The sequence below is a fragment of the Pseudarthrobacter sp. W1I19 genome, assembly GCF_030817835.1.
Lineage (GTDB): Bacteria > Actinomycetota > Actinomycetes > Actinomycetales > Micrococcaceae > Arthrobacter.
In genome coordinates, this window is record NZ_JAUSZR010000001.1 from 4,355,182 (window position 1) to 4,467,330 (window position 112,149).

Below are 112,149 nucleotides of genomic sequence, written 5' to 3' on the forward strand. Positions count from 1 at the left end.
CTGGTCAGGATGTCCACGACGTCCACGTTTGTTCCGGCGGAATTGGTATCACTCATGAGCTTGCCCTCCTCCTGGATCGCTCCCTGTAAGCGACGTAAGAGGGTCAAAATATCACGCAGCAACAGTGGGATCCATAGGCGGAAAGTGCCGCGGATCAGGCTCCCTAACGCGCCGCCCCAGCTGCTCAATCAGGTCGTTCCACAACCCGTCGCTGTCGATCCTGTGGTGGATCACCGTTCCCGGATCAGCAGCGATGCCAGCCGTGCCGCGGCTTGGCACAAACGGCGCCAGGACACTGTCTCCGAGGGTCAGCGTGCTGCCGAGCTCAACGAAGGGCGGAACGTCGAGCAGCCGCTCCGCCAACCAGGAACCAACCCTTGACGCGGCAGCCAGCTCGTTCTTCACCGCATCCACCGCAACGGCCATCCGCGTGTACTCCTCGTACGGGATCCGGACAAGGGGCATCCCCGACGCCAGCACCTCCACGGCCGAGGCGGCGTCAGTGTCCGCGTTGTATTCCCCGCGGTCCGCTTCCGCCAACGTGCCACCCACCCAGACCAGCGTTGCGCGATCGGCGAGCGCCGGGTCCAGCCGCAGCGCGGCAGCGATGTTGGTCAGCGGTCCTCCACACAGGACAGTGGTTTGCTCACAGCGCGCGGAGGTTTCCACGATTCCGCGTGCCCCAGCGCTGACCTGCCCTGCGCCGGTTCCGGGAGCCTCGGCACCGGTGATGACCAGGACATCATTAATCCCCATCAGCTCCAGGAGCTCCTCGGCCAGTTCCCTGCCCCGGCTGGCTGTCGTTGCAGGGTCGGCTCCTGCTGCTGCGGCAAGTCCCGGATCCAGCGGTGACGTGGTTACCAGGACCGTTACGTCCGGGCCGCATCGCAACAGGATGTGCGACAGGGCAACGAGCCCGTCCGGATCGCCGCCGAAGTCGTTATCCACGACCAGCAGCTCCGCCAAAGCCGCCACTCCTACGCCCCGGCCGTGAAGGCCAACGCGGCAGGCACGCTGAAGCTGTGAGTGCCGGCACCCACGGTGCGCTGCTCACCGCCCGGAAGTACGACGTCGGCCTCTACTCCCCCGGGTAGGGTCGCCTCGAGGTGGAATGCGCCGTCGTCGTGCTTCCACTCCACGCGGACGGTTCCGTGCGGCATCTTGAGGGAGGTCTTGGCCCAGTCGATGCCCTCGCCCGGCACCGGCGCAATCCGCACCTTGCCATAACCGGGTGCGAGCGGGCTGATGCCGCCCACAGTCTTGTGCAGCCAGTCCGCCACCGCACCCAGGGCATAGTGGTTGAAGCTGGTCATCTCGCCGGGGTTGATGGTGCCGTCGGGGAGCATGGAGTCCCACCGCTCCCACACGGTGGTGGCCCCCATGGTCACCGGGTAGAGCCAGGACGGGCAGCCCTCCTCCAGCAGCAGGCGGTAGGCCTCCTCGCTGTGGCCCGTGTCCGTGAGCGCGCCGGTGATGAACGGGGTGCCCGCGAAGCCGGTGGATACGCGGTAGTTGTTCTTCCGGACCAGCTCGGCGAGGCGCTCCCCCGCGAAGTCGGCGTGCTCCGCGCTGGGCAGGATCCCGAACGCGATGGCCAGCGCGTAGACGGTGGTGCAGTCGCTGCGGATGGTGCCGTCGGTGGCCACGTAGTGCTCCAGGTACGATGCCTGGACCCGTGCGGCCAACTGCTCGAAGTATTCGGCGTCGTCCTGGTGCCCCAGCAGCCGGGCCGTCTGGGCCGTGATGGTCGCCGTGCGGAACATACACGTAGTGGCAACAACCCCGGTGTCCGCCTTCGCGTCCCACGGCTTGTCCGGATCGGCGTCGGGGTCCAGCCAGTCACCGAACTGGAAGCCCTGGTCCCAGAGTCCGGTGGGTGAGAGCAGGCCTTCCACCCGGCGGGTGTGTGAAGTCATGGATTCGTACTGGTTCTGCAGCACGGTGAGGTCGCCGTAGGCCTCCCACAGCGCCCACGGCACCCAGACCGAGGCCTCGCTCCAGAGCGCCGACGATTCCGGCGCCGGGAACTCAGGCGGCTGCGGGCAGTACTTCAGCGCATCCGGCACGGTGATGGGCACCAGGCCGTCCGCTGCCTTCTGCTCCGCGGCGAGGTCCAGGAGCCAGTCCTGCAGGAAGCCCTTGACGTTGTAGAGGAACGCTGCGGTGGGAGCGAAGACGGCAATGTCGCCGGTCCAGCCCAGCCGCTCGTCGCGCTGCGGGCAGTCCGTCGGAAGGTCCAGGAAGTTGCCCCGCAGGCCCCAGACGATGTTGCGGTGCAGCTGGTTCACCAGCTCGTTGGAGCACTCGAAGGTGCCGGTGCGTTCCAGCTCGGAGTGCACCACCACCGCCTCGAGTGAGTCCTCGGTGAGCGTGCCCGGCCAGCCGGAGATCTCGGCGTAGCGGAAGCCATGGAATGTCTTGGTCGGTTCGAAGAAGTCCTCGCCGCCGGACAGGATGAACGTGTCCGTGGCCTTGGCGGACCGCAGCGGGCGGACTCCGAGCTCCCCGTCCTCCAGCACTTCTGCGTGGCGCACGGTGATGGCCTGACCTGCCTCGCCCTTCACCGTGAAGCGCAGCCAGCCCACCAGGTTCTGGCCGAAGTCCACCAGCGTCTTGCCGCTGGGCGAGGTAAAGGTGTCCTGGGGTTTAACGACGGCGGTACGCACCACGGGCGGGCCCACCGGCTCAGCCAGCCGGCCGGCGTCGAACTCCAGCGTGCGCACCCCCGCCCAGGTGCCGGCGTCAAAGCCTGGCTCCGCCCAGCCCGGCTGGTTCCGGCGGGCGTCGATGGCCTGCCCGTCGTAAAGATCGTTGCAGGTGGTGGCGGAGGGGCCGGACTGCCAGGAGGAATCCGACGCGACGGTCTGGACGTGCCCGTCCTCGAATTCGATGTCCAGCTGCCCGAAGAAGCCCAGCTCCTCCCCATAGAGCTTGGACATGCCGTGCCAGGCGAGGCGCCCCCGGTACCAGCCGTTACCCAGCGAAACCCCGATGACGGTCGATGGCCCCACCAGGGACGTCACGTCGTAGGTCCGGTAGCGGAGCCGCCACTCGTACGAGCTCCATCCCGGGCTCAGCACGTCCTCACCCACGGGAACACCGTTGATCAGGGCCTCGTAAACCCCGAAAGCGGTGGCACGCAGCGTCGCCTTGGCCACCCCGCCTTGCCCTTCGGCCAGCCGGAATTCCTTCCGGAGCAGCGGGGCGCCGTCGAAGTCTTCGTCAGGGGTGATCATGGCGGCGTGCCAGGGAGTCGAAGTCATGCGGGATGTTCCGTTCTGCAGTCAGTGAAAAAGGTATCTAGGCGTAGTGGCAGGCGACGTCGGAGCCGCCCACCGTGCGCAGGGCGGGGCGTTCGGCGGCGCAGAGTTCGGTGGCCAGCGGGCAGCGGAGCCGGAAGGGGCAGCCGCCGGGTCCGGGCACCGCGGCCGCTCCCGTCCGCACCCCCAGGGACTCGCGGGCCTCCCGGCGTGCCGCCTGCTCCGCGGGCCGCGGTACCGGGGACGCGGCAACAAGGGCCTGGGTGAACGGGTGCCCGGGGTTTTCGGTGACGGCGGCGGCAGGCCCGCTTTCCATCACCTGCCCGCGGTACAGGACCACCACGCGCTGGGCCAGGAACTGGACCACGGCGATGTCGTGCGCGATGAACAGGTAGCCCAGGCCTCGCTCGTCCCGCAGGTCCGCCAGGAGGTTCAGCACCTGGGCCTGGGTGGAGAGGTCCAGGGCGCTCACGGCCTCGTCGCAGACCACCAGCTTGGGGTCGCAGATCAGGGCACGGGCCACGGAAATGCGCTGGCGCTGGCCGCCGGAGAACTGGCTGGGGTACCTGTCCACCGCCTCGCGTGGCAGGCCGACGCGTTCCAGCATGTCCTCGGCGCGCTGCCGTGCCTCCGCCGCACCTACCCCGCGGAGCCGGAGCGGTTCGGCCAGGGAGAAACCAATGGTGTTGCGCGGGTTCAGCGAGGAGTTGGGGTCCTGGAAGACGGCCCGCAGCTCACTTCCCAAAGCCCGGCGCTGGGACGCCCCGGCGGAGGTAATGTCCTTGCCCTGGTAGGTGATGGACCCGCCGGACACCTTCTGCAGGCCCAGGATCGCCTTGCCGATGGTCGACTTGCCGGAGCCGGACTCCCCCACCAGCCCCACGGTCTCACCGGGGGCGATGCTGAAGCTGACATGGTCCACGGCGGCGGGAGCGGCGGCTGCCTTGCGCCCGCGTCCGTACCGGACCACCAGGTCCTTGACCTCCAGCAGAGGCTGGACGGCAGCGGGCAGCGGCGCTTCGGCGCGGACCGATGTTGCGGTGCTCATGCGGGATCCTTCTCAACAGTTCGGGTTGCAGCAGCCGGTGCCTCAACCAGGTTCAGGATGTGGTGGCTGGGGACGTCAGTGGCCACCCAGTCCAGACCTTCGACGGCGAGTTCGTCCGCTTTGACGCAGCGCACCACACCGTCGCCGGTTCCGGAGGGAAGCAGCGGGATGGGCACCATGCAGGCGGATCCTGCGAACTGGCAGCGGGCGGCGAAGCGGCAAGTGCTGGGCCAGTCCTTGGGCTGCGGCACCTGTCCGCTGATGGTAGCCAGGCGCTCGGGCATGTCCGCTGCGTGGTTGGCGTGCGGGTCCGCAGCGAGCAGGGCCAAGGTGTAGGGGTGGCGCGGGTTATCCAGGATGCTGTCCGTCCGGCCGTTCTCCACCACCTCGCCGGCGTACATCACCGCCACCTGGTCGCAGAGGTCGGCCACCACACCAAGATCGTGCGTCACCATCACCACTGACATCCCGGTGTCCTTCACCAGGCTGCGCAGCAGCGAGAGGATCTCGGCCTGGACGGTGACGTCAAGTGCGGTGGTCGGTTCATCGGCCACCAGGAGCCGGGGACGGCCGGCGAGTGCCAGGGCGATGGCGACTCGCTGGGCCATGCCGCCGCTGATCTGGTGCGGGTAGGTTTTCAGGATCCGTGCGGCGTCCACGATGCCTACCTTTTCCAGCAGGCCCAGGGCTTCGGCCTTCGCCTCGGCCCTGCCCATCCCGCGGAGCCGCCGGACCGTGGCCGTGAGCTGGTAACCCACCGTGAACATGGGGTCCAGGGCGCGCATGGGTTCCTGTGAGATCAGGGCGATGTCGCGTCCGCGGATGCCTTCCATGTCCTTCTCGGTGGCCGCGGCCAGGTTCTTGCCGTTCCAGAGGAGCTGGCCGCCGGTCACGGAGACCCCGGACGGCAGCAGGCCCAGGAGGGACAGCGCCGTCATGGTTTTGCCGCAGCCGGATTCACCCACCAGGCCAAGGACGGTGCCGGGTTCGACGTCGAAGGAGACGTCCGTGACCAGGCGGACTCCCTTGCCCGCACCCGCAGAGTCCACTCCCACGGAGAGGTTGCGGACGCTGAGCGTGTTCTTCGCGGCGTCCTGCGAAGCCGGCGCAGCAGCAGCGATTGCGGCGACCGTTTTGGCGCGCTGGCGCCGTGCCGCGGCGGAGGGCAGGTGCGAGGCCGTGGCATTGGGCGCCTTGCCCAAGGCATTGCCGATCGCATTGGCGGCCAGGACGGTCAGGGCGAGCACGGCGCCGGTGGGGACCATCAGCCAGGGGGCGTCGTAGACGTGCTGCGAGGCGCCCTGGATCATGCCTCCCCAGCTGGGCTGCGGGATGGGCGGGCCGAAGCCGATGAAGGCCAGGCCGGCCTGGATGAGCATGCCGACGGCGAAGATCAGGGCAGCTTGGACCACAATGGTGTTGGTCAGGCCGGGCAACACGTGGCGGAGGCTGATGCCGGCCGTGCTGACGCCGTCCACCTTGGCGGCGTCCACGTACAGCTGGGACTGCAGGGACTTGGCCTGGCCCAGCATCACGCGGTAAATGCCGGCCGAGATCAGCACGCCCAGGATGCCCATGATCAGCGGGATGTTGGTTCCCACGGCGCCGATGACGGCCAGGATGATCACCGTGCCGGGCAGGGACATCATGATTTCGGTGACGCGGCTGATGACGTTTTCCACGCGTTCGCCGGCGGCTGCGGCAAGCATCGCCAGCAGGGTTCCGAGCCCGACGGCGACAATCACCGTGATCATGGACGTCCCCAGCGTGCCGGCCGCCGAAGCGAAGATGCGGCTCAGGAGGTCCCGGCCCAGTTCGTCGGTGCCGAGCCAGTGCCCGGCGGTGGGTCCGGAGAGGACGGCAGTGAAGTCCTGGTCTTCGGTCTTAAAGGGCATCCACAGCGGCGCGGTGAGGGAGGCGACCACCAGCGCGGCCAGCCAGATCACGCCGGCAATGCTCGCCGGTGAGGCGAACAGCTTGCTGCCGGAGAATTTCTTCGCCGCGCTTTGGCGCGGGGCCTTGGGAAGGACGGCAGCCGCCGTCGGCTCCGCTGGGTCTGCTGGTGCGGGGGCAACGTTGGGGATCATGAGGCACGCAACTTCGGGTCGAGGAACTTGGTGGCGAGTTCCAGCACCAGGTTCACGGCGACCACCACCACGGTGGCGATCACTACGACGCCCTGGACGGACGGGGCGTCATGGGTGCTGACGGAGTTCTGGACGGCCTGGCCCAGGCCCGGCATTGCGAACAGCTGCTCGGCGATGACGGAACCGCCAAAGAGCTGGATGAACTGGAGCGCAATGCCGGCCACGATGGGGAGGCTGGCGTAGCGCAGGGCGTGGATGTAGAGGATCTTCCACGTGGGGGTGGCCGTGGCGCGGAGGGTACGGATGTGTTCCTGCTGGAGCGCTTCGAGCATGGAGGCCCTGGTCTGGCGGGCGATGAACGCTCCGCCGCCCACGGCCAGGGTGATCACCGGCAGTGCCAGGGACAGCGCCCAGTCCTGCGGCGAGACCTCGAACGGGACGTAGCCCGTTGCCGGGAAGACGGAGGACTGGACGGCCAGGAGGTAGACGAAGATGATGCCGATCCAGAACGCCGGAAGGGCCACGGCCATGCCGGCCACCCCGCCGATGATGCGGTCGACTGTTCCGCCGCGGACCGCTGCGGTGACGCCCAGGGCGATGCCCAGGACTGCGCTGAGGAGCGTGGCTCCGGCAGCCAGCGAGGCCGTGACGGGGAGCCTGCTGGCAAGGTCCGCGCTGACGGAACGGCCGTCGATGAGCGAGATACCGAGGTCACCCTGGACTGCGGCGCCGAGCCAGCTGACGAACTGGACCAGAAGCGGATCATTCCAGCCCAGGCGCTGGTTGACTTCGTCGATGGCTTCCTGGGAGGCGCCGGCGCCGAGGGACACGGCGCCCGGGCTGCCGGGCATTGCGTGGACCAGCAGGAAGGCCAGTACCGCAACCACCAGCACGGTGGCCAGCGCCATCAGCAGGCGCTTGGTGATGAATAGTGCCATGGTGACCTCCATCGGTCAGGCCTTGCCGGGTGGGCGCTCCTCCTTCGCTGGGGAGTGCCCGCCCGGCAGGTGCGGGTATTAGCTGGCCGGCTTGTAGGACGAAAGGAGCGGGTAGGCGTTGGTTCCGGCGAACTCCACCGGCGCCACCTTCCTGGTGTTGTAGCCCTGGTTGGTGAGGGCCTCGTACAGCGGGATCATCCAGCCGGATTCCACCAGGCGGGTGTTCAGCTTGGTAGCGGCGGCCTTGACGGCGGCGTCGTCCTTCGCGGCGGCGAGCTCGCCGGTGGCTGCGCTGAGCTGCTCATCGGTGGCCTTCTGGACGTTGGTGAAACCGTTCAGGATGGCGCCGTACATCACGCCCACGGGGTTGTCCCAGTTCAGCGGCGCGTAGCCCAGGGGCGTGGTGGCGACGGCGGCGAAGGCTTCGTCAGTGGAGGAGGCCATCTTCACGTTCATGGTGATTCCGACGGCGGCGAGGTCCTTCTGGACGGCCTGCAGGTCCGTCTGGGTCTGGGCGCTGGCGATGATGGTGAACTCGAAGCCGCTCGGGTAGCCGGCTTCCGCCAGCAGGCTCTTGGCCTTGTCCGGGTTGTAGGCGAACTTCGTTTCGATGTCCTTGCTGAAGCCGGCAGAGTCCTTGGGCAGGGCGTTCCAGGCCGGAATGTCACCCTTGTGCAGGGCGTCCACCAGGGCCTGGCGGTTGATGGCGTACTGGATGGCCAGGCGGACCTTCTCCTCGGCGAATGCGGGGGCGGTCTTGCCGATCTTGTCGAAGGAAATCATGGTGTTGACGGTGCCGCCGATCTGGGACACACCCACGCCCTTGGACTTGGCGAAGTCAACGGTGGAGGAGGTCAGCATGGCCACGTCCGCCTGGCCGGACACCAGGGCGTTGGCGCGGGCCTGGGGGTCCTGGACCACGCTGAAGATCACCTTGTTGAAGGCGTACTTGGAAGCTTCCGGGCTCTTCGCGTTCTTCACCAGCACGTACTTGTTGCCCTTCACCGTGGAGGCATCCAGGGTGTAGGGGCCGGAACCGTCAGGGGTGGCGGCGAGGCTTGCGGAGTCGGTGACACCGTTCTTGCCCACGATCATGCCCGTGGTGGACGCCAGGTTCTTCTCGAATCCCGGCTGCGGCGCGGCGAACGTGAGGGCCACCTGGGTGGGGCTGACCACGTCCACGGACGTGATTTCCTGGGCGCCGCCCTTGGCGACGGCGGAGTAGGCGCTGAGCGCGGGGTCGGACCGGCGGTCCAGGTTGGCCTTGACCAGCTCGGCGTCGAGCTTTGAGCCGTCCGTGAAGGTCACGCCGTCCTTGAGGGTCAGCGTCAGGACCGTGTTGTCCGCGTTGTAGCTAAACTCCTTGGCCAAACCCGGGCCGGCCGAGCCGTCCGGCTGCAGCGTCATCAGGCTCTCGTAGAGGCCCTCGAAGAACTGCCGCTGGGCAGCTGAAACCCTCAACGGATCAAAGCCGAAGGAAGCCGAGTCACTGTCGATGGCGAGCGTCAGGGAGCTGGTGTCTGCCTTGGCGGTGGCCTGGCTGGAACCGCCGCCGCAGGCGGTCAGCGATCCCAGCAGGAGCGCTCCGGCCAGAACGGCGGAGCTCCCACGGGCGGTGGAGTTCAGGAGTTTCATGTAGTGCGCCTTTGCATTCTGATGGGACAACGGAGGAAATGTCTTGGGGCTGGCTGCTGGCCGGCTCCTTCCAAGCATCAAGCGGTGGCTGCAGGCGCTCACATGAGAATGTCATTGATTGAAAAAGTATTGTGGCCCCGGTCACGCGGCCGGTCAGGATTGAAAGCCAGGGCAGAGAGGCCCCGTGCGCTGCAGTCCGGCGCTGAATCGAAAGGAACTATATGACCACCGCATCAGCATTCCCCCAGGACTTCCTCTGGGGCGTCGCCAGCGCCGGGCACCAGGTGGAGGGGAGCAACCTCAACAGCGACACCTGGTTCCTCGAGCACCTGCCGGGCAGCATGTTCTCCGAGCCGTCCGGGGATGCGGTGGACCACTACCACCGCTACCGCCAGGACATCGCCCTGATCGCGGACCTCGGTTTCACCAGCTACCGCTTTTCCATCGAGTGGGCGCGCATTGAGCCGGAGGAGGGGCTGTTTTCCAGGGCCGAACTGGACCATTACCGCCGGATGCTGGAGGCCTGCCACGAGCACGGCCTCACCCCCGTGGTGACGTTCCACCACTTCACGTCCCCGCGCTGGCTCCTTGCCCTGGGCGGCTGGGAGGGCCCGCGCACGGCTGAACTCTTTGCCCGCTACTGCGACCGGGTCATGGCGCACATGGGTGACCTCATCGGCGTCGCCTGCACCTTGAATGAACCAAACCTGCCGTGGCTGCTGGAGTCTTTTGGCATTGGCGGCGTGGCCCCGGAAAACCGCGGTTCGGTACCGGTATGGGCCGCGGCAGCCGAACGCCTTGGCGTGGACGCCAGCACCGTAGCCCCGTTCCAGTTCTGCTCCACCGAGGCCGGCTTCGACGTGAAGCTGGCAGCGCACCGGGCCGGCACCGCGGCCATCAAGGCGCACCGGCCGGACCTGCTGGTGGGCTGGACGCTGGCCAACTCGGACATCCAGTCCATTGACGGCGGCGAGGAACTCGCCGAAAGTGTTCGCCGCGGCGTGAACGAGCGCTTCCTCGAGGCGTCACGCGGGGACGACTTTGTGGGGATCCAGACGTACGGCCGCACCGTCTACGGCCCGGACGGGCACGCGCCGGCGCCGGAAGGGGTGCCGACGAACCAGATCGGCGAGGAGATCTACCCGCAGGCCCTCGAGGCCACCATCCGGGAAGCCCACCGGATCGCTGGACTTCCCGTGATCGTCACGGAAAACGGCCTGGCCACCGAGGACGATACCCAGCGGGTGGACTACCTGAAGGCTGCTGTGGAGTGCGTGGCGTCCTGCCTCGACGACGGCATCGACGTCCGCGGCTACATCGCCTGGACGGCCTTCGACAACTTCGAGTGGGTGTTCGGCTACGGGCCGAAGTTCGGCCTCATCGCCGTGGACCGCGAGACCCAGGAACGGACGCCCAAGGAGAGTGCCCACTGGCTGGGCCGGCAGGCGCAGGTGCGTACCTCTCAGGCAGAGGACGCCGAGGTCAGCAGGGCACCCCAGCCGGCCTGACCGCCGTCGTGCATTCCACAGGCACCCGGTGCACGTCCGCCTCACCGTGAACGGAACCGGTGAGGACCTCCACAACGGCAAGCTGGCCGGTGGTGTCCGGGACGCCGGGGAATTGAACCTGCGGCTCCTCAGCCGGCACCACCGGCTGGGGAGCCGCTGAGCGCATGCGGAAAAGGGCGATGGCGGAGATGAGGAACCAGGCCACGTTCGTCACCACGGAAGGCCAGGCCTCGTGGAGGGTGCCGTTGATGATGAAGGCGACGGCGCCGAACAGGTTTGCGGTCTGGAAGCCTTTGCCGGCCTTCAGCCAGCCCATGGAAACGGCGAGGTAGGCAGTGAGGATCGCAACCGCGCCGGCCCAGCCGGCGATTTCCCACAGCAGTTCCATGGTGTCCTTTCAGGGGCGCCTGCCAGCCGGAGCCGGGCAGGGGTAACGAGGGTTTTGAAGGTGGTGGTGCCGGACAAACCGTTGACTCGAGCCCGGGCCGGGCGAGGACCTCGTTCGTGGGTCGGCGGGATAATCATACGTCCCCGGACACCACTGCTGGTCCCCTCAAAGGGCCTCCGCGCCTTGGCGTGGTGAATCTAACACTGGAAGCACCATCACCCGGAACCGGGGCCCTTCATCTGCCCCCTGTTTAGCCCTCCACTGCGTGGATCGTGTAAGCCAGCGAGTGTGCCTGTCCCGGCTCCAGGACAACCAGGTCCTGGCCGGAATTGAAGGCATCGGGCGGGCAGGTCATGGGCTCAACAGCGAGCCCTTTCCGGCCCCGGAGCTCCCCTGAGTAAAGCTGCAGCCAGGGCGCATCGGTTCCTGTTGATTCCACCACCGCCGAAAGCTGCAGGGCAGGGTGCCGCAGCCGGACGTCCCATGTCCCCTTGGGGAGCGCAGTGAAGGCGTGGTCGAGTTGCTGCGAGGCCAGGCTGCGGGACTGGGAAAAATCGAACTCCGTGCCCGTAATATCCCGGAGCTCGGTGGGCTGGAGCTTTTCATCCGTCATCAGCACCTTGCCCGCACGGAAAGTCAGCTCACAGGTGGAGATGTCCTCGCCGCCCAGGGTGATGTAGGGGTGGCTGCCGCAGCCATAGGGAGCGGCGGCGGTGCCATGGTTCCTGGCCCGGAGTTCGATGGACAGCCCGGTCTCGGCGTCGAGGGCGTAACGGGCCGTCACCGCGAGCTGGAAGGGGTAACCGGGTTCGCCGTGCAGCAGGTGCTTCAGCACCACCTGGGCGTCCGAGCGCCGTTCCACCTGCCAGGCATTCCACAGGGCCAGCCCATGCAGGGCACTGCCGGTGCCCGCCTCGTTCACCGGCAGTTCGAAGCGCTGCCCGCCAAAGCTGTAGGCGCCGCCGGCCACCCGGTTCGGCCAAGGCATCAGCACCTTTCCGGCGTAGGCCGGGGGCAGTTCGTCCGCCGGGAAGGGCAGGACAAGGTCCGTTCCGCGGAAGGACAGTCTGACCAGCCCCGCCCCCACGCTCGCGACCGTTGCCTCATAGTCCCCCGCCCGAAGGACGGTCAGCTCTCCGTTGGGGCAGGCGGTGGATGACATGGATGTTCCTTTCAGGAAGATGCCGGGGCGGGTTCCAGCAGGAGTCGGTAGAGCATTACTGGCCAACGACAGCGGGGGTTCCCTCGCAGGCTAGTTGTACTAACCCGGTTGGTTGGTGACACGGCTGACCGGTGAGGCGCCTTTGAGTGCGGTGTGGGGCCTGTGGTGATTGTAGTACTCGATGAAGTCGGGGTAGCAGGCTTGGCGTTCAGTTTCTGAGGCATAGGCCTTGGCGTAGGCCCATTCCTCTTGGAGGATGCGGTTGAAGCGCTCGACTTTGCCGTTGGTTTGGGGTCGGTAGGGCCTGGTGCGTTTGTGCCTGATCCCGGCTACGTTAAGGACAGCGGCGAAGGTGCGGGAGCGGTAGCAGGAGCCGTTGTCCGTGAGCACCCGCTGGATTTTGACGCCCCTGGCGGCGAACGCGGCGATGGCGTTGCGCATGAACGCCGATGCAGTTTCCTTGGTTTCGTCGGGCAGGATCTCGGAGTAAACAAACCGGGAATGGTCATCCACTGCGTGATGCAGGAATGAGTAGCCCCGGACCTGGCCGCGGTATTTGGCCTGGCCTTCACGGAGGTTCCGTGCCCGGGAGTTCGCGTTGCCCTGCACCCGCCCGTGGACACGGTGTCCGCCGCCGTCGGGGATTCGGCCGAGTTTCTTGATGTCCACGTGGATCATTTCGCCTGGCCAGGCATATTCGTACCGACGCGCCCGGTCCCGGCCGCGGACCCTGATCCCTGTGGCCGGGTCGGTGAAGCGCAGTGGAGGGCAGAGGTAGCGGGTCAGGATGCGGTGGACCGTGGAGATGTTCAGGTGCAGGTGGTAGGCGATCCGGGCCGGACCCCAGCGCCGGCTCACGCGCAGTCCCAGCACGCGCCGCTCAGTGCGCATCTCCGTTCGGTGGGGGCAGGTCAAGGGCCGGCTCCGGCGGTCCTCCAGACCAGCCTCACCCAGTTCCCGATAACGGGCGGACCAGCGCACCGCGGTCGGGACGGAGACGTTGAATCTTTCAGCGGCACGTCGCAAAGGCCAGCCATCAACCACGATGCAGCGGGCCAGCTGCAGACGTCCCGAATGAGCCAGAAACGCGTTACGGTGGGACACGAGGACCTCCTGGTTTGTGTTTGCTCTCGACAAGCACCACACAACACCCGGAGGTCCTCTTATTGCAGCAAATCAATCCCCGTGTCATCAACCTGCCGGGACAATACAGCTAGTGCGTTATTGGCGCCCGCGTGCTTGTGCCTGATGACGGCAACCCGCCATCGCTTGATGACGCCTGACGCGCCAGGTAACTGAACAACGCCCGAATCCCGAAGGTCCACGGCTCGATCTCCTCGGCCCTTCGCGTCCGGTTGACCAGTGCCCCCAGTTGGGGGCTGCTGATGGTGACGACGTCCCCGGGCTTGTGGGTGAAGCCGAGCCCTTCGGCATCGCGGTCCTGCGTTGGAGCGAACAGCGTGCCGGTGAACAGGGCGAACCCATCAGGGTATTGGTGGTGGCGGCCGTGGGCAGCACCGATGAGCTCCTCGAAGGGGCGGCTAATCCGGGCCAGGCTGTTGCGGCCTTCCAGCCGGTAACCGTCCGCGCCTTCCACGGTGAGGCTGAGTGCCTCCGACCGCAGCGAGTCCAGCGTGAAGTCCTGGTGGAAGAGCCGGACCAGGGGGCCGATGGCGCAGGACCCGTTGTTATCCTTGGCCATGCCCAGCAGCAGTGCGCTGCGGCCCTCGACGTCCCGGAGGTTGACGTCGTTCCCGAGCGTTGCGCCGCGGACCTTCCCGGCAGAGTCGGCAATGAGCACCAGTTCCGGTTCGGGGTTGTTCCACGAGGAGAAGCCGGGAATGCCGACGTCGGAGCCGAAGCCCACGGAGGACAGCAGCGGGGCCTTGGTGAACACTTCCGGATCGGGACCCAGGCCCACCTCAAGGTACTGCGACCACATCCCCTGGGCCGACAACACCTCCTTGACCTCCTGCGCCTGTTCCGACCCGGGCCGGACATCGCCCAGGTTCCCGCCCAGCGCTTCGGCAACCGTCCTGCGGACTTCTGCCGCCCGGTTGAAATCACCGCCACACCGCTCTTCGATGACCCGCTCCACCATGCTTTCCACAAACGTCACTCCGCACGCCTTGACCACCTGGAGGTCGATCGGGGACAGCAGATGCGGCCTGTTCCGGTCCCCGTCCAGCGAGGCAGCCGCCAGTTCGGCGAAGTCCCACCGCATGCCGCCTGCTTGCAGCACCAGCTCGGCGGGCTTCGGGTGGTCCATGAGCTCGGCAACTGTACGGACCTCGGGGGTGAGGTCAAAGACCTCGTTACCGCGGACGGTGATGACCCGCGGCCCTTGGGATACCGGATCCCAGGCGCGGCCGACGAGGACCGCATCTCCTGCGTCCATGGGGAGGATGTGCTGCACAGTGGTGGTCATATGCTGTCCGCACTTACGGGAACGCCTTCAAGGTTGAAGTACGAACAGGCATCTGGCGGCCGGATATCAGCGACCGCGTCATTGAAGATCCGCATCGGATGCGGCGTGTACGGGCGCTCTGCAATGGCGTCAAAGTTCAGTTCGATTCCCAGCCCCACCGCTTCCGGGATGAGGACGTCGCCGTCCTCCGTCAGCTGGAGGCGTTCATTGGAGATCTCGCTCCGCCACGGAACATCTGTGGCCATGATCTCCAGATACCGGAAATTGGGCAGCGCAGCGCCCAGCTGCAGCGTCGCGGCGGTGCTCAACGGTCCGCTGGGATTATGCGGTGCGAACGGAACGTAATGTGCCGCCGCGAGAGTGGAGATGAACGACAGCTCCAGCAGGCCGCCGGCATGGGTGACGTCGGGCTGGATGTAGTCCACGGCGTTCCGGGCGAGTACGGGAACAAAGGTGTTCCGTCCGAACCACCGCTCCCCGGCAGCGATGGGTACGGGGGACTTGGAACGGACTTCGATCAGCGCGTCGATCCCATCCGGCGGGCACGGCTCCTCGAAGAAGACCGGCTGGAACTGCTCAAGTTCCCGGGCAGCGCGGATTGCGGTGGGAACGTCGAACCGGCCGTGGCCTTCAATGAAGAGCTCAACATCATCCCCCACCGCCTCCCGCACGGCGGCCACGGGTTCAAGCATGCGCCGGAGGTCCCTCGGATCAAGAGTGAGGTCCGCGGCTTCGAACGGGTCCCATTTGAGTCCGCGGAAACCTTGGGCGACGGTCCGGACGGCGGCTTCGGCGAAGTCGTCGGGAGATGTGGCTCCCGAAAACCAGCCATTGGCATATGCACGGACCCTGTCCCGCACCTGGCCGCCCAGCATGCGGTGGACCGGGACCCCGAGGACACGCGCCGAGACATCCCACATCGCCATTTCGAGGGCGCTGAGCGCCGTCATCGATACCGGTCCACCGCGCCAATAGGCATCACGGTTAAGTTCGTAGAGGGTGTGCGAGATCCGGGTTGGGTCCTTGCCCCGGACCGCGTCGGCGAGAACCGCGACCGCGCCGCGGACGGCATGTTCTTGCCCTTCAAGCGTTGCCTCAGCCACGCCGGTGATGCCGGCGTCCGTGCTCAGCCGGACAAAGATGAGGTTTGTCCTGTAAAAATCAACGACGACGGTCTCGAGGTTGGTGATCTTCATCATTGAAACCTCATCCTTTTGATATTCTCGCGGGAGCCGCCGTCGAGCCCCTGACGATCAGCTGCGTGGCAAGTTCCACGCGATGGGAATCCAGGGTCTCCCCCCGCGCCTGGCGCAGAAGTGACCGCAACGCAGCCCGCCCCATTTCCTCCAGGGGCTGGGCAACGGAGCTGAGCGACGGGACGGACTCCTCGCCCTGCTTAGTTCCGTCAAAGCCAATCACGCTGATGTCCTCCGGGACCCGGATGCCATGCCGCCCGGCTTCGGCAAGAACACCCAGCGCAATCGTGTCGCTTGCGGCAAAAATTGCGGTGGGAAGCTGGTCCAGGCGCAGCAGGGCCTGAAGCCCGGCAACCCCGCTCTCCCTGCGGAACCTGCCGCCGGAAACAATGTATTCCGGGTCCACCGTGATGCCACGGGCCATCAGGGCGGCCATGTAGCCGTGCAGGCGCGCCTGGTTGCATTCGGCCCTCTCGATGCCGCCGATGTAGGCGATCCGCCGATGCCCCAAATCCAGCAGATGTTCGGTGGCCGCCTTGCCGCCGGCCCAGTTTGTCGCTCCCACGCTGACTACATCGGCTGAGGGCGGATTGAGGGGGTCGATAACGACGACGGGAATCTTGCGGCGCCGGAATGCCTGCAGCTGTGCCTCGCTGAAAGCTGACGTCACCACGATCATCCCTGCCCGCCCTTCGTCCAGCATGCGCTGTGCCCGGCGCTCCGGGCTGCGCAGGTTGGACAGCGCTGGACCTGTGACGCTGACCAGGATCTCGACGTCGGCACCTGCGGCGAACTGCAGTATCCCGTTGAGGACCTCAATCATGTAGGCGGAGTCAAGAACGTCGATGACCACCTCCACGATGGTGCCCGTCTCCGCGGCGGAGCGCCGCTGCAGCGGGGACTGGTATCCGGCCTGTTCCAGTGCCTCCAGGACACGGGCCCGGGTCTCAGGGGAAACGTCCAGGCGGCCGTTAACCACCTTGGACACCGTGGGCGCCGACACCCCGGCCTGCTGCGCCACCATGGCCAGGGTGGGCTTGGCCACTGCCGGCTTGGGCTGCGAGGTTTTCGTTGCCATCAAAGTTTTCGCAATCTTTCGAAGATGTCCGAGCCTTCATTCTGCGGAATACCACGACCCTTGGTCAAGAGCCGTGAAAGCGTCAAAAATAATGGGACGTTTACCCCTTGACGACGCGGGATATGAGCTTTAGTTTAGACCGTGACCTAAATCACGCGTTCGAAATGTTTCGAACAAGATAGTCGGAGCCAGAGGCTCCAACTTCACTTGCAAAGAAGCAAACTCAGATGGAGAAGCAATGAAGCAGCCCCAGACCTCCCGCCGCTCTTTCCTCGCCCTTGCTGCCCTCACCCCGTTCGCCGTTGCGGCGACCACCGCGTGCGGGACATCCGGACCGGGAAGCTCCAGCGGTGGCGGAGGCGCCAGCATGTGGTACCTGTCCGGCGAACCGAACCAGACCACCATGCAGAAGGCCGTAGACGCCTTCAATTCGGCGAACGGAGACAACAAGATCGCCGTGACCTACTTCCAGAACGACGCCTACAAAACCAAGATCAAGACCGCCATTGGCGCCGGCCAGGCCCCCACCATCATCTACGGCTGGGGCGGCGGCACCCTGAAGACCTACGCCGAGGCCAACCAGGTGGATGACCTGACGGGATGGTTTGAGGAGAACCCGGACCTGAAGAAGAAATTCTTTCCCTCCTCTTTCGGTGCAGCCACGGTTAACGGCAAGATCTACGCCCTGCCCAACCAGTACGTCGCCCCGATCGTGCTGTTTTACAACAAGGAACTGTTCGAGAAGGCCGGCGTCCAGCCGCCGAAGACCTGGGACGACGTCATGTCGCTGGTCAAGACCTTCAATGACATGGGCGTGGCACCCTTCTCACTGGGCGGACAGTCCCGCTGGACCTCCATGATGTGGCTCGAATACCTGCTGGACCGCATCGGCGGCCCCGGCGTCTTCAACGCCATCTTCGAAGGCAAGCCCAATGCGTGGCTGGACCCTGCCGTAATTGAGACCGGCACAAAGATCCAGGAACTCGTCTCGGCCGAAGGGTTCATCAAGGGCTTCTCCTCCATCACCGCAGACTCCAACGCCGACCAGGCCCTCCTGTTCACGGGCAAGGCAGCCATGATGTTGCACGGCACCTGGACCTTCGGCGGCATGAAGAAGAACGGCCAGAACTTCGTCCAGAACGGAAAACTGGGCTTCGTCCAGTTCCCCACCGTTCCCGGCGGCAAGGGCGACCCCAAGAACGGCGTCGGAAACCCGGCCCAGTACATGTCGATTTCCTCGAAGGCCAGCGACAAGGAAAAGGAGTCTGCGAAGAAGTTCTTCAAGGACGGCATCCTGACCGAAACGGTGATCGATACCTACATCAACTCCGGGTCGGTGCCCATCGTTAACGGCATCGAAGACAAGCTGGACACGTCTCCCGACAAGGACTTCCTGAACTTCGTCTACGACCTGGCCAAGAACGCCCCGAACTTCCAGCAGTCCTGGGACCAGGCCCTGAGCCCCACCGCAGCCGAGGCCCTGCTGAACAACATCGACCAGCTCTTCCTGAAGTCGATCACGCCGCAGCAGTTCGCCGAGAACATGAACGCCACCCTCGGAAAATGAGTAACGCCGTCTCCACCGCGCCCCGGGCCGCCACTGTTCGAACCGGCGCGGCTTCAACCGACAAGCGCAAGGCTGCCCTCGCGTGGCTGACGCTGCCCGCGCTGTTCTTCTTCCTGGTGTTCGCCGTGGTGCCGCTGGTGGGGGTGCTTATCCTGAGCTTCGCCAGCTGGGACGGCATCGGCGCCATCGGTGCCGCGGGCATGGGCAACTGGTTCTCGGTGCTGGCGGACCCGGGCCTATACAACGCGCTGGGGCTGACCTTCCTGATCATGATCGTCTCCTGGCTGGTCCAGACGCCCATCAGCCTCCTCCTGGGGGTCTTCACGGCAGGCAGCCAGCGGTACAGGGCCGCCCTGGCGGTGTTGTACTTCCTGCCGCTGCTGCTCTCATCGGCTGCAGTGGCCATTGCCTTCAAAGCACTGCTGGATCCGAACTTTGGCCTGGCCACCGGGCTGGGCCTGCCATTCCTGGCACAGGACTGGCTGGGGGTCCCACACCTTGCCCTGGGCCTGGTGATTTTCGTGATCGCCTGGCAGTTCGTCCCGTTCCACACGCTCATCTACCAGGGCGGCGTGCGGCAGATCCCTAAATCGCTCTACGAAGCAGCCCAGATCGATGGGGCGGGAATTATCAAGCAGTTCTTCCACATCACTCTGCCCCAGTTGAAGTACACCATCATCACCTCCTCCACCCTCATGGTGGTGGGCTCCCTGACGTACTTCGACCTGATTTTCGTCCTCACCGGCGGCGGGCCGGGAAACTCCACCCGCATCCTGGCCCTGGACATGTACCTTCGGGGCTTCCGGGCCAACCTGATGGGTCCCGCAAGCGTTATCGCCGTCATTCTCGTAGTCATCGGCCTCGGTCTTGCCTTGTTCCTCCAGCGCCTCGGAGGCAAGGACAAGCAGGGCAGCCAATTGGAAGGTCTGTAGGGTGAGCATCGTACTGAAACGCAGCCCGCAGGAGGCAGCAGCCGGCTCCCCCGCGGGCGCGGGAGACCATAAGGCCGGGCTGGCTTCCCGGCTGAGACGGCTGAACATTCCGGGTGGCCTGGGCGGGTGGATCTGGCTGGCCATCATCATTCTTCCGGTCTACTACGTGGTCATTACCAGCCTGAAGACCCAGGAGGGCTACTTCGGCCAGAACCCGCTGGCACTTCCTGCCTCACCTACGCTGGAAAACTACCAGTTGGTTCTTGAGGCGGACTTCGCAACATATTTCATGAACAGCGCCATCGTCACGCTGGGTTCCGTGGTTCCGACCGTGCTGATCTCCTTTATGGCCTCGTTCGCCATCGTCCGGGGCAGCGGCAGGTTCCTCAAGCTGGTCAACGGCATGTTCCTGATGGGCCTGGCCATCCCGCTTCAAGCAACGATCATCCCGATCTACCTGATGATCATCAGGCTCAATCTCTACGACAGCCTGCTCGCGCTGATGCTTCCGTCCATTGCTTTCGCCATCCCGTTGACGGTGCTGATCCTGTCCAACTTCATCCGCGACGTGCCGAACGAACTGTTCGAATCCATGCGGCTGGACGGCTGCAGTGAGTGGCAGACCATGTGGCGGCTTGCCCTGCCCCTGACCCGTCCGGCGATCGTCACCGTGGCCATCTATAACGGACTGCATGTCTGGAACGGCTTCCTGCTTCCGCTGGTCCTCACCCAGAGCCCCGGCCTGCGCGTCCTTCCCCTGGGCTTGTGGACCTTCCAGGGGGAGTTCAGCGTCAACATCCCGGCCGTGCTTGCCTCGGTGGTACTGAGCACGTTGCCGATCCTGGTGCTCTACGTCGTCGGCCGCCGCCAGCTGCTCGCCGGCCTCACCGCCGGCTTCAGCAAGTAGAAAGGAACTTTCATGACCGAATCCAAACCCCTGCGCGTCGGCATGGTGGGGTATGCCTTTATGGGTGCGGCGCACTCCCACGCCTGGCGCACCGCACCCCGGTTCTTTGATCTGCCGCTGCAGCCCCAGCTGACAGCGGTGTCCGGAAGGAATGCCGACGGCGTCCGGACCGCTGCGGACAAGCTCGGCTGGGAGTCGGTTGAGACAGACTGGCGGCGCCTGATCGAACGGGACGACATCGACCTGATCGATATCTGCACGCCGGGCGATACCCACGCCGGGATTGCCATTGCCGCCCTGGAGGCCGGTAAGCACGTGCTGTGCGAAAAGCCGCTGGCCAATTCCGTGGAGGAAGCAGAGAGGATGACCCTTGCGGCGGAAACCGCCGTCAAGCAGGGCGTGGCCTCGATGTGCGGCTTCAGCTACCGACGCACCCCCGCCCTGGCACTGGCTAAGCGGTTCGTGGAACAGGGCAGGCTCGGCGAGATCCGGCACGTCCGCGCGCAATATCTGCAGGACTGGCTCTCGGACGAGAATGCCCCCATGACGTGGCGGCTGGACAAGAGCAAGTCCGGGTCCGGCTCGCTGGGTGATATCGGAGCGCACAGCATCGACGCCGCCCAATGGGTCACCGGACTGAACATCACCGGCGTCTCGGCACTGCTCGAAACGTTCGTCCCGGAGCGGCCGCTCGCCGGGGACCTCGTGGGCCTGGGCGGGCACGGCGACCTCAGCAGCGACACTCCCCGCGGCAGCGTCACGGTGGACGATGCGGCCATCTTCAGTGCCCGCTTTGAAGACACCAAGTTCGCCGGCGGTGCTGCTTCCGCGGGAGCCGTGGGCGTCTTCGAAGCCACCCGCTACGCGCTGGGCCGCAAGAACGCCATGCGCCTGGAAGTGAACGGAAGCAAGGGGTCCCTGGCCTTCGACTTCGAGGAAATGAACGTCCTGTCCTTCTACGACGCAGCCGAATCCCCCGACGCCGGCTTCCGCAGGATCTTCGTTACCGAACCCGAGCACCCGTACGCGGGGAACTGGTGGCCCACCGGCCACGGGCTCGGGTACGAACACGGCTTCACCCACCAGGTGGTGGACCTGGTCACGGCCATCGGCGAAGGCCGCCAGCCGGAACCCTCCTTCGCCGATGCCCTCCAGGTCCAGCGCGTCCTGGCAGCCGTGGAGTCCAGCGCCGCCAACTCCAGCCAGTGGCAGAAAGTCTAGAAACGATGACACGACCAATCACTCTTTTCACCGGCCAATGGGCCGACCTGCCGTTCGAGGAGGTGGCCCGGCTCGCCGGCGAGTGGGGCTTTGACGGGCTGGAAATCGCCTGCTGGGGAGACCACCTGGACCCGCGCCGGGCTGCGGAGGACGACAACTACCTCCAGGACCGGCTGGACATCCTGGAAAAGAACAACCTCCAGGTCTTCGCCATCGCCAACCACCTCACCGGCCAGGCAGTCTGCGACGATCCCATCGATGAACGCCACCAGGGCATCCTGTCCGCCGAAATCTGGGGCAACGGCGAACCCGAGGGGGTCCGCCAGCGGGCTGCCGAGTCGATGAAGGACACGGCACGGGCCGCTGCCCGCCTCGGTGTGAAAACCGTCACCGGGTTCACCGGGTCCTCCATCTGGAAGGCCGTCGCCATGTTCCCGCCCGCCCCGGGGTCAATGATCGACGCCGGCTACCGGGACTTCGCGGACCGCTGGAACCCCATCCTGGACGTCTTCGAGGAAGAGGGGGTCCGGTTCGCGCTGGAGGTCCACCCCTCCGAAATCGCTTACGACTACTGGACCACCAAACGCACCCTGGAGGCCATCGGGCACCGCCGGAGCTTCGGGCTGAACTTCGACCCGTCCCACTTCATCTGGCAGGACCTGGACCCGGTGATGTTCCTGCAGGACTTCGCCGAACACATTTTCCACATCCACGTGAAGGAATCCGTCCGCCAGCTCGATGGCCGCAACGGACGGCTGGGGTCCCACCTTGCCTGGGCCGATCCCCGCCGCGGCTGGGATTTCGTCACCGCGGGCCACGGGGACGTGCAGTGGAACCGGATCTTCCGGACCCTGAACGCGATCGGCTATGACGGCCCCACCAGCATCGAATGGGAGGACGCCGGCATGGACCGCCTCATCGGAGCCCCGCAGGCGCTGGCCATGGTCCAGGAACTGGCCCGGATCGCCCCGCCCGCAGCGGCCTTCGACGCCGCCTTCTCCAGCCGCTGACCCGACCTGTGCCGGTAAAACAAACGCCGGCAGCCAACCAAAGGAAACCCAATGACAGAACCCAAGAATGCCCTGGTGGTCCGCGGCGGCTGGGACGGCCACCAGCCGTACGAGGCCACCGAGCTGTTCATCCCCTACCTCAAGGACAACGGCTACGATGTCCGCGTGGAGGAATCCCCGAAGGTTTACGCCGACGCCGAGTACATGGCAGGCGTGGACCTGATCCTGCAGTGCATGACCATGACCACCATCGAAAAGGACGAGTTCGCCGGGCTGCGTACGGCGGTGGAAAACGGCACCGGCCTGGCCGGTTGGCACGGCGGGATTGCCGATTCCTACCGCAACAACTCCGACTACCTGCACCTGGTCGGCGGCCAGTTCGCCTGCCACCCGGGCAAGCACCCGGACGAGTGCATCGGCGAGCAGTCGGACAACTACGTTCCCTACACCGTGAACATGCTGCCCGCAGCCGCGGAGCACCCCATCACCCAGGGCATCAAGGACTTCGACCTGGTCACCGAACAGTACTGGGTCCTCTCCGACGACTACATCGACGTCCTGGCCACCACCACCCAAAAAGTCCGGGAATGGGACCCCTGGAACCGCGAAGTCACCTCCCCCGCCGTCTGGACCCGCCAATGGGGCAAGGGCCGCATCTTCGTCGCCACCCCCGGCCACCGCGTCGAAATCCTCCAGGACACCAACGTCCGCACCATCATCGAAAGGGGCCTGCTGTGGGCAAGCCGTTGAAAGTAGGAATCGTTGGCTGCGGCGCCATCATCGCGCAGTACCTCACCAACTTCCGCAAGCTCCATGACCTCGAACTCGTAGCGGTGGCGGACCTTGATCCCGCACGCGCGAAGGCTGTGGCGGAGCAGTACGACGGCGTCCGCGCCGTTTCCGTGGACGAACTCCTCGCGGCGGACGACGTCGAACTGGTCCTGAACCTCACCATCCCCGCGGCGCACGCCGAGGTGGCACTGAAAGCCATCGCAGCAGGCAAAAGCGTGTACGGCGAGAAGCCCCTCGCCGCCACCACTGCGGAGGCACGCACGGTTCTGGAGGCAGCGCGGGAGGCAGGCGTCGTCGTCGGCTGTGCTCCTGACACGGTACTGGGAACCGGCATCCAGACCGCCCGCAAGGCGATCGATGACGGGCTGATCGGCGCGCCCATCTCCGCCTCCGCCACCATGGTGACCCCCGGCCATGAGCGCTGGCACCCGAACCCGGACTTCTACTACCAGCCCGGCGGCGGCCCGCTCCTGGACATGGGCCCCTACTACGTGACCGCCCTGGTGACACTGCTGGGCCCGGTGGTCTCGGTGACGGGCGCCGCGAGCCACACCCGCAACGAACGGACCATCGGCTCCGGCCCACGGCAGGGCGAAAAGGTCCCCGTGGCCATCGACTCCCACGTCACCGGCGTCCTGACCCACGCCTCCGGCGCGCTCTCCACCCTGTTCATGAGCTTCGACGCCGTGAAGTCCAAGTCCCCCAACATCGAGATCCACGGCGAACACGGATCTCTGGTGGTGCCGGACCCCAACCACTTCGACGGCGAGGTTCAGCTGTTCTCCTTGGGCGCCGATGCGTGGGAGACCCTTCCCGTATCCGCAGGCTACGTTGACTCGGGGCGCGGCTTCGGCATCGCCGACCTGGCTTCCACCCCGGAAGGCGCCGAGCCCCGCGCGGGCGGCACCTTGGCCTTCCATGTCCTTGAGGTCATGGAGTCAGTGCTCGAATCAGCCCACACCGGGTCCGCGGTACGCATCAGCAGCACGGCGGAGCGGCCCGCCGGCGTCGAGCTGACCGTCCTCACCGAGGACATCCAGGAGCTCCAGGCGCAGGAAGCCGCTTCCTAAGCCAAAGCTCCAGCCCCTTCATGCCCGGCAGGGTCCGTGAAAGCGGTCCCTGCCCGGCATGGTGCTGTGTCCGGCCCACAGGTTCCGGGGCTCTGGACAACTCCGCCGGGCCGTAGCACGATCTGAAGTGTGACCTCCAGCCCCCTTTCCGACGCCCGCCTCCGTGAGCTTACGGAACTTCGCCGCGTCAAGGACCGGATCGACCGGGAGTACGCGCAGCCGCTGGACGTCGAATCCCTGGCCCGCGGCGTCCACATGTCCGCCGGACACCTGAGCCGCCGCTTCAAAGCCGCGTACCAGGAATCGCCCTACAGCTACCTCATGACCCGGCGCATCGAGCGGGCCATGGCACTGCTCCGCCGCGGTGACCTTTCCGTCACGGAGGTGTGCTTCGCCGTCGGCTGTTCATCGTTGGGAACCTTCAGCACCCGCTTCACGGAGCTGGTGGGCATGCCGCCCAGCGTCTACAAACAGGAAGCGGAAATGTCGACGGCGGGCATCCCCGCCTGCGTGGCGAAACAGGTCACCAGACCGGTCAGGAATCGAGAAGCACCCGCACCGGAGCCGCAACTAGCATGACTGCCATGAACAAGATCAGCATTTCCTCAACCTTCCTTCCGCATACCGATCCGGACGCATCCCTGGCGTTCTACCGCGACGCCCTGGGCTTCGAAGTCCGCAACGATGTTGGCCGCGGCACCATGCGCTGGATCACCGTAGGCCCTGCCGGGCAGCCGGACGTGTCCATCGTCCTGCACCCGCCGGCCGTGGACCCCGGCATCACCGACGACGAACGCCGCACCATCGCCGAAATGATGGCGAAGGGCACCTACGCCACGGTTATCCTGTCCGCCCCGGACGTGGACGCCGCGTTCGCCTCGGTGGAGGCCACCGGGGCGGACGTGGTCCAGGAACCCGTCGACCAGCCCTACGGAATCCGCGACTGCGCCTTCCGCGACCCGGCCGGCAACACCGTCCGCATCAACCAGCAGCCCTGAGCTGGGAGGATAGGAACCAGCGGCACGAGGGGGAGGCTGCGGGCGCGGCCCTCCCCCTCCCAGGACATATCGCAGCCCCACAGATGGAGACCCGATGAGCACGGACACCAGTTCCGCCACCAACACCGATCCCCGGGCCAACGGGCTGCACGTCGCCGACACCCACGACCTGATCCGGGTTCAGGGGGCGCGGGAAAACAACCTCAAGGACGTCAGCGTTGAGCTGCCCAAGCGCCGGCTGACAGTGTTCACGGGTGTGTCCGGCTCGGGCAAGAGCTCCCTGGTGTTCGCCACCATCGCCGCAGAGTCGCAGCGCATGATCAACGAAACCTACAGTGCGTTCGTGCAGGGCTTTATGCCCTCGCTGGCCCGGCCCGAGGTGGACTTCCTGGAAGGGCTCACCACGGCGATCATCGTGGACCAGGAACGGATGGGCGCCAACCCGCGCTCCACTGTGGGCACTGCGACAGACGCGAACGCGATGCTACGCATCCTCTTCAGCCGGCTCGGCTCACCGTACGGCGGCCCGCCCACGGCGTTCTCCTTCAACGTGCCCACCCGCAAGGCCAGCGGCGTGATGTCCACGGAGAAAAGTGACGGCCGGGTGGAGAAAGCGGTGGTTCAGCAGGCCGTCTACCTGGGCGGCATGTGCCCGCGCTGCGAGGGCATGGGCGCCGTCAGCGATATTGACCGAACGGCGCTGTACGACGACGAAAAGTCCCTGAGCGAGGGAGCGCTGCTTGTTCCGGGGTACTCGATGGACGGCTGGTATGGGCGCCTGTTCGAGGGCATGGGCCTGCCGATGGACAAGCCCATCGCGAAGTTCACCAAGAAGCAGCTGGAGACCATGCTGTACGCCGAGCCCACCAAGATCAAGGTGGAAGGCGTCAACCTGACCTTCGAGGGGATCATCCCCAAGATCCAGAAGTCCATGCTGTCCAAGGACCCCGAGGCCATGCAGCCGCACGTGCGCCGGTTCGTGGAGCGGGCCGTGACGTTCCAGACCTGCCCCGAGTGTGAAGGCACCCGGCTGACGCAGCAGGCGCTGTCCTCCAGGATCAACGGCAAAAACATCGCCGAGCTCTGCCAGATGCAGATCAGCGACCTCGCCGAATGGATCCGCGGCCTCAAGGACCCCTCGGTGGCTCCCCTGCTCAAGGGCCTGCAGCACCTGCTTGACTCGTTCTCCGACATTGGCCTGGGTTACCTGAGCCTGGACCGCCCGGCCGGCACGCTTTCCGGCGGCGAGGCCCAGCGCACCAAGATGATCCGGCACCTCGGTTCCTCCCTCACCGACGTCACGTATGTCTTTGACGAGCCCACCATCGGGCTGCACCCGCACGACATCGAGCGCATGAACCAGCTGCTGCTCCAGTTGCGCGACAAAGGCAACACCGTGCTGGTGGTGGAGCACAAGCCGGAAACCATCGCCATTGCCGACCACATCGTTGACCTCGGGCCAGGTGCCGGCACCACGGGCGGCACTGTCTGTTACGAGGGAACGGTGGAGGGCCTGCGGTCCAGCGACACCATCACCGGCCGGCATCTCGGGGACCGTGCCTCGCACAAGGAAGCGGTCCGGAAGGCGTCCGGAGCGCTCGAGGTGCGCGGGGCGTCAACGCACAACCTGCAGGCGGTCGACGTCGACATCCCCCTGGGTGTGTTGGCGGTGGTGACGGGCGTGGCCGGCTCGGGCAAGAGTTCGCTGATCCACGGTTCGGTGGCGAAGCGCGAGGGCGTGGTGGTGATCGACCAGGGCGCCATCAAGGGCTCCCGGCGCAGCAACCCTGCCACCTACACGGGCATGCTGGAGCCCATCCGCAAGGCCTTCGCGAAGGCCAACGGGGTGAAGCCGGCCCTGTTCAGCTCGAACTCCGAGGGCGCCTGCCCCACCTGCAACGGCGCAGGCGTTATCTTCACCGAGCTGGGCGTGATGGCCACGGTGGAGTCGCCCTGTGAGGACTGTGAGGGCCGCCGCTTCCAGGCATCGGTGCTGGAATACACCCTAGGCGGGAAGAATATCGCCGACGTCCTGGCCATGTCCGTGACGGAAGCGCGTGCCTTCTTTGCCGAAGGCGAAGCGAAAACGCCGGCGGCGCGCACCGTCCTTGACCGGCTCGCGGACGTGGGCCTGGGCTACCTCAGCCTTGGCCAGCCGCTCACCACGCTGTCCGGCGGCGAGCGCCAGCGGCTCAAGCTCGCCACCCAGATGGCCGAGAAGGGCGACGTGTACGTCCTGGACGAGCCCACCACCGGCCTGCACCTTGCCGACGTCGAGAACCTGCTGGGCCTGCTGGACCGGCTGGTTGATTCCGGCAAGTCCGTGATTGTCATCGAGCACCACCAGGCGGTGATGGCGCACGCTGACTGGATCATCGACCTGGGACCGGGAGCAGGGCACGACGGCGGGCGGATCGTTTTCGAGGGCACGCCGGCTGAGCTGGTGGCTGGCGCCTCAACGCTCACCGGCAAGCACCTGGCGGCCTACGTTGGTGGCTAAGGCAGACCGCCCGGTGGTTGAGCCTGTCGAAACCCAGGGCGGGTTGTTACTGTCAGGAAATCGCGGGATCGAGAAGCCAGACCAGCGCCTCATCCCGGGACGTGAAGAAGCGTGTGGGACATGGCAAGGCCTGCCGTTCAATGGTGAAATTTGCAATGATGCGGTCCACCGGACTTGAGCCAAGCAAGGCAATCCGCGACGCTGCACAGGGGATCTGGAAGGCGGACTTGGCCTGGCGGGTCACTGCCTTGGTAACCCCCATGTCCACCAGCATCGGGTATTCGGACCCTCCGGAAATTTCATTGACCCTGTCCATCGCCGCGTGCACGTCATCGCTTTCCAGGACGATCCCGGGTTGCCAGACAAGGTGAATAATTCCGTCGGCGCTGAGTTTTACGGTGCCCTTGCCGCCGTCTACAGCGATTGGTTCCAACTTCTGCTCCCCCATAGTTCCGATCAGCGATGTCTGCGCCTACATCAAACTACGCTGGCGGTATGGCCGAACACTACCGGTACGACGTCGAAATCCTCCACCTGCTGGTGTCACCCGGGCATGCCTACTTCGGGCGGGCCAAGGACGGCCCTGCGGACGTGCCGACGCTCGACGCCGGCACCGCTGAGGTGGTGGCCGGCAAGGGCATCGTGGGTGACCGGTTTTTCGGCAAGGCCGCGCACATGGATGCTGCGGTGACCCTGTTCGCCGTCGAGGCCCTCGAAGCCATGGCAGCCGAGCTGGAAGCCGGACCGTTTGATCCGCTGGCGACGCGCCGGAACGTGATCCTGCGGGGTGCGCACCTGGCTCCGCTGCTGGGGCAGGACTTCGCGCTGGAATCCGGCGGCTCCGTCGTGGAGTTCCATGGCGGGCGCGCGGCCCACCCGTGCGCCTGGATGAACGAGGTGCTGGCGCCCGGGGCCCACGCCGCGATGCGGGGCAGGGGCGGCATCCGTTGCCGGGCACTATCCAGCGGAACCATGCACCGCGGCCCGGCGGTGCTGGTCAGCCCCGTCCCACTGGATCCTGGGCAGGCCGGGGTACCTTCGGTACTGCGGCCCAGCCGGCTGCCGTAGCTAGTCCAACTGCACTAGCTAGTCCAACTCCACGCCCCGGAGCAGCAGTAGCGTCCCGCCCACCACCGCGGCGGAAGCAAGGAAAACACCCCCTGCACCAAGTCCTGCCGCAACCACCCCGATGGCACTCGGCAGTACCACCTGGCCCACCCGGTTCCCGGCGAGCCTCAGAGCCAACGCCCGTCCACGCTGCCCAGCTGGGGCCTGCGCCGAAAGCCAGGACATGGTCAGCGGCTGGCCGATGCCGAGCCCCAGCCCGAGAACGGCCATCACAATAAACAACAGCCAGGCCGGCATGGGAACCGCAGCCACGGCCAAGGCGACGGTGGACAGTGCGAGGCTCAACACCAGCAGCCTCATGCGGCCCAGCTTCCTGGACACCCGCCCCAGCAGGATCCGGGAAACCATGGAAAACACTGCCCTGACAGTGAGCATGGCGCCCACCGTTGCCGAAGTGAGCCCGCGTTCGGATCCGAGTGCCGGGAGGTACACCATGGTCAGGTCCACCACGGCAAGCACGGTGGCGCTGGTGGCCAATGCGCGGGCGACGCCAGGGGTCCTGAGCAGCGAGAGTGCGTTGCCGGTGTTGCCGTCACCTGCAACTGCCTTCCTTTTCGCGCCGCTGACATGTGCTGCCACACCAAACGTGGTCACGAAGAGTGCCAGGCTCATGCACGTCGACAGGAAGAAAATTGCCTGCGTGTCAGGGCGGATGGATGCCCCTCCCACGAGGGAAATCGCCAGGGGTCCGAGGGCCTGGCCCAGGGAGGCGGCGAAAGTCAGGTAACCGAAGGCTGCGTCCATGCGGGCCGGGGCAGCGTTGTTGGCCACCACGGCCTGCTGCCCTACAACGCATGCGAGTTGCCCGGCACCCAGCAGCGCGGTTCCGATAACCAGGGTGACGATTGACGAGCCCCACAGCAGCAGGAAAGCAGAACAGGCAAGAACGACGGCGGACCCGATGGCCATCAGCCGGCGCTCACCCAAGCGGTCCACCAGGCCGCCCGTCGGGACTGCGAGCAGCAAAGGAAAAACAGCATAGCTGGCTGCCAGCAGGCCCAGGGCAAACCCGGGAACGTCCAGTTCAAGCGCACGGTAGGTTGCCGCGGGCCGGACCAGGAAGGTCACCGCCTGGATCAGCGCGGAATGGACCAGGAGGGAAGTTGTTGTGCGGCGTCCAAGTTCGCCGATCACGAGATGCCCAGGCCGCTGCTCGAGATGGCACGCACCGCGGCATCCCGGGCCCCCATGACGTGCTCGAAAGCAATCTTCGCGGCGTTGTCCGGATCGCCCGCGGCCACGGCGTCCACCAGGGCGCGGTGCTGGGCCAGGGCCTGGTCACGCCGTTCCTGGGTGCTGTTGGTGAAATGCCGGTAGCGCTCCATGTGGTTGGATACCTGGCCATGGAAACGGCGGGCCCAGGAATTTCCGGCCATCTCCGCGAGCCTGCTGTGCAGTGCCATGCCCTGGCGCATGGCGTCATCGGCGAATTCCACCACTGCGGCGTTACGGGCAAGGATGCCTCGGAGCGCTTCGATGTCGGAAGGCGTCGCCTTAATGCAGGCGTTCCGTGCCATCAGCGACTCCATTGCCGCCCGGACCTCGTACAACTCTGAAATCGCTGCCTCGTCCAGGCTTGGCACCAGGACACCCCCGGTGGGCTGCTGCTCCAGGAGGTTCTCTGAGATGAGCCGCCTGATGGCCTCGCGCAACGGCGTACGGCTCACACTCAATGATGCCGCCATGGCAGGCTCAAAAATCCGCTCCCCCGGCTTCAGTTCAAGGCTGAGGATCTGCCGCTTCAGTTCCGCGTAAACAAAATGTGCGCCGGTGTTCCGTGCAGGTAAATCAGTCATGTTCGACCTCCAGCACCCATCATACTTGTATACATCTGTACAAGTATGATTTCCCGAACCGATAAGGTGTAGGCATGCGTGTTTTTGTCACCGGCTCTGCTGACGGTTTGGGACAAGCTACTGCGCGGACCCTTCTGGAGACCGGGCACGATGTTGTTGTCCATGCCCGGAGCACTGCCCGGCTGGATGCCGTCCAGGAGCTGGTGGACGGCGGGGCCGAAGCGGCAGTGGGCGACCTGGCGGACCTGGAACAGACGCGCGACGTCGCCAGGCAAGTCAACGCGATCGGTCGGATGGACGCCGTCATCCACAACGCGGGAGTCCTGCACAGCCCGGACATCTTCCAGGTGAATGTTGTGGCTCCGTACCTCCTCACCGCGCTCATCGAACGCCCGCACCGGCTGGTCTACCTCAGCAGCGGAATGCACCGCGGCGGCCACGCTGATCCCAGCAGGCTCGAAGCGGGCATGGAGAAGGTGACCTACTCGGACAGCAAGCTCTACCTCACAGCCCTGGCAGCCGCCGTCGCCCGTTTATGGCCGGACGTCCTCAGCAACGCCGTCGATCCCGGCTGGGTGCCCACCCGGATGGGCGGCGCGGGGGCACCCGATGACCTGCGCCTCGGCCACCTGACGCAGGAGTGGCTCGCCACGGGCGATGATCCGGCGGCGCTCACCAGCGGGGGCTACTGGTTCCACCAGAACCGGGAGAAGCCGCATCATGCAGCCCGCGACGAGCGGTTCCAGAACGCACTCCTGGATCACTTGGCCGATATCACCGGCCAGCGCCTTACCTGACGGGACTACCTAGAGCAGCGCGGTGGCGTTTGCGGGTGAACCGGTCCCGCCGGTGATGTTCAGCGGTTTGACGGTGATGAAGGCGTCCCACTGGTTGATGCCACGCATATGGCGCGCGAGGGGCCCGAGCCGCCACAGTTCACCCAGCGGCATGCCCAGCTTAGCGAGGAGCTGCTGGTGCATCATGCCGTGATCGTTCGGGGCGGAGTCGCGGTAAGGGCTGGAAGCCAGTGCGGGCAGGCATTCGAAGGCGAAGTTGTCCGCCGCGAGGAGCGCCAGCCTGTTGTCCCATGCCCAGGCGACGAAGTCCTCGGACTGGGCAACGCCGGCGGCCCGCCTGCTCTCCCGCATCCGCTGTTTGTCCTCCGGGGCCAGGCCCAGGAACCACTCGCACCAGCCGGTGTGCAGCATCAGGATGTCGCCCTGCCGGAGGGTCACGGACTGGGCGTCCAGCACCGCCTGAATCAACTCCAGGCCCAGGGGCTCACCTGCCGCCTGGTCGATCGGAGCACCCTGCCCGGCGCGGTACCCGGCTAGGTCAACAAGCACTCCCCTGCCCACGATTGGGTTGTCCGCCCATTCCTGGATGCCAAGATCCGGCGTGCCCTCCCGGACAGCGTCGTCAGGCGTGCCGTTGTAGAAGCCGACGTCGTCTGCCCGGCGGTGCCGCAATCCGTCGATCTGGCTGGATCCTTGCAGGTAGTACCCGTCCAGGAAGTCGTCGCGGTGGGCCGGGTGCGAGGAGTAGATGGTGTGCCGGGGAGCGCCGCGCTTGAGGGACATGCCGGGGTGGAACGCATCGGCCGGATAGTCCAGGCCAAAGGCCGTGCCGGTGCGGATGCAGCTTCGCGCCTCCATCACGGCCCGGGAATCAATGAACGACGGCGTCCCGCGGGTTGCGTCCGGAAAGAGGTCCCAGGAGGTTCCGGCGAAAGCGCCCTCCCGCTTCAGCAGCTCGGCGAACGTGGGGTAGGTTCCGTCCCCGGACCTCACCGTGCCCCTGCTTCCTGCGGCTGCTCCTGGTTCTGGCGGCGTTTGTAGCTGAGCAGGAATCCGGCGATGGCGCAGAGGGAGGCAGCGATGCACATGGGCGCCTTGATGGACTCGTTGAGCAGTGTGAGCCAGTCGCCCCGGCCGGCCGCCAGGGCGATGGCCTGCCCGGCCACGAACAGAACGCCGCCGGCCAGGAGCGCTGCGAGGGTCAGGACGAAGAGGACTTCGACGGCTCTTCGGATGGTGTGCATGGTGACTTTCCTTAGATGGGCAGGACGCCGAGGATGATCAGGACGCCAATGCCGAGCAGCGGCAGGGCGTAGTGGGTGAGCAGCCGGAGGAAGGTCTTGATCGGGTCCACATCCGCGATGCCGCACGCCACATAGAGCGGGGCACCTCCGGGCGGAACCGCCGCCTCGCAGGAGGAGAAGACCAGGACGGCCACCGCTGCCGTGGTTGCCGGCACTCCGGCTGCCACCAGGGCCGCGACGCCGACCGTTCCCACAGCAGCCATGGTGGCAGTAGCGGACAGGGGCGCGGCGACAGCGATGACAATCAGCCCGACCAGGATGGCCAGGATCCACACCGGCAGGTTCATCCCGTTGAGCAGCTCCGTCATTTGCTTCGGCAGCCCGGTGGCGGCCAGGGCGTTGGCTCCGGCGAAGGCGAACACCACCGTGACGCCCACAATTCCGAAACGCGGCGCCGAGTTCTGCAGCAAAGCCCACCACGCCCGCCCGCTCGTGGGAAGTTTCTTCCGGCCCAGCAGGAAGCCCGTGATGATCAGGACCACGGGGATCCAGACGATGACGCTGACGGACTTGGACACATCTCCCCCGGTCCAGTCCGAGAGACCCGCAGCGATAGCCCCGGACGTGATCACCAGCGGAATGGCCACCACAACAAACAGCAGCAGGGTGGGCCAGCCACGGCCAAACGCGGTCCGGACCGGCAGCCGGTGGGCCGCATCAAGCGGAGCCATCCCGCTCTTGCGGATCAGCAGCCAGGTGACGATCAACCGGTGCAGGAAGCACCACAGGCCCCCGAACAGCAAGGGCAGGACCAGCGCGTTGATGTCCAGCAGCGGACCCACAGTAGCCGACCCCACCAGCACGAACATCGATGCGCTGAACGGAAACGTGATTCCCATGCCCGCATTACCGGCCACCAGGGTGGCCGCCGAGGGCTTGTCCAGCCGCGACTTTTCCATCCAGGGAATGGTTACCGATCCCACGGTGGCGGCAATGGCCGCCTGGTTGTGCACCACCCCGCCCAGGCCGGCCGAGGCCACGGTGGACACCCACGCCGGCCCGCCCTTGACCCCGCCAATCAGGGAGTTGAGCAGGTCGATCAGCTTGTCCAGCACACCGGTCTTGTCCAGCAGGTAGCCCATAAAGACAAAGGCCATGGTGGCGTAGACGATCTCATCGGTGATGGCCGAGTAGAACGCGTCCCAGCCGATCTGCGCCGCCGCTGCTCCGGTGAACGGAAGCACGGCCAGGAAGCCCAGGATCATGGCCTCCCCCACACTGCGCTTGAGCACAGTGGTCCACAACAGGATGACGGCAAGGTAGGCGCCGAGTGCCCAGATGCCGATCATGTTGCTGCTCCTGACGGCGGGACGCCGGTTAGGTGGTGAGTCACGTAATACCCGTTCTTGATTCTGCCGGACACAGCTGTCAGCGCAAGGCCGGCTCAGTTTCCAGGGCCATGCGGGACAGGGCGGCAGCGGACGCAGTGGTCATCTCGGCGGGAACTTTAAGATCGGCGAGGTAGCTGGCCGTGTCCTGCATTTCCTTGGAGCGCCGGACGGCGTGCTTGGCCGTGCCGGTAAGGAACCGGTCAATCACTGCCTGCCCGTCACCGGCGAGCTGGCTGGCGATCTGGGCCCGGATCCATTCTTCGAGTCCGGCTGCCCGGCCTGCGGTCACGGCTTCGACCACCACGGAGGCCAGGCCCTTCATCAGGACGCTGCGCAGGAGCTTATGGGCCATGGCCGCACCGGGTTCTCCAGCTGCAATCTCGACGTCGACCCCCAGCGGACCTAGCAGGTCAGCCACCGCCTGAGCTCCAGGGCCGCTGACCATCAGCGGGGTCTTCTCCCCCAGTGCCGAGACCGGTCCAAGGATAGCGACGTCGGCGAAGTCTGCCTTGCCGGGCAGCCGGCCCAGTTCGTCCATCACTCCGGGCGAGGACGAGGTGAAGTCCGCGTAGCAACTGCCCGCTTCCAGGACCGGAAGGCACTCCCCGGCGACGCTGCGGGCAGCGGCGGCTCCTGTCATGACGAGGACGATGTCCGCGCCTTCACAGGCTTGCGCAGCGGTTGCTGCGCGGGTGACACCGGCGGGGGTGGTGGGCGCAACCGGGTCAAACCCGGTGACGTTGTGGCCGGCGGCGTGGAGCGCCGCGGCGTAGGTGGCGCCGGCTTCGCCGAGGCCAATGACGGTTACCGCTGTCATGGTTCTCTCTGTCTTTCTTGCTTCAGGCGCGGGCTGCCACGATGGCTTGCCGGCGGTTCGTTTCATCTGCGAAGACTGCTTCGGCGGCCTCGGCCACTGCGGCTGCCTGCTCGCGGGGCACCACCACTACGCCGTCGGAGTCGCCGATGATCACATCGCCGGGCAGGACGGGGACGCCGCCGAAGGCGAGCGCTGTGCCCAGGCGGAAGGGACCGTTCTTGTAAGGGCCGGCGGGGGAAGTAGCCCGGGCGAAGACTGGCATGCCGATCTCACCCAGCGCTTCGGCGTCGCGCGCTGCTCCGTCCAGTGCGAAGCCAGCGATGCCAAGGTTGATGGCGCGTTCGCCGATGAGCTCGCCAAGCAGGGCGCGGGAGGCGTCCCCGCCGCCGGCCACCACAATGACGTCCCCCGGCCGGGCCTGTTCCAAGGCCTTGTGGATGCCCTGGTTGTCCCCGGGCCGCGTCCACACCGTGAAGGCAGGGCCGGCGAGAAGGGCGCCGGGCCAGATGGCCTGGATGGCGGAGTCCGCCACGCCGAGCCGGTCCATGGCATCGCCGATGTTGGCCGCCGGCAGCTTGGCGAGGCGCTCCACGACGTCCCTGTCGGGGCGGGGGAAGTCGGAGTCGATGGTGTCTATTGCTGGGGTTGTCATGATGGCTTCTTCCGTCCGGTGGGTTTCGGCAGGGTCAGTTGGTCTTCTGTACCAGCGGCAGGACCTTCTTGAAGTCCTCTTCCTGGCCGGCCCAGAACTGCTTGTAGTCCTCGCCGGAGAGGTAGCTGGTCTGCAGGCCGAGTGCGCTCATCTTTTCCTTGACCGTGGGGTCTTCGATGGCCGTTTTGATGGCTGCTTCGAGCTTCTTGGCCACTTCGGCCGGCAGGCCGGCGGGAGCGGAGTAGCCGCGGACCGTTCCGGCCTCGAGGTCGTAGCCTGCTTCCTTGAACGTGGGAATGTCCGGCAGCGAGGGTGCGCGCTCTGACGTCATGACGCCCAGGACGCGGGCTTTGCCCTGCTTCGTCAGGTCGGTGACGTCGCTAACGTTGGCCACCAGCACGTCCACATGCTTGCCAAGGAAAGCGGTGGTGGCTTGGGAGGCACCTTCGGAGAAGTGGACGGGAGCGAATTCGGAGCTCGTGCTCTCCTGGATCTGGGCCAGGGCAAAGTGTTCGCCGGTCTGGAGCCCGGTGGTGCTGGCGGTCAGGGACTTGGGGTTGGCCTTGGCTGCGTCCAGGAGTTCCTTCAGTGTCTTGTAGGGGCTGTCCGGCTGCACCGCGATGACGGTGGGGTCGATGACCTGGCGGCCCAGCGGCTGGAAGCTGTCGCGGGTGTACTTGGCGCCGCGGGCGGGATCAAGGGGTGACACGACCACGGACGGGGAACCGGTGGCGCCGATGGTGTAGCCATCTGGTGCGGCGCTGGTCAGCTGGGTGTAGCCGATCTGTCCGCCGGCCCCGGGCTTGTTGATGACCTCCACGTTGGTGCCCAGTTCCTTTTCCAGGATGGGCTGGATAAGCCGGGCAGCTGTGTCCACCGCACCTCCGGAGGAGAAAGCGACGACGAGGTCGATTGTTTTGCCCTTTTTGGGGAAATCGCCTGCCGAGGCGTTGGTGGCTCCGGCGTTGGCGCCGCAGCCGGTCAGGGCAATCAGGGATGCGGCGGCCAGGGCGGTGGCGATGCGTGAACGGGTTTTCATGGTTCTTCTCCTTTGAAGGTGTGCTTCGGGGTAGTGCTTGAAGGGATGCTGGGGGTGTACGGGTTTGGGTCTAGGTTTCGGGGTCTTCGTTGAGTGCCTTCGGCTTGCGGAGCTTGAGCAGCGGGCTGAAGACAATCAGCAGGCCCAGCCCGATCAGGACTGCGGAGATGGGGCGGCTGGTGAAGATGCTGAAGTCGCCCTGGGAAATTTCGAGGGATTCGCGCAGGGAGCGTTCCATGAGCGGGCCGAGAACCAGGGTCAGCACCATGGGTGCCAGCGGGATGTCCAGGTGCCGGAGGGCGAGGCCCAGCAGGCCGAAACCGATCATCACGAAGACATCGAAGACGCTGAAGTTGATGGTGTAAGCGCCGATCACCATAAACAGCAGGATCAGTGCGGTAAGGATCGACGACGGGACGCGGAGGATGGAGGTCCACAGGCCTACCAGCGGAACGTTCAGCAGCAGCAGGAGCAGGTTTCCGATGAATAGGCTGGCAATGATGGCCCAGGCGATCTCGGAGTGTTCGGTGAAGAGGGTGGGACCCGGGGTGAGGCCCTGCTGGAGGAAGGCGCCCATCAGCACCGCGATGGTGGGTGATGCGGGGATGCCGAGGGTGAACAGCGGGATCAGGGCGGCGTTGGCGTGGGAGTTGTTGGCTGTTTCCGGGCCGGCGACACCTTCAATGGCGCCCTTGCCCAGCTCGTGGCGGTGGCGGGAGAACTTCTTTTCCGCACCGTAGGCCAGCAAGGAGGACACGGAGCCGGTCATGCCGGGAATCAGTCCCAGGCCGAAGCCGATACCGGTGCCGCGTGCCATGGCCGGGGCGCTCCGGCGCCATTCCCCGCGGGTGGGAAGCAGGGACCGCAGGTTCGGTGCGTGCACCGTGGGGGTGGCGGTGTCCTTGCGGTAGGAAAGGAGTTCCGAGAGGCCAAAGACACCCACGATTACGGCAACAAAGCTCACGCCGTCCAGGAGCCGGTCCATGCCGAAGGTGAAGCGCGGGGCCCCGGCAACGGGGTCGATACCCACCATGGCGATCAGCAGGCCCAGTGCCCCGGAGATGACGGCCTTGACCATGGATTTCCCGGCGAGCGCGACGAGCAGGGAGATGCCCACCACCATCAGTGCAAAGAATTCCGGCGGCCCTACCAGCAGACCCAGTTCTCCGAGGGGCTTTGCGGCCGCCACCAGGCCGATGGTGGCTACGGTTCCGCCCACAAAGGACCCGACGGCGGCAATGGTCAAGGCGGCGCCGGCCTTGCCGATCTTGGTCATGGCGTAGCCGTCGATGGTGGTGATCGCGGAGGCAGCTTCGCCAGGGGTGTTCAGCAGGACGCTGGTGATGGTTCCCCCGTAGGCGGTGCCGTAGAAGATGGCGCAGAGCATGATGATCGCGCCGGTCGCGTCCAGGTTCAGGGTGAGGGGAATGAGCAGCGCGACGCCGGCTACGGGGCCGATGCCGGGCAGCACGCCGATGATGGTGCCGAGCAGGCAGCCCAGGAAGGCAAAAAGCAGGTTTTGCCAGGTCATGGCGGCCGCGAAGCCGTTCAAGAGTTCGTTGAGGGTATCCACGTTCAGAGTCCGATCGTGTTCAGCAGGGGGAAAGCCGAGACGGGCAGGGACACGTTCAGTCCGTAGTTGAAGGCGTAGAACGCGCCGAAGCTGCCGGCGAGGGCTGTGATCACCGAGGACGGCCAGCCCCGGCGGCCGCGCAGCTTCAGGTGGTACATCAGGAACAGGAACATGCCCAGCTGGAAGCCGATCAGGTCCATCACGGCCGCAAGGATTACCAGGCTGAGGACGACGGCGATGACCAGTCCGAGGTCAACGCCTTCTGCCGTTTCGCTGGGCCGGCGGAGTTCCTGAAGCAGCCACACAACGGCCATCGCCACCAGGACGGCGCCCATTGCGAAGGGGAAGAGACCGGGGCCGGGCCCCAGGGAAGTCCAGAGGCCGAGGTCGATCGAAGTGACCAGGACGTAGGCGCCCACAGCAGCAAAGGCGCCGATGCCCGCCAACACTGACGGTGCCACTCGGACAGTGCTCTTGGGGGCGGTTGTGACTGACTTCGTTGTCATGGGTTCCTTCTCCGTGCGTTGTTCCAGTCTGTGTTGCTTCATTTCACAGAATGAAACTATATTGCGTACAGAGAAATAGTGACAGCCGACACATGAGCTGTCAAGCGCAAGGAACTTACATAGAATGGAAGAATGACGACGACGACATCCAGCGCCCAAGGTGCGCCCGCAGAGGAAGGCCCTAAAGCCTCAAACATGCGCTCCCTCTCACGGGCCATGGAGGTCTTCGCCGAGCTGCAGCGCGCGGAGCGGCCGCAGCGGCTCAGCGACCTGGCCAGGAATTGCGGCATGAGCCTGCCCACCACCTTGCGGATCCTGCGGGTGCTGCAGGACTTTGGCATGGTGAGCCAGACCGACAAGTCCTACCGGATAGGGCCGGCGGTCCTGCCTGCCGCCCGGAGTTTCCTTGAGAACGATCCGCTCGTGGTCGCAGCCCGGCCCATCCTTCAGCAGGTCGCATCACAGACCGGACTGACGGCGTCGCTGTATACGCGGCTGGGGTTTGAACGCATCCTCGTGGCGCGCGTGGACGGTGAGGCGCCCCTGCGCTACGACCTTCCGCTGGGTAAGCGCCTGCCCCTCACGCTGGGTGCCGCCGGCAAGATCCTGCTCGCTTCAGCGTCCGACGACGAGCTCGAGCAGGTTGTGAGAGCGGCCGTTGCAGCGGGTCAGGATGGGGACCTGACGGCGGCGGAGTTGCGTTCCAGGCTGCCCGAACCCGACGCCGAGTATGCGTACTCTGCGGATGAGCGGGCCACGGGAGTTCTCTCCGTGGCCGTGGCTGTGCCGAACAGGACGGGGCGCCGCCCGAGCGAATCGATTTCCCTCACTAGCCCAGTGGAGGCAGCCAGCGAAGCCACGCTCAAGGCAGGCGTCCCCGAACTGCGGCGTGCGGCCAGCAGGCTTTCCGAGCTGCTCGAGGGCTCCGTCTACTAAAAGCACCCGCTTAGCAGTCCTGGACGTCTTGGACGGGCTCCATGATTCGTCGACCGAAACGATCGTCTGCCGCCGCGAGGGCGGCAACCACCTCTGACTAGAGCCGCCCGGAACGGGAAAGGCGCAAGTCCGAGTCCTGGGTACCGTCCCCCCTAGAACGGCGGTGGCTCTGGCTGTTGGAGCGGAAATGGGACTTGTCTGAGGTCGGCTGCTTCGGTGGTGTAGTGCCGGCCCAGCGGTGAACGCCACTCAAGGTCCCCGGAAGGGGAAGAGTGTCTGTAACTCCACGCGCCGATGGACTTCAGCGCATGATGCCTGCGGCAAAGCATTGCCAAGTTGCCGGGGTCAGTAGTCCCGCCCTCCTGCCACTCGATGGTGTGATCGGGCTCGCAAACGGCGGCCCTACGGGTGCATCCCGGGAACCGGCAGGTCCCGTCACGGCACTGCAGATACCGGCGCAGCACCTTCGGTGGACGATATGCCCGGCGCCCCACCCCCAACGCCTGCCCGGTGGTACCGTCCGTGAACAGCAGGTACCAAGTAGGCGCCAGGGCAGCCAAACGCCGGGCCGTAGCAGCATCAAGGGGCCCATACCCTTCCAGTTCAGCCGTTCCAAACCCAGGTTCAACCGGTACGGCATCGCCGCGGGAACCCGGGCTGCCGCCCATAACCTGTCCCACCGGGATAGTCACCACGATCTCGGGGCGGAACACCCCGGATTCCGCCCCGTCAGGGCCACCAAAAAGCTTGTCGGACGCGCCCGATTCAGGTCCACCGAAGAGGCGGTAGGCCAGCGACTCGGCGCGCAACTCCGACAGCGTCGGCGAATCCGCAGCAGTGCCGGTCCCAGGTGCAGTGCCGGATCCCGGTGCAGTGCCGGGTTCAGCAGCAGCGCTGTGTCCAGAAGCCGAGCCGGGCCCGGGAAGGTCCCTGAGGTCCTTGAGCTCCGCGGCCCGTGCGCTGGCCAGCCGCGCATCACGATCGAGTCCGCTGTAGATCGCCATTCCGACCTCCGCGGTCAGGAACGCCGAGAGCGTGCACATCCCGTCCGGCTCAGCCCTGAACCACACACCACGCTCACGCCGGGCCGCCTCCCTGCGGGCCGCGAGGCTTTCAGGGTGAAGCTGTTCACGCAACCGCCGCAAACAGGCACGCAATTCAGCCGGTGTGCGCCTGCGGCCATGCCGCGTCCTCGTGCGCCGCAGCGCAACCGACGCGAACCTTTCAGCCTGCCCGGCTGGGAGGGAGCGGGCCTGATCAACAATGATCCGCGCATGCGCGTCCGAAATGTCGCCCGCCTCCAGCGCTTCAAGGACCTCCCAAAGCGGCCCCGTCAGCTCCGACGCATCACTAAGCAAGCCCGCAGCTGTGCCTTCCGAGAGGGCACAGGCAGTTGAGACTTCGGTGACAGCGAGCGCATGGGCCTCGTCCCCGCCAAAGCGTACCGGCTGGTTCTCCTGTCGCCTGGGAGCTTCTTCCGCAACAGCCTCCTCCATCCGGGCAAGCGCGCCCTGCTTCATCCCCGTAACCCAGGCGATAAGCCTGTCAGCCGACTGGACCATGCGGATGGCACCATCGGCGGTCAGGAAGGCAGGAGCCGGGAAGCTCACCGTCCCGGCCAACAGCGAATCCTCCCCGTCCGTGAACTCGACAGCCGGAACCCACGCCTCCTCGTCGTCATCGACGAACGGCCCAACCTCCACGCTGCACCCCCTCCACGGAACCAATGCCCCTCCTCCTCGGGACACTTTCAGACTACGAGTAGGGTCTGACATTTGTGTGCCCCAACCGATCCGCGCAGCATCACCGACAGGGAGTCGATCCTCACCGCACGCCGTCAGGAACCTGCGGCCTCCACTGGAATGATCTGAACTGCGGGCGCCTTCTCGGTCAGCGCATAGTGGAAGACCCGTCTGTCCAGGGTTTCCAGGCGGCCGCGCGCTTCAACCCTGAACCAATCATGGTCGGCTACCGCTTGCGCCCACGCGTCCGCTTCCTCCCAGTACACCTCGCCCGGCCGGCGGTCCGGGTGGAGGTGCATGGCGACCGAAATCATAAAGGGGGCTTCCTCAAGGGCGGCGCGTTGGGCGAAGCAGACAACGTCCACGCTGACCCCGTGGTTCACGCACGAAGGTTTGCGGGCCATCGCCGTGGCAGCGCCCTCCACCCCGCCTTCGCGGATCTCCTGCCAGGCCAGGGAGTACATCTGGCGCCGGAGCCGGGACAGCTCATCGGCGCAGGTCGCCTGGATCCTGCGGGTGAGTGTGCCGATCATGCCGTCAGGCTCCTGCCGGGTCCAGGCTGATGCCGTCGCGGTTGCTGTGCATCTGACGGCCGCTTCCGTCCAGGCTGACTACCCAGACAATGGCCGAGTCCGGGGTCTTCGCGTCAACGCGCCCCCGGTACGCCGGTACCGCCGGCAGGATGACCTCAACGGCGGATCCGACAGCGATGCCCGACCAGTCCTGGGCAGGGTAGTCCTCCTGCGCCTCGTCTGGCCGGAGTCCGACGGCGGCCGGCTGCGCAGGGCGTCGGACCCGTCCCCGCGATCGGGCCCTGGCCCCCGTCATGCAACCTGCTCCAGCTGGCGGGCGCGCGCTTCCACTCCTTCGAAGTAGCTGCCTTTGAAGAAGAGGAGCGGCTCTGCGCCGTCCCGTGCTCCCAAGGCGCGGACAGCACCCACCACGATGGTGTGATCGCCGCCGTCGTACTCCTGATGCAGTTCGCAATCCACCCAGGCGAGTGCCTGGTCCAGCACGGGGTTGCCCAGGGGTGACTCCGAGTAGTCGACGCCGGCAAATTTGTCGGTGCCGGACCGGGCGAACTGGGCTGCCAGGTGCTGGTGCTCCGCGGGCAGGATGTTCACGGTAAACCGGCCAGCGTTGCGCAGCTGGGGCCAGGTGCTGGAGCTGCGGGCGGGGCTGAAGGTGACCAGTGCGGGGTCCAGCGAAAGGGAAGAGAAGGACTGGCACGTGAAGCCCGCCGGACCCTTGTCCGTGGCCGCGGTGATGACGGTCAGTCCGGAGGCAAAGTGGCCCAGGACGTGGCGCAGGCGTTGCGGGGTGAGATCAAAGTGTTCCGTCATGTTCTTTCCTTTCAAGGCCGGTTGTTCCAACCAACCACCCGCCGGCGCGCTGTTCAATCCCGGCCGAAACGCACTGACGCTGTAGGCAACATGCGGTCATGGCCCGAAGCATGGAGTAACGAAAAGGGGCCTGTGACCAGCACTGATGGCGGGAGTCCGGGCGTTGGAGAACACAAAGCGCAACCTCATGAAACGAGGCTCAACTGCTTTGGGCTGCTGATTTTTGGGGCCGTAGGGTGGGCCAATGACTTTTATTGTGCGCCGGGCACGCCCCGCCGAATACGGGGACATCGGGCAACTGACGCTGGCTGGATTCGGCCACCTCGAACCGGGCGCCTTCCTGCCGGACGGGGAACGCCTCGCCCTGCTGCTGGATGCCGAGGGCCGGGACCAGCAGGGCGTATTGCTGGTGGCCGAGGGAACCGACGGCCAACTCCTGGGCACCGCCAGCATCTTCCCGCACGGTGTCCCCTACGCGCGCCAGGCCGGTGCGGGAGAAGCAGAACTGAGGCTTCTCGCCGTACTTTCCGCTGCCCGGAAACAAGGGCTTGGCTACGCACTCCTGGCGGAAGGGGCGAATGTGGCCACAAAGTGGGGTGCTGAACGCCTGGTCCTGGATACCGCGCAGCACAACCTGCGTTCGCAGCGGCTTTATCTTCGTTTCGGTTTCAAACACCGGCCTCAGCGGGACGTCCACCGGGCACCACCCAAGGTCCCGCTGGCTGTTTTCACCCTTGACCTGCCGTACCGGCCGCCTGCCGCCCCGGCCTCCCTGCGGGCTGCCGCCACTCCAGACGCAGGCGCTGGAAGCCGGGACAGCGCCGTCGTCTAAAAGACACTCCGGGAAGGGCCACGCAGGATACTGTGGGCCAATGGAGATGCGCCTTGAGGTTGTGCAGGTACCCGTGTCCGATGTGGACCGGGCAAAGTCCTTCTATACGGAGCAACTGGGCTTCGTGCTCGACCACGACGTGGAGCACGTTCCGGGGATGCGGGTGGTGCAGCTGACGCCCCCGGGTTCGCCCACGTCGATCGTTATCGGAACCGGAATGACTGCCATGGCGCCGGGCAGCCTGGAGGGACTGCAGCTGGTGGTGCCGGACATGGGTGCAACTCGCGACGAACTGGTTCGCCGCGGCGCGGACATCAGCGAGGTCCAGGACATGGGTGGCGTGCTGTTTGCCCAGTTCGCCGATCCGGACGGCAACCGCTGGGTCCTCCAGGGCGCCACGCCACCGGACATCAGGGATGCGCACTTGTAAAGGATCCTGACCAGGTGACCGGCCAATCCTGGACCCTCAGCTGCGCGGCAGTCCGATGGCCCGACTGATCACAGCGTCGAACTGGTGGTCGCCGAGCAATCCTCGCGCGGTGATCAGCGGTTTGGCGCCGAAGCCCATCGCGTAGCGGGTCTTCGGCTTCGCGGCGGTCACGGCCTTCCCGATTGCGTCGGCCACTACCGACGGCGGTGAGTTCCGGCTTCCGGCCGATTCCGCCCGCAAGGTCCTGGCCACAGCTTCGGCCTGCGCCGCATACGGTCCATGCCCGGAGGTAGCCTCAAGATTGTCCGCCGCGATGCCGCCCCACTCGGTGGCGATGCTGCCGGGCTCAATAACCACCACATTGATGCCGAACGGTTTGACCTCCAGGCGGAGGCAGTCGCTGAGCGCCTCCAGGGCAAACTTGGTTCCGTGATACCAGCCGCCCAGCGGCGTGTAGATCTTCCCGCCCATCGAGGTGACGTTCAGGATGGTGCCCGAACGTTGCCCGCGCATGTGCGGCAGGACCAGCTGCGCCAGCCGGATGGCCCCGATGACGTTGACTTCGAACTGCCGGCGGCCCTCATCAATGGGGACATCCTCGAGCGCTCCGTAGGAGCCATATCCGGCGTTGTTGACCAGGACGTCGATGCGGCCGGTATCGGCAATGATCTGCGTAATGCCGGCGCTCATCGACGCATCGTCGGTCACGTCCATGGCAAGCGGGCGGATGCCGTCGGCCGCCAGTCCCTGCAGCCGGTCCGTGCGCCGCGCCGCCCCGTACACGGTGTAGCCGAGGCCCTGCAGCTTCCGGACAGTGGCCTCCCCGATTCCTGAGGATGCTCCAGTGACAAGTGCCGTCTTAGTGGTCATGCCCCTAAACTAGGGCGGATCCGCACCAGGTGGCCAGAGCCTCAGCAAGCCCCGCATCCGTTCCCTCGCCCACCCATGCGACGTATCCGTCCGGCCTGACGAGGACCGCGGCGGGAGCAGGAACCTCGCCCACCACCGGCAGCTCCCACGGCCCGCCGTATCGGGCATCGACCAGCTTCACCCTTTCGGGCCGCTGCACGTTGTCGAAGACGCCCGGGACACCAAAATTCAGCAGCAGCGGCCGCGCCTCATGCAGCAGGGAAAAAGCCGTCAGCGCGCCATCCTCAGTGGCAAGGTCGACGTCGGGCACCCGGCGTCCCAGCAGCGGGTGGCCCTCGCCGAGGTCGTAATGGACGTCCAGGCCGGACTGCATCCCGGCGAACTTCCGACGCGGCTCCTCCATGCCAAGGAGCTCGGCAACAACCTCCCCGGCGGCCTTGATCCGAGGATCCGCGCGGCGCAGGGCAGTCTGCGCCATGGTGTTGCGCAGCACCCGCGCCGCCACCGGGTGGCGCTCCGCATGGTAGGTATCCAGGAGGGTTTCCTGGGCTGTTCCGTTGACCACCTGCCCCAGCTTCCAGCCCAGGTTTACCGCGTCCTGCACCCCGATGTTCAGGCCCTGCCCGCCGTCCGGGGAATGCACGTGCGCCGCATCGCCGGCAAGCAGGATCCGCCCTGAACGGTAGGTTGCCGCCTGCCGGGTCATGTCCGTAAACCGGGAAACCCAAGTGGGACTGTGGGCCCCGTAATCGGTGCCACAGACCGCAATCAGCGCCGCACTGAGATCCGCCAGGGTGGGCTCGGCGGAAGGCCCCACGTGCTCCTCGGTCACCATGACCCCCACCGGTCCGCTGTCCGCATAGACCACTTTGCCGTCCACGATCTTGTACTCCCGCCGCCCAAAGGAATGGATGCCGAAAGCATTCTGGTGCACGCCGAACTCGGGCTGGCCGGTCATCTCCACCTCCGCGATCAGGGCGCTGGTGGTTGGATCCCAGCCGGGAAATTCAATGCCCGCCGCTTTGCGCACCAGGCTTCTGCCGCCGTCGCACCCCACAACATAGTCCGCGCGCAGGGTGCGGCCGTCCTTGAGCTGGAGGTCGACGCCGGCTCCGTCCTGCGCGAGGCCCGTCACCTCTTGGCCGCGGTAGAACGTCACGGCCAACTCGTCCACCCACCCCGCCAGGATGCGTTCGATGTGGGTCTGCCACAGCCCCAGCCCATAGGGATGGCGGGTGGGAAAGTCACTGATATCCAGGCGGGTCATCGCGAACCCCGCCACCTGCGCCGGTTGTCCCTCCGAGATGAACCGCCCGGCGATGCCGCGCTGGTCCAGGACTTCAAGGGTCCGTGAGTGCAGGCCGCCTGCCCGCGCACCTGCCAGCTCCTGGCTGGGGCGCCGCTCCACAATGGCTGCATCAACTCCCGCGAGCGCCAACTCCCCTGCCAGCATCAACCCCGTGGGGCCACCGCCCACGATCAGTACCGCGTGCTCCGTCATCGCATTTGCTCCCGTTCTCCCGGTTGAGGCCTCTGCGATTATCCGGCCCCCATGGGCCCTTGCGGCAAGCCCCACCTTGGGCGATACATTGGAAATGGAAGGAGTGCGAGCACCTGTCGCCACGTAGGTGCAATGCGCAGAAGGCGCAAGGGCAGGTTCACTCTGTCAGTCCCGGTGCCTAGACTTTTGGGCATGAGCGAAAACCAGGAAACCATCGGAAGCTCCACCCCCGAGCCGGATACAGGCTTGAACCGGGACCCTGAGGATTGGGTCACAGGAGATGAGCCCATGACAGCGGCCCAGCGCAGCTACCTCGATACTCTGGCGCGCGAGGCAGGGGAAGAACTGCCGGCTGATCTCAGCAAGGCGGAAGCGTCAAAGCACATTGACCGGCTGCAGCAGCGCAGCGGGCGAGTGTCAGGCAACGATTCCGGCAACGCCGGAGAGAAGTAACGGCGCCTTCCTCAGGGAAGGCGCCTTTAGGCTTACCAGGCCTGGTGTTCGCGGGTCAGGCCGAAAGGAACGGCCTCGCTGAGCGCCACGGTGAACTTGTCCACGCCGTGCCGGGTGACCAGGATGCCGTGCCGCTTCTCGGCCAGCGCGTGGGCTTTGGCAGCCGTGACGGCGGCGTCAAGCTCGCTGTCCATGCTCTGGCGGTCGGCAACGGTGAGGGTCAGTGGGAAGTTCATGGGTCTAGCCTTAGTGTGTTGGGGGTAGGGGGTCATATCTAACACCTGCGCTCCCCAAGGCTGCAGACGAAGTTGGGCACCTTTGTGCCCAGTTCATGATGCCCGACTAATGGATCACCAGCAACTTGAAAAATCAAGTAATAAGTCGTCGCAGGTCAAGAGCATGACGAGTCGTGCATGGTCGAGCAAATTCACGGCGCCAAAGCACCGTGAATTAGAGTTGGACTGGAGTGGAAGCTGTTTCCGGACGGCTCCGATGCCCCTGAACCAGCCATGCGGCAGAACCCAAGCCCAGCACAACACCATACGTGTGCCACGACCTGACAAGGATCCCGCCATTTCCACGGACGCTTTCTTCGGCAATCTCACCCGGATCCGCAACGTCATCCTTCCCACACCCGCCCGGAACCGGCTGAACACCGGCCGCGGACTGCTGGGCGGCTTCATCGTGGTGCACCTGGTCTTCCTGATCTTTGCCGCCTCCCTGTCGCTGCGCGGGGAGGCCTTCAGCGATACGTTCATCTACCGCGACTGGGCCATGGCAGGCTTCGACGACGCCAACCTCACCGGCGGCCCCAGCCCCTGGGTCTACCCCATCCTCGCGCTGATCCCCATGGCCATTGCCGGCATTGCGGGCCCCGGACCGTTCTTCTTCCTCTGGGTCCTGATGACCACCCTGCTCAACGGCTGGGCGCTGCTGAAGCTGACCGACCGCGGCCGCGAGCACAACGCCATCCCCGCCGGCTGGTGGTGGCTCGCGTTCACGTTCCTCATGGGCTGGCTCGGCTTCGCCCGCGTGGACGGCCTCACGGCACCGCTGGTCCTGGTGGCCCTCGCCTACGGTGTGGGCCGGCCATTCATCGCCTCCATCCTGCTGGCCATCGGCACCTGGGTGAAGGTCTGGCCTGCGGCCATCATGCTGGCCCTGTTCGCCGTGGTGCGGAACCGGATCCTGGTGGTGCTTGCCGGAATCACGACGACGGCGGGCGTCGTTGCGCTGGCAGCGGCCGTTGGCAGCGTTCCCAAGCTGTTGAATTTCCTCACCCAGCAGGGCGACCGCGGCATGCAGCTCGAGGCCACCTTCACCACGCCCTGGCTCTGGCTGTCCGTCCTGAACGTGGGCGGCTCGCGGATGTACATGAACACGGACATCAACTCCATGCAGGTGGACGGTCCCGGCACTGCGCTGATGTCCGTGCTGATGCAGCCCCTCCTTGTCCTTGCCGCGCTGCTGGTGGCCGGCCTGACGTTCTGGGCGCTGCACAACGGAAAAGCTAGCGGCGGTGTGGACCGCACCGAACTGCTCCTGGCCGGCGCACTGACGCTCGCCACCGCGTTTGTGGTCTTCAACAAGGTGGGGTCCCCGCAGTTCATGGTGTGGCTGGCCCCTGCAGTCGCCGTAGGGCTGGCCCACAGCTGGCGGGAATGGCGGGTGCCGGCCGCCATGCTGATTGTCATCGCCGTGGCCACGTACTTCATCTACCCGCTGTTCTACGACGCCCTCAGCCACAACAACCCATGGATGGCGCTGGTGTTGACCATCCGCAACATCCTGCTGGTGGTGCTGTTCCTCTGGAGCGTCCGGCGCCTCTACCTGCTGGGCAAGAAGACCCCCGCAGCCGCTCCCGTGCTGAAGGAGTCCTAAGATTTCCGCGAAGTTCTTTGACCGCCTGGTGACGCTCCGCACCAAAGTCCTCCCCGCCAAGGTGGTGGACTGGTTCGCCCGCCCGTCCAGCGTGTGGTGGGGCTTCGCCGTCGTCCATCTCTACTTCCTGGGCTGGATGGCGTCCTTTTTCCTCAACGGCGATACCTTCAGCGACACCGAACAGTACCGACAATGGGCCCAGGACGGCTACAACCCGCAGGACCTGGACGGAAAGATCAGCCCCTGGGTGTACCCGGTGCTGGCCCAGCTCCCCATCTTCCTCGCGAACATCGCAGGGCCCGGCCCGTACCTGCTCGTCTGGTTCCTGAGCATCACTGCACTCAACGCCGTCGGGCTTGCCTTCTTGACGCGCGGGCCGCGGAAGGTAAGCGGCATCGCGCCGGCCTGGTGGTGGCTGTTCTTCACCGTGTTTATGGGTTACCTCAGCTTCGCGCGGGTGGAGGGCATCACCGCGCCCATCGTGCTGATCGCGCTGCTTTATGCGGCCCAGCGGCCGGTGGTGGCCGGTGTCCTGCTCAGCATCGCCACGTGGATCAAAGTATGGCCCGCGGCCGTGCTGGTGCCCATCGTGATCGCGAGCCGGAAGCGGACCCAGGTGGTCCTCGCCGGCGCCGCGGTGACCGCCGTAGTCGCGCTGGGAACCTGGCTGTCCGGCGGGCTAAGACACATCCTGGACTTCCTCCTGAACCAGGGCGAGCGGGGCATGCAGTTGGAGGCCACCTTTTCCACACCGTGGGTGTGGCTGAGCGTCTTCAGGATTGCGGGTTCGAAGATGGCGGACAACACTGCCATCAACTCCACTGAGGTCTATGGCCCGGGTGCCGGCACGGCAGCTTTCCTGATGCAGCCCCTGCTGATCCTTGCCGCAGTGGGAGCCGCCATCCTGCTGGTCCGCGCACTCAACCGCGGCGCGGAGCGGGAGGAACTGTTCCTTGAAGGCTCCCTCATGATGGTCACCGCGTTCATCGTGTTCAACAAAGTGGGTTCCCCGCAGTTCATCATCTGGCTGGCGCCGGTGATCATTGCCGGCCTGACGCACGACTGGAACAGGTGGAAAGTCCCGGCAGCCCTGCTGATGGGGATCGCGATGACCACCTTCGTGATCTACCCGCTGTTCTACACCCCGCTCATCCACGCCCACCCGGTGATGGCCGCGATCCTCACCACCCGCAACGTGCTTCTGGTGGTGCTGCTGTGGTGGTCGGTAAAGCGGACGGCGGAACTGGGCCGGAAGCCTGCGGTTGTGCCGGCAGGCGCCTAGCCCAGGCAGGCAGGGCGAATCAGCCGGACCCGGTCAAGGGCGAATCAGCCGGACCCGGTCAGCTGCTCCGGGACGCCTGGTACCTTTCCCACCGGTCCAGGCTCCAGTTCCAGCCCCGTTTGGCAAGGTCCCAGGGCTTGGCCTCGATGAGCAGCTTGCGTGTATGCACATCGAGGAATAGAAGGTAGAACGTAAATGCCAGGGCGGTAATGAATGCCAGGGACGACGCGTCGATGGGCAGTTCCACAAAGGACCACACCGAAAGCTGGTCCTGCGCCCCGAACACCACAAAGAACGTGACGGCCACGTAGAAGGACCTGATCTGCCAGTCGTCCCGGATCCCTGTGACGGCCAGGAACGGGATGAACCAGAGGATGTACCAAGGCTGGATGATGGGTGAGAGCATCACGACGGCGGTGAACGCCAGGGCCATCCGCCGCACCGCCAGCGAGTAGTCGCCGCGGAACATCAGCAGCAGGACCAGCCCGACGGCGGCATACTTCATGCCGGTCCGCAGGAGGGTGGCGAAGGTGCCGCCTGGCAGCCCGAGCACATTGGCCAGGAACTCCACCTGCTGGCCCAGGAACCCCGAGGGTGAGTAGCCGGTGTAGCCGGGCGTGGGGTCCATGATGGCCCAGGTCCAGCCCAGTCCAAGGTTGTACGGTATCCCGCTGACGGCCAGCACACCGAAGCTGATCCCCGCCGTCGCACCCCAGGTCAGGAACTTGCGCGGCCAGGAGGCGGAGGGGCCGGCCCACATCACGCCGACGAACGGCAGCAGGAGCACTGTAATGGGCTTGATGCCGATGGACGCGGTGACCAGGAGAATGCCCAGCAGGTAGCGGCGGGTGGCAGCGAAGTAGACGCCGGCGACGGCGAGTCCCACCATGAGGGCGTCGTTGTGGGCGCTGGCGATGAAGCTGATCAGGAACAGGGGGTTGGCTACGGCGATCCACAGTGCCCGCGCCCCGTTGATGCCGTGCAGTTCCGCAAGTTTGGGCACGTAGATCACGCAGAGTAGGACGCCCACGCCGGCCAGGAGGCGGAAGAGCAGCACGGATGCGTCGGGCTGGGCTCCGGTCAGTCCGACGACGGCGCGCGCCAGCCACAGAAAGTAGGGGCCGTAAGGGGTCCTGTTTTCGGCCCAGGCCGGGTCGGCGCCGAGCGCAAACCAGTTGTTGAGGGTGGAGATGCCCACCTGGTACGGGTTCTGGCCTTCCATCACCAGCCTGCCCTGGCCTGTGTAGGCGTAGACGTCACGGGAGAAGACCGGCACGCAGAAGAGCAGCGGCAGGGACCAGGCGGAGATGGCAATGACCACGGACCTCAGCGAGGAAGCGCCCCACTCAGCAAGGCGCTGCCCCAGCCGGAGCCACGAACGCATCAGCACCATGGCCCCCACCGTCAGCAGCACTGTGGACACTGTGACGCCCCAGCCCTCGGTGCGCAGTGCGATGACGATGGGCTGGCGGATCATGGGCGAGCCGTTGGCGATCCAGCCGGTGCCGATCGAGCCCACGAACATCATCAGGGCGCCGAGGAATCCTTCAATGGTTGCTACATAGACCCGGCGCTTCACGGGCGCGGCCGCGGCAGTGGCCGGCGAGCCAGGCCGGCTTTCCGACGTCCCGAGGTGTGCACCGCCTGCCGTCATGTGTGTTGGTCCCCTACTTCGTTACGGCGCTGGCTGCACCAGCGAAAAGGCCGCCCTGCAACCTGGCCATTTTATCAGCCGCGGTTCCGCCCGCCTCCGGATGACGTTCCCCCTCTCACGTCAGGTAATCTTGAACCCGCAGCCGAAAGTCTCCGGCGCATCCCCTTTGCACCCAGATCCCTTCCATGACGGAACTGGACCGCGCGCAACGTGGCGTGCAGCGATCCCCCCAACCGCTCTTTTACTACTAAAGAGCCAAGCCCCTGGAGCCGCTCCTTGGCTGTCGCCGACCGCCCCCGCCCCCTTCGGCAACCGATCACGGTTCGTACGGCCCTCCGCTCACCACGGCAGCTTTCCCGCGAAGTCCTGGCCGGAATGGTCACCACCCTGGCGTTGGTCCCGGAAGTGATTTCATTTTCGATCGTCGCCGGGGTTGATCCCATGGTGAGCCTTGTGGCCTCCATTGTGCTGGCCCTTGCCATGTCCATCCTCGGCGGCCGGCCGGGGATGGTGACAGCCGCAGCCGGTTCCGTCGCCTTGGTGATCGCCCCGCTCGTGCATGAGCACGGTGTCCAGTATGTGTTACCGGCGGTGCTCCTGGGCGGTGTGATCCAGGTGGTCTTTGGACTGGCGGGCCTTGCACGCCTGATGCGGTTCATTCCGCGGTCAGTGATGATCGGGTTCGTCAACGCCCTGGGTGTGCTGATCTTTATGGCGCAGGTGCCCCACGTACTGAACGTCCCCTGGCCCGCCTACATCCTGTTCGCCCTGACACTGGCCATTATTTTCATCCTTCCGCGGTTCACCAAGGTGGTTCCGTCGCCGCTGGTTGCCATCGTCGTCGTGACTGCGATTGTCATCGTCGCCGGCCTCGCCGTACCAAACGTTTTGGACGAGGGGCCGCTCACCGGCAAGATGCCCGGCATCACCCCTTTCCAGGTTCCGCTGACCCTCGAGACCTTCCAACTGGTGTTGCCCACTGCACTGAGTGTGGCGTTCGTCGGCCTCATGGAGACCCTCCTCACGGCGAAACTCGTCGATGACATCACCGAGACGCCCTCGCACAAAGGCCGCGAGTCGTGGGCCTTGGGCGTTTCGAACATCCTTGCCGGCTTCTACGGCGGCATTGCCGGGTGCGCCATGATTGGCCAGACCGTCCTCAACGTAAAGACCGGCCAGGCGCGTACCCGGATCTCGACATTCGTGGCGGGGCTGTTCCTGCTGGCGCTTGTGACCGGGCTCAGTTCTGTGATGGGACAGATCCCCATGGTGGCCCTTGCCGCGGTCATGATGGTGGTCGCTGTGACCACCGTCGACTGGCACAGCGTCCAGCCGTCCACCCTGAAGAGAATGCCCCTGCCGGAGACGATCGTCATGCTGGTCACCGTCGCCGTCGTGGTCCTCACCGGAAACCTCGCTTATGGCGTGCTCGTCGGCGTCGTGCTCGCGATGGTCCTGTTTGCCCGCCGGGTGGCCCACGTCATCAGCGTTGACCGTACCGTGGCCGGCGACGGCGAAAGCGTCCACTACGACGTCGTGGGGCCGCTGTTCTTCGGGAGCAGCAATGACCTCGTGGAGCATTTCGCCTACGCCGACGACCCGGAGACCGTGACCATCGACCTGAGCCGCGCCCAGATCTGGGACGCCTCAACTGTCGCCGCCCTGGATTCCATCGAAACGAAATACAACGCCCACGGCGCCACCGTGACCATTCAGGGGCTTGATGAGCGCAGCACCGGCTTCCACCGCCGGCTCAGCGGACACTTGGGGGCCTGACCGGCCTAGCGCATCCGGTCGCTGCGGGCAGTGCGGTTCCTGCCCAGTGACTTGGCCCTGTACAAGGCAGCATCCGCGGCGGCGATGAGGACCTCCACGTCTGTAGTACCGGCGTCGTAGGTGGAAATCCCGTAACTCGCGGTCGGCATTTCCATCCCGTCCGCTGCGGGGGCCGCGGCCAGGCGCCGGCTGATCTCCTCCGCAATGTTTTCCGCTCGCTCCGCATTCGTTCCAGGCAGGAAGAGGACAAACTCTTCGCCGCCGTACCGCCCAACCAGGTCAGTGGACCGCACGGTGTCGGTGCAGGCGTTGGCAAAGGACTGCAGGGCGAGGTCTCCGGCGGCGTGGCCGTAGGTGTCGTTGACGGACTTGAAATGGTCCAGGTCGGCCAGGATCAGGGTGCCGGAGCCGCGCGTGGTGCTGCGGTCCGTCAAGTGCTCGGCCGCCAGGTCCAGGAAGGCCTTCCGGTTAAGGAGCCCGGTGAGGTCGTCACGGGTGGCCACCACGCGCAGTGCCCTGGTCTGCTGTTCGCTGCTGAGGGCGGCCATGCTGAAGGAGACCACCACCAGCAGCAGCATGGTCACCATCGTGGTGACGGCGGAACCGAAGACAGTAACGAAGGTGGGCCCGTTCTGCCCTTCCACCAGGAAGGCCAGCCAGCGCAGGAAATAAAAGGCCGAGAGGCCGCCGGCTGCCGCGGCCATGGGAATCCGCACGCGCGAATATCCCGGTTCCAGCCGCCATAGTTCGCGGGACGCAAGCCCGATGGTCAGGCCCATGGCGCCAAGGAACACGGGGCCGCCGGACCAGGTGTTGGTGGCGGGGTTGTCCAGGACGGAGGCAACCAGCGTGACCAGCGGAATGCCGGTGAAGGCCCATTTGATGGGCGGAACCGTCCGCAGCGAGCGGGCGCCCGCCCAGACCCCCACGCCGCCGTGGACCAGCAGGACGTTGCCCACAGGGTTGGCCCAGACCTGGTGCGGGGTGCCGTCCAGCAGGAAGCATGCGGATCCGGTGAGGAAAAACACCAGGGCCAGGCACCACCAGCCGCTGTACGGCGAGCGCGTGATCCGGTATGCGGAGAAGTAGAAGAGGAACACCAGAACCAGGGCCATCAGCCCAAACGCGATTCTCAGGGTCGCGGTATCCAGAACCATGTATCCGAAGTCCCCCCGAATCCTGAAAAGCGTGCCGACCCCAAGTATGGCACCGGGTCTGCCGGCCTGTCAGGAGAACCCCTTCCGCCCGCGCAGGGCCTAAAGTTGTCTGATAGCCCGCAGGACCATCCCGAAAGGCAGAACCGTGCTCCTTCTCTTCGGTTTCAAGACAGTGCTCAAGGCCCTTCCCGGCAAGCCGGCCAGCTGCCGGAACTGCGGATCCTTCGCGCACCACCACCTGGAGGAGCGGGCCACCAAGTTCACGCTGTTCTTCATCCCGGTGTTCACCACCTCGCGCTCCTACCGGATCACGTGCACCAACTGCGGCTTCGTCTCGAGCATCTCGGCACGGCAGCGGCGGGCCCTGGAGCTGCAGCGGTAAACACACCTCTGGCGGATCCAGCAAGCCGCAGCTACAGTAAGACCGGACCTGATACCGGTCCCGACTGCTGGAGAGGGAGGTGTTTCTGATGACTGTCACTGTCGCTCGCCCTGAGCGCTCCGCACCCTTCATCCAAACCCCTCCCCTGCACCGCACCTTCGCCGCCTGACCAGCGGAGCGCCGAACACCAAGGCCGTCACTGGCTGGTGCGCAGGGGGCATACCCCGAGGTATCACAGTGAACACTTCTTCAGGCCACGCCCTGGACAGCACTTCAAGCAGCACCACTTCCAACAACAGCCCGTTCCTCTACGGCTACACCCCCGCCGTCGCCCAGCACTTCGACAACCATCCCCTCCCCCAAGCCACCGGACGCGGCCGGGTGGTCCGTGTGGACCGCAACCTGCTGCTCGTGGCGGCGGGCGGGGACCTCCTGCACCTGCCCTATCCGTTGACCGGGGAAACGGCAGTCACGGGCGACTGGGTATGGACCGGCCCCAACCGGGCCGGCGGGCGCCAGATCCTTGGCGTCCTCCCCCGCCGCACGGAACTCAGCCGCAAACGCGCCTTCGAGGACTCCTCCGCCGCGCAGGTCCTGGCCGCCAACATGGACATGGTGGGTGTGGTGGTGCCGGTGGACCGGCCACTCACGCATAACCGCCTGGAGCGCACCCTTGTTGCGGCCTGGGACTCGGGCGCCACTCCCCTGGTGATCATCACCAAGGCGGACCTCGCCGCGGTGGCGGACGACGTCGTCGGCAAAGTCATCCTGCAGGCGGCGGGCGTGAACGTGGTCACCACCTCCGCGGAGAACGGTGACGGCATCGACGAACTCCTGGCGCACATTCCGGCGGGCGGCACCATCGTCCTGCTGGGCCCGTCCGGCGCCGGCAAGTCCACGCTGATCAATGCCCTGGTGGGGCGTGACGTCCAGGACACCGGGGAAGTGCGGGCGGGTGATTTCAAGGGCAAGCACACCACCACGTCGCGCGAACTGGTGCCGCTTCCCAACGGGACGGTGCTGATGGACACGCCCGGCGTGCGCGGCTTCGGGTTGTTCGACGCCGAGGACGGGATCGGCGAGATGTTCAGCGACGTGGAAGTGCTGGCCGCCCGGTGCAGGTTCTCGGACTGCGCCCACCAGGGCGAGCCCGGCTGCGCCGTGCAGGCCGCGATCGCTGACGGCGTCCTGGAGGAGCGCCGCTGGCACAACTACCTGAAGCTGCAGCGCGAACTGGCCGCCCTGGCGCGCCGGAGCGATGCCGCGGCCCAGCGTGCCTACCAGCGGGAGTGGCACCAGAAGGTGGTGTCCGCCGGGAAGTCCCAGCGCTGGGCGGAACGCGAAACGGCGGAAAGGAAGGAAAGCTCCGGAACCAAAGGAAGGGCGGGGAAGCGCCGCTGAGGACGCGGATGGCGTGTGCTATGCCCCGATTCAACGTTGTAAAATTGCATACACTGGCCTGCGGGCCGCAGGAGCAGGGGGACAGCGATGGCAGCAACACTTCACGACGTGGCCCGCGTGGCAGGTGTGTCCTTCAAGACCGTCTCCAACGTGATCAACAACCACCCCCATGTCAGGGACACGACCCGCGCCAAGGTGGAACAGGCCATCGAACAGCTGGGCTACCGGCCGAACCTGACTGCCCGAAGCCTGCGCTCCGGCCATACGGGGGCCATCACGCTGGCGCTGCCGCAGCTGCGCCTTCCCTATTTTGCGGAACTTGCGGACGCCGTGATCGAAGCGGCCGCCAAGCGCGGCCTGGTGGTGCTGATCGAACAAACGGGCGCGGACCGCGCGCGCGAACTCGAGGTGATGGCCAGCCCCCGGCTCAAGATGTCCGACGGCCTGATTTTCAGCCCGCTGGCACTTGGCCAGGAGGACGCGGACCTGATCCGGGCCGACGTGCCGATTGTCCTCCTCGGCGAGCGCATCTTCGGCAGTTCTTCCGATCACGTCACCATGCAGAATGTCCCGGCCGCGCGGGCCGCTACCGAACACCTGCTGGACCTTGGCAAGAAGAGGATCGCCGTGGTGGGTGCCCATGAGGGCGAGGTCATCGGCTCGGCGGGCCTGCGCCTGCGTGGGTACCAGGAGGCCCTTGAGGGCCGGGGCATTCCGTACGACGACGGCATCGTGGCCTACGTGGTGGACTGGCACCGCTCCAACGGCGCGGCAGCCATGCACGACCTCCTGGACCGCGGAGTAACCTTCGACGCCGTCTTCGGGCTGAACGACACCCTGGCCCAAGGTGCCGTACGCGTACTGCAGGAAGCCGGCTTCCGCGTCCCGGACGACGTCGCCGTGATCGGCTTCGACGACCTGGACGAAACCCGCTATACGCTCCCCACCCTCAGTACCGTGGACCCCGGCCGCACGGAAATCGCCGAGACCGCCATCCGGATGCTGCTGGAGCGGATCAAGGAGCCCGCCGGAACGCCGCCGCGGGAGATCGAAACGGCGTTCCGCGTCGTGGCGCGTGAGTCAACCCTGGGCGGCGCGGCGACGGGTGCTGCGTAGGCCTTATTCCCAGCGCGCTTGAGGCCAGCCGTCCTCCCAGGCCAGCTCGGCAAGCCCCAGGCGGAAGGCGCCGTCGAGCTCTTCCGCGTAGTAGTGGAAGGCGAGCGTGGTGCCGGAAACGGACTGCCCGCCGGGCCCCACGCGCCCGCCGTCGGACACCAGAACGGGGGTGCCGCCGCCGTCGAGCAGCCCCTTTCCTTCCGCGTCCAGGTACGGTCCGGTGATGCTGTCCGCCCTGCCCACAGCGATGTTGTAGGTGCTTTCCAGCCCCTGGCAGCAGAAGTCGCGGGAGAAGAACAGGTAGTAGGCGCCGTCGTGCGGGAGGATGTAGGGTGCCTCGATCGCGTTCGGCGGTACGTTCCGGTCCGCGACGGTTACCGGTTCTCCTGTCCCGGCCCGAAGGCCTGCCGGCCACTCAAGTTCCACCAGCTGCAGCCCGGTCCAAAAGGAACCGAAGGACATCCAGGGGGTGCCGTTTTCATCTTCCGCGATGCCGGGATCGATGGCGTTGAACCGCTCCCCCTTGGACGAGATCACCTGTCCGCGGTCCACCCAGCCATAGTCCGGATCGGCGGGATCAAGGGTTGTGTTGGTGGCCAGGGCGATGACTGAGAGGTTTTTCCCGAAGGTCGAGGCTGAGTAGTAGAGGTACCAGGTGCCGTTATGCTCGTAGAGTTCCGGCGCCCACAGGTTATCCACGCCCGGAACCGCTTCCTTGATCCAGGCGGGCTTTTCCGGCCACACCTCGCCCGCGTACTCCCAGTTCACGCCGTCATCAGAGCGCCGCACCTGGATGTTGCCGTCCGCCACCTGCCCGTTCCCGGTGGAGTAGATGAACCAGGGTTTGCCGTCCTCCCCCTTGACCAGCGCGGGATCGTGCGTGAAGAAATCTCCCGTGAGTTGGGCGGGTTTTGTTTTGGCGGCCGGGCCGGGGGCGGCACACGCTGCCAGCACCAGGACGATGATCACGGCAAGTGCCGCTGCCACCCATGCCCGGGGCGGGCGGCCGGCAGCGGCACCTTTCGTGCGGGACAGCATGTCAGCCGAGGGCGACGGCGGACCAGGACACGGGCGGCAGCGTCACCGTCAGTGTGCCGCCGTCCAGGACGGCGCCGTGAAGCTGCTTCAGGCCCACCCTGTCCTGGTCCTGGAGGGTGTTCTTGGCGTACACGTCTTCATCGTGGAGGGTGACCGCCTCGGTGATGACGGTCGCGTTGAGTTCGGCGACGTTGATGGTGACGTCGATGGCCTCGGTCTGGCTGCGGTTGACCAGGAAAATGGCTGATTCTCCGGTGGCGGCGTCGGTGGTTGCCACCGAGTCCACCAGCGGGGCCTCGCCGTAGACAGCCGTGGTGTAGGTGCCGGCCTCGATTCTGGGGCGCAGCACCTCGCCCTTTGCGAGGCGCGACGTGACGGAGAACGGGAAGAATGTGGTCTGCCGCCAGGTAGCGCCGCCGGGTTCGGTCATGATGGGGGCGATCACGTTCACCAGCTGGGCGAGCGAGGCGGCCGCAACCCGGTCGTGGTTTTTCAGGAGCGTCATCAGGAGGGTGCCGAACACCACGGCGTCGGCCACGGAGTAGGTGTCCTCCAGCTGGCGCGGCGCGTGCGTCCACTCCTCGTTGACCTCGTCGGAGGCCTGGTGTTCGTCCAGGTACCAGATGTTCCACTCATCGAAGGAGAGCTGGATGGTCTTCTTGCTCTTGAGCTTGTGCTTGACGTGGTCAGCTGTGGCCACCACGGTCTCGATGAAGTACTGCATGTCCAGTGCGGACGCGAGATAGGAACCCAGGTCCCCGTTGCGTTCCTGGTAATAGGCGTGGCAGGAGATGTAGTCCACGTAGTTGTAGCTGTGCTCCAGGACCACGCGCTCCCACTCGCCGAACGTGGGCATGGAGGATCCGGACGAGCCGCAGACCACCAGTTCCAGGTTCTTGTCCGCGGTCTTCATGGCAGAGGCTGTCCGGGCCGCGAGCTTTCCGTAGTCCTCGGCGGACATGTGCCCGATCTGCCAGGGGCCGTCCATCTCATTGCCCAGGCACCACATGCGGATGTTGTAGGGATCCTTGGCCCCGTTCGCGATGCGCTGCTCGCTGAGGGCGGTGCCCGAAGGATGGTTGGTGTACTCAAGCAGGTCAAGGGCCGCCTCGATGCCGCGCGTGCCCAGGTTTACGGCCATCATCAATTCAGAGCCGGTGAGCTTGCACCAGCGGGCGAACTCGTCCAGGCCCACCTGGTTGGATTCAAGGGAGTGCCACGCGAGGTCGCGCCGGACCGGGCGCTGGTCACGCGGGCCTACACCGTCCTCCCAGCGGTAGCCGGAGACGAAGTTGCCGCCCGGGTAGCGGATGGTGCTCGAGCCCAGTTCCTTGACCAGTTCGATGACGTCCAGCCGGAAGCCGTCCTCATTGGCAGTGGGATGGTCCGGCTCGTAGATGCCGTCATAGACGCAGCGGCCCAGGTGCTCCACGAATGAGCCGAAGATGCGGCGGCTGACCGGCGCCACGACGGAGGCCCTGTCGATGGTCACGACGGTGGGTGCCACAACGGCCAGTTCCGTCTGGTCGGCAGCAGCTGAGGTGATGGTCATTGGTGTGTTCCTATTCTTTATAACGTTATAGAAGATGGGTAAGCAGGATGGATCGGTAGGTAAGGAGCTTTCAGGCGGGGGAAACGGCGGCAGGTACCAGACCGGCAAGCCGCTTCCCCACCAGCCATCCCGAGATCAGCAGGGGAACGGACGCCCCCACAAGGGGCACCAGCACGGTCATCCCGGAGAAAACCACTGTGATGGCCGCCAGGGTGGCCAGCAGGGACAGGCTCATCGCCGGCGAAACGAGCGGCAGCATCAAGGCCGTCCGCCAGGTCTTCGCAGCCGTGTCCCGGTAGCGGCTGCAGAGGGCAACAGCGGTTGCCGCCGCAGCCGTGGTTCCCAGCGCGGCTACGGTCGAAAGCGTCAACAGGACAGCGTGCGCGGCTGGCGGGATGCTGGTTCCCGCCGGTCCCAGCAGGGCCAGGAAGTCCAGGCACAGCACCGCGCCGGCAATCCAGAAGACGCTTCCCACCCGGTTGGCGTGCCGGAACTGGAAACGGTAAGCAGTGATGAAGTCCCGGACCAGGCGGTCGGTGGCCGTTTCACCCCGGAGCCTGCCCAGGACCGCAGTAGCGGCAACGGCCGAGGGGAACACCCCGAGCACCACCAGCCCGGCAAGGACTCCGGCCACGAACAGCACATTGACCAGGACCAGCCGGGCTGCGAAGCGGAGCCAGTCCATGAGGCGTCCTGCCCAGCCCATTGGAGCATCATTCACAGCCCGGCCTCCCGGGTTCCGCTCCAGATAACACCGTGCTGGTCTATGCCGCTGAAGGACAGGGCGGCCCGGCCCCGGGCCCAGTCCCAGGAACCGAAGACCACTGCATCGAGTTCAACCGCGCCGCCGGGCGGATACCCGTGACGGTACGCAGCCGGACCCGGACGGGAGCACCGGCGGACGAAGCCCCGCCTCGACTGGTGCTTTCGAGGTCCATGGGCACCGACGCAACCAGGTCTGCGGATTCCGGCGCGAAGCGGAGAACCTGCCACGTTCCTGCCACCGGAACGGGGGCGGACAGCACTTCGTGCTCCTCGCCCGCGTAGGGCTGGGGGGAGACGACTGGCCAGCCTGCCTCAGTGAAGAAGACCCGGCGGAGCTGGACCACATGCTGGCTCGGATCCGCGGCGAAGCGGACGTGATGTACCGCAAAGTATTCCGTCCCGTCCGGACCCGCCTGGGTCAGCACTGAATTGTGGCCGGGGGCAAGCCAGCCCGTGCCGCCGTCGAACTGGTAACTGCCAAGCACCTTGGTGCCCACGGAAACAGGGGGCACAACGACGTCGGTCAGCCGGTTTCCGCGGAAGTCGCGGTAGGGCCCGGTGATGGAGTCTGCGATGCCCACGCGCATGTTGTAGGTATCGAAGAGCGAATCGTAGGAGCAGAAGAGGACATAGCGGTCCTCCTCCGGCCGGTACAGGACAAAGGCGCCTTCTACAGCCCCCTCCACTGACGCAGGCCCGCGGGCGATGACTGTCCCCAGATCGTTGTCCACAAGGGGCAAACCCGTTTCCCGGCTCAGGGGCAGCGCGTAGATACCGGAAAAGAAGGAGCCATACGTCAGCCAGGGTGCTCCTTCGGCATCAAAGGTTACTGCCGCGTCTATGGCGTTTTGGGAATGTTCACCCGATCGGGTCGCTGCCACCAGTCCCCGGTCCTCCCACGGGCCACGCAGGGACGATGAAACAGCCAGTCCTATTGCCGACGTGTTCGATCCGAACGTTGAGGCGGAGTAGTACATATGCCACCCGCCGCCGGGCCATCGGACCATCTCCGGTGCCCACAGTCCGCGCGCTCCGGACCAGTGGGCTGCCGCCTCCGGCACGCCGTCGAGTGCAGTGCCGACGTACCTCCACTCGACGAGGTCGGAGCTCGTCCTGATATGCACTCCGGCCGGTATATCTTCTGCGTTGGCGACGGCGTCGGTGGAGAACATGTAGTAGGTGCCGTCGTGGTCCCGGACCACCGTGGGGTCGTGGGCGTGCCGAGGCCCCCAGGAGGAGGGCGCCAGGCCCGCGCCCGCAGGCAGCGGCAGCAGCTCCGGGAAAGTTGTGATGTCAGTGGCCATGGTTCAGCCCTTTGATCCTGAGAGTGCGATGGATTCAATGATCTGGCGCTGGAAGACCACGAAGACGATCAGCACCGGCAGGAGCGCCACGAAGGATGCGGCCATGATCAGGGGGTAGTCCGTCTGGATGGCGTACTGGGCGTTGAAGTTGGCGATGACCAGCTGCAGCGTCTGCGTGCCCGGTGAGTTCAAGTAGATGATCGGTGCCAGGTAGTCGTTCCACATGGCCATGAACCAGAGGATGAACTGTGCGGCGAGGGCCGGACGGATGGCCGGCAGGATCAGCGTCCAGAAAATCTGCAGGTAGGAGGCACCGTCGATTCTGGCAGCTTCAACGATCGAGTCGGGGATGCTGTTCAGGAACTGGCGCAGGAAGAAGATCATAACGATGTTGCCGAAGAGTCCGGGAACGATCAGCGGCAGCAGCGTATCCACCCAGCCGATGCTGGCGAAGATGGTGAACTGCGGAATCATGAGAGTGGGAAACGGGATCATGAGTCCGGACAGGAGTCCCAGGAAGAGCACGTTCTTGAAAGGCATCCGCATCTTGGCGAAGGCGAAGGCAGCGAGCGCGGAGGTGAGCGAACCAACGATGGTCACCGAGCCTGCCACGATCAGGCTGTTCTGGATGCCGGTGAGCAAGGGGCCGGCAGTCCAGATACGCGCATAGTTTTCCCATACAAACGGATCCGGAATCCACTGCGGCGGAAGCTCAAAGACGCCGTCCTTGGTTTTCAGCGAGGTGGAGAAGGTCCAGGCAAGCGGGGCAATCATCACGATGGCGCCAATGCTGAGGATCAGGGTGGTGAGGATGTTGCCCAGGCGGAGCGTGTCCCTGGTGGACCTCGGCCCGGCACCCCTCCGCCCTGACGCGGAGTTTCCGGGACCCCCGGTGCTGCCCGGAATCTCCTGGGCGGGTTCCAGCGGGGCAGTGGTGATGACGTTCTGTGCGGACATGGCTGCCTGCCTCAATCGATCGAGAACTGGTTGCGGCGGTTGAGCCGGAACTGGATGAAGGTGATGACGAAGACCAGCAGTCCCAGGACCACAGACATGGCGGAGGCGTAGCCCATCTGAAGGTTGTCGAAGGCTTTTTGCCAGATGTACCAGACCACGGACGCCGACTGGAATTCAGGTCCGCCGGTGGGCGTCATGATGTTGATCTCCACGAAGATCTGCGATCCGCCGATGATGCTGGTGACGATCAGGAAGAAGGTGACCGGCCGGACCATGGGAACGGTGATGTGCCGGAACTGCTGCCAGGCGGTGGCACCGTCCAGCGCCGCTGCCTCATAGAGGTAGCGGGGCACCGATTGGAGGGCGGCGAGGTAAAGAAGCATGGAATATCCCAGCCCCTTCCAGACCGCCATGATGATCAGTGCCGGCTTGACCGTCGTCGTATCCTGCAGCCAGTTGGGCCCGTCGATGCCGACCAGCGCAAGGCCCTGGTTGATGAGGCCGAAGTCGCCATTGAAGGCCCACTGCCACAGGATGGCGACGGCGGCGATCGAGGAGATGACGGGCAGGTAGTAGACCGTGCGGAAGAAGGTGGTGCCGCGCATCTTGCGGTTCATGGCCAGCGCCAGGCCCAGCGAGATGACCAGGCCGATCGGGATCCCGATCATCATGTACAGCGTGTTCCACAGCGACTGCAGGAAGTAGCGGTCGCCGAACATCTTCGTGTAATTGTCCAGGCCTTTGAAAACCGGCGCGGAGATGCCGTTCCAGTTGGTAAAGGACGCATAGACCGAGAAAAGGAGCGGGAAGAGCGTAAAGAGGAGGAACCCGATCACCGGTATGGCAACAAATGCAAGGGCGGCCTGGTGTTCCTTCCGGTGGAGCCGCGAGCGGCGGGGGCCCGTGGTGGTTGTTGTCATACCGGTGATCCCCCTTAGTTGCCGGCCTGCTGGTTGGCAGCATCCAGGAATTCCTGCATCCTGGGCTGCGCTTCCTTCAGGTAATCGGCCGCGGTCTGCTTGCCGTCCAGGACAGGCTGGATATTGGTGAAGAGTTCGTCGTACCACTCCGCGTTGAACGTGTTGCCACCGGGCAGGGCGCGGCCATAGTCCTTGACGATCTGCAGGAACTCGGCCTTGTTGGCGGGCTTGGTGCTGGTGTCGGCAGCCCAGGTTTCGGCCATGTCCTTCAGGTTGGGGATCTGGATGCCCGCATCCACAAGGCTCTGCTGCGCTTCCTTGTTGGCCGTCAGGTACTCCACCAGTTTTACGGCTTCCTCCGGGTACTTGGTGCTCTCCGAAACCGCGACGCCGAGAGTGCCGATCCAGCTGGCCGTCTTGCCGGTGTCTCCGGCCGGGTAAGGGATGACATCCCATTCAAAGCCCAGCTTCTGGTAAGTGGAGAGATCCCAGGGGGCGATGGGGAAGAACCCGATTTCGCCCTTCATCCAGCGCTGGTAGGTGTCCAGGGTCTGGGCTTCAGCCACCGAAGGCGTCACGCCATGGACGTTCTGCAGGTCGGCAAACCACTGCAGCGACTCTGCAAACTCCGGGGTATCCACCGTGACTTTGGTGCGGTCCTCGTTGAGCCAGTCCCCGCCGTTGGACCAGACAAAGGGTTGCAGGTTCCACTGGACGTTCAGGCCCGTGCCCCACTGGTCCAGGGTGCCGTCGCCGTTGGTATCGGCCGTCAGTTTCTTGGCAGCGGCCACGAACTCGTCGAAGGTGTAGGGCTTGTCTTTGTCCGGCAGCGGAATTCCGGCTTTCTCCAGCATCGTCTTGTTGTAACCGAAGGAGAACGGGCCCACGTCCTTGGGAAGGGCGTAGATGGCACCCTCGCCTACCCTTTTGCCGTCGTAGCGGTAGCTGTCCACGCCGTACTCCCAGATATTGTCCAGGTCGATCGTGTCCGAGCCCTCCACGTACTCCGTGATGTCCTTGACGATTCCGTTCTGTACATAGGCCTGGACGTCGCCGGGCCCAATGTAGAACACGTCCGGGACCTGCTTGCCGGCAATCGCGGCCTTCAGCTTCGTGGCGTACTGGTCAGCGGTGGTAACGATGATCTCCACGTCCACGCCATTGGCGGCTTCGAACTGCTCCACGGCCTTTTCATAGGCCTTCTTCTCGTCTTCACCTCCGCGGAACATGAAGGTGAGCTTCTTCTCGCCGCCGGCGTCCCCGCCGGTGGGGGCGGAGCAACCGCCGAGCATAAGGCCAGCGGCAGTAAAAAGCGCCAGGGTTACGGCCATGGGACGTGACTTCATCATCACGCAGTCCTTCCGGGTTGGTGGAGCAAACAAGTGTATGGGCTGAACTGAGCGGTACCGGACCCCGCCGGCTGCGGTAGAAGGCGTTCGACGCGGGGCTTTTGCAACGTTGTAAGAAACCTTCACACAGCAGCGGAGGAATCGTCAAGGGCCCCACATTGAAATGCCTGGACCCCACCGCCCCTCCCCTTGACGCGATCCAGGTCACATGCCATATTTTCGTTACAACGTTGCAAGTTTCTTGACCGCGGCCCGGTGCCGCTCCACTCCCCGAAAGGAAAACGTGATGATGAAGTCACGTCCATGGGCGCTGCGCGCTGCAGGGTTGGCTGCAGCTCTCGGCATCGCCCTCACAGCAGCAGCGGTTCCGACGACGGCCAGCCCCATCAGCTCCCCGGCCGCAGCACCGGAAAATCGGCAGGCACCGGATCCCCTTACCGGATGGCCCGCGAAGGAGAAGATCCAACCGGACCTTCCGGGCGGCAAGACGGTGGTGGGCCAGACCTCCCCTATCCATGACCCCGCGCTGATCATCGCCCCGGATGGCACCTGGTACGTCTACTCCACGGGACGGGTCAACCGGGAAAACGGCGGCACCATCCAGATGTGGGCATCGCACGATGCAGGAACCACCTGGGAATACACCGGGACCGTGTGGGACCGGATTCCGGCCTGGATCGATGAGCACTTCTCCGACGGCGAGCTGCCGGGCAATCTCTGGGCTCCCGAGATCACCGAACACAACGGCACGTACTACCTCTACTATTCGGCCTCGCGGTTTGGCGGCAGCAACTCCGTGACTGCGCTGGCCACCAACACCACCCTTGATCCCAACCACCCGGATTATGAGTGGGTTGACCAGGGGCTCGTTGTTTCCTCGCCGGTGACCGGACTCGATCCCGGCAACCCGGGCAAAACCTTCAACGCCATCGATGCCGGCATCATCGAGGATGCTGACGGCACGCCTTACATGGCCATCGGCTCATTCTGGTACGGCATCTTCCTGGTTCCCATCGAGTGGCCCAGCGGGAAGCCGGTAGCGGACTGGCAGTCCAAAACCGTGAATATTGCGGACCGTTTTATGCCCGGAAACCCTATCGAGGCGCCCTACATCACCAAACACGGCGGCTACTACTACCTGTTTACTTCGTTCGATTCCTGCTGCCGCGGGGGCGACTCAACCTACAAAGTGGCCGTGGGCCGGTCTGCTTCCGTGAAGGGCCCCTACCTGGACAAAGAGGGCCGCGACATGTTTGGCGGCGGCGGTTCTGTGGTGCTGGATTCGCACGGAGCCATCACCGGGCCCGGCGGCCAGTCGGTCTTCGGTGACTACCTCGCGTTCCACTACTACGACGGCTCCAACCAGGAGATCCCGTACTTCCCCACCCTGGGCGTGCAGAAAATCGAGTGGGTGGACGGCTGGCCGGCATTCAACCAGACCGTGGAACTGCCGGCGGTTGCCAAGCAGCCCAGAGCCGAAAGGGCCGGGGACGGCAAAACTGCCAGCTTCAGTGCCACCGCCACGGGAACGCCGGGTCCGGTTGCTGTCTGGGAGACCTCTTCCGACGGCGGCGCGAACTGGCAGAGGATCCGGACCCGGCCGGTGACCAGACATACGGACGAAGGCACCTACCGCTCGACCCTCGAGCTCCCCTCCCGGCTCCCCGGAGACCCGGACCTGCTGGTCCGGGCGGTGTTCCACAATGCCCACGGCAGGGTGACCACGGACGCCGTCGGACTCTCCGCCAAGCGGTAACGGGCGGCAGCAAGGAAGCACGATGGCGTCAAAGCCGGGGAGCAACAGCCGGAGGCGGACCACCACCTGCCATGGCAAAGGGGATCTCCTGTCCGTCCAGCTCCTGTCGGTCCGTCCCGGGGAGTATGGTTCGGTCATGGACATCATCCTGGTTCCCGGTTTCTGGTTGGACGCCTCCTCCTGGGCGGAGGTGACGCCGGCCCTGGACGCCGCAGGCCATCGGACGCATCCGCTCACCCTTCCCGGCCTGGAGTCGGTTGACGCCGACCGGGCCGGGATCGGCCTGCGGAACCATATCGACGCCGTGATTGCCGCCGTCGACTCCCTGGAAGGCAGGGTTGTGCTGGTGGGGCATTCGGGGGGAGGCGCCATCATCCATGGCGCCCTGGATGCCCGGCCGAACCGGGTGGAGCGCGCCATCTATGTGGACAGCGGACCCCTGGGCGAAGGGGGCGTCATCAACGACGAACTGAAGGCCGACGGCGACGACGTTCCGCTGCCGCCCTGGGAGGAGTTCGAGGACGCGGACCTGGTGGATCTGGACGAGGGGCTCCGCCAGGCCTTCCGGGCGCGGGCCATCCCCCAGCCCAAGGGTGTTGCCTACGACCAGCAGCACCTTCACGACGAGCGCCGCTATGACGTCCCCGCCACTATCATCGCCTGCGAGTTTCCGTCCTCCATGCTGAGGGAATGGATCGACGGCGGCCACCCTTTTGTGGCGGAACTGGCCCGGATGCGGGACGTGGAGTACGTGGACGTGCCCACCGGTCACTGGCCGCAGTTCACCAAGCCGGCTGAACTCGCCGGCGCCATCCTCGCGGCGGTGGAGCGGACCGCCTGACCGGCTGCTCCTGGGCGCGGTAGCCCGCCGTCGTCATTGTCCGCCCCCGGCTGTACACTCAAAGCATCGAACATATATTCGAATTAGGGTGTGTTGTGGGCGTTATTATCGGTCCCCGTGTGATAGATGCGGGACTCTCTTTGCACCTGGCCTGGCTGTCCCCGGTACCGGTGGCAGCGGGATATCCCTCGCCCGCCCAGGACTACTTTGATGGCCGGATAGATCTGAACGCACACCTGATCAAGGACATCACCAGCACCTTCGTGGTGCGGGTGACCGGGGACTCCATGGAGCGTGCGGGGATCAGCGACGGGGACGAACTGATCGTCAACCGGGCCCTTGAGCCCCGGGACGGCTCGGTGGTGGTTGCAGTGCTGGACGGCGAGCTGACCATTAAGCGGCTGCGGATCACCGCGCGGGGCGTGGTGCTGCAGGCTGAGAACCCCAAGTACCCGGACATTCGGGTCTCGGCGCTGAGCGAGCTGACCATCTGGGGTGTGGCCACCAGGTGCCTGCACCATGTGTGAGAAGTTGCCATGAAGCCCGCCATCATGCGGCAGATGCCCGAGATCGCCCACGTGGACGTGAACTGCTTCTACGCCAGCGCCGAGCGCGTCTTTGACCCCTCCCTCGAGGGAAAGCCGCTGATCGTGCTGTCCAATAATGACGGGTGCGCTGTCACCCGCTCGCCGGAGGCGAAGGCGCTGGGCATCCAGACCGGCGATCCCTGGTTCAAGCTCGCGCCCCGCGCCAGGGAGTGGGGGCTCATCGCGAAATCCAGCAACTACGAGCTGTACGGGGATATCAGTGCCCGGGTCATGGAACTGCTGGGCCGGTACTCTGCCTGGCTGGAGGTGTACAGCATTGATGAAGCCTTCCTCGGCGTCAAAGGCAGCCCGGAGCACCTGCTGGAACTCGGCCGGACCATCAAGGCTGTTGTGGCGCGGAACGTGGGAGTGCCCGTCTGCGTGGGCATCGCCCGCACCAAGACGCTGGCCAAGCTCGCCAACAAGTGGGCCAAGCACAACCCGGCGTTCGGCGGCGTCTGCAGGTGGGACTCGGTACCGCCTGATCAGCAGGAGGTCCTGATGGCCAGGCTTCCGGTCATCGAAATCTGGGGCGTGGCAACGCGGATCACCAAACGCCTGAACGCCATGGGGATCCAGTCCATCCTGGACCTCAAGCGCGCGGACCCCGTCAGGATCCGCGAGCGCTTCTCCGTGGTGATGATGCGCACCGTTCTGGAGCTGCAGGGCACACCGTGCATCCCCATGGAAGAGGCTCGGATCGGCCGCGACCAGCTGATCTTCTCCCGCTCTTTTTCCACCCCGATCACCACGGCGCAGGACGTGCGGCAGGTCCTCAGTATCTACGCCCAGATGGCCAGCGGGCGGCTGGCCAAGCACAACCTGCAGGCGAAGCTCCTTACCGCCTTTGCCGGGACATCGCACTTCAACGCGCAGCAGACGTCGTTTCCGTCCGTCTGCGTTCCGCTTCCCATGCCGACGGCGGACCCGGTCATCCTCACCAAGGCAGCCCATGCGCTGCTGCCGGCCATCGTCGAAGGCACCAGGTACGCCCGGGCGGGCATCATGGTCACGGACCTGCGGCCCAGCGGCAACCAGAAGCCGCTGGAACTGTTCGAAAACCCGCACGAGGAACGGCAGATCGGGCCGCTGCTGGAGGACATCACGCGCCGCTACGGCCGCGGATCCATCGGCCTGGGCCATGCCGGGATCCGCGGCGGACCGGACTGGACCATGAAACGCGGGATGCGCTCCCCCCGGTACACCACGCACTGGGACGAACTCCCCCTGGTCAAGGCAGCATGACCGAAGGCCTACAGGCCCTCCGGATCCTCTTCCTCCTCGGGAGCCTGCTCTTCAATCAGCAGCGCCGTCCCCTGGTAGGCACCAAGCTCGATGAAGAAGCTGTGCAGGTCATCCACCTGGCCCACCGTCTCCTCGGTGAACAGGTCCCGCACCCCCGCACCGGCCTCCAGGTAACTGGAGTTGACGCTGCCCATGATGCTCTCACCGGAGAAGTTCAGGACCGTCACCTGGATCTGCCCGGACGCGAGCCGGTGCACCATCACCAGCAGCCCACGCTGGGAAACCTGCGGAACGTCCAGGAGCACGCCGGTGGCAATGCCCCACTCCTCACGAACCTTGAGGATCTTCTGGAGCCGCCGCGCGAAGGACCCTTCATCTTTGAGCTGCTCGGGCAACGGCCCGTACAGGCTGCGGGCCCGCGGCATTCCCGAGGCCGAGACGGTCGCTTCGGCGTTGGTACCCATCAGGTCGTGCGCGCCGCGGTTGATCCAGCGGGTGTCGCCTTGGGAGGTGAGCTCCTGGACCTGTGCCCTGTCCAGGGTGGTGGTGCCCACCATGTCCCAGCCGGACAGCGCGAAGACGCCGGGCTGCAGTGCGTTGTACATGGCCAGCAGCAGGTGCGCTTCCCGCACCGTATCGATCTGCTCGGCGGTGAGCGCGGAAATATCCTTGATGCCAAGGGCCGCCGTGATCACGCTGACCGTGGTGCAGGCGATGCCGTTGGTGGTGAACACGGCGTTGTAGGGGCCGTTCTCCCCCGTCAGCGCATTCCGCAGCGTTTCCTGGACATGCTCTGTCAGCTCCGCGCCGTTCATTTCGGCGCCGGCGAGCTCGAAAACGTCGTCCTTGTGCCGGGTGGCAAAGTGCACCAGTTCGTAGGTCAGTTCATCGTGGTTCTGCAGCGCGTGCACCAGCGACGCCTGGTCCACACCGATCTCCATGGCCAGGCGCAGGGTCAGGCGCAGGAACTCTGTGTCCTGGGTGACCAGGGCGTAGTGGTATCCGGGGCGGGTGATGAAGTCGTAGGACAGGTCCGGCCCGGTTTCCGACGTGGCCTTGATGTCGTCGATGGTGAGGTTCAGTTCCTGGAACGTGAAGCCGCCCACCTTGCGGACCATGCTGCCGATCAGCTGGTTGGCTGCCTCGGAGAGCGGGTGCCCCTCGGACCAGCCCGGCTGTTCCTCGGCGCTCTTTTCCACCCCGAGGAAGCCGTTGGCGTCCAGGCGGAGGGCACCGGTGCCCAGGTCGAGCAGCGAGTGCAGGGCGTCGCCCACCACCAGGCGCATACCGGAGAACGTGGGATCCAGCCAGTTGATGGAGGGCTGGCCGGCCTTGAAGTAGTGCAGGTACACCCAGCGGCGCTTCTGGCCTGTGGTGTCCACGATGGCCCGGGTGGCGCTCCAGTTGGTTTCCTTCACGCCGGGTTCGTAGAAGATGACCCGCTGCAGCCTGCCAATGATGTACCCCGCCTGCTGCAGCGCCAGCTCCGCGTCGGGGCTGATGTTGACCGAGTCCTCGCCCGGCGGGACGTCCGGCAGCAGGTGCCAGTCCGATTCCGGGATATCGATCATGTGATAGATGCCGGGATAGTCGCGGTAGTTCATCTCTGCGAGGCGGAAGTCCGCACCCTTGCCGGTGTGCCCGGGAACGATGTCATCGATGATGGTGCCGTCGTGTTCGCCGGCCACCTCGCACATCCGGCGGAACTCGTCTTCCTCGCCGAACAGGGGGTCGATGGCCATGCTGATGCGGTCAAAGTGGCCGTCCACGCTTGGGGTTTCCCGCCACCCCTGCAGCCCGCCGGCTTTCTTCACGGGACCGGTGTGGATGGCCCGGATGCCGATCTCGCGGAACGTTTTCCACAGCTCCGGGTCGCCCAGCGCTCCCAGGAACGACTGCCCCGGGGTGGTCATGAAGGACAGCGGATAGGCGGTGAACCAGACGGAGGCGCGTTCGACGGCGGCGCGCGGGTTGGGGTGCGCGTAAGAGTGCTGCCACATGCTGGCCTGCCCCGAGAGCTGCCGGGCCAAGACGTTGGCATCGCCGAGCATCGCCTGGTTTCGCAGCCACTCCACGTAGGTTTTGTTCAGGCCGTCCAGTTCCAGGGACGGTGCGTTGGCGAAGTACTGCCGACGGCGGGCCACGGGACGCAGTGCCTTGGGCCGGGCCGGGTAGAACTTCTCGTCGAAAGTAATTTCCGGAGCTTCGGGCACCTCCGACGCCTCTGTCTCCTCGATGGATCCTGCCGGTTCTGTCACCGCTGCAGCCTCCGGCCCAGTCGCGTTGCCGGTTTCGCCGGCCTGTTCTACTGCATCGGCCCCAGGCACGCTGGTGGTCGCTTCTCCCAGATCAGACACTGAGTTCCTCCCTCAACTCGACTGCATCCCACTCTGCCACGATTCACGCGCACGCCGAACGGCACCGACCGACGAATTTCAGGCGCGCGGCTGTTCAGGATGCCCGTACCCGGATACGCCGATGGAAATGCACTCCCTGCGGGGAAAGCGTGCGCTCCGTGGAAACGCCTTGACACCGCGGTTTGTTAGCGCTGACAGTTGAGAAAGCGAATTCTCGTCCCCCACCGGAAAGCTGACTTTTGAAGAACTGGGCAGGCAACCTCGAATACTCCTCCGCGTATGTTGAACGGCCGGAATCGGTAGCGGAACTGGCCCGGATTGTGCAGCGCGCGGGCCGGATCAAGGCCCTTGGCTCCCGGCACTCCTTCAACCGGGTGGGGGACACCGACGGCGTGCATGTGCTGCTTGATGCCCTGCCGCAGCAGGTGGTCCTTGACCGGCAGCGAAGCACTGTAAAGGTCAGCGGCGGAGTCAGTTACGGAGCCCTGTGCCGCACACTGGAGCAATCCGGGATGGCCATCCACAACCTGGCGTCACTCCCCCATATTTCCGTGGCCGGAGCCGTCCAGACCGGAACCCACGGCTCCGGGGTGAACAACCCCTCGCTCGCCGGGGCAGTGGAGTCGATCGACCTGGTCCGGCCCTCGGGTGAATGCGTTACGCTGACCCGCGCGGACGGGGACGAGTTCCTGGCCACCGTGGTGGGCCTGGGAGCCTTGGGCATCGTTACGGGCCTGGAGCTGACGGTCCGGCCCAGCTTTCAGATGCGCCAGCGCGTCCTGGAAAACCTGCCGTGGGAACGGGCGCTGACGGACTTCACAGACATCATGTCCAGCGCCTACAGCGTCAGCCTGTTCACGGACTACGCCGGTGAAACCATCAGCCAGGTCTGGCTCAAGGCGCTGGACCAGGAGCCGCCGCTGGCTGACCTGTTCGGCGCCACCGCCGCCACGCTCCCCCATCACCCGCTGCCTGACATGTCCGCGGAAAACTGCACGATCCAGCTTGATGAGCCGGGACATTGGCTGGACCGGCTGCCGCATTTCCGGCACGAGTTCACGCCCAGCAAGGGCGAGGAGCTGCAGAGCGAGTTCATCCTGCCGCTGGAGAATGCGCCGGAGGCACTTCAGGCGGTCCGCGGCCTGGCGGACAAGCTGGCGCCGTTGCTTTTTGTTTCGGAAATCCGCACAGGCGCCGCAGACGAGTTCTGGCTGAGCCCCTTCTACCGGCAGCAGAGCGTGGCCCTGCACTTCACGTGGAAGCCGCTGCAGCCCGAGGTTGAGGCTCTCCTGCCGGAACTCGAGGACGCGCTCCGGCCCTTCGGCGCCCGGCCGCACTGGGGCAAGCTGTTCTCCCCGGCCGGGCACGACTGGGAGGCGCTGTACCCCCGCTTCGCCGGATTCCGGTCACTGGCCTCTTCCCACGATCCCGAGGGCAAGTTCCGCAACGGACTGCTGGACCACGTCCTGGGAGTCCCCGCGGCGAGCGGCCGGTAAGGGCCGGTAACCCGCGCACCGGCCGGTTGTTAGGGTGGAACCATGAAACGCCGACTTGCCGCCCTGTCCGCCGTCCCCCTGATGCTGCTGCTGGCGGGCTGCGGAGCCGTTGAGGAAGCCGCCGGGAATGCGGCGAGCGACGCCGCGTCGAAGGTGGCCACGGCTGCCGGGGAGGAAGTGAACCGGCAGATTTGCGCCGTTGTCCAGGACGGCCTGGTCAGTGTGGAGGACAAGCGGGCCCTCGGCGGGCTGGTGTCGGCTGCCCGCACCGCCGGTGTCCCCGCTGAAATTACGACGCCGCTGGGCGAGATTGCGGAGGCCGGAGACCAGGTGCCGTCCGAGTCCGTCCAGGCCCTGCAGGATGCCTGCGCAGCCTGAGTGCACCCAGGGGATTGGGCCGGCACGGGACCTCTTGAATTCCCCCTTTTGACCGCCGCCTCCTGGTGCTACCGTGAAATGACGAACTAGTAAGCCTGTGATACTAAATTCACGAGCGAAGGAGATCGTCATGGCTGAACGCGGCAACACCAAACACGGCCGCATCCTCGATGAGGAGCTGAAGCACGAAACCCAGGGCGCGGTCCATGCAAACCAGCCTCCCCACGCGGAGGAGTGGCGCGAAACCGAGCCTTTCCCCGACGACACGGATCCTGCTGAAGTCCAGGAGGCCCTAAATCCCGTCCCTTCCCCCGATTCCATTAGCGATGAGGAGGAGGAACAGTGACACGGAGCCTGAAAGAGCACGCGGACCGGTACCGGCTCCCCGGCCCCTGGTGCACCGCCTATGTGGACGCGGGAACAGGCACCGTGGACAGTCTGGAAGCAAGCGATGTCCGGCCCGGCAATGTCCGGGCCGCCCTGGAAGCGCAGGGGGCCTCCGCGGCGGACCTTGATGCCGTGGAGCAGGCCCTGCAGCCCGAAACAGGCATCCCCTCCCCCGTGTCCCGGTTCGTCCTGGTTCACCAGGGAAACGTGGAGATTAACGAGGTCCTGCCCGGCGCGCTCGTGCTGCCGGAACGGATATCGGTGGATTCCATCCCGGACCTCCTGCCGCTGGTCAAGCACCGGCCGGAGGAATTTCCCTTCGTTGTTGCCGAAGTCAGCCGCGAACACGGCGAGATCCGGCTGCACTATGCGGGAGCCGGCGCTCCGGCGAGCACCGAGGAAGTCCAGGGCGATACCCAGCACATCAAGAAGTTCCAGGGCGGGGGCTGGGCCCATCTCCGCTTCCAGCACCACACCGAGGACGTGTGGCGCCGCAACGCGGACCAGGTGGCCGGGGAAATTGACCGGGTGGTGGGCAGCAGCGGCGCCCGGCTGGTGATCCTTGCCGGCGACATCCACGCCCGGAGGCTGGTACAGGAGCAGCTCTCCAAGGCCACCCAGGCATTGGTGTCCATGATCGATTCCCACACGCACACAGCGGGTGCGGATGAGAGCCTCCTCGAAGACCAGGTCAACCAGCGCGTCGCGGAACAGTGGGCCGCCGAACAGCAGGAGATCATGGACCGGCTCGCCATGCAGGAAGGCCAGGCCAATCCTGAGTCCGCCACCGGGATCGGGGCGGTGGTGCACGCCCTGCAGCAGGCCCAGGTGGAGGTGCTGATCCTTGACGACGCCGCACTTTCGGAGCGGACCCTGCTGGCACTTGATGCCGAGCCCTGGATTGCCCTTGCGGAGGAGGAGTCCCTGGGGGCCGGCGTTCTGGGCAAGGTCCCCGCTCCCGCAGCCCTGCTTCGGGCGGCCTCGCTGACAGATGCGCGGGTGCTGCTGGTCCCCGGCCCGGTCCTGCCGGAAGGTGCCGATGTGGCAGCCCTGCTGCGCTGGTCCACGGGCCCGGAAGTGCCGTCGTCGTAAGTCATCCCCAGCAGCAAGCGAACTGACAGGAAGGAAGGCAGCTATGGCAATTGGAAATGACAACGAGGACCTTGCCCCTGGCGGCGTGATCCTCCCCGAAGAGGATGCGCTGCCGAATCCCACGCGAACGGGCCACGGCAAAATGCCGGAGGACGTGGACGACGACGCGTACGAGGCTGCAGCCGAACAGGAGCGTGTTGCTGCCGGCCTCGCCGACTACGCACCAAGCGACGTTCCTCCGGCAACGGATCCACTGCCGGCCGAAGCTTCCGAAGCCGCCGACCTGGCCCAGCGGGGGCTGCTGGAGGACAATGACGCGACCGGAAGCGGAAAGCAGGAGAACAACAAGTAGCTGGAGCGCAGGGAGAGGGGCAGGGCCGCAGCCCTGCCCCTCTCCTGCGCTATCTTTCTGTGCTCACTGGTGCGGGTGGTCGAGCCCGCGAAAGCCATGGCTGCGCGCACCCGGAAACCGGCGAGGAGTGCGGTGGTGTTCGGGCGCAACAAAAGGAACCACCTCCGGGTCCCTGCCGGGCGGCACCGCCCGGATGAACTTTGTGAGCTCGTCCTGCAGAACCTTCCAGGAGATCTCCGGATCGTCCGGGTAGGCGTCGATTTCCGCCTGCCGGGCCGCCTCGAGGGCCGCCCGGCCGAGGTCGGTGAGTTCGACCCTAAACTGCCGGCGGTCTGTGGACTGGCGGGTCCGGGTGATATGCCCTGATCCTTCCAGCCGGGTGAGCACCCTGCCCAGGGTCTGGCTCTGGACCCGGACCACTTCGGCAAGCTGCTCCTGGTTGAGTGGTCCGGCTGCCAGCCCCTCCAGGGCTATAACAGCTGCACGGGTCAGGCCAAGGGGCGCCAGAGCATCATCCTGACGCCGCTGGACCAGGCGTGCCGCCAGCGTAATAAGGCGGTAGCTGTTCCGTGCATCCGGATCGAGGTTGCTCGTCATCGGCCGCGGCCTTCCTGTTGGTGGCGAAGTGCAGGTGTAGTTACCCCTTCATGCGTCGCTACCTACCTACAATAAGCATGCTTAGCATCCTGTTCGCAAGTACGCTTACTATCCACCCCGCCACTGGGCCCTTGAATCGGGAACCTCCCAACGCGCCCCCTTGCAATCCAAATGGGAAGTGTGCTTAGTATCTAACTAGTAACCCTGCTTACTACCTATTGCCAGCATTGCTGGTTCTTGATCGCCAGCTGACCCTTTGCGAAAGAGAGCATGATGACAGAGAACCAATGGCCCCAGACTCCCAACCCCGCTATCTCGGACCCGTACGGTGCTTCCGAAGTGGGTGTTGAAGATACTTATGCCACCTCAAGCACTCCCGGCACCGGCGGCACCTCCAAGAAGGAGGCGGCAAAGGAAGAGGCTTCGAATGTTGCCGGCCAGGCCGCCACTGCAGCCCAGGGCGTAGCCCACACCGCGAAGGACGAAGCTGCCAACGTCGCCGCCGAGGCGAAGAGCAATGCCCAGGATCTGCTGTCCCAGGCAAAGTCGGGGCTGACCAGCCAGGCCGGTACGCAGCAGCAGAAGGCCGCCGAAGGTATCCGGACCATCTCCAGCCAGCTGCACAGTATGGCCAGCGCCCCCGAGCAGCAGGGCGTGGCCAGCGACTTGATCCGTCAGGCTGCGCAGCGCAGTGAATCGGTGGCTTCCTGGCTTGAAAACAAGCAGCCGGGAGACCTGCTCGGCGAAGTCCAGAGGTTCGCCCGCAACCGGCCCGGCACCTTCCTCCTGCTGGCAGCAGGGGCCGGTGTCCTGGCAGGCCGGCTCACCCGCGGCCTCGCGGCAGGGGCAAAGGATTCCCAGGGTGCCGTGCAGTCCACCCCGGCCCAACGGCCGGTTCAGTCCGCCCCGGTGGCTCCACTCCATCAGGAGACGGTGTACGCGGCAGGAACTGATGACCTCTTTGATGAGCCGGTGGTGGGTACGGGAGCGCCGGTTTCCACCTCCACCCTCCCCTCGGGAAGCACGGAGGACACCCCGCTCCGGTTCGAGGACGACCCATACCGTGACGAGGACGGCAGCTACCACGCTGCCGACGGCACCTACAGGTCAACGGAAGGACGCCAGCTGTGAGCAGCCAGATTCCGGAGCCTGCGCCGAGTGAGGCGCATGTAAAAGCGGATAACGCGTCGTTGGGTGAGTTGCTGGGTGAGGTGACCCGGGATTTGTCCACCCTGATGCGGCAGGAAGTCGAACTCGCCAAGGCCGAGGCCAAGCAGTCGGCCACCAAGGCGGGTAAGGGCGCCGGGATGCTGGGCGGTGCCGGCGTGGCCGGGCACTTCGTCCTTCTCTTCCTGTCCCTGGCCCTGATGTTCGCCCTGGGCGCCCTGATGCCGCTGGGCTGGGCCGCTGTGATCGTCGCCGTGATCTGGGGCATCATCGCCGCGGTCCTGGCCTCGATCGGGCGCAAAGAACTCAAGCAGATCAAGGGCATGCCCCAGACAGGCGAAACACTCTCCGAAATTCCCCCAACCCTAAAACCAGGTGAGGTAAACCGATGAGCGATAACCCGGACGCAATCCGTTCAGACATTGAAGAAACCCGCGCCCGCCTCGGCACCAACGTGGACGCGGTCGCCGACAAAGTCACCCCGTCGAACATCGTCCACCGCCAGACCGACAAGGTCAAAGACGCCGTCACCGGAGTCAAGGAGCGAATCATGGGAGCAGCAGACTCAGCAACCAGCTCGGCCCGGGCCACCGCCCACAATGCAGTCCACTCCGGCACCGGACAGACCAGCGGTGCCCTGCACAGCACCGGGGACACCCTGCACGGGGCCAAGGACAACGTCAGCGCCAAGCTCAGTGACGCGGGCACCGCGATCTCACACGCACCGGACCAGGTCAAAACCAAAACCCAGGGCAACCCCCTGGCCGCGGGCCTGATCGCGTTCGGCGCCGGGATGCTGGTCTCGTCCCTGATCCCGCCCAGCCAGAAGGAACGCGAAGCGGCCCAGCAGCTCAAAACCGCCGCCGAACCCCTGGCCACCCAGGTCACCGACGCCGCCAAGGACATGGTCCAGGACCTGAAGGAACCAGCCCAGGAAGCGATGGAGAACGTCAAAGCCACCGCCACCGAGGGCGTCCAGAACGTCAAATCCGAAGGCCAGGGCGCAGTCACCGACGTCAAAGACCGCGCCACCGACGCCAAAACCAACGTCCAAAACACCTAGGCTCTACCCAACGTAGTGACGTTCCAGGTCCAGGAAGGCCGGCTCCGCAAGGGGCCGGCCTCCCGGCGTTTGCGGCTCTTTGGCCGGGAAGTGCTAGCGTTTGCCCTTTTTCCGCGAGCCCTTGCCGCGGCCCTTGTCCGGGTTGGGCGCGTAGCGCTGGGCAACCTTGGGTGCCTTCTTGCCTCCGGTGCCGCGCCGGTCCGGCTTGGACTCCTTCTTCACCTTGACGGGCTGGGCGGACGGCTGGCGTGAGCTTTGGGCGGTCCTGCCGCGCACAATCCCGATGAATTCCTCGATCACTTCATCCGTGGAATCGGTGGGCCACGCAACGGCAATTTCCGTAGTTGGCGCCCCTGTCAGCCGCCTGGCAACCGTGTCCTTGACGTTGAAGTGCCGGGCCACGGACATGGGCAGGATCGCGAGCCCCGCACCGGTGGCCACCACCTGCATCGCGGCTTCCGGACCGCCGAGTGCGGTCACGTCCAGGAAGCTCTCCTGTTCCAGGTCGGCGAGCGCCACTTCCTCGAACACCGAAATCTCGTGACCCTTCGGCGCCACCACCACGGGCTGCTCCTCATACAGCGGAATCACACTGAGGTCCTCGCGCTCCACCGGCAGGCGGACGAAGCTGAGGTCCGCAGAACCGTCACGCAGCACCTGGACCTGCGCGCCGTCGTCGGACATAAAGGCCTGCAGCGGAACGTGCTGCACCCGCTCCTCCCAGCGGCGGATCCACTTGCCCGGCGTCACTCCCGCCACGTAGGCGATACGGAGGACGCGGGGAGCTTCCTCGACGGCGGGATCGGCAGAGCCCGTCGGAGCGGCGTCTGGCTGGGGGGTGTTGTCGGTGGGCACGTCCTCACAGTACCGTCCGCCCGGATACCCTTGAAGCATGACCTCTGCAAACTCCCAGTCCATGAAGCCGGCCACCGTTGCCAAGAAACTTGGCATCTACCTGCCCGCAACACCGCAGGAGTTCCAGGAATCCACCATCACGCGCGAGGAGTTCGCCGAACTCCAGGTTAACCCACCGGAATGGCTCGCCGAACTGCGCCGCAACGGCCCGCACCCCCGCCCGGTGGTGGCGCAGAAGTTGAACGTCTCCATCAGCGGCCTGGCACGCGGCGGCGTTGAAGAAGCATTAACGACGGCGGAAATCACCGCACTGCTGCAGGCTCCCCACGGCGTGGCTGGTTACCGAGCGCGCCACGCACGCCGCCGTCCGGGCCGAGGCCCAGCGCGTGAAGGAAGAAGCTGCCAAGAAGGAAGCCAAGCGCGCCCGCGCCTAAGCGCGTTCCAAACCGGGGCTTGTTCGCAAATCCGAACCTTGATGGTCCGGATCCGCGGACAAGCCTCTGTTGCGTCCGGAGACGTCTTGGCTTGTTAGTCCTGGTGCAGCTGGACGAAGTTCCCGCAGCCGTCATCGAACACGGCGCTGATGCCGGAGGGATCCTCCGCCGGCTCGCTCTTGAAGGTGACACCGGCCTTGACCAGCCGCTCGTACTCCGCCCGCACGTCAGGGACGCCAAAGACGATGGCGGGGAGGCCGGCGTCGTGCACGGCATTCATGTAGGTGGCGCCGATCGGGTTGTCGCTGGGTTCCAACAGCAGGCCCACCGAGCCCTGGTCCGCGCCCGGGTCCTTGATGATGAACAGGTTGTACTCCGGCATGGCCATCAGCGTCTCGAAGCCCAGGGTCTCCGTGTAGAAGGTGTGGGCGGCCGCGGGATCCTGGACGTGGATGCTGCACATTTTCAGTCTCATGGCTCCCACCGTACGTGGCTTGTGGCGCGGCCGGGAAGACTCCCCATGCTGCAGAACTGCCGCTGCCGGAGCGGCCATTGACCGTGGCGCGGGAAGGCGATCCAATGGAAGGACCAGCCCGGCGTAACGCCCGGGCGTGTGGACGTGGAGGTGCAAGGTGGCAGCCATCGCAGGGTCCCTGTTCCCAGGGGCGTGGGTACTTCTGCTGTGCGGGTCCGTGCTGGTGGTGAGCGTGGCCGCCACCGTTTTCCAGGTCCGACGGCGGTCGCTGGCTGGAGCCGGCAGGGAGCCTGAGCGCTCGGACCAACTGTTCTGGGACCTTTTCCTGGGCTCCGCCGTTGCGCTGCCCGCCCTGCTGATCCCCACGTTGTCTTCCCCGGTGGCCGGGCTGTTCCTCGCGGGAGCGGCCGTTGCATCCGGTATCGCGGCCTACCGGGGCAGCCCCCGGATCGCCGCGCGGCTCTCTGCCCGGCGCCAGAGCCGTGAGTACCTGCCCCTCTATACGGCTGCGCAGGCCGAGCACAGCATGCTGCTGGAGCGCTGGCGCCGCTACGAGCTCGATCCCGCGTACTGCATCGATTTTCCTGCCATGACCGATGTGCGGCTGCCGCACACGGCGGCGGTTATCAAGGCCATGCGGGAGGCCGAGCAGCTCCGCGCCGTTCGGCACCAGGAGTACCCGCCCGCCGTCGAACGCTTTGGCCGCGCCCTGGCCGCAGCTGAACAGGCGGCAGGGATCCCCGCCAAAGGGCACTAAAGCCTGTTGCCCGCGTTAAGTGCTGTGTCGCCGCCGCTGGAGTCCGGCGGCAGAGCGCCGTAGCATCCGAGGATGGACCTTCAAGAAACGGAAGACCGCGACCAGTTCGGCAGGCGGCTGGAGGACCGGGGTGCCTGGCGCCAGGCCACCACGCTGGCGGCCGCCGGCGAACTGACGGCCCGCTGGCTGGAAGGCCAGAGTGAGTTCCAGCCCGCCACCTTCACGGCCACGTACGACGACGAGACCGCACCGATCGCCGTCCAACTCGCCGCCCTGAACCGGAACGGGCTGTTTACCAAGGAATCCCAGCCCGGGCTGCGGACCGCTGGTCTTGCACAGCGCCAGTACGTTACGGGCTTTTGCAGTGCCGATAGCGCCGCGGAGCTGCTGGCCCTGTCCACCCGGTCCGAGCTGGTGACCGTGGCCCATGCCCCGGGCGAATCCAGCAACGCCGCCATCCCGGTGACGCTGGATGGCGGCGAGGTGGTCACCGTCCTGGGCTCCAGCGAGAACCCGGTGACGGAGGAGCAGATCCAGGACTGGGCCGGCGAAACCAACGATGCCCTGGCCCTGCTGCTGGCCGACTCCTGGTACGTGGAAATCCTGGACCCGGCCTGGGGCCGGGACGACGTGCTGCTGCCCGCCGTCCTCAGCGCCCTGACGAATCCGTAAATTTTATTACAGCTCTACGGTGCCGCTTTCGCCCACGCTCATCCGGCTGTTGGTGACCTTGGACTTGACCCACTGGAACACGGTTGCGGCCGTTCCGCCGGGGCTGGTCCAGTACTCGGCGGAGTCTGAGTCGATGCGGAGCAGGCACACTTCCGGGGTGTCCGGACCGTCCGGGAACCACGCCTCCACGGCCTGGTTCCACATCTCACGGATCTTTTCCCGGTCCGTCACCACTTCGGCGGTGCCGGCCACCGAGACCCACTCGGTGTTTTTCCCGAAGGAAACGTTCACGCGCGGGTCGGCCCGGACGTGGGCCACCTGCGAGGTGCCGAGGCCGGTGAAGAACCACATGTCGCCGTCGTCCTTCACATCCTGGACGGCCAGCGGCCGGCTGACGAGCGCGCCTTCTTCGTTGATGGTGGTCAACATTCCGATGTGGGAATGGTTGATGATGTCCGTTACCTTGCTGATGCTCCCGGTGTCAGTCATGTCTCACCTCGTTCGTCTTCATGCGGGGACGCTCCCCGCCGCCCAGCCTATTGGTAAGCATGCTTAGAATCCACCGGGAACCCTCCCCTGCGTTAGGCCGGGACGGCAACCTTCGCTGCTTCGCGGATGCTGGCCGCCGTGCGCAGGCCCATCCGGATGGCGCCGTCCACGTGCTGGTAGCCTTCGGCGGCGAGGTCCGAGGAGGACCAGTAGATGGGCCCGACGGGTGCGTGCTGGTCTTTGCCGTAGCGGTGGAGGCCGCCGAGGTCGTAGCTGGAGGCGTAGGCACCGCGCGTCCATTCCTCCGAGCCCCAGTCGGACTCGTAGTAGACCTCGGGCTCCAGTGCCTCGGCGCCCAGGAAGCCGGCGATGGACTCCAGGACCGCGCGCTTGCGGTCGTCGGCACTCAGCTCGAAGACGGCGTCGGCCTTTTCATCGGAGATAAAGCCCACCAGGGTGCCGCGGGTGTCACCGAAGTTGGTGTTGTCGTAGACCTCCTGGACCAGGGATCCGACACCGAAGCAGGTGCCGGACAGGCCGGAGTTCCGCCAGAACGGCCGACTGTAGACGGCGTGGACCTTGATGACCAGGCCCAGGGACTGGTGCTGGTGCATCTGGTGCTGGCGGCGCGGCAGCGGCGGGTTGAACGAGACGCGGGAGTAGAGGTTGGGCGGCACGGCCATGATCACGAAGCGGGCATTGACGGTGGCCTGCTCGGAGACGACAGTGACGCGGTGGCCGGCGTCGGCGTCCGGCTCCCAATTGACGGTGCGCACCGGGGAGTTAAGGACGACGTCGTCCCCCAGCTCCTGTGCCATGAGCAGGGAGACCTGCTGCATGCCGCCCACCACGCGGCGGTCCAGGATGAAGTCCTCGTCCGTGAGGTGGGTGAAGGATCCAGCGGAGGCGGCCATCAGCACTGCCTGGAGCGCGGAGAAGGCGTGGGAGGGCTTGGTGAGCATGCCGCCGGCGATGAAGAGGCCGATGTTGTTGCAGGCTTCCTCGTTGGCGGAGTGCTGCCGGAGCCAGTGGTGGAAGGAGATGGTGTCCAGCTCGCGGGCCTTGGGGTGCGCCCAGGGTTCGGTGGGGCCGATCTCGGCGGCGAGTCCGTCCAGCAGGGCGATGAGCTTGTTCATCTCGGCTTCGGTGTCCGGGTCCACGGGGAAGGTGTCGCCGGTGTAGCGGACGGGGATGCCGTCCTTGCCGATGTACATGGACTCGCCATCGCGGTAGCGCGGGTAGGTTTCCAGGTTCAGTTCCTGGAGGAGGTCCAGGAGTACGGTCTGGTCCGGTGAGACCCACTGGCCGCCGATCTCCAGCATGGCGCCGTCAACGGTATCGGTCCAGGTGCGGCCGCCCACGCGGTCCCGCGCCTCGAGCACGGCGACGGTGAGGCCGGCTTTTTTCAGTTCGCGGGCTGCGGTCAGTCCGGAGGGCCCGGCTCCAACGACAACGACGTCGCGGTTCAGGTTCAGCATGATGTCCTCTCTTGAGCTCCCTCCTGTGACGGGGAGCACTAAATGAATGCCATTCATTTATTAGAACTATAGCTGTTTGGCGCCGGGACCGGAAGTGCCGGATGGAATAATGCAGGTGACCACCAGAGAAAGGCCAGTGATGCCGGCAGTACCAGCCGTAGAGGGACGCGCCGCGGGGAACGGGAGCGCCGCGAGTGTGGCCGCCGCCGATGATGGAGCGGCTGCCGGTAACGGGAGCGCCGGCAACGGGGGCACTGCCCGTCGGCGGGCCGGGCGGCCTTCTGCCGCACTGCTGGACAAGGCGGGAATCACGGCGGCCGCGCTGGAGCTCATCAACCGCAAGGGCTACGACGGTCTCACCATGGCGGGCCTGGCCAAGGAACTGGACGTGGCGCCGTCGGCCCTTTACAACCATGTGGCGTCGAAACGGGACGTCCTGCTCCTGGTGGAGGACCATCTCACGTCGCTGGTGGACGTGTCCGATTTTGGCTCGGCGCCGTGGGAGGACGCGGTGCGCAGCTGGGCCTGGAGCTACCGGAATGTCTTCGCCGCGCACACGCCGCTGATTCCCGTCATTGCGGTCCTCCCGGTGACCGATGCGCCGCAGACGCTGGCCATGTACGAGACCGTGAGCAAGGGGTTCCTCGACGCAGGCTTCCCGCAGGAGCGCGTTGTGTCCTCGATTGTGGCCTTCGAATCTTTTATTTTCGGATCCGCTTATGACGTAACGGCGCCCGAGGACATCTTCGATTCCGGATCCATGGCAGACTCGACACCCCACTTCACGGCTGCGGTGCGGAGCGCTTCCAGCGGGGCCGGGCGGCCGGCAGACGTGGCGTTCGAGCTGGGGCTCGAGGCGCTGATCTCGGGTCTCGGGGCGCTGCGGGGATGAGGGCTGCTGATCCGGGCGCGTAGGTTCCGCTCCGGCTGGCTGGGCAATTCAGGTGTGGTTGAACTCCGGGCGCATCCGCTCGACGTCGAGTTCCAATGCGAGCTTTTCCTCGTCGGTGAGTGGCCTCACCGCCTTCTCGAAGAGACGGAGACCGGCGGCCAGTCGTCCCACTGGCCGTCGCTCATGACAACACCTGTTCTCGATGTCAGCGCCCGGACGGCAGCGGCGATCAGGATCGCCGTAACTACCTCGTCGTAGGGCAGGTTTGCCGTCTTACATGAAGCAGCCATCCCCATATATTTAGGGCTCTTTGAACCCCGTAGAGAGAAGGTTTCGTACGCTTGGCCCGCAGCTCTAGAACCGTTCAGCTTGATGCCGTCAGCCTCGGTCAATACCGGAAGGCCCTGGCCGTTCGGGCCGCAGATGGTCACGGCGGAAGCGGCTATGATCTTGGCTGCATCAGCGAGCACGTCGGGGGTAGCCCTCAGGCCGGGGAAGTAATGGGTATAGCCCATGGTGCTCTCCGTTCGGGTCTTTCTTTTCATCCCGGATCGGGCCGGCACTGGTTCATGTTCAATTCACCAGTTTCACCTACTTTCACCCGTGAGGCTCCTTGCGGGGCCTGTACGCCCCAAGAGGTTTAGTCGACGTTGGCGTGGCGCAGGTACTGGTACACCGCCTCCCGGCTGATCCCGTAATCACGTGCAAGGAGGGCTTTTGATACCCGGCTGCGGGCGCGCTGAACCAGTTCGGCTGCCCGTTCCGGCGTGAGAGTCTTCTTTCGTCCTTTGTAGGCGCCGCGCTGCTTGGCCAGGGCAATGCCTTCCCGTTGGCGTTCCCTGATGAGGGAGCGTACAAACGGGTAAGCCGGGCCGGGCACTTGATAAAAGGATCATAAGCATGCTTATGATGTGTGTAGCCGAATGCGAACGGCTGCCAACCAGAGGAGGAAACACCATGGGATTGGGCGACAAGATCGAAAACGCTGCCGAGAAAGCCGGCGGCAAAGGCAAAGAAGCGGCAGGCACGGCCACGGGTGATGAGAGCCTGCGGACCGAGGGGCAGGCCGACCAAGCCAAAGGCGATTTGAAGCAGGCCGGCGAGAAGGTCAAGGACGCTTTCAAGAAGGATTGACCAGGCTTGAACGAAAGGCGCACTCAGCGAAGGGGGTGCGCCTTTTGTTGTCTCCGCAACGAGCGGAGCATCAATAGCAAATACCCGCCGGATAAGAACGGCCAGAAAGGCCTACGGGAGCTCGCATGACGGAAGTACAAAGGGCGGCGGTAACCGGCCAACTTTTCTGCCGGCGATATCGGCTTCAGGAGCTGGTCGGCCGCGGCGCCGCCGCAGGGGTGTACCGGGCGATGGATGATGCCCTGGGCAGGGAAGTGGCGCTGAAGGTCTTCTCCAAGGAGGGTGGCGAGCCCGAGTTGCTGGCCCGCCAGGACGCTGAGATTCGGATCCTCGCCTCCCTGATCCATCCGTCCCTGGTGACTTTGTTCGATGCCGGCATCGATCCGGATACGGAGCGGAGCTTCGTGGTGATGGAGTACGTGCCGGGCCCTGACCTCCGCCGTAGCCTGCGGGAGGGCCCCATGGACCCCGCTGGCATCGCCAAAGTGGGGTCGGATGTGGCAGCTGCCCTGGACTACGTCCACAGCCGCGGCGTGATCCATCGGGACATCAAACCGGGGAACGTGCTTCTCTACAACCGGCGGTCCGGCCAGCCGGGTACGCACTGGCGGGCCAAGCTCGCCGATTTCGGGATCGCCCGGGTGATGGAGGATGACCACCTTACGGGGACAGGCCGCATGGTAGGCACTGCCGCGTACCTGAGCCCTGAGCAGGCTCTTGGTGAGGCTTTGAACGGTGCAAGCGACGTCTACGCCCTGGGTCTGGTGCTGCTGGAATGCTTCACACGCCAGGTCGAGTTCCCCGGCAACCAGATCGAATCGGGCGTGGCGCGCCTCCACAGGAACCCCGTCATCCCTGACAGTGTTGGCGCAGGCTTCAAGGCCCTGCTGACTGCGATGACTGCCCGGCAGCCCGCCGACCGGCCAACCGCGGCAGAAGCTGCGGCCGTACTTCAGCGACTGGCCCTCCAGGACGACACGCACGCCGCCTCCGTGACAACTGCTGACGTCGTACCTATGGAGCGGAACGTCAGCAGTTCAAGGACTGCCGCGCCCCCGCCGTTGCCGCCGCATCCGCCAACCGCTGCTGCCCGGCAGTTGCGAAAGCCCCGAAAACGCGCCCGGGCTGCTCTAGCCGCGTCCATCGCGGCAGTCCTCCTCACCGGAGTGACAAGTGCATCCCTTGGGGGCGACCGCACGGTCCAGTCTGCTTCACCTGCCGGGCAGGCAGTACCGGCGCAAAACAATCCAGTCGATTTTCACCTTGACCAGCTCGAAACCGCCCTCAAGCACTCCCCCGTCCTCCAGTCCAGCCTCAACCAGGTGCGCCAGGCGGTGATCAACGGTGACCTTCACACTGCCCTCACCCAATTGGACCGGCTGGAAAAGGATGTAAGTGATGAAGCAGTCAGGAACGGGGCAACGTTCGAGGAATACCGGAGCATCACCACGGCCATCCGCCTGGTCCGCAACGATCTGCAAACACTCATCACCGCTGCTGCCGAACCCACCGCTGACGCAGTCCCCGCAGCCCCCGGGCCCGTGCCGGTTACAGCTGCAGACCCCGTTCCTGTTTCCAATCCCGTACCCGCGCCTGCCGTTATGGTCGCAACCCCCGTCGATGCACAGGCAGGTGATACCCCTCCAGCGGAGCAACGGGAGCAAACCGCGAACGTGGAACAAACCAACACAGGTGGAGGCCGCGATGACAACGAAAAGTCCAAGGCCGGCAAGCCGAACGATCACGGGGGCGGCAAAAACAAGAACTAAACCACCCCCAGGCTCCGAGCAGAAGGACCCGGCTCCCCCTCGGTAGGAGAAATGCAGGAGCCGACACCAGCACGTGCCGACCCAGCATCAAAGTGTCCTTGTCGTCCGCGGCTCTGGGACCCGATAGCAGCGCCCACTCCAAACTTCTCGTCGATTGACGGCCGATCCTGTGAGTCGGTCAACTTTCCTCCCGGGGCCCATCGTCGCCCTGCTTCCTTGAAGTAGTAAGTACACTTATCACCATGGCTTCTTGCACATGGAAACGCTGGGGTAGCCAGAAGCGCTGCCAGGTTGGAGGTGGAAGGCATGGATGAAGCGGCGAAGCGGCGGCTGGAACTCGCCGCACTGGTCGTTGATGGTTTGCAACCGCAGGTTCTTTGGCCCTCCTATTTCGGCCAAGCCCCGTGTTCTGAGTTTGAGCTGCGCGCCTACCTTCATGGCGTCCTTGCCCTTCCCGACTTTGAACACGGTCACGGCACTGACCCGAAGGGGAAGGAAGCCACGTCGGGGCGGTCGCTGCCACAGTCCAACCCGCGAAAATCCGATCAGCCGGATGGCTTGTTCGAAAGGACCGATGAGGATCTCTTGGCTGCGCTGGGAGCGGCGGGCAGGTTCCTTCTTACCCCTGAGCGGGCGGAGGAGGAACGGTTGGCATCCTTGCGGGAAACTGACCTCCTTCATTCAGGCCCGGAGGAAACTTTCGACCGGGTCGTAACTGCTGCCAGAGAGTACTTCGGCGTAGGCGCTGCCTCACTGTCACTGATCGCGAAGGACGCCCAGTTCTTCAAGTCCGTTATCGGCCCTCTTAGAGAGGAGACCCCACGTCAAATCGCGCTGTGCACAGAAACCATTAGGCGGGATTCGATGCTGGTTATCAACGACACGCTGACTAATGAGCAGTTCGCTTCGAATCCACTTGTCGTCGGGGACCCTTATATCCGCTTTTACGCTGGCTATCCCTTGAACGGTCCCCGTGGGTGGAACATTGGGACCTTATGCGTCATTGACCAGAAACCCAGGACTTTTACTCCATCTGACGAGCTGGTACTTCGGTCCCTCGCAGCCATCGTTCAAAATGACATTGACGCACGGACGTTGCGGTGATGCTGTCGACCGCGGGATGGGTGCCAGGGATCCATGACACAGCTCCCGATTAGATTGAGGCATGCCCATGACCGCTGAACAACTGCCGCCCATGGTGGAGCTTCAACACCTCCTGATCAGCGCTGAAAGCCTTGAGGAATTCTTTAGTGGTCTGTCGGGTGTTGCCGCCGCCACATTGAGTGAACGTACCCGGAGCGCCATTGATTGCGGCATCACATTTCAGGAGGGAACCCGCCGCGTTACGGTCGCCGGCAGCAGCCCGCGCGCTGTCCGTCTGGACGAAATTGAGCAGCGCATAGGTCACGGCCCCTGCGTTGAAGCCCTGCGAACCCTTGCCCCGGTGCTCCTGGGAGATGTCTCGAGTGACCATCGCTGGCCGTCCTATCAGCAGGAACTCGAGTCCCAGAACTGCCGAAGCGTTCTCGGCATGCCCTTGCAAATCGGCAAAGACTGCAGCGCGGCACTCAATTTCTTCGCCTCCAGCCAGGTCTTTGACGACCAGACGATCAAAGAAACCACTGCTTTCGCAGGCGCAGCCTCACAAGCTATCCGCCTCGTACTGAAAATCAAGGCCGCCCAGGACACAGCCGGAGAGCTGAGGTCAGCCCTGGAAAGCCAAACACCCGTGAGCATCGCTTGCGGGATCCTTATGGCCCAGAACCGTTGCAGCCAAAAAGAGGCCATGACCATCCTCAGAAACGCCTCGAAGGTCAGAAACCAGACACTGCAGGACCTCGCAAAAGAAATCGTCACCCACCTCTCTGGAGAAACCCCCGCTACATTCTTCCAAAGCTAAAGCCCATGAGCGAAAGAAGCGTTGAGGAAAAACAGCCCATCCCGCGACTGGCTTCGGTATCCACCCGCAAGCGGGCGAATGCCAGCTCCCCTGTCTTGACCCTAAAGGATGGGCCGAAAGGTCCCGTCGGCCAACCATATCTTCATGGCGCAAAAAGACAGGACGGCGAAGGCGGGAGCTAACCAACAGAGGGCGTGTCAACGCGGTACACCCAAAGCTGACAGGTCCTCGGCTGAACCGTCAGGGAGCCCAGAACGGAGCTTTTGACTCTCATGAGCGCCTCGCTGCTTTGGAAGCCTCTTCAGGGACCGGTACGTCTCGGCTTCTTCGCAGCCAGGTGCGGCAGGCACTCATGGTAGGTCCGTCAGCCCCACGGCGCCGTCTATTGAATGGCTCCAGGCTGCGCAGGCCCAGCGGGAGGTAGGTGCCGCCGTCGTGTTCCGTGGCCGCAGTTCGAAGTTCGCCCGGACGTTCTGCAGCGCGCGGGCTTTCCCCGCCAATTCGTCCAGGATCATCCTGGTGCCTTCTCGTGCCTGGGCTGCTGGGTCCTGACCGACAGTGGTCAGGCCAATGACCGGGGAGAATTCGTGGTCGTCGATGCCGATTACCGATAGGTCCGGGCACGCGCAGGCCGCGGCGCTGTGCCTGCAGGATGACGCCCATGGCCATCTCGTCCGAGGCGCACATAATAGCCGTGGGCTTGTGCCCGGGCGTGGACCAGTATTCGTCGAAGGCCTTCGCCCCACTGGCCAAGGTGAAATTACCGGAAAGCTCCCACTCCGGCCGCAACAACAGGCCGTGACGGTCAAGCTCGGATCGGAAGCCCTGGAGGCGAAGGCAGGGCAGAGGCCTGGTACCGCATCGAGTTAGATGAAAGGGACCTTGTCGTCGGGGTGCAGGTTCCAGAAGATACAGCTGATCCGGCAGGCCGGCCTGAGATCGGGGTCACGTTTTGGAGACCTAAGTCGTCTAACTACAAGACGACCAGAGATTCAAGAGTTGGGAAGTAAATGCAAACATCGATTGCGACCATGGTCTTCGGCACGGGTCACGCGGGGGTGCTGAAGTCGAACAGGGGAGAGGGAATGCACCTAAGCGACTCGTGGTGGCCTCCTGTCGCACTCTTCCTCGACCAGCTGGAAAGGTGACCGCTCAGTGAACGAGGACGCCGACGAGACGTCATCGCTCTTCAGGCGCGGAAGCACGGGGTACGGCCAACTCTTCGGCGTTGCCTACCGCCTTCTCGGGTCGGTGCACGACGCCGAGGATGCCGTGCAGGACGGTTTCACACGATGGCAGGAGCTTACTGAGGATGAGCGTCAGCTGATCCGAGAGCCGACCGCGTGGCTCACCCGTGTAGTGAGCAGGGTGTGCCTTGACCGGCTGGGATCGGCCAGAGCACGACGAGAAAGGTACCACGGCATATGGTTACCCGAACCCATGCTGGGGGAACCTTCCTCAGGAATGGGAAGCAATCATCAGAACCTGCCGGCAGGGTCACGCCTTTCACCCTATTCTGATCCAGCCGATGTCGTCACCCAGGATGAGTCAGTTTCCATCGCGCTGCTAGTGACCATGGAACAACTCACGGCCCCGCAGCGCGTGAGTCTCATACTTCACGACGTGTTCCAGGTTCCCTTCTCTGAAATCGCGGAAATTGTCGGGAGAAGCGCGGATGCCTGCAGGCAGCTGGCGACCTCGGCCCGCAAGAACGTCCGATCATCCCGCCGCGCAGAAGTTCACGGGGCAACAAGGGACCAGGTAATTGAGGCATTTGCACGAGCCTGCGCGGACGGAGACATGGAATCATTGGCCGCCGCCCTGGACCCAGACGTCGTTTCCAGAGCAGACGGCGGAAAATCCGTCAGAGTTGCACGGCGTCCGGTCGGAGGACAGCGCGAGGTGGCCCGTTACCTGGTAGGTGTGCTTAACCGTGAACGGCGCCAGCAAGGCGATTTCCGTGTCTCGATGGAACTCTTGAACGGATACACAGGGATCGTTGTTCGCCGGGCAGAACGGGTCGTTTGGGTGGCGGACCTTCAGGTCATCGATGGGCTCATCGGGACTATTGCAATCATCGCGGATCCGGAAAAGCTGAACACTCGGCCCGGTTCTTTTTGAATGCCTCTCTACGGGCCGTTCCTCCCGTAATAGCCGTTCTCCCGTAATACAAGTCCGAGCACCGCCGGTCATGTACAAAGGCTCAAATGAACAGCATCACGGCGGCGCTGAACACCACCGCCGCCACAAGCGGTGGTGTCCAGACATTCTGGGTTACCCCACAGCGAGAGGCGAGTACTCCGGCCACGCACCGTTCGGACCAGCGGCAGCCAGCAAGGCTTCGCCGTCGTTAGCGGGTGGATATATCCATTCGTTAGTGATCAAAGTCTTGAGGTCCCGGCCGCCGCTGCCGGTCATCAAAACGTTGCGTTCCCATCCGGACGTGACAACCGCCCCGGCCGGCCCCAGCGCCAGACAAGTCACGTAGTCATCGGGAGCAAAAGGTTCCAAAGGCTTGCCCAGCAGGTCCGCAGCAACATTGTGCCCCGCAAATTTACCGAGAGGCGTAGCGTGCTGGCAGCTCTGCATCACGGTTCGGCCCTCGGTAGCGATAGCGGCAGACGTGTCACCAGCCGCGTAGACGTCGGAAACGCCTTTCACCCGGAGGTATTCGTCGACATGCAGCCTGCCTATCCGATCGCGTTCGGCAGGGATAAATTTTGTCAGCGGGCTTGCAGCCATTCCCGCGGTCCAGACCACAGTATCTGTGGCTATTTCCGTTCCGTCAGACAGGCTGACGCTCCCGCGGCGCACAGCGTCTAGGCTCACTCGCAGGCGGGTCTCAATTCCGAGGTCTGTCAGCGCCTCCTTGATCGCTGGACGAGGATTGATACCCAATTCCGGTCCCACCTCCGCTTCACGCTCGACAAGAACGACACGCAGGGTCCCATGAGGGCCCGCGATCTCTCGCAATCGCATGGTCAGCTCTGTGGCAATCTCAAGACCAGTGAAGCCTGCCCCGATAACTACTGCCGTGTACTGACCTGCGCTTCCAGAGCGTTCCGGCAACCGGTGTAGATGCGAGTCGAGTCGGGATGCCCCGGCCAGGGTGTCGATGTCGAACATGTGTTCCGACCCGGGCAACTTCGGTTGGACAACCTGACTGCCGGATGCCAACACCAGCCGGTCATACGACAGCTCTGAGCTGCGCCCATCCTGAGTCACTGCGGTTACCGCTTTGGCCGCCGTATCGATTGCCGTCACGGTCGCAGCCAGCCGCTGAACGCCAATTGGTCCCAGCACGCTGTCGAGCGGGATGCGCATCTTGTGAGGGTCGGACTCATACAGGCGGGGGCGGATGACCAGGTCGTCGCCAGCGCTGACCACAGTGATATCCAGGTCAGAGTCGCTGACACCACACTCGCGCCGCAATTTGGCTGCACTTGCCGCACTCCAAACGCCTGCAAAGCCACCTCCGATGATTAAGACTTTTGCCACGAATCCACCTCTCATATTTGTTACTGTCGCCCGTGTCGGCATCGACGCAGGGTGTTGCATCCCTTTCCGGGATTTCACTTATTTGATGAGGCTGCTACTTCTGCTGGCGTACGTGCCATGTCCCCGTACACCCCAGACCCTGACGTTGACCATGTTGCCGAGTGTGCCCGTCAACCTGTCCGCCCTCATCACACCTGCTTAACCACCGGCCAGGATGGATGGCTACTTTCAGAACCGGATTGTTGTCCATGCAGTTATGACGATGCACAACATGGGAATGTGATGGGCGGCACTGTCATGCCTCGCGAAACGTGCTCCATAGCAAAGGAATTTCCTGCGCATGAGTTCTTCGGGAATCGACAGGTCGGCAGATTACGATGCCGAGGGAATGATCTGGCCGCAAGGCCATTCTCATCCGCCCATGGATTTTGGCTGACTGTTAAGGGGATGCGACGGTATAGGGCATGATTTGTCTGCTTCAAGAGGCAGAAAAAGGCCGAATCAGCTGGAGCCGGAATGCGTAGGGTCGGGACGCTGTTCTTGGTGTAATCGGACGCCGAGCTCCTGTGCGGCATGGCATCTCCTTATCAACGACTGGCCATTCTGATGACGCGTTAGTAACTGCGCGATCTTGATACCACCGTGCGTATTTGGGATTTTTCCTATAACTGCCTGGCCTTACCGTTTATTTGTCGCCTAGATCACAGCCCTTCAGGCGTTCCCAACACAGTTACAAGGAAGAGATAGCCAATGAGGCAGTTTGTTCCCTTTGTTCCCCAACTAGAGTCACTTGCCACGCTGCCGGTTCCCAATCTGTCCCTCCCCAGCGACCAGAGCCGGAAACCGCATCCCCTAACTGTCGTGGGCCACCCGCCTGCGGACCAAGCTTCATCCACGCCGCAGAACGGTCTCGTGCACGAACCGTGGTCAGGGTGGTACTTCCTGGACGAGAAAAGCGCGGAGGCCTAGCCTCGATTTTGCATGACGGCTGGTGGTGGCCTTCTTTAGGTGGCGGTTGGCGAGCGTTATTTCGGTTCACGGGCGCACGAGGTTGAGGGCGGGGCTGCGATGTTCGCCCAAGCCCGGTTCGCGGCGAAATCCAAGAAGTGCAGCTAGCCCAAGCGGGTGTTTTTCAGGGTTTTGATCCGATGCCGGGCTCGGTGACTGGAGTTCAGGAACAGGCTGCGCCAGCGCGGAGCTTTGGAGTCAAAAGCGCGGTGATGCCGTGCCGGTCGGTATGGAGCAGGGTCGGCTGGGCTCTTGGGTGGAGCAAGCGGGAAGCGGCACGTTCCACTACCCAAACACCAACTGCAAGAAACTGCAGACGCTACAGGGGTGGATGGATGCAGACGGTGCTCCGGGGGCAACATCCCTTTGACTCGGTGAATCAGCTATTCGATCTCGCGCGGATACAGTGATAGTCCACCCCTGTAGTCCCTGCCGTTCACGGCCTCCTCTCAACAATCAGCGAGAACGCGTCGCCGAGGGAGCCTCACCAAAGCGATCCCGGTAGTATTTGGCGAACTTCCCCAAGTGGTTGAATCCCGACCGCATTGCGACTTCGCTGACAGGCATTCTGCTTGTTAACAAGAGGGTACGTGCCCGGTCCAAGCGTGCGTTTCGGAGATATACCAAGGGGGAAACACCGAGATGGCTGTTGAAGCTGTATTGCAGTTGGCGGGCGCTAACGCCTGCAATCACTGAGAGGTCCCCCAAAGTGTAAGGGCTGGCAGGATCTTCCTCGATGGCATCCACGACCTTGCGGACGGTCCGCGGCCGCAAAGCGCCACCGCTTTCATTCAGCAGCTCGGCGTAGGAGTGATGCTGCGCGAGGAGCAACCCGCTTATCAGCGTCCGTTCGAGGTTTTCAACGTGGTATGCCGCGGCTGGTGATGTGTCCATGTCATTGACGTAGCCGACCATCAACTTCATCGCTTCCAACCATCTGCCGCCTTCCGGGGTGCTGAGGTCAAACGGAAGGTCGAAATCGACGCCCCTGTGCAGGGACCTTCCGAGCAGGGCCTCCATCTCACGTTCGACAGCCACGCGGTCGATTTTCCAGCACCACTGTGGTGATTGCTCGTCCCAATCGGGAAGAAATGTGCGGCGCCCTGGGGTGAAGACAGCCGCCCTGAGCGGGGTGGCGATTACCTCCTCATGACCGCAGTATGAAACGACACGGCCATGGAGAGGTACGTTGACGTGATAAGCGCCTAGATCCCCTGGGTCAACAGAAACCCGACCCGTAAAATGCACCAGACCAACTGTTGACAACCTGAGATGGGCGACGCTGAGCCTTGGCTGCATGTCAGACACACTTGGCTCTCTAAGCTGAACTCTGGCCGGATAGAAATGGCTGTTCAGCGCATGGCTGAACTCGTCGAAGTCCGTCGAGCGGCTCACCTCCTGGCCGGCCAGGAGCTCATCATCCGATGGAAACAACACCTTTGGCGTTCCCTCTCTGGCATGGGTAGCCGCATCACTGCACGAAGGCACACCCCGAGCCATTGCTTTAGTTCCTGTCTACAAGGAAAGCACTGAAGACGTCCAAGAAATAGCTCCCAACCGGGCTGTTGAAAGCGTGGTGCGCGACGGGGATAACTATGTTCGCTCACGGGATTTCTGGCTGTTTACGTGGCGCCTACTGTAGTTCACACGGTGATGCACATCATACTTTCGAAAAGGAAATTCTTATGACACAGACCCTCAGCGAAGCGGGCACTCAATTCACAGCCTCGCCAAAAGACACTGAAGTGAATACCGAAATTGTGGCCCGTGCCAGCTCACTTGTCCCCCTTATCCGCGAGTACGCAGAACAGTCCTCAGTCGACCGCCGTGTTGCTCCTGAGGTCATCGCTGCTTTGGAGGAGGCAGATCTCTTCAGCCTCTTCGTCGCGGCCCGCCACGGGGGTCAGGAAGCCAATCTGCGGACTGCGATGGAAACCATCGCGGAAGTCGCTCGGGGAGATGGATCAACCGCCTGGGCAGTTGCGCTGTTGAACGTGTGCACTTGGTTTGCGACCACGTTCTCACAGGAAGCACAAGACGACGTTTTCGGCGCCAACCCTAAGGCCAAAGTCTCCGGAATCTTTACCCCTGGCAGTAAAGCCGAGCGGGTTAAGGGCGGATACCTCGTCAGCGGGGAATGGCCTTACTCCTCCGGATCGTTCGCCGCCGACTGGGCGACATTGGGAATTGCCCTGCCCGATGTCGCTGAGGGTGAGGATCCCCGTGGGCTGGCTCTCATTCCGAAGGAAGCCTGGACGATCAGACCGACATGGTTCGTTGCCGGCATGCGCGGCTCCGGCAGCGACACCATAGTGGTCGAGGATCACTTCGTGCCCGAACACCGTGTTCAGCACTTCGCCAATATGCGGGAGGCCGATTTCCTCACGCCGCACAAGGCCGAAGAGCGCAACTCGAACATGGCGTTCATCCCGGTTGCCGCCTTGATTCTTGTCGCGGCGCAGATTGGACTAGCCCGGCACGCTCTGGAGTTGACCTTGGCCAAACTGCCCGAGAAGCGGGTGGCCTACACCCAGTACACGGCCGCAAAGAACTCACCGACCCACCAGCTAGGCGTTTCCCGGGCAGCGACCCGCTTCCACCTCGCCGAACTCCTCATGCGCCAGGGATGCCTGGACATCGACCAGGCGGCCGCGGGCCGGCACCTGCCCGATCTGCTCACCCGGGGCAGGATCCGGAACGACACCGGAATCATCGCAGAACTTGTCAAGGAAGGAATCGACGACCTGATGACAGCAAATGGCGCCGGATCTTTCGCGGATGCGAACGTCCTCAATCGCGTCTGGCGCGACGCCGAGATCGCCGGCCGACATGCCTACGTCACACCCGAGGTAGGCAAGGAAGTATACGGGCGCCTGCTGCTGGGTGCTGACAACCCTCTCACCATGGATGTGTAGAAAATGACAGCTCTTGCAACGTTCGAGACAGGCCAGGCAGTGGACCCCCAGGCATTTCGTGTCGCGATGAAACAGGTTCCGACACCTGTCGCGATCGTAACCGCCATGTCCGAAGAGGGCCCCTTGGGCATGACGGTGGGTTCCTTTACCTCCGTCTCCCTGTCCCCGGCCCTGGTGACCTTCTTTGTTGATGTCAGTTCAACGACATGGCCACGGCTGAAATCATCGCCCAGCTTCACCATCAACATCCTCGGCCATGACAAGGGCGAGCTTTGCCGGGCATTCTCCAGGCGGGGAGCGGACCGCTTTGACGGTGTCGACTGGTCCCTGAATGAGCACGGCAACCCATCCTTGGCAGATGCGTCCGTGACTCTGGACTGCACTGTATATAGCACTCTGGTACTCGGTGACCATATTCAGCTGGTGGGGGAAGTCCAGGGCTTTAAAGTCCATCACGAAGGTATGCCGCTGGTCTTCTTCAATGGATCGTTCCTTGATCTTCGAGAGCGCGGATAAGCACATGAGAAGGTTGGAATGATTTACGAACACGCATACATCAGTATCAATCCCAACGAAGCCGACGCTTTTGAAGGCGCCTTCGCGTCGGCTCGTCACCATTTGGAATCTGCCCCGGGTTGTGGCTCCGTCGATCTCATCCGCAGTATCGACCTGCCCGACACCTATTTGCTCCGAGTTGGATGGGGCCGCATCGAGGATCATCTTGAAGTGTTCCCCGGCACGAACAACGCCCGCAGCTTTGGCGAAGCGGTCGCCGGGTACTTCCAGGAGAACCCCCTGGTTGTGCATTTCCCCGCATAGACGCGTTGCGGTGGCCGCGAGTAATCTCCCGGCCACCGCACCTAAATGTGGCCGGCCGGAAAACGAGCATGTCCAGATAGTCATATCCATCCAACGAATAATCCGTTGTCAGCACCCGATAAAACGGACAATCCCTGCGTTTCTCTTCTTGAACGCCTTACTGCCCGACATGCCGGCACCGCCCCACAGAAAGCAAGTACATTGGAATTCGAACATGTGACCCTTGGCCAGCGCGTTCTCTTCGGCGCAGGCAAGGCAGCCACCCACATCGCCCAGGAGGCGCAGCGCCTCGGAAGCCAACGCATCATGGCGATCGTGACGAAATCTGCGCGCCCTTATGCCCAGGCGTCCCTGGCCGATGTTGACGTCGCGCTCTGGTGGGACGATGTCGTCCAGCACGTCCCCAGGGAGAAGGTTGAGTCCGCCCGCGCAGCTGCTACCCATGCTGGCATCGATCTGATCGTGTGCATCGGCGGAGGGTCATCAACGGGTTTGGCCAAGGCCGTGGCACTCACCTCGGGTGTTCCTATCATTGCGGTCCCGACAACCTATTCCGGGTCGGAAGCCACCAACATGTGGGGTATCACGGAGGGTCGCACGAAAAGCACCGGCATCGATGACCGGGTTCTTCCGGTCACCGTCATTTATGACGCCGAACTATCCAAGACGCTGCCAGTGAGATTATCCGTCGCTTCCGGGTTGAACGGCTTGGCCCACTGCATTGACTCACTGTGGGCGCCAAAGACCGACCCCCTCAATCAGGCACTCGCGCTGGAGGGGGCGAGGGCCCTGGCCCTGGCATTGACAGGCATCGTTAATGATCCGACCAACCTGCGTTCACGTGAGCAGGCACTCTACGGCTGCTATCTGGCCGCCCTGTCCTTCGCTTCGGCAAGTTCCGGCCTCCATCACAAGATCTGCCATATCCTCGGGGGAACCTTCGACCTTCCTCACGCTGAAACCCATGCAACTGTGCTGCAATACGTCCTGGCTCTCAACGCCCCGGCCGTTCCAGAGGTGTCCGGCAGGTTGGCGGTCGCCCTCGGACGTCCTGTTTCTGACGGAGAGGACAGGCCGGCTGCGGCCTTGGCTGCTTTGAATGCTCTGCGGGAAGCAGTCGAAGCCCCGGTCAGGCTCGCCGACTACGGGCTCAAAGAGACTGACATTCCTGAGGCAGTGCAACGGATACTGGCAGCGGCGCCACCCTCCAACCCGGGACCGGTCACCGAAGCCAGCATTCGCGGCCTGCTAACTGACGCGCTCACCGGCGCCACAAGCCCACACCCTCACTACTCCCAGCGACCAGGAGACACCATGACAGACACCACCACGGACGGTGTTAGCACCACGCAGGCCGCGATCGAGCAGAAGCTCACCGACTCGGTCATCGCCTCGTTCGACAACACACCTGATGAGCGGTTGAAAACGCTTATGCAGGCGTTGGTGAAGCACCTCCACGCTTTCATCCGTGAAGTACGCCTGAGCGAGGACGAATGGAGCCAAGCCATCGAATTTCTCACAAAGGCCGGGCACATCACGGATGACAAGCGTCAAGAATTTATCCTGCTGTCCGACGTTCTCGGAGCCTCCATGCAGACCATCGCGGTGAACAATCCCGCGTCAGGAAACGCAACCGAGGCCACCGTATTCGGTCCGTTCTTTACTCAGGACGCCCCGGAAATCCCCATCGGAGGAGACCTTTCCGGCGGAGCCGCCGGCCAAAGCTGTTGGGTGGAGGGAACTGTTACCGACACTGCAGGAAATCCGCTTGCCGGTGCCCGCATCGAAGTATGGGAAGCTGACGAAGACGGTTTCTACGACGTGCAGTACAACGACGGGCGAACGGCTGGCCGGGCGCACCTCTACGCCGACACGGAAGGTAGATACGGGTTCTGGGGTCTAACCCCTACGCCCTACCCGATCCCGCACGACGGCCCCGTGGGCAAAATGTTGGAGGCCACTAACCGGTCCCCTGTCCGCGCCTCCCATCTGCACTTCATGGTCTCCGCACCCGGCCAGCGAACCTTAGTCACGCACATCTTCGTCGAAGGGGATCCTCAAATCGAAATCGGCGACTCCGTCTTCGGAGTCAAGGACTCCCTTATTAAAACCTTCGCGACACAGTCCCCCGGGACTCCCACTCCTGACGGCCGCGACTTGGGTGGCGCCTCATGGTCCCGCGCCCGCTTCGACATCGTCCTCGCACCCGGCATGAAAACACAACAACCACCTCTGTCACGCCCTAAGGAGAAAACCCATGGCTGATGTAAGCGCCAGCCCCGACGTGCTCATCCGGAGGCTCGAAGATCAGCGCTACGGTGCGGTCCTCACGGGCGACCTGGAAACCTTCGAAGGGCTATGCCACCCCGGGCTCATGTACACCCACACCGGAGGCGACCGGGATTCCCTGAAGTCGTACATGGATAAGCTCCGTACAGGCGCTCTTCACTACCACCGGATAGACCACAAGAGCGAAAAAATCACGGTCATCGGCAACACAGCACTTGTCCTGATCCAGATGACTGCTGACCTGAGAGTCAACGGGTCCCGCAAGGCAATCAAATGCAACGCTCTTGCCGTGTGGGTGAATGAGGCCGGGGCATGGAAGTTCATCGCCTACCAGCCGACTGCCAGGGCCTGAAGCCCGAACCAGCACGTGCGTCGGATGAAGTCCGTCGCAGATTCGGCTGGAGTCCCGCGACCTTCATGTGAACTATTCCATCTTACTTGCGGCCTTGACGCGGCTACGAGCGATGTCCTGCCTGTGCCGAGGAGCCGAGAAGAACCACCATGCACTCCAATCGTCCCGCTGCCCCTTGGGCCGCCCCCGCTAATCCGGCGTTGACCAGACAGCGCCCCATGCTGATCAACCGCTGGAAATACCTTTTGCCGGACGAACCGGTGCTTCTGCGCCGCGAAGGGCGCACCGTCAACGCAGGATGGATAGACGAAATCAATGATGACGCCACCATTCTCTGGGTATACCTGCATAGCGGGATGGGCAGGGTGCTGATCCACGCCGAGGACGGGGTCGAAATCTGGCGCATAGACCCACGAGTGCATCAGGACCAAGCACTGACCTGACACAAAACCGCGTTCAAAATCCCCCGGGACCGCGAGATCGGCGTGGTTTGAGACGGAATGCCCGTCGTCGTAGCCGCAGCTGCAAGCTCCATCGCCTTATGTAATGCTGGCCTGCAGTGGAAGACATCGGCGGGCCGAGACTCAAATAATCCGGCAGCAGCGTCACCGTCCGGCCCAGGAACTCACTCCTGTCCCTGTGACTCTCGTCATGCAGCCGCCCACGGGGGACTGTCCGATAAACGGTGTGTGGGTCCGGCCGGTTTTCATTAGTGAGTGGTTCGTTCGAACCGTCCGGCGAAGGTAATCGCGAACGCGTTCAGCGCAGGCTTCCACCTCATTACCCAGCGTGCCCGACCGCCGCCGGTTGGATCAAGAGATCTGGTGACCAGATACAGGCATTTCAGGGCCGCGGTCTCGTTCGGAAAGTGCCCGCGGGCCCTCACGGCCCTCCGGTAGCGGGCATTGATCGACTCGATCGCGTTCGTCGTGCAGATCACCCGCCGGATCTCCGCGTCGTACTCAAGGAACGGCACGAACTCGGCCCAGGAGGACTCCCAGAGCCGCACGATTGCCGGATATCGCTGGCCCCACTCGGCCGTGAACTCGGCGAACCGCTCCTTCGCGGCCTGCTCGGACGGGGCCGTGTAGACCGGCTTGAGGGCCTTGACGATCCCGTCGCGGTGCTGGCGGCCGGCGTAGCGGAAGCTGTTGCGGATCAGGTGCACGATGCACTGCTGCACCACCGTCCGCTCCCAGGTGGTCGTGATCGCCTCCGGCAAACCCTTGAGCCCATCGCAGACAGCGATGAATACGTCTTCCACGCCCCGGTTCTTCAGCTCCGAGAACACCTGGAGCCAGAACCGGGCGCCCTCGGCGCCGTCACCGGCCCAGATCCCCGGAATCTCCCGCTCCCCGTTCACGGTGACACCCATGACGACATAGAACGGAGTGTTGCGCACCTGCCCGTCACGGACCTTGACCACGATCGCGTCCACGAAGAGCACCGGATAGACCGGATCCAGTGGACGGGAAGACCACTCCGCGAGTTCGCCAACAACTTTCTCCGTAATGCGGCTGATGGTGTCTTTGGAGACCCTGGCCCCGTAGACCTCCTCGAAATGCGCGGCGATTTCCCCCGTGGTCAATTCCCGGGCAGAGAGCGAGAGGACAATCTGGTCGATCCCGTCCAAACGCCGTTTCCGCTTGGGCACAATCACCGGCTCGAAAGAACCGTCCCGATCCCGGGGCACCTCAATCTCGACCGGACCGATCTCAGTCAGCACGGTCTTCGACCTGGTGCCGTTGCGCATGTTGGCTGCGATCGGCGTCTGGCCATGCTCGTGGCCAAGGTGCTCGGTCAGTTCCGCTTCCAGCGCGGACTCCAGCACATTCCTCGTCAGCTGGTTCAGCAGCCCGCCCGGGCCTACCAGGCTCACACCCTGCTCCTTGGCCTGCGCAAGCAGCTGCTCCGCAAGCTCCTTCTGATCGATGATCTCTCCCGTCACAGGATCGATCATCACCCCTGTCATCTCGGTCGTGGACTCTGACACGGCCGTCTCCTTTCGGATCAGGCCGGACCCTCACACACCGTTTTTCTTACAGTCCCGCCCACGGGGGTGAGTGGGTAGGTGCAAGGCCTAGCGGTTTTGGAGGCGGCTTCACAGCGTCATCATCATGAACAACGTCTATGGCGCGGGTGCCACGTCTTAGTACCTGCAGTGCGCATGACCGGTATTAGCGGAGGGTTAGGTGGGCATAGGTGGTGGAGAACCGTGCACGGTAATCACTAGGTGACACACGTAGTCGCGCCAGGAAGCTGCGGCGCATCGTTTCGGTGCTGCCAAAGCCCGAGGCAGGGCCACGGCAGTGCCGCAATGACCAGCATCCAGCATCCAGCATCGCCTTAGCATGGTCCAGACGGACCTGTTCGACGAATTTTGTGGGCGACGTCCTAAGTTCTGAGGCGAAAAGTCTTGAAACCTGCCGCGTGCTCAGCGGGGCAATGGAGGCCATCGAGTCGACGCTGTGGTCCTAGGCAGGCTGCGCCGAAACAAGATTAATAACGTCCCGCAAGGGGCACTGCGGGTTGTCCTGACTTGAAGGGTGCAGAGAACTGCGGCTGGCCACCAGGGCGCTGCATGAACAACACGAGGTTTCGTGCAACTTCGCGCGCCACCTCCACCCCGTGGTCCTGCTCCACCAATGCAAGAGCAAGGTCAATTCCGGCGGAGACACCCGCCGATCTAAATACGAGAATCGCCGGATAGGAGCGCGAAAACACCTCTACATGCCTCCAGTTTGTAGTGGCCTTGCGACCGGTCAAAACTCCAGCTGACGCCAAAACGAAGGCCCCGGTGTAAATCGACACCAGACGTCGGACGTGGGGAGCCCTTGTTGGACTGTCTCTACAAGCTTCTTCGGGATCGGCTTGCCTACTAAGTCATCACTTCCCGGCACAACGAGAGCATCGACGTCCGCCCAATCACCAGCGGTACCGTCAACCGTCAACTGGGTTCCGATAGATGTGAACACAGGAGCGCCATTGGGTGAAACATAATGGAGAGCGTAGTTCGCGCCGTACTTGTTTGCTTCTGCAAAGACCTCGGCCGGGCCGGAAACGTCCGAACGGGGAATTGCGAACCTGGAACGATACGGGATGAAATTTGCACGTGAAGAAAATGGGCGATCTCGCAGCGTTTCTTTGGCGCACACACGTTTCGGCGTACCGCTTTCGCCGGAGACTATACGGGACTGGAAATTCAACGCACCCTGGTCAGACGTGCAGAACAACTCCGCGTTCCAATCCTGGACACCCTCTACATTACAAAGTTGCTTGTCCGAGATAACGCCATCTTCGGCGCCTACGGATTTGATCTGGACAACGGGAGCCGGTACGTCATCTACGCCGATGCAGTCATTCTGGCAGCAGGAGGCCATAACAGGATATGGCGGCGTTCTTCCTCCCGACGCGACGAGAACACGGGTGATTCATTCCGGCTGGCCGTCGAAGCCGGTGGACGGATTAGAGACCCGGAACTCGTCCAATTCCACCCATCCGGAATCATCGAGCCCGAAAACGCGGCCGGAACACTAGTTTCCGAAGCGGCGCGCGGGGAGGGTGGAATCCTCCGCAACGCTCTGGGTGAACGCTTCATGGAGCGCTACGACCCCGAACGGATGGAACTTTCCACACGCGATCGCGTTGCCCTAGCTGCCTACACGGAGAGATAAAGGAAGGCCGGGGTACGGTCAACGGCGGCGTCTGGCTGGACGTGTCTCACCTTCCGCGTGAGGTCATTATGGAACGCCTGCCCAGGGTCTATCAGACCATGCTGGAACTTCAAATGCTGGAAATCACGAAGGAACCGATTGAGATTGCTCCGACTGCACATTACTCGATGGGGGGAGTATGGGTTCGACCTGAGAACCATAGAACAGACGTTGAAGGTCTTTACGCTATCGGGGAAGCAGCAAGTGGACTTCACGGCGCTAACAGGCTGGGCGGAAACTCACTCATAGAATTGGTGGTATTCGGGCGGATCGTGAGACAAGCCGCAGCGACCTATTCGACCACGCTGGAAACGCAATACCGGTCGCATGCTGCACTATCAGAGGCAAGGTCCGAAGTAGATTCACTCCTTCGCTCACACGGGAAGGAAAATGTGCGGGAACTCCAGCGCGCCGTCCGGGACACGATGACAGAACACGCCGGCGTCGTGCGCAGAATCCGGTTTACTCGCAGGTCTGGCGGAGCTGGATGCGATCGAGGACCGAGCCAAAAATATCGGGGTTCACCCCGACATTGCCGGCGACCAAGACCTAGCTCACGCGTTCGATCTCAAATCTGCTTTGCTCGCCGCGCGCGCCACGTTAGAAGCTGCGTTGGAGCGTCTCGACCCGGGGATGCCACAACCGCTCCGACTACCCCGAGCAAGATGACAGTTTACAGGTGAACCTCGTCTGGTCCCCCGGGGCACTGGAACGCGAAATCGTCCCTCCTGTTCCCGATGAGATCGCCCGGCTAATGCAGGAGGTGTCAACAGCAGGAAAACTGGTGGAGTAACTTCTACGTCTCTAGCCGCAATTTACAGAGGCCCGTCCCAGCCGCAATGCAAATCTGCGCGGCGAACACACGAAATCTGCAACGACACACAAGGACTTCCCTCGTTTTTCCGTTTAGTTCACGTGAGTGAGATTGCTCTTTGGAGGGGCATGACTGCTCAGCAGTTCGTGGAAAATCAGCACCATGCCATCGTCTCTGGTGGTGTCATTCACCTGCAGTGGCGCGCTCCAGAGGTCACAGAAGAAAACGTCACTGCCGCTTTGGCAAGCGTCACCGAAATCAGGGCAGAAGCAGTCCATCCGCGCTTATTGAGCTATGCGGCTACGAACGGTGAACTACCGGCCCATGAAGCGGTCGCGGCAGGACCGTTGCCCGGGACTCGGCTGGCTATAGTCGCTTGTTCACCGGTCGACTGGGCAACGGCATATTTCTACCTGAGCAAAGTGCGGCCCAGATGTACGGCGAGACTATTTACGTCCCTTTCTGAGGCATTTTCCTGGCTCGCCACGGATTTGAGGGCCGGAGGAGGAAAGCTGACCCACAGCGCAGATCAACGGCGAAGCCTCCTAGTAGTCCGCAATCCGGCTAACAGACGGATATTCGTCCAGCTAGGACACACCCCAATCTGACGTCAGACGTCTCTGACAAGAGAGATTGGGTTGTGGGCGGAAGCTCCGGCTTGTTCTCTGGCGCCCGAGCAGTGTCAACAGAGGACAAAGAGCCACCCCCGCCCAGGCCGATTCCACCAAGACCAGATTCGTTGAACTATTGCGGCTATTCTCCGGCACCCCGCCCCGGTTTCCTTTCCGTCCGACTGTCAGGGTGGGATCCATGGCGAAGTCAAGTGGTGGGAGCAACGCGGGGTGGTTATGCCGCTTGCAGCAGCTGGTTCAGCCGGTTGGCTGGGGTATCGAGGTTCAGGGTGGGTCGGGGCCGGCGGTTGAGCTTTGCGGCGATCCGGTTGAGGTCTTCGGGGGTGTGGACTGAGAGGTCGGAGCCTTTCTCGAACCAGAAGCGCAGGAGCCGGTTGGTGTTCTCGTTGGTGCCCCGCTGCCAGGGTGAGTGCGGGTCGCAGAAGTAAAGGGTGGTCTCGAGGGCGGTCTGGATTTTCGCGTAGCCGGCCAGTTCTGTCCCGCGGTCCCAGGTGATGGAGCGGCGCAGGTGGTCCGGGAGTTGGGCCATCTCCCGGATCATCGCCGCGGCGACGGTTTCTGCGGTGTGGTCCCCGGGCAGGTGCAGCAGGATGGTGAACCGGGTTGAGCGCTCGACGAGGGTGCCGATCGCGGTCCCGTCCGAGCCGATGATCAGGTCCCCTTCCCAATGTCCAGGGATGGCCCGGTCCTGGACCTCTGCGGGGCGTTCGCTGATTTTGAACGCCTCTTTGTACGGGCTGCTCTTGCGCCGGGAGACGGGTTCACTTGCTTCGAGGAGATCAAGTTCCGCGCGGCGGGGCATGCCTTCCCAGTCACCTGGCACGAGGCATGCGAAGGCACCGGATCTCACCGCTGTTGCCAGCCGGCCGGGTACGTCCAGGCCTTGCAGGAGTTCGGCGATGTAGCCGGCCACGAAGGCATCGCCGGCACCAACGGTGTCAACGGGTGTGATCGGAATAGCAGATTGCTCATATGTGATGCCGTCGACCAGGGCAAGGCATCCTTCAGAACCGCGCTTGATGATGACCTGGCTGGGACCCAGGTGGCTTATCCGCAACGCGAGCTCACTGGGTAAGCCTGCTCCGAGGGCGATGGCCGCTTCATCATCGCCAGCGAAGACGACGTCAGCCGACGCGGCGATCCGGCGAAAACAGTCACCGGCATCCTGGCGTGTCCAGAGGGCGGAGCGGTAGTTCAGGTCAAAGGAGACAAGCGTCCCCGCTGCCCTGGCGTAGCTGATGGCGAGGTCGATGGCGGCCGCGGCGGAGGAGGACAGGCCCGGGGTGATACCCGTTATGTGCAGCAGCCGGGCTGCCGCTATCTCCTCTGCCGGGACGTCTGCGGGAGCGAGCCGGGATCCTGCGCTGCCGGTTCGGTAGTACCAGATTTTCTGGATGTCCATGGTGCGGCGTTCTTTGACCATCAGCCCCGTGGGGGCGGAGTCGTCCCGTGCTGCGGCGACGTGGATCCCTTCTGCGCGCAGTTCCCGCAGGACAAGGTCGCCGAGGCTGTCGGCACCCACGCGCCCGGCCCAGGTCACGGTACTGCCCAGTCTTTGCAGTGCAATCGCGAAGTTGCTTTCGGCACCGCCGATGCCGAGGCTAAGCGACGCAGTGTGGGCCAGGGGCCCTGGCGTGTCCGCTTTCACCAGTGCCATCGTCTCGCCCAACGTGACGACCTCTGAGGCGCTCCGGCCCAGCCGTAAAGGATCAGACATACTGCTCATGGCCTTTCCCCCGCTGCGGCCTTCGCGCTCCTGTTTGCGAGAGCCTCGGCCACCATTTCCGTGAGCGCCTGTGCCCGAAGGACCAGAGCGTCCAGGTCGCCATCGTCGAAGGCGTCCTGGAGCAACGGGCCGCCCATGCTCACCGCCAGCGCCCCCGCATTGATCCAGGCCGGGGCTTCGCCGATGCCCACTCCCCCGCTGGGAATCACTTGGAGATCGGGGAAGGGACCCCGGAGCTGGGCCAGGTAGCCGGGTCCGACGACGGAGGCGGGAAAGACTTTTACCGCTGTTGCGCCAGCGTTCCATCCAGCCAGCAGCTCGGTGGGTGTGAGTCCGCCGGGATAGACCGGAACGTCACGTGCCGCGCAGACGGAATCGGCCGTAGCCGTTATTTCCTTTGGGTAATCAATGGGCACTATTTAAACCCACCAGAACAGCAGGGCCCACCACGCGGCGTTGCTGAAGGTCTCCTTTGATGCTTGCTTCGGTGTCGCCGTCGTGCCGCCGGTGGTCTTTGTCTTCTTCAGACCCGGCGCCTGCTTCGCGGACAAGCTTTTAGTCGCCAAGTAGAGCCCGGTCACCATGGTGGCAAAGCCTGTTAGCCCGATGATGAGATTGGCAGCGGGGTTCTGGAGTGCGAGGCCGAAGAGTAGTAGGACGAAGCCGGCAACTGTCATTAGTACGCCGCCGACGACGCTGCGGTTAGATGATGAGGGGCCTGGGTCAGTTTCCATGGTTTGGGCAAACTGAGGATCGTCCTCCTTGAATTGCTTCTCAAGTTGCTCCAGCATTTGCTGCTCGCGTTCAGAGAGTGCCATCAGGCGGTCCTGCCCGGCTCTTGTGTCGGCGCTGTGGATACCTTACCGAAGGTGCCGACGCGCGGGGTGAGAAGCAGACGGCTACTGGTTCTGTTTGAAAGGCGGATAGCCATGAGGTCTTCTCTCTTGTTCTTTTCGTGGAATGTGCGGCCAGGCCAGGTTGTCCGAAATGCAGAGGATTTCCCTGCTTGGCCCGGCTCCGGAGGGGCTAAAGGCTTACAGATACTGCAGCAACTGCTGTGGCGGCTATTGCTGTGGCCGGCCGTAGGTCTCCAGGAGGCGGAGCCATATCTCGCTCACCGTTGGGTAGGCGGGAACAGCATGCCAGAGCCGGTCCAAAGGAACCTCGGATACGACTGCGATGGTCGCTGCTTGCAGCAGGTCACTGACGTCCGGGCCTGCGAAGGTCATGCCCAGGATGACCTTTCGGTCCTCGTCGACGACCATGCGGGCCGTGCCCTTGTAGCCGTCGGCGTGTAAGCCGGCGCCGGCCACGTGCCCGATTTCGTAGTCGACCACCCGAATGTCGTAACCGGCCCTTTCCGCGGCAACGGCGGTAAGACCTACGGAGGCGATTTCCGGGTCGGTGAAAGTGACCTGTGGTACGGCGGCATGGTCCGCTGTTGCCACGTGGCGTCCCCAGGGGGCGTCCATCACTTCCGCACCCTTTGCTCTTGCGACGATGACGTCTCCAGCCGCCCGTGCCTGGTACTTGCCTTGGTGGGTTAGCAGCGCACGGTTTGTTACATCTCCTGCCGCGTACAGCCAGTCAAAGCCGGGGACCCGCAAAGTGTCATCGGTTTCTATCCAGTCACCTGGGATGAGACCAACAGTGTCGAGCCCAACGTCCCAGGTATTCGGGGTCCGGCCCGTCGCGATGAGCACTTCCTGTGCTGCAATAGTGTTGCCGTCACCGGTTTCGATGGTGACGCCGGTAGCGGTGCGGTGGACGCTGGTGGTTTTGGTGTCAAGCAGCAGGGTCACGTTTTGTTCACGGAGAGCCGTGGCAACGAGCTCTCCGGCAAACGGTTCCATGGCGGAGAGGAGGCCGCTGCGGGCGATCAGGGTCACTGTCGTTCCGAATCCGGCGAAAGCTGTTGCTATCTCCGTGGCGACTACGCCTCCGCCGATGATGGCGAGGCTTTCCGGTGCGGTCTTGATACTGGTCGCTTCCCTGCTGGTCCAGGCCCGGGCTTCGGCCAGCCCTTCGATGTCGGGCAGGAGCGAGGCTGAGCCTGTCGCCACCGCGACGGCGTGCCGGGCGGTTAGCTCAGTCGTTGAGCCGTCTGCCGCGGTGACGGTGACTCTTTTGGTGCCTGTTATCCGGCCATGCCCTCGGACCAGGCCGATCCCGGCACTGTTGAGCCACTGGACTTGTCCAGCGTCGGACCAGTTGCTGGTGTAGTAGTCCCGGCGTGCCAGTACTGCTTCGACGTTAAGTTGCCCTGTGACAGCCTCGGCAGCGCCTGGGAGCCGGCGGGCTGCACGCAGTGCCTGGGCGGAACGCAGCAGGACTTTGGAGGGCATGCATGCCCAGTAGGAGCACTCTCCACCGACGAGTTCGTTCTCAACGATGACGGCGGTGAGGCCGCCCTGGACGGCGCGGTCGGCGATGTTTTCGCCAACTGCACCGCCGCCAAGGATGATCAGGTCGTACTCTGCTGAACTGGGCCCGCTCATCGTCCGGGCGCCCTGGTGACGACTTCCTGAAGGAACCAGCCGTTGCCGTCCGGATCACTGAAGGAAGCGAAGGAGCCGTAGTCAGCCCTGTCGGGGGAGGGGCCGCTGACCCGGTTTCGTCCGCCGGGCCTGTGGAAGAGCCCGTCGGCGTCATGCCAGACTTCGCTGATGTCGATCCCGCGGCTGTGCAGCTCTGCCTGCGCGGCGATAATGTCCGTCACGATCAGGTGAAGATTCTGGACCGACCCGGGCGTTGATTCGGTGACGCCCGTGCCGAAGATGATCGACATTTCCGAACCGGGAGGGGTGACCTGGATGATGCGAAGCTCCTCGCTGATGTTGAAGTCGGCGTCGAGGCGGAAACCGGCCTTCTCGTAGAAATCCTTTGCCCGGTCGACGTCGGAGACTGGGAGGACGAGGACTTCCAGCTTCAACTCCACGGTGCTTGCCAAAGCTGCTTCTGGTGCAGCCGCAGGCTGCTTATGGTCGCTTCCGACCGGCGCGTTGAGGCTGTAGCCCGCATCGGCAAGTGTTTGGGTCATGTGGTCCGCATACCAGGTGGGCCACTCGACATCGTGTACGCCCCCGAGTACTTCGACTTCGTAGATTCCGTGGTCGGTTGCGGCCTGGTCCAGGGCGTTCTTCAGGATTTCTGTGGTGGGGATAGACATTTGGTTCTCCTTGGTGGGTGGTTGTTTTAGTGCCGGTAGGTGGTTGTCAGTTGGTGGGCCGCAGGTCCTGGAGGTCCAGGAGAATGGCGGCGAAGCTGTGGATGCCGTTGTTGTCCTTGTCGCGAAGCAGGACACGGCGGCGGGTGGGAGCGGTTACTCCCTGGAAGTCTTTGTGCTCTGAGGTGTAATGGGCCACTTCGGCCCAGCCGTTGACTTCGACGTCGTAGTCCATCCGCCGCTGCAGCCCTGTTGCTGAGTCGAAGTAGTACGTCTGGACTTTGCTGTGGCTGTGGATGGAGTCCGGGAAAGTCACCTCGAGCCGGCGCCATGTCTCTCCGTCTTCGTCCCAGGGATCGATTTCGCGTGTCTCGACTCCTGGGAGCGTGAAGAGCAGCGGTTCGGCGAGATAGGTCCAGGTGGCGTAGGAAATGAAGTAGCCCATCTGGGCCGGTGACCACTGGGTGTCTCCCTGATATCCGGCCATGCTGCCGCGGGGCCCCGCGAGGCTGTCCAATACCGTGCCTGCACCATCGGTGATGGTGACCAGATCCTGGGCGGCGTCAAAGTGCAGGGTGCGTCCTGGCCCGAAAGGTGCGATGCTGATTTGCTGTCGGGCGAGGTCGGCTGTCACTGCCACTTCGCCAAGCAGATCGGGCTGGCCTTTGAAGGGCCAGAAGACGCCGTGGACGCGGAGCTTTGCCGACACGCCCCGGGCTCGTTCCCATGATTGAGCGGTGCCATGCTTGGCCAGGACAAAATCAACGAGATCGTTCATGAACTTCTTCTTTCGGTCTTGTGGTGCTGGAGGAGGACGCCCGAACGGGACGCCCGGGTGACTTTGAGGCCGACTTGCTCTTACTGAGAGTCGAGTTGGGAGAACAGCCCGGTGAAGGTTCCGCCGGCGGTTGAAAGTTTTTCGAAGAACGCTCCGGCTTGAGGTGTAGCGACGGCCCGGGAAGCTGATTCGTAGTCGGCGAAGTAGAGGTCTAAAGTCCGGTGCGCGGGTGTCGGCGTGCCGTCCTCCTTTGGCCAGACTTTCGCGGACTCGATTCGGACTAGTTCCGGCAGGTCCTTGGCCAGGGCCAGGAGTGCGGATGCGTGTTGCTCGAAACTTTCCGGCGCCGTCGGGTTGTCAATGATGAGGGTAATTTTTGTCTGCATTGTTTTGTCCTTGGTGGGTGGGGTTGGGTTGGGTTGGAAAAGAGCAGGCGTTAGTTTTTTGTGAGGAATGCCAGAACTTCAGCGGCGAATTCGTGCGGGTATTGAAAGAGGAACCCGTGGTTGGCGTTCGGGTAGATGATGAGTTCGGCGTTGGGGATGGTGCCGGCCAGAAGGTAGGAGTTGGCAGTGGGCACCATGATGTCCTTGTCGCCGTTGGCCACCAGCGTTGGCGCAGTGATCGAGGCCAGGCGGGCCAGTTTGGCCGGGTCAGGGATGCCCCATTCAATGTTGGCGGCGGCCAGTGCGTCCCGGGCGGCCAGGGAAACGTCCGCGTCCCGGCCTTCTATACGGGTGAAGATGCGGCTGACGAATTCATCACCCTTGCCTCTGCTCTCCTCCGAGGAGTTGAAGAAGAGGTAGTGGATGTCACCGGCGTCCTGGATATCCTTCATGGCATGCGCCCGGGGCTCATCTGCCCAGCCGTGCATGTCCTGTCCTCCTTCAGGACCGGTGCCGGCGAGGATAATGCGGCGGACAAGGTTTGGGCGCTGCAGGGCGACCTCCTGGGCCA

General features: G+C 64.5%; 108 protein-coding genes and 7 pseudogenes (2 of these 115 cut by a window edge). 52 read left to right on the plus strand and 63 right to left on the minus strand.

Annotation, left to right across the window (positions count from 1 at the left end; genetic code table 11):
• From QF038_RS20130 to QF038_RS20160, 7 genes are all read right to left on the minus strand, one after another.
• Positions 1-56, minus strand: partial view of a hemerythrin domain-containing protein gene (locus tag QF038_RS20130; RefSeq protein WP_307612660.1) — the 5' end (the start) only. Its footprint begins 523 nt before the window's first position; 56 of the gene's 579 nt are visible here — the first part of the coding sequence; the start codon lies at positions 54-56; the stop codon falls past the left edge of the window.
• Between the two features lie 55 nt (positions 57-111).
• Entirely contained in the window at positions 112-966 is an 855-nt protein-coding gene (locus tag QF038_RS20135; protein WP_307612662.1) for a nucleoside hydrolase, read from the minus strand.
• An 11-nt stretch (positions 967-977) separates the two neighbouring features.
• Entirely contained in the window at positions 978-3,263 is a 2,286-nt protein-coding gene (locus QF038_RS20140; protein ID WP_307612664.1) for an alpha-L-rhamnosidase, read from the minus strand.
• 37 nt (positions 3,264-3,300) lie between these two features.
• A complete protein-coding gene (locus QF038_RS20145; protein ID WP_307612665.1) occupies positions 3,301-4,308 on the minus strand; it encodes an ABC transporter ATP-binding protein in 1,008 nt (335 codons plus the stop codon).
• The gene (locus QF038_RS20150) at positions 4,305-6,395 is read right to left on the minus strand and encodes a dipeptide/oligopeptide/nickel ABC transporter permease/ATP-binding protein (RefSeq protein ID WP_307612668.1); all 2,091 of its coding nucleotides are present in this window, start codon (positions 6,393-6,395) and stop codon (positions 4,305-4,307) included. Before QF038_RS20150 ends, QF038_RS20145 begins: the two co-directional genes overlap by 4 nt.
• Positions 6,392-7,345, minus strand: coding sequence for an ABC transporter permease (locus QF038_RS20155; protein ID WP_050057023.1), 954 nt, complete (start codon positions 7,343-7,345; stop codon positions 6,392-6,394). Before QF038_RS20155 ends, QF038_RS20150 begins: the two co-directional genes overlap by 4 nt.
• A 66-nt stretch (positions 7,346-7,411) precedes the next feature.
• A complete protein-coding gene (locus QF038_RS20160; protein WP_307612670.1) occupies positions 7,412-8,968 on the minus strand; it encodes an ABC transporter substrate-binding protein in 1,557 nt (518 codons plus the stop codon).
• Between the two features lie 221 nt (positions 8,969-9,189).
• Here QF038_RS20160 and QF038_RS20165 point away from each other — a divergent pair, with 221 nt between their 5' ends.
• The gene (locus QF038_RS20165) at positions 9,190-10,476 is read left to right on the plus strand and encodes a glycoside hydrolase family 1 protein (protein ID WP_307612672.1); all 1,287 of its coding nucleotides are present in this window, start codon (positions 9,190-9,192) and stop codon (positions 10,474-10,476) included.
• On the opposite strand, the gene QF038_RS20170 is transcribed toward QF038_RS20165, so the two are convergent.
• From QF038_RS20170 to QF038_RS20195, 6 genes are all read right to left on the minus strand, one after another.
• Entirely contained in the window at positions 10,451-10,864 is a 414-nt protein-coding gene (locus QF038_RS20170) for a hypothetical protein (RefSeq protein ID WP_307612674.1), read from the minus strand. The genes QF038_RS20165 and QF038_RS20170 overlap by 26 nt on opposite strands.
• A gap of 250 nt (positions 10,865-11,114) precedes the next feature.
• A complete protein-coding gene (locus QF038_RS20175) occupies positions 11,115-12,026 on the minus strand; it encodes an aldose-1-epimerase (protein WP_307612676.1) in 912 nt (303 codons plus the stop codon).
• A 99-nt stretch (positions 12,027-12,125) separates the two neighbouring features.
• Entirely contained in the window at positions 12,126-13,130 is a 1,005-nt protein-coding gene (locus tag QF038_RS20180) for an IS481 family transposase (protein ID WP_307612678.1), read from the minus strand.
• Between the two features lie 109 nt (positions 13,131-13,239).
• Positions 13,240-14,454 (minus strand): fumarylacetoacetate hydrolase family protein, encoded by a 1,215-nt coding sequence (locus QF038_RS20185; protein ID WP_307612680.1) that lies wholly within the window; start codon positions 14,452-14,454, stop codon positions 13,240-13,242.
• A complete protein-coding gene (locus tag QF038_RS20190; protein ID WP_307612682.1) occupies positions 14,451-15,653 on the minus strand; it encodes a mandelate racemase/muconate lactonizing enzyme family protein in 1,203 nt (400 codons plus the stop codon). The genes QF038_RS20185 and QF038_RS20190 overlap by 4 nt, the downstream gene beginning before the upstream one ends.
• Before the next feature lie 7 nt (positions 15,654-15,660).
• Complete coding sequence (locus QF038_RS20195; RefSeq protein ID WP_307612684.1) at positions 15,661-16,728, minus strand: LacI family DNA-binding transcriptional regulator; 1,068 nt, start codon at positions 16,726-16,728, stop codon at positions 15,661-15,663.
• Positions 16,729-16,966: 238 nt separating this feature from the next.
• Here QF038_RS20195 and QF038_RS20200 point away from each other — a divergent pair, with 238 nt between their 5' ends.
• The 10 genes from QF038_RS20200 to QF038_RS20245 all read left to right on the plus strand — a co-directional run bounded on the left by QF038_RS20200 (position 16,967) and on the right by QF038_RS20245 (position 27,725).
• Positions 16,967-18,295: an extracellular solute-binding protein gene (locus QF038_RS20200; protein WP_307612686.1), complete on the plus strand. Its 1,329-nt coding sequence runs from the start codon at positions 16,967-16,969 to the stop codon at positions 18,293-18,295.
• Entirely contained in the window at positions 18,292-19,227 is a 936-nt protein-coding gene (locus QF038_RS20205) for a carbohydrate ABC transporter permease (RefSeq protein WP_307612687.1), read from the plus strand. The genes QF038_RS20200 and QF038_RS20205 overlap by 4 nt, the downstream gene beginning before the upstream one ends.
• Before the next feature lies 1 nt (position 19,228).
• The gene (locus QF038_RS20210; protein WP_307612689.1) at positions 19,229-20,134 is read left to right on the plus strand and encodes a carbohydrate ABC transporter permease; all 906 of its coding nucleotides are present in this window, start codon (positions 19,229-19,231) and stop codon (positions 20,132-20,134) included.
• A 12-nt stretch (positions 20,135-20,146) separates the two neighbouring features.
• Positions 20,147-21,355, plus strand: a complete 1,209-nt coding sequence (locus QF038_RS20215) for a Gfo/Idh/MocA family protein (protein ID WP_307612691.1) — start codon at positions 20,147-20,149, stop codon at positions 21,353-21,355.
• 5 nt (positions 21,356-21,360) lie between these two features.
• Complete coding sequence (locus tag QF038_RS20220) at positions 21,361-22,365, plus strand: sugar phosphate isomerase/epimerase (RefSeq protein ID WP_307612693.1); 1,005 nt, start codon at positions 21,361-21,363, stop codon at positions 22,363-22,365.
• A gap of 51 nt (positions 22,366-22,416) precedes the next feature.
• Positions 22,417-23,115, plus strand: coding sequence for a ThuA domain-containing protein (locus tag QF038_RS20225; protein WP_307612695.1), 699 nt, complete (start codon positions 22,417-22,419; stop codon positions 23,113-23,115).
• Positions 23,100-24,227, plus strand: a complete 1,128-nt coding sequence (locus tag QF038_RS20230; RefSeq protein ID WP_307612698.1) for a Gfo/Idh/MocA family protein — start codon at positions 23,100-23,102, stop codon at positions 24,225-24,227. Before QF038_RS20225 ends, QF038_RS20230 begins: the two co-directional genes overlap by 16 nt.
• 129 nt (positions 24,228-24,356) lie before the next feature.
• Positions 24,357-24,806, plus strand: coding sequence for a helix-turn-helix transcriptional regulator (locus QF038_RS20235; protein ID WP_307612700.1), 450 nt, complete (start codon positions 24,357-24,359; stop codon positions 24,804-24,806).
• Entirely contained in the window at positions 24,803-25,225 is a 423-nt protein-coding gene (locus tag QF038_RS20240; protein WP_142058484.1) for a VOC family protein, read from the plus strand. Before QF038_RS20235 ends, QF038_RS20240 begins: the two co-directional genes overlap by 4 nt.
• 94 nt (positions 25,226-25,319) lie before the next feature.
• Positions 25,320-27,725: an excinuclease ABC subunit UvrA gene (locus QF038_RS20245; RefSeq protein ID WP_307612705.1), complete on the plus strand. Its 2,406-nt coding sequence runs from the start codon at positions 25,320-25,322 to the stop codon at positions 27,723-27,725.
• Positions 27,726-27,777: 52 nt separating this feature from the next.
• Here the strand turns inward: QF038_RS20245 and QF038_RS20250 are convergent, their stop codons facing one another.
• Entirely contained in the window at positions 27,778-28,158 is a 381-nt protein-coding gene (locus QF038_RS20250) for an STAS/SEC14 domain-containing protein (protein ID WP_307612707.1), read from the minus strand.
• Positions 28,159-28,220: 62 nt separating this feature from the next.
• On the opposite strand from QF038_RS20250, the gene QF038_RS20255 reads away from it, so the two are divergent.
• The gene (locus QF038_RS20255; RefSeq protein WP_307612709.1) at positions 28,221-28,793 is read left to right on the plus strand and encodes an MOSC domain-containing protein; all 573 of its coding nucleotides are present in this window, start codon (positions 28,221-28,223) and stop codon (positions 28,791-28,793) included.
• 18 nt (positions 28,794-28,811) lie between these two features.
• On the opposite strand, the gene QF038_RS20260 is transcribed toward QF038_RS20255, so the two are convergent.
• Complete coding sequence (locus tag QF038_RS20260) at positions 28,812-29,987, minus strand: MFS transporter (protein WP_307612712.1); 1,176 nt, start codon at positions 29,985-29,987, stop codon at positions 28,812-28,814.
• Positions 29,984-30,649 (minus strand): GntR family transcriptional regulator, encoded by a 666-nt coding sequence (locus tag QF038_RS20265; protein ID WP_307612714.1) that lies wholly within the window; start codon positions 30,647-30,649, stop codon positions 29,984-29,986. Before QF038_RS20265 ends, QF038_RS20260 begins: the two co-directional genes overlap by 4 nt.
• Positions 30,650-30,723: 74 nt before the next feature.
• Here QF038_RS20265 and QF038_RS20270 point away from each other — a divergent pair, with 74 nt between their 5' ends.
• Positions 30,724-31,446: an SDR family NAD(P)-dependent oxidoreductase gene (locus tag QF038_RS20270; protein ID WP_307612716.1), complete on the plus strand. Its 723-nt coding sequence runs from the start codon at positions 30,724-30,726 to the stop codon at positions 31,444-31,446.
• 9 nt (positions 31,447-31,455) lie between these two features.
• On the opposite strand, the gene QF038_RS20275 is transcribed toward QF038_RS20270, so the two are convergent.
• The 8 genes from QF038_RS20275 to QF038_RS20310 all read right to left on the minus strand — a co-directional run bounded on the left by QF038_RS20275 (position 31,456) and on the right by QF038_RS20310 (position 38,668).
• The gene (locus QF038_RS20275) at positions 31,456-32,439 is read right to left on the minus strand and encodes a cyclase family protein (RefSeq protein ID WP_307612718.1); all 984 of its coding nucleotides are present in this window, start codon (positions 32,437-32,439) and stop codon (positions 31,456-31,458) included.
• Positions 32,436-32,690 (minus strand): hypothetical protein, encoded by a 255-nt coding sequence (locus QF038_RS20280; RefSeq protein WP_307612720.1) that lies wholly within the window; start codon positions 32,688-32,690, stop codon positions 32,436-32,438. The genes QF038_RS20275 and QF038_RS20280 overlap by 4 nt, the downstream gene beginning before the upstream one ends.
• An 11-nt stretch (positions 32,691-32,701) precedes the next feature.
• Complete coding sequence (locus QF038_RS20285) at positions 32,702-34,039, minus strand: TRAP transporter large permease subunit (RefSeq protein ID WP_307612723.1); 1,338 nt, start codon at positions 34,037-34,039, stop codon at positions 32,702-32,704.
• Between the two features lie 79 nt (positions 34,040-34,118).
• Positions 34,119-34,898, minus strand: a complete 780-nt coding sequence (locus QF038_RS20290; RefSeq protein ID WP_307612725.1) for an NAD(P)-dependent oxidoreductase — start codon at positions 34,896-34,898, stop codon at positions 34,119-34,121.
• A gap of 22 nt (positions 34,899-34,920) precedes the next feature.
• Positions 34,921-35,550, minus strand: a complete 630-nt coding sequence (locus QF038_RS20295) for a methyltransferase (protein WP_307612727.1) — start codon at positions 35,548-35,550, stop codon at positions 34,921-34,923.
• 34 nt (positions 35,551-35,584) lie between these two features.
• Positions 35,585-36,589, minus strand: coding sequence for a tripartite tricarboxylate transporter substrate binding protein (locus QF038_RS20300; RefSeq protein WP_307612730.1), 1,005 nt, complete (start codon positions 36,587-36,589; stop codon positions 35,585-35,587).
• Between the two features lie 70 nt (positions 36,590-36,659).
• Positions 36,660-38,162, minus strand: a complete 1,503-nt coding sequence (locus QF038_RS20305; protein ID WP_307612732.1) for a tripartite tricarboxylate transporter permease — start codon at positions 38,160-38,162, stop codon at positions 36,660-36,662.
• 2 nt (positions 38,163-38,164) lie between these two features.
• Entirely contained in the window at positions 38,165-38,668 is a 504-nt protein-coding gene (locus QF038_RS20310) for a tripartite tricarboxylate transporter TctB family protein (protein ID WP_307612734.1), read from the minus strand.
• 132 nt (positions 38,669-38,800) lie between these two features.
• On the opposite strand from QF038_RS20310, the gene QF038_RS20315 reads away from it, so the two are divergent.
• Positions 38,801-39,604, plus strand: a complete 804-nt coding sequence (locus QF038_RS20315; protein ID WP_307612736.1) for an IclR family transcriptional regulator — start codon at positions 38,801-38,803, stop codon at positions 39,602-39,604.
• A gap of 152 nt (positions 39,605-39,756) precedes the next feature.
• On the opposite strand, the gene QF038_RS20320 is transcribed toward QF038_RS20315, so the two are convergent.
• The 4 genes from QF038_RS20320 to QF038_RS20335 form a co-directional block, all read right to left on the minus strand.
• On the minus strand, positions 39,757-41,307 hold the full coding sequence (locus QF038_RS20320; protein ID WP_307612738.1) for an HNH endonuclease signature motif containing protein: 1,551 nt from the start codon (positions 41,305-41,307) through the stop codon (positions 39,757-39,759).
• 134 nt (positions 41,308-41,441) lie between these two features.
• Positions 41,442-41,879, minus strand: coding sequence for a hypothetical protein (locus tag QF038_RS20325; protein ID WP_307612740.1), 438 nt, complete (start codon positions 41,877-41,879; stop codon positions 41,442-41,444).
• 4 nt (positions 41,880-41,883) lie between these two features.
• Positions 41,884-42,174, minus strand: a complete 291-nt coding sequence (locus tag QF038_RS20330) for a hypothetical protein (protein WP_307612742.1) — start codon at positions 42,172-42,174, stop codon at positions 41,884-41,886.
• Positions 42,171-42,689 (minus strand): flavin reductase family protein, encoded by a 519-nt coding sequence (locus QF038_RS20335; protein ID WP_307612744.1) that lies wholly within the window; start codon positions 42,687-42,689, stop codon positions 42,171-42,173. The genes QF038_RS20330 and QF038_RS20335 overlap by 4 nt, the downstream gene beginning before the upstream one ends.
• Positions 42,690-42,933: 244 nt before the next feature.
• On the opposite strand from QF038_RS20335, the gene QF038_RS20340 reads away from it, so the two are divergent.
• Positions 42,934-43,521: a GNAT family N-acetyltransferase gene (locus QF038_RS20340; protein ID WP_307612746.1), complete on the plus strand. Its 588-nt coding sequence runs from the start codon at positions 42,934-42,936 to the stop codon at positions 43,519-43,521.
• A 40-nt stretch (positions 43,522-43,561) separates the two neighbouring features.
• Positions 43,562-43,951, plus strand: a complete 390-nt coding sequence (locus tag QF038_RS20345; protein ID WP_307612748.1) for a VOC family protein — start codon at positions 43,562-43,564, stop codon at positions 43,949-43,951.
• Between the two features lie 36 nt (positions 43,952-43,987).
• On the opposite strand, the gene QF038_RS20350 is transcribed toward QF038_RS20345, so the two are convergent.
• The gene (locus QF038_RS20350; protein ID WP_307612749.1) at positions 43,988-44,821 is read right to left on the minus strand and encodes an oxidoreductase; all 834 of its coding nucleotides are present in this window, start codon (positions 44,819-44,821) and stop codon (positions 43,988-43,990) included.
• A gap of 4 nt (positions 44,822-44,825) precedes the next feature.
• Positions 44,826-46,322 carry an FAD-dependent monooxygenase gene (locus tag QF038_RS20355; RefSeq protein ID WP_373461603.1) on the minus strand — a complete coding sequence of 499 codons (1,497 nt, stop codon included), beginning with the start codon at positions 46,320-46,322 and terminating at the stop codon, positions 44,826-44,828.
• 192 nt (positions 46,323-46,514) lie between these two features.
• Here QF038_RS20355 and QF038_RS20360 point away from each other — a divergent pair, with 192 nt between their 5' ends.
• Positions 46,515-46,775, plus strand: coding sequence for a DUF3072 domain-containing protein (locus QF038_RS20360; RefSeq protein ID WP_307612754.1), 261 nt, complete (start codon positions 46,515-46,517; stop codon positions 46,773-46,775).
• Between the two features lie 32 nt (positions 46,776-46,807).
• Here QF038_RS20360 and QF038_RS20365 read toward each other — a convergent pair whose 3' ends face one another.
• Positions 46,808-47,011, minus strand: coding sequence for a hypothetical protein (locus tag QF038_RS20365; protein ID WP_050057060.1), 204 nt, complete (start codon positions 47,009-47,011; stop codon positions 46,808-46,810).
• Between the two features lie 310 nt (positions 47,012-47,321).
• On the opposite strand from QF038_RS20365, the gene QF038_RS20370 reads away from it, so the two are divergent.
• Complete coding sequence (locus QF038_RS20370) at positions 47,322-48,656, plus strand: glycosyltransferase family 87 protein (RefSeq protein ID WP_307612756.1); 1,335 nt, start codon at positions 47,322-47,324, stop codon at positions 48,654-48,656.
• A 28-nt stretch (positions 48,657-48,684) separates the two neighbouring features.
• Positions 48,685-49,938, plus strand: a complete 1,254-nt coding sequence (locus QF038_RS20375; protein WP_307612758.1) for a glycosyltransferase 87 family protein — start codon at positions 48,685-48,687, stop codon at positions 49,936-49,938.
• 58 nt (positions 49,939-49,996) lie between these two features.
• On the opposite strand, the gene mptB is transcribed toward QF038_RS20375, so the two are convergent.
• On the minus strand, positions 49,997-51,592 hold the full coding sequence (mptB, locus tag QF038_RS20380) for a polyprenol phosphomannose-dependent alpha 1,6 mannosyltransferase MptB (RefSeq protein WP_307612760.1): 1,596 nt from the start codon (positions 51,590-51,592) through the stop codon (positions 49,997-49,999).
• A gap of 276 nt (positions 51,593-51,868) precedes the next feature.
• Between mptB and QF038_RS20385 the strand changes: the two genes are divergently transcribed.
• Positions 51,869-53,368: a SulP family inorganic anion transporter gene (locus tag QF038_RS20385; RefSeq protein ID WP_307612761.1), complete on the plus strand. Its 1,500-nt coding sequence runs from the start codon at positions 51,869-51,871 to the stop codon at positions 53,366-53,368.
• 5 nt (positions 53,369-53,373) lie between these two features.
• On the opposite strand, the gene QF038_RS20390 is transcribed toward QF038_RS20385, so the two are convergent.
• Positions 53,374-54,525, minus strand: a complete 1,152-nt coding sequence (locus QF038_RS20390; protein ID WP_307612764.1) for a GGDEF domain-containing protein — start codon at positions 54,523-54,525, stop codon at positions 53,374-53,376.
• A gap of 145 nt (positions 54,526-54,670) precedes the next feature.
• On the opposite strand from QF038_RS20390, the gene QF038_RS20395 reads away from it, so the two are divergent.
• The 3 genes from QF038_RS20395 to QF038_RS20405 all read left to right on the plus strand — a co-directional run bounded on the left by QF038_RS20395 (position 54,671) and on the right by QF038_RS20405 (position 57,424).
• Positions 54,671-54,907: a zinc-ribbon domain-containing protein gene (locus QF038_RS20395; protein ID WP_307612766.1), complete on the plus strand. Its 237-nt coding sequence runs from the start codon at positions 54,671-54,673 to the stop codon at positions 54,905-54,907.
• 237 nt (positions 54,908-55,144) lie between these two features.
• Positions 55,145-56,308, plus strand: coding sequence for a ribosome small subunit-dependent GTPase A (gene rsgA / locus QF038_RS20400; RefSeq protein WP_307612768.1), 1,164 nt, complete (start codon positions 55,145-55,147; stop codon positions 56,306-56,308).
• Between the two features lie 87 nt (positions 56,309-56,395).
• Positions 56,396-57,424 carry a LacI family DNA-binding transcriptional regulator gene (locus QF038_RS20405; protein ID WP_307612771.1) on the plus strand — a complete coding sequence of 343 codons (1,029 nt, stop codon included), beginning with the start codon at positions 56,396-56,398 and terminating at the stop codon, positions 57,422-57,424.
• Positions 57,425-57,427: 3 nt separating this feature from the next.
• On the opposite strand, the gene QF038_RS20410 is transcribed toward QF038_RS20405, so the two are convergent.
• From QF038_RS20410 to QF038_RS20440, 7 genes are all read right to left on the minus strand, one after another.
• Positions 57,428-58,462 (minus strand): arabinan endo-1,5-alpha-L-arabinosidase, encoded by a 1,035-nt coding sequence (locus tag QF038_RS20410; protein ID WP_307612773.1) that lies wholly within the window; start codon positions 58,460-58,462, stop codon positions 57,428-57,430.
• A 1-nt stretch (position 58,463) separates the two neighbouring features.
• Positions 58,464-60,014 carry an alpha-N-arabinofuranosidase gene (locus QF038_RS20415; RefSeq protein ID WP_307612775.1) on the minus strand — a complete coding sequence of 517 codons (1,551 nt, stop codon included), beginning with the start codon at positions 60,012-60,014 and terminating at the stop codon, positions 58,464-58,466.
• Positions 60,015-60,084: 70 nt separating this feature from the next.
• Complete coding sequence (locus QF038_RS20420) at positions 60,085-60,735, minus strand: YesL family protein (RefSeq protein WP_307612777.1); 651 nt, start codon at positions 60,733-60,735, stop codon at positions 60,085-60,087.
• Positions 60,736-60,778: 43 nt separating this feature from the next.
• On the minus strand, positions 60,779-62,083 hold the full coding sequence (locus QF038_RS20425) for an arabinan endo-1,5-alpha-L-arabinosidase (RefSeq protein WP_307612779.1): 1,305 nt from the start codon (positions 62,081-62,083) through the stop codon (positions 60,779-60,781).
• A 3-nt stretch (positions 62,084-62,086) separates the two neighbouring features.
• Positions 62,087-63,040 carry a carbohydrate ABC transporter permease gene (locus QF038_RS20430; protein WP_307612781.1) on the minus strand — a complete coding sequence of 318 codons (954 nt, stop codon included), beginning with the start codon at positions 63,038-63,040 and terminating at the stop codon, positions 62,087-62,089.
• An 11-nt stretch (positions 63,041-63,051) separates the two neighbouring features.
• Complete coding sequence (locus tag QF038_RS20435) at positions 63,052-63,960, minus strand: carbohydrate ABC transporter permease (RefSeq protein ID WP_307612783.1); 909 nt, start codon at positions 63,958-63,960, stop codon at positions 63,052-63,054.
• A gap of 14 nt (positions 63,961-63,974) precedes the next feature.
• Positions 63,975-65,309 carry a sugar ABC transporter substrate-binding protein gene (locus tag QF038_RS20440; RefSeq protein WP_307612785.1) on the minus strand — a complete coding sequence of 445 codons (1,335 nt, stop codon included), beginning with the start codon at positions 65,307-65,309 and terminating at the stop codon, positions 63,975-63,977.
• Between the two features lie 286 nt (positions 65,310-65,595).
• Between QF038_RS20440 and QF038_RS20445 the strand changes: the two genes are divergently transcribed.
• From QF038_RS20445 to QF038_RS20460, 4 genes are all read left to right on the plus strand, one after another.
• Positions 65,596-67,065: an arabinan endo-1,5-alpha-L-arabinosidase gene (locus QF038_RS20445; RefSeq protein ID WP_307612787.1), complete on the plus strand. Its 1,470-nt coding sequence runs from the start codon at positions 65,596-65,598 to the stop codon at positions 67,063-67,065.
• A 136-nt stretch (positions 67,066-67,201) separates the two neighbouring features.
• Positions 67,202-67,906, plus strand: coding sequence for an alpha/beta fold hydrolase (locus tag QF038_RS20450; RefSeq protein WP_307613545.1), 705 nt, complete (start codon positions 67,202-67,204; stop codon positions 67,904-67,906).
• A 95-nt stretch (positions 67,907-68,001) separates the two neighbouring features.
• Positions 68,002-68,433, plus strand: a complete 432-nt coding sequence (locus tag QF038_RS20455; protein WP_307612789.1) for a LexA family transcriptional regulator — start codon at positions 68,002-68,004, stop codon at positions 68,431-68,433.
• Between the two features lie 24 nt (positions 68,434-68,457).
• Positions 68,458-69,738, plus strand: coding sequence for a Y-family DNA polymerase (locus QF038_RS20460; protein WP_307613546.1), 1,281 nt, complete (start codon positions 68,458-68,460; stop codon positions 69,736-69,738).
• An 8-nt stretch (positions 69,739-69,746) separates the two neighbouring features.
• On the opposite strand, the gene treS is transcribed toward QF038_RS20460, so the two are convergent.
• Positions 69,747-71,996, minus strand: coding sequence for a maltose alpha-D-glucosyltransferase (gene treS / locus QF038_RS20465; RefSeq protein WP_307613547.1), 2,250 nt, complete (start codon positions 71,994-71,996; stop codon positions 69,747-69,749).
• 338 nt (positions 71,997-72,334) lie between these two features.
• On the opposite strand from treS, the gene QF038_RS20470 reads away from it, so the two are divergent.
• The 5 genes from QF038_RS20470 (at position 72,335) to QF038_RS20490 (ending at position 75,800) form a co-directional block, all read left to right on the plus strand.
• Positions 72,335-73,591, plus strand: coding sequence for a D-arabinono-1,4-lactone oxidase (locus tag QF038_RS20470; RefSeq protein WP_307612791.1), 1,257 nt, complete (start codon positions 72,335-72,337; stop codon positions 73,589-73,591).
• Positions 73,592-73,633: 42 nt separating this feature from the next.
• Positions 73,634-73,969 carry a hypothetical protein gene (locus QF038_RS20475; protein WP_307612793.1) on the plus strand — a complete coding sequence of 112 codons (336 nt, stop codon included), beginning with the start codon at positions 73,634-73,636 and terminating at the stop codon, positions 73,967-73,969.
• Between the two features lie 130 nt (positions 73,970-74,099).
• Positions 74,100-74,315 carry a hypothetical protein gene (locus QF038_RS20480; protein WP_307612794.1) on the plus strand — a complete coding sequence of 72 codons (216 nt, stop codon included), beginning with the start codon at positions 74,100-74,102 and terminating at the stop codon, positions 74,313-74,315.
• Positions 74,312-75,448, plus strand: a complete 1,137-nt coding sequence (locus QF038_RS20485; RefSeq protein WP_307612796.1) for a Vms1/Ankzf1 family peptidyl-tRNA hydrolase — start codon at positions 74,312-74,314, stop codon at positions 75,446-75,448. The genes QF038_RS20480 and QF038_RS20485 overlap by 4 nt, the downstream gene beginning before the upstream one ends.
• Positions 75,449-75,491: 43 nt before the next feature.
• On the plus strand, positions 75,492-75,800 hold the full coding sequence (locus QF038_RS20490) for a hypothetical protein (protein WP_307612798.1): 309 nt from the start codon (positions 75,492-75,494) through the stop codon (positions 75,798-75,800).
• Between the two features lie 63 nt (positions 75,801-75,863).
• Here QF038_RS20490 and QF038_RS20495 read toward each other — a convergent pair whose 3' ends face one another.
• Positions 75,864-76,397: a MarR family winged helix-turn-helix transcriptional regulator gene (locus tag QF038_RS20495; RefSeq protein WP_307612799.1), complete on the minus strand. Its 534-nt coding sequence runs from the start codon at positions 76,395-76,397 to the stop codon at positions 75,864-75,866.
• A 273-nt stretch (positions 76,398-76,670) separates the two neighbouring features.
• On the opposite strand from QF038_RS20495, the gene QF038_RS20500 reads away from it, so the two are divergent.
• The 3 genes from QF038_RS20500 to QF038_RS20510 are packed head-to-tail and all read left to right on the plus strand — an operon-like array spanning position 76,671 to position 78,627.
• Positions 76,671-77,528, plus strand: coding sequence for a hypothetical protein (locus QF038_RS20500; RefSeq protein WP_307612801.1), 858 nt, complete (start codon positions 76,671-76,673; stop codon positions 77,526-77,528).
• Positions 77,525-77,956, plus strand: coding sequence for a phage holin family protein (locus QF038_RS20505; RefSeq protein WP_307612803.1), 432 nt, complete (start codon positions 77,525-77,527; stop codon positions 77,954-77,956). Before QF038_RS20500 ends, QF038_RS20505 begins: the two co-directional genes overlap by 4 nt.
• Positions 77,953-78,627: a DUF3618 domain-containing protein gene (locus QF038_RS20510; protein WP_307612805.1), complete on the plus strand. Its 675-nt coding sequence runs from the start codon at positions 77,953-77,955 to the stop codon at positions 78,625-78,627. Before QF038_RS20505 ends, QF038_RS20510 begins: the two co-directional genes overlap by 4 nt.
• Positions 78,628-78,720: 93 nt before the next feature.
• On the opposite strand, the gene QF038_RS20515 is transcribed toward QF038_RS20510, so the two are convergent.
• Positions 78,721-79,557 (minus strand): LysR family substrate-binding domain-containing protein, encoded by an 837-nt coding sequence (locus QF038_RS20515; RefSeq protein WP_307612807.1) that lies wholly within the window; start codon positions 79,555-79,557, stop codon positions 78,721-78,723.
• Between QF038_RS20515 and QF038_RS20520 the strand changes: the two are divergent.
• Positions 79,520-79,916: pseudogene (locus QF038_RS20520) on the plus strand (DUF5997 family protein). The gene QF038_RS20515 and the pseudogene QF038_RS20520 overlap by 38 nt on opposite strands.
• A 94-nt stretch (positions 79,917-80,010) precedes the next feature.
• Here QF038_RS20520 and QF038_RS20525 read toward each other — a convergent pair.
• Positions 80,011-80,391 (minus strand): VOC family protein, encoded by a 381-nt coding sequence (locus tag QF038_RS20525; protein WP_307612809.1) that lies wholly within the window; start codon positions 80,389-80,391, stop codon positions 80,011-80,013.
• Between the two features lie 157 nt (positions 80,392-80,548).
• Here QF038_RS20525 and QF038_RS20530 point away from each other — a divergent pair, with 157 nt between their 5' ends.
• On the plus strand, positions 80,549-81,148 hold the full coding sequence (locus QF038_RS20530) for a hypothetical protein (protein WP_307612810.1): 600 nt from the start codon (positions 80,549-80,551) through the stop codon (positions 81,146-81,148).
• Between the two features lie 72 nt (positions 81,149-81,220).
• Positions 81,221-81,820 carry a hypothetical protein gene (locus QF038_RS20535; RefSeq protein WP_307612811.1) on the plus strand — a complete coding sequence of 200 codons (600 nt, stop codon included), beginning with the start codon at positions 81,221-81,223 and terminating at the stop codon, positions 81,818-81,820.
• A 6-nt stretch (positions 81,821-81,826) separates the two neighbouring features.
• Here the strand turns inward: QF038_RS20535 and QF038_RS20540 are convergent, their stop codons facing one another.
• Both QF038_RS20540 and QF038_RS20545 read right to left on the minus strand, forming a co-directional pair.
• Positions 81,827-82,309 carry a pyridoxamine 5'-phosphate oxidase family protein gene (locus QF038_RS20540; protein ID WP_307612813.1) on the minus strand — a complete coding sequence of 161 codons (483 nt, stop codon included), beginning with the start codon at positions 82,307-82,309 and terminating at the stop codon, positions 81,827-81,829.
• 92 nt (positions 82,310-82,401) lie between these two features.
• Positions 82,402-83,787 carry an NAD(P)/FAD-dependent oxidoreductase gene (locus QF038_RS20545; RefSeq protein WP_307612815.1) on the minus strand — a complete coding sequence of 462 codons (1,386 nt, stop codon included), beginning with the start codon at positions 83,785-83,787 and terminating at the stop codon, positions 82,402-82,404.
• 139 nt (positions 83,788-83,926) lie between these two features.
• Here QF038_RS20545 and QF038_RS20550 point away from each other — a divergent pair, with 139 nt between their 5' ends.
• Complete coding sequence (locus tag QF038_RS20550) at positions 83,927-84,679, plus strand: TetR/AcrR family transcriptional regulator C-terminal domain-containing protein (RefSeq protein WP_307612817.1); 753 nt, start codon at positions 83,927-83,929, stop codon at positions 84,677-84,679.
• A gap of 125 nt (positions 84,680-84,804) precedes the next feature.
• Here the strand turns inward: QF038_RS20550 and QF038_RS20555 are convergent, their stop codons facing one another.
• Both QF038_RS20555 and QF038_RS20560 read right to left on the minus strand, forming a co-directional pair.
• Positions 84,805-85,194, minus strand: a complete 390-nt coding sequence (locus QF038_RS20555; RefSeq protein ID WP_307612819.1) for a hypothetical protein — start codon at positions 85,192-85,194, stop codon at positions 84,805-84,807.
• A gap of 125 nt (positions 85,195-85,319) precedes the next feature.
• Positions 85,320-85,538: pseudogene (locus QF038_RS20560) on the minus strand (helix-turn-helix domain-containing protein); the annotation flags it as partial.
• 98 nt (positions 85,539-85,636) lie between these two features.
• On the opposite strand from QF038_RS20560, the gene QF038_RS20565 reads away from it, so the two are divergent.
• The 4 genes from QF038_RS20565 (at position 85,637) to QF038_RS20580 (ending at position 89,482) form a co-directional block, all read left to right on the plus strand.
• Complete coding sequence (locus QF038_RS20565) at positions 85,637-85,813, plus strand: CsbD family protein (protein WP_115523802.1); 177 nt, start codon at positions 85,637-85,639, stop codon at positions 85,811-85,813.
• A gap of 125 nt (positions 85,814-85,938) precedes the next feature.
• The gene (locus QF038_RS20570) at positions 85,939-87,582 is read left to right on the plus strand and encodes a serine/threonine-protein kinase (RefSeq protein ID WP_307612822.1); all 1,644 of its coding nucleotides are present in this window, start codon (positions 85,939-85,941) and stop codon (positions 87,580-87,582) included.
• A gap of 306 nt (positions 87,583-87,888) precedes the next feature.
• Positions 87,889-88,686: a GAF domain-containing protein gene (locus tag QF038_RS20575; protein WP_307612824.1), complete on the plus strand. Its 798-nt coding sequence runs from the start codon at positions 87,889-87,891 to the stop codon at positions 88,684-88,686.
• Positions 88,687-88,753: 67 nt separating this feature from the next.
• Positions 88,754-89,482 carry a GAF and ANTAR domain-containing protein gene (locus tag QF038_RS20580; protein WP_307612826.1) on the plus strand — a complete coding sequence of 243 codons (729 nt, stop codon included), beginning with the start codon at positions 88,754-88,756 and terminating at the stop codon, positions 89,480-89,482.
• Positions 89,483-89,832: 350 nt separating this feature from the next.
• Here the strand turns inward: QF038_RS20580 and QF038_RS20585 are convergent, their stop codons facing one another.
• A complete protein-coding gene (locus QF038_RS20585) occupies positions 89,833-89,997 on the minus strand; it encodes a hypothetical protein (protein WP_307612828.1) in 165 nt (54 codons plus the stop codon).
• A gap of 154 nt (positions 89,998-90,151) precedes the next feature.
• Positions 90,152-90,409 (minus strand): annotated as a pseudogene (locus QF038_RS22370) (hypothetical protein); the annotation flags it as partial.
• A 228-nt stretch (positions 90,410-90,637) separates the two neighbouring features.
• Here QF038_RS22370 and sigJ point away from each other — a divergent pair.
• Entirely contained in the window at positions 90,638-91,603 is a 966-nt protein-coding gene (gene sigJ / locus QF038_RS20595; protein ID WP_307612832.1) for an RNA polymerase sigma factor SigJ, read from the plus strand.
• Positions 91,604-91,756: 153 nt separating this feature from the next.
• Here the strand turns inward: sigJ and QF038_RS20600 are convergent, their stop codons facing one another.
• The gene (locus tag QF038_RS20600; protein WP_307612833.1) at positions 91,757-92,980 is read right to left on the minus strand and encodes an NAD(P)/FAD-dependent oxidoreductase; all 1,224 of its coding nucleotides are present in this window, start codon (positions 92,978-92,980) and stop codon (positions 91,757-91,759) included.
• Positions 92,981-94,444: 1,464 nt separating this feature from the next.
• Positions 94,445-95,425, minus strand: coding sequence for an AraC family transcriptional regulator (locus QF038_RS20605; RefSeq protein WP_307612835.1), 981 nt, complete (start codon positions 95,423-95,425; stop codon positions 94,445-94,447).
• A 248-nt stretch (positions 95,426-95,673) separates the two neighbouring features.
• Between QF038_RS20605 and QF038_RS20610 the strand changes: the two genes are divergently transcribed.
• The 7 genes and pseudogenes from QF038_RS20610 (at position 95,674) to QF038_RS20640 (ending at position 100,806) form a co-directional block, all read left to right on the plus strand.
• A complete protein-coding gene (locus QF038_RS20610; RefSeq protein ID WP_307612838.1) occupies positions 95,674-96,903 on the plus strand; it encodes an acyl-CoA dehydrogenase family protein in 1,230 nt (409 codons plus the stop codon).
• Between the two features lie 3 nt (positions 96,904-96,906).
• The gene (locus QF038_RS20615; protein ID WP_307612840.1) at positions 96,907-97,419 is read left to right on the plus strand and encodes a flavin reductase family protein; all 513 of its coding nucleotides are present in this window, start codon (positions 96,907-96,909) and stop codon (positions 97,417-97,419) included.
• 18 nt (positions 97,420-97,437) lie between these two features.
• Complete coding sequence (locus QF038_RS20620) at positions 97,438-97,722, plus strand: antibiotic biosynthesis monooxygenase (RefSeq protein ID WP_307612842.1); 285 nt, start codon at positions 97,438-97,440, stop codon at positions 97,720-97,722.
• 45 nt (positions 97,723-97,767) lie between these two features.
• Positions 97,768-98,946, plus strand: a pseudogene (locus tag QF038_RS20625) (maleylacetate reductase); the annotation flags it as partial.
• Between the two features lie 90 nt (positions 98,947-99,036).
• Positions 99,037-99,987: an intradiol ring-cleavage dioxygenase gene (locus QF038_RS20630; protein ID WP_307613548.1), complete on the plus strand. Its 951-nt coding sequence runs from the start codon at positions 99,037-99,039 to the stop codon at positions 99,985-99,987.
• Positions 99,980-100,363, plus strand: a complete 384-nt coding sequence (locus QF038_RS20635; protein WP_307612845.1) for a nuclear transport factor 2 family protein — start codon at positions 99,980-99,982, stop codon at positions 100,361-100,363. The genes QF038_RS20630 and QF038_RS20635 overlap by 8 nt, the downstream gene beginning before the upstream one ends.
• 218 nt (positions 100,364-100,581) lie before the next feature.
• The gene (locus tag QF038_RS20640; RefSeq protein WP_307612847.1) at positions 100,582-100,806 is read left to right on the plus strand and encodes a hypothetical protein; all 225 of its coding nucleotides are present in this window, start codon (positions 100,582-100,584) and stop codon (positions 100,804-100,806) included.
• 266 nt (positions 100,807-101,072) lie between these two features.
• Here QF038_RS20640 and QF038_RS20645 read toward each other — a convergent pair whose 3' ends face one another.
• Complete coding sequence (locus QF038_RS20645; protein ID WP_307613549.1) at positions 101,073-102,323, minus strand: IS256 family transposase; 1,251 nt, start codon at positions 102,321-102,323, stop codon at positions 101,073-101,075.
• A 217-nt stretch (positions 102,324-102,540) separates the two neighbouring features.
• Positions 102,541-102,819, minus strand: coding sequence for a helix-turn-helix domain-containing protein (locus tag QF038_RS20650; RefSeq protein WP_307612849.1), 279 nt, complete (start codon positions 102,817-102,819; stop codon positions 102,541-102,543).
• Positions 102,820-103,420: 601 nt separating this feature from the next.
• On the opposite strand from QF038_RS20650, the pseudogene QF038_RS20655 reads away from it, so the two are divergent.
• Positions 103,421-104,869 (plus strand): annotated as a pseudogene (locus QF038_RS20655) (FAD-binding protein); the annotation flags it as partial.
• 867 nt (positions 104,870-105,736) lie between these two features.
• Here QF038_RS20655 and QF038_RS20660 read toward each other — a convergent pair.
• The 9 genes and pseudogenes from QF038_RS20660 to QF038_RS20700 form a co-directional block, all read right to left on the minus strand.
• Positions 105,737-106,270: pseudogene (locus QF038_RS20660) on the minus strand (IS30 family transposase); the annotation flags it as partial.
• Between the two features lie 66 nt (positions 106,271-106,336).
• A pseudogene (locus QF038_RS20665) lies at positions 106,337-107,248 on the minus strand (sugar kinase); the annotation flags it as partial.
• Positions 107,245-107,664 (minus strand): bifunctional 4-hydroxy-2-oxoglutarate aldolase/2-dehydro-3-deoxy-phosphogluconate aldolase, encoded by a 420-nt coding sequence (locus tag QF038_RS20670; RefSeq protein WP_307612850.1) that lies wholly within the window; start codon positions 107,662-107,664, stop codon positions 107,245-107,247. The pseudogene QF038_RS20665 and the gene QF038_RS20670, both read right to left, overlap by 4 nt.
• 3 nt (positions 107,665-107,667) lie before the next feature.
• Positions 107,668-108,066: a DUF3040 domain-containing protein gene (locus QF038_RS20675; protein WP_307612852.1), complete on the minus strand. Its 399-nt coding sequence runs from the start codon at positions 108,064-108,066 to the stop codon at positions 107,668-107,670.
• Between the two features lie 246 nt (positions 108,067-108,312).
• Positions 108,313-109,746 carry an NAD(P)/FAD-dependent oxidoreductase gene (locus tag QF038_RS20680; RefSeq protein ID WP_307612854.1) on the minus strand — a complete coding sequence of 478 codons (1,434 nt, stop codon included), beginning with the start codon at positions 109,744-109,746 and terminating at the stop codon, positions 108,313-108,315.
• Entirely contained in the window at positions 109,743-110,417 is a 675-nt protein-coding gene (locus tag QF038_RS20685) for a VOC family protein (protein ID WP_307612856.1), read from the minus strand. The genes QF038_RS20680 and QF038_RS20685 overlap by 4 nt, the downstream gene beginning before the upstream one ends.
• Positions 110,418-110,463: 46 nt before the next feature.
• Entirely contained in the window at positions 110,464-111,192 is a 729-nt protein-coding gene (locus QF038_RS20690; RefSeq protein WP_307612858.1) for a hypothetical protein, read from the minus strand.
• A gap of 80 nt (positions 111,193-111,272) precedes the next feature.
• A complete protein-coding gene (locus QF038_RS20695; RefSeq protein ID WP_307612860.1) occupies positions 111,273-111,578 on the minus strand; it encodes an EthD family reductase in 306 nt (101 codons plus the stop codon).
• 50 nt (positions 111,579-111,628) lie between these two features.
• A protein-coding gene (locus tag QF038_RS20700) for an alpha/beta fold hydrolase (protein ID WP_307612862.1) crosses the window boundary here: on the minus strand, positions 111,629-112,149 show its 3' portion. Its footprint extends 322 nt past the window's final position; only the last 521 of its 843 coding nucleotides appear in the window; its start codon lies beyond the right edge, outside the window; it ends in the stop codon at positions 111,629-111,631.

Coding starts and splice junctions, on each gene's coding strand:
- QF038_RS20140 (WP_307612664.1), bottom strand. CDS start 3,263: ATGACTTCGACTCCCTGGCACGCCGCCATGATCACCCCTGACGAAGAC.
- QF038_RS20145 (WP_307612665.1), bottom strand. CDS start 4,308: ATGAGCACCGCAACATCGGTCCGCGCCGAAGCGCCGCTGCCCGCTGCC.
- QF038_RS20150 (WP_307612668.1), bottom strand. CDS start 6,395: ATGATCCCCAACGTTGCCCCCGCACCAGCAGACCCAGCGGAGCCGACG.
- QF038_RS20155 (WP_050057023.1), bottom strand. CDS start 7,345: ATGGAGGTCACCATGGCACTATTCATCACCAAGCGCCTGCTGATGGCG.
- QF038_RS20160 (WP_307612670.1), bottom strand. CDS start 8,968: ATGAAACTCCTGAACTCCACCGCCCGTGGGAGCTCCGCCGTTCTGGCC.
- QF038_RS20165 (WP_307612672.1), top strand. CDS start 9,190: ATGACCACCGCATCAGCATTCCCCCAGGACTTCCTCTGGGGCGTCGCC.
- QF038_RS20170 (WP_307612674.1), bottom strand. CDS start 10,864: ATGGAACTGCTGTGGGAAATCGCCGGCTGGGCCGGCGCGGTTGCGATC.
- QF038_RS20175 (WP_307612676.1), bottom strand. CDS start 12,026: ATGTCATCCACCGCCTGCCCCAACGGAGAGCTGACCGTCCTTCGGGCG.
- QF038_RS20185 (WP_307612680.1), bottom strand. CDS start 14,454: ATGACCACCACTGTGCAGCACATCCTCCCCATGGACGCAGGAGATGCG.
- QF038_RS20190 (WP_307612682.1), bottom strand. CDS start 15,653: ATGATGAAGATCACCAACCTCGAGACCGTCGTCGTTGATTTTTACAGG.
- QF038_RS20195 (WP_307612684.1), bottom strand. CDS start 16,728: ATGGCAACGAAAACCTCGCAGCCCAAGCCGGCAGTGGCCAAGCCCACC.
- QF038_RS20200 (WP_307612686.1), top strand. CDS start 16,967: ATGAAGCAGCCCCAGACCTCCCGCCGCTCTTTCCTCGCCCTTGCTGCC.
- QF038_RS20205 (WP_307612687.1), top strand. CDS start 18,292: ATGAGTAACGCCGTCTCCACCGCGCCCCGGGCCGCCACTGTTCGAACC.
- QF038_RS20215 (WP_307612691.1), top strand. CDS start 20,147: ATGACCGAATCCAAACCCCTGCGCGTCGGCATGGTGGGGTATGCCTTT.
- QF038_RS20220 (WP_307612693.1), top strand. CDS start 21,361: ATGACACGACCAATCACTCTTTTCACCGGCCAATGGGCCGACCTGCCG.
- QF038_RS20225 (WP_307612695.1), top strand. CDS start 22,417: ATGACAGAACCCAAGAATGCCCTGGTGGTCCGCGGCGGCTGGGACGGC.
- QF038_RS20240 (WP_142058484.1), top strand. CDS start 24,803: ATGACTGCCATGAACAAGATCAGCATTTCCTCAACCTTCCTTCCGCAT.
- QF038_RS20245 (WP_307612705.1), top strand. CDS start 25,320: ATGAGCACGGACACCAGTTCCGCCACCAACACCGATCCCCGGGCCAAC.
- QF038_RS20255 (WP_307612709.1), top strand. CDS start 28,221: ATGGCCGAACACTACCGGTACGACGTCGAAATCCTCCACCTGCTGGTG.
- QF038_RS20265 (WP_307612714.1), bottom strand. CDS start 30,649: ATGACTGATTTACCTGCACGGAACACCGGCGCACATTTTGTTTACGCG.
- QF038_RS20270 (WP_307612716.1), top strand. CDS start 30,724: ATGCGTGTTTTTGTCACCGGCTCTGCTGACGGTTTGGGACAAGCTACT.
- QF038_RS20280 (WP_307612720.1), bottom strand. CDS start 32,690: ATGCACACCATCCGAAGAGCCGTCGAAGTCCTCTTCGTCCTGACCCTC.
- QF038_RS20285 (WP_307612723.1), bottom strand. CDS start 34,039: ATGATCGGCATCTGGGCACTCGGCGCCTACCTTGCCGTCATCCTGTTG.
- QF038_RS20290 (WP_307612725.1), bottom strand. CDS start 34,898: ATGACAGCGGTAACCGTCATTGGCCTCGGCGAAGCCGGCGCCACCTAC.
- QF038_RS20295 (WP_307612727.1), bottom strand. CDS start 35,550: ATGACAACCCCAGCAATAGACACCATCGACTCCGACTTCCCCCGCCCC.
- QF038_RS20300 (WP_307612730.1), bottom strand. CDS start 36,589: ATGAAAACCCGTTCACGCATCGCCACCGCCCTGGCCGCCGCATCCCTG.
- QF038_RS20310 (WP_307612734.1), bottom strand. CDS start 38,668: ATGACAACGAAGTCAGTCACAACCGCCCCCAAGAGCACTGTCCGAGTG.
- QF038_RS20315 (WP_307612736.1), top strand. CDS start 38,801: ATGACGACGACGACATCCAGCGCCCAAGGTGCGCCCGCAGAGGAAGGC.
- QF038_RS20325 (WP_307612740.1), bottom strand. CDS start 41,879: ATGATCGGCACACTCACCCGCAGGATCCAGGCGACCTGCGCCGATGAG.
- QF038_RS20330 (WP_307612742.1), bottom strand. CDS start 42,174: ATGACGGGGGCCAGGGCCCGATCGCGGGGACGGGTCCGACGCCCTGCG.
- QF038_RS20335 (WP_307612744.1), bottom strand. CDS start 42,689: ATGACGGAACACTTTGATCTCACCCCGCAACGCCTGCGCCACGTCCTG.
- QF038_RS20340 (WP_307612746.1), top strand. CDS start 42,934: ATGACTTTTATTGTGCGCCGGGCACGCCCCGCCGAATACGGGGACATC.
- QF038_RS20345 (WP_307612748.1), top strand. CDS start 43,562: ATGGAGATGCGCCTTGAGGTTGTGCAGGTACCCGTGTCCGATGTGGAC.
- QF038_RS20350 (WP_307612749.1), bottom strand. CDS start 44,821: ATGACCACTAAGACGGCACTTGTCACTGGAGCATCCTCAGGAATCGGG.
- QF038_RS20355 (WP_373461603.1), bottom strand. CDS start 46,322: ATGACGGAGCACGCGGTACTGATCGTGGGCGGTGGCCCCACGGGGTTG.
- QF038_RS20360 (WP_307612754.1), top strand. CDS start 46,515: ATGAGCGAAAACCAGGAAACCATCGGAAGCTCCACCCCCGAGCCGGAT.
- QF038_RS20365 (WP_050057060.1), bottom strand. CDS start 47,011: ATGAACTTCCCACTGACCCTCACCGTTGCCGACCGCCAGAGCATGGAC.
- mptB (WP_307612760.1), bottom strand. CDS start 51,592: ATGACGGCAGGCGGTGCACACCTCGGGACGTCGGAAAGCCGGCCTGGC.
- QF038_RS20390 (WP_307612764.1), bottom strand. CDS start 54,525: ATGGTTCTGGATACCGCGACCCTGAGAATCGCGTTTGGGCTGATGGCC.
- QF038_RS20405 (WP_307612771.1), top strand. CDS start 56,396: ATGGCAGCAACACTTCACGACGTGGCCCGCGTGGCAGGTGTGTCCTTC.
- QF038_RS20410 (WP_307612773.1), bottom strand. CDS start 58,462: ATGCTGTCCCGCACGAAAGGTGCCGCTGCCGGCCGCCCGCCCCGGGCA.
- QF038_RS20415 (WP_307612775.1), bottom strand. CDS start 60,014: ATGACCATCACCTCAGCTGCTGCCGACCAGACGGAACTGGCCGTTGTG.
- QF038_RS20425 (WP_307612779.1), bottom strand. CDS start 62,083: ATGGCCACTGACATCACAACTTTCCCGGAGCTGCTGCCGCTGCCTGCG.
- QF038_RS20430 (WP_307612781.1), bottom strand. CDS start 63,040: ATGTCCGCACAGAACGTCATCACCACTGCCCCGCTGGAACCCGCCCAG.
- QF038_RS20435 (WP_307612783.1), bottom strand. CDS start 63,960: ATGACAACAACCACCACGGGCCCCCGCCGCTCGCGGCTCCACCGGAAG.
- QF038_RS20440 (WP_307612785.1), bottom strand. CDS start 65,309: ATGATGAAGTCACGTCCCATGGCCGTAACCCTGGCGCTTTTTACTGCC.
- QF038_RS20445 (WP_307612787.1), top strand. CDS start 65,596: ATGATGAAGTCACGTCCATGGGCGCTGCGCGCTGCAGGGTTGGCTGCA.
- QF038_RS20450 (WP_307613545.1), top strand. CDS start 67,202: ATGGACATCATCCTGGTTCCCGGTTTCTGGTTGGACGCCTCCTCCTGG.
- QF038_RS20460 (WP_307613546.1), top strand. CDS start 68,458: ATGCGGCAGATGCCCGAGATCGCCCACGTGGACGTGAACTGCTTCTAC.
- QF038_RS20475 (WP_307612793.1), top strand. CDS start 73,634: ATGAAACGCCGACTTGCCGCCCTGTCCGCCGTCCCCCTGATGCTGCTG.
- QF038_RS20480 (WP_307612794.1), top strand. CDS start 74,100: ATGGCTGAACGCGGCAACACCAAACACGGCCGCATCCTCGATGAGGAG.
- QF038_RS20490 (WP_307612798.1), top strand. CDS start 75,492: ATGGCAATTGGAAATGACAACGAGGACCTTGCCCCTGGCGGCGTGATC.
- QF038_RS20495 (WP_307612799.1), bottom strand. CDS start 76,397: ATGACGAGCAACCTCGATCCGGATGCACGGAACAGCTACCGCCTTATT.
- QF038_RS20500 (WP_307612801.1), top strand. CDS start 76,671: ATGACAGAGAACCAATGGCCCCAGACTCCCAACCCCGCTATCTCGGAC.
- QF038_RS20510 (WP_307612805.1), top strand. CDS start 77,953: ATGAGCGATAACCCGGACGCAATCCGTTCAGACATTGAAGAAACCCGC.
- QF038_RS20525 (WP_307612809.1), bottom strand. CDS start 80,391: ATGAGACTGAAAATGTGCAGCATCCACGTCCAGGATCCCGCGGCCGCC.
- QF038_RS20535 (WP_307612811.1), top strand. CDS start 81,221: ATGGACCTTCAAGAAACGGAAGACCGCGACCAGTTCGGCAGGCGGCTG.
- QF038_RS20540 (WP_307612813.1), bottom strand. CDS start 82,309: ATGACTGACACCGGGAGCATCAGCAAGGTAACGGACATCATCAACCAT.
- QF038_RS20545 (WP_307612815.1), bottom strand. CDS start 83,787: ATGCTGAACCTGAACCGCGACGTCGTTGTCGTTGGAGCCGGGCCCTCC.
- QF038_RS20550 (WP_307612817.1), top strand. CDS start 83,927: ATGCCGGCAGTACCAGCCGTAGAGGGACGCGCCGCGGGGAACGGGAGC.
- QF038_RS20555 (WP_307612819.1), bottom strand. CDS start 85,194: ATGGGCTATACCCATTACTTCCCCGGCCTGAGGGCTACCCCCGACGTG.
- QF038_RS20565 (WP_115523802.1), top strand. CDS start 85,637: ATGGGATTGGGCGACAAGATCGAAAACGCTGCCGAGAAAGCCGGCGGC.
- QF038_RS20570 (WP_307612822.1), top strand. CDS start 85,939: ATGACGGAAGTACAAAGGGCGGCGGTAACCGGCCAACTTTTCTGCCGG.
- QF038_RS20575 (WP_307612824.1), top strand. CDS start 87,889: ATGGATGAAGCGGCGAAGCGGCGGCTGGAACTCGCCGCACTGGTCGTT.
- QF038_RS20580 (WP_307612826.1), top strand. CDS start 88,754: ATGACCGCTGAACAACTGCCGCCCATGGTGGAGCTTCAACACCTCCTG.
- QF038_RS20585 (WP_307612828.1), bottom strand. CDS start 89,997: ATGATCCTGGACGAATTGGCGGGGAAAGCCCGCGCGCTGCAGAACGTC.
- QF038_RS20610 (WP_307612838.1), top strand. CDS start 95,674: ATGACACAGACCCTCAGCGAAGCGGGCACTCAATTCACAGCCTCGCCA.
- QF038_RS20615 (WP_307612840.1), top strand. CDS start 96,907: ATGACAGCTCTTGCAACGTTCGAGACAGGCCAGGCAGTGGACCCCCAG.
- QF038_RS20620 (WP_307612842.1), top strand. CDS start 97,438: ATGATTTACGAACACGCATACATCAGTATCAATCCCAACGAAGCCGAC.
- QF038_RS20630 (WP_307613548.1), top strand. CDS start 99,037: ATGACAGACACCACCACGGACGGTGTTAGCACCACGCAGGCCGCGATC.
- QF038_RS20635 (WP_307612845.1), top strand. CDS start 99,980: ATGGCTGATGTAAGCGCCAGCCCCGACGTGCTCATCCGGAGGCTCGAA.
- QF038_RS20640 (WP_307612847.1), top strand. CDS start 100,582: ATGCTGATCAACCGCTGGAAATACCTTTTGCCGGACGAACCGGTGCTT.
- QF038_RS20645 (WP_307613549.1), bottom strand. CDS start 102,323: ATGATCGATCCTGTGACGGGAGAGATCATCGATCAGAAGGAGCTTGCG.
- QF038_RS20650 (WP_307612849.1), bottom strand. CDS start 102,819: ATGGCCTCCATTGCCCCGCTGAGCACGCGGCAGGTTTCAAGACTTTTC.
- QF038_RS20675 (WP_307612852.1), bottom strand. CDS start 108,066: ATGGCACTCTCTGAACGCGAGCAGCAAATGCTGGAGCAACTTGAGAAG.
- QF038_RS20680 (WP_307612854.1), bottom strand. CDS start 109,746: ATGAGCGGGCCCAGTTCAGCAGAGTACGACCTGATCATCCTTGGCGGC.
- QF038_RS20685 (WP_307612856.1), bottom strand. CDS start 110,417: ATGTCTATCCCCACCACAGAAATCCTGAAGAACGCCCTGGACCAGGCC.
- QF038_RS20690 (WP_307612858.1), bottom strand. CDS start 111,192: ATGAACGATCTCGTTGATTTTGTCCTGGCCAAGCATGGCACCGCTCAA.
- QF038_RS20695 (WP_307612860.1), bottom strand. CDS start 111,578: ATGCAGACAAAAATTACCCTCATCATTGACAACCCGACGGCGCCGGAA.